Source organism: Parabacteroides sp. PFB2-10 (assembly GCF_029893085.1).
GTDB lineage: Bacteria > Bacteroidota > Bacteroidia > Bacteroidales > Tannerellaceae > QVMG01.
In genome coordinates this window covers 1-115,343 of sequence record NZ_JARXWI010000007.1, presented here as the reverse complement: position 1 = coordinate 115,343, position 115,343 = coordinate 1, and the positions used below count along the sequence as shown (strand labels likewise).

100 protein-coding genes, 1 tRNA gene and 1 pseudogene (1 of these 102 running past the window's edge) are annotated in these 115,343 nt (G+C 46.4%); 52 read left to right on the top strand and 50 right to left on the bottom strand.

All coding sequences use genetic code 11. From position 1 onward, the window contains the following. From M2137_RS08165 to crcB, 6 genes are all read left to right on the top strand, one after another. Positions 1-1,414 carry the 3' portion of a V-type ATP synthase subunit A gene (locus M2137_RS08165; protein WP_280765955.1) on the top strand. It extends 344 nt beyond the left edge of the window, so 1,414 of the gene's 1,758 nt are visible here — the last part of the coding sequence; its start codon lies off the left edge, out of view; the stop codon is at positions 1,412-1,414. A 9-nt stretch (positions 1,415-1,423) separates the two neighbouring features. Further along, positions 1,424-2,740 carry a V-type ATP synthase subunit B gene (locus M2137_RS08160; RefSeq protein ID WP_280765954.1) on the top strand — a complete coding sequence of 439 codons (1,317 nt, stop codon included), beginning with the start codon at positions 1,424-1,426 and terminating at the stop codon, positions 2,738-2,740. Positions 2,741-2,824: 84 nt separating this feature from the next. Next, on the top strand, positions 2,825-3,439 hold the full coding sequence (locus M2137_RS08155) for a V-type ATP synthase subunit D (protein ID WP_280765953.1): 615 nt from the start codon (positions 2,825-2,827) through the stop codon (positions 3,437-3,439). Further along, the gene (locus M2137_RS08150) at positions 3,436-5,250 is read left to right on the top strand and encodes a V-type ATPase 116kDa subunit family protein (RefSeq protein WP_280765952.1); all 1,815 of its coding nucleotides are present in this window, start codon (positions 3,436-3,438) and stop codon (positions 5,248-5,250) included. Before M2137_RS08155 ends, M2137_RS08150 begins: the two co-directional genes overlap by 4 nt. Before the next feature lie 46 nt (positions 5,251-5,296). Then, positions 5,297-5,749: an ATPase gene (locus M2137_RS08145; protein ID WP_280750481.1), complete on the top strand. Its 453-nt coding sequence runs from the start codon at positions 5,297-5,299 to the stop codon at positions 5,747-5,749. 135 nt (positions 5,750-5,884) lie between these two features. After that, positions 5,885-6,259: a fluoride efflux transporter CrcB gene (gene crcB / locus M2137_RS08140; RefSeq protein WP_280765951.1), complete on the top strand. Its 375-nt coding sequence runs from the start codon at positions 5,885-5,887 to the stop codon at positions 6,257-6,259. Here the strand turns inward: crcB and M2137_RS08135 are convergent. From M2137_RS08135 to M2137_RS08125, 3 genes are all read right to left on the bottom strand, one after another. Further along, entirely contained in the window at positions 6,254-7,222 is a 969-nt protein-coding gene (locus M2137_RS08135) for a helix-turn-helix domain-containing protein (RefSeq protein ID WP_280765950.1), read from the bottom strand. The two genes, crcB and M2137_RS08135, sit on opposite strands and share 6 nt — an antisense overlap. 87 nt (positions 7,223-7,309) lie before the next feature. Beyond that, positions 7,310-7,921, bottom strand: coding sequence for an HU family DNA-binding protein (locus M2137_RS08130; protein ID WP_280765949.1), 612 nt, complete (start codon positions 7,919-7,921; stop codon positions 7,310-7,312). 337 nt (positions 7,922-8,258) lie between these two features. Continuing rightward, the gene (locus tag M2137_RS08125; RefSeq protein WP_280765948.1) at positions 8,259-10,310 is read right to left on the bottom strand and encodes an outer membrane beta-barrel family protein; all 2,052 of its coding nucleotides are present in this window, start codon (positions 10,308-10,310) and stop codon (positions 8,259-8,261) included. A 298-nt stretch (positions 10,311-10,608) separates the two neighbouring features. Between M2137_RS08125 and M2137_RS08120 the strand changes: the two genes are divergently transcribed. From M2137_RS08120 to M2137_RS08100, 5 genes are all read left to right on the top strand, one after another. Next, on the top strand, positions 10,609-12,786 hold the full coding sequence (locus M2137_RS08120; RefSeq protein WP_280765947.1) for a hypothetical protein: 2,178 nt from the start codon (positions 10,609-10,611) through the stop codon (positions 12,784-12,786). An 82-nt stretch (positions 12,787-12,868) separates the two neighbouring features. After that, entirely contained in the window at positions 12,869-13,906 is a 1,038-nt protein-coding gene (locus tag M2137_RS08115) for a low specificity L-threonine aldolase (protein ID WP_280765946.1), read from the top strand. Beyond that, positions 13,903-14,433 carry a sensor histidine kinase gene (locus M2137_RS08110; protein WP_280765945.1) on the top strand — a complete coding sequence of 177 codons (531 nt, stop codon included), beginning with the start codon at positions 13,903-13,905 and terminating at the stop codon, positions 14,431-14,433. The genes M2137_RS08115 and M2137_RS08110 overlap by 4 nt, the downstream gene beginning before the upstream one ends. A 94-nt stretch (positions 14,434-14,527) precedes the next feature. Next, complete coding sequence (locus tag M2137_RS08105; RefSeq protein WP_280765944.1) at positions 14,528-14,857, top strand: hypothetical protein; 330 nt, start codon at positions 14,528-14,530, stop codon at positions 14,855-14,857. 78 nt (positions 14,858-14,935) lie between these two features. Next, the gene (locus M2137_RS08100) at positions 14,936-15,613 is read left to right on the top strand and encodes an OmpA family protein (RefSeq protein ID WP_280765943.1); all 678 of its coding nucleotides are present in this window, start codon (positions 14,936-14,938) and stop codon (positions 15,611-15,613) included. Positions 15,614-15,699: 86 nt separating this feature from the next. Here M2137_RS08100 and M2137_RS08095 read toward each other — a convergent pair whose 3' ends face one another. Next, a complete protein-coding gene (locus M2137_RS08095; RefSeq protein ID WP_280765942.1) occupies positions 15,700-17,202 on the bottom strand; it encodes a potassium/proton antiporter in 1,503 nt (500 codons plus the stop codon). 129 nt (positions 17,203-17,331) lie between these two features. On the opposite strand from M2137_RS08095, the gene M2137_RS08090 reads away from it, so the two are divergent. The 15 genes from M2137_RS08090 (at position 17,332) to M2137_RS08020 (ending at position 38,146) form a co-directional block, all read left to right on the top strand. Next, on the top strand, positions 17,332-20,553 hold the full coding sequence (locus tag M2137_RS08090; RefSeq protein ID WP_280765941.1) for a S41 family peptidase: 3,222 nt from the start codon (positions 17,332-17,334) through the stop codon (positions 20,551-20,553). A gap of 557 nt (positions 20,554-21,110) precedes the next feature. Continuing rightward, positions 21,111-22,022, top strand: a complete 912-nt coding sequence (gene rsmH, locus M2137_RS08085; RefSeq protein ID WP_280765940.1) for a 16S rRNA (cytosine(1402)-N(4))-methyltransferase RsmH — start codon at positions 21,111-21,113, stop codon at positions 22,020-22,022. Positions 22,023-22,047: 25 nt separating this feature from the next. Further along, a complete protein-coding gene (locus M2137_RS08080; protein WP_280765939.1) occupies positions 22,048-22,392 on the top strand; it encodes an FtsL-like putative cell division protein in 345 nt (114 codons plus the stop codon). Positions 22,393-22,394: 2 nt separating this feature from the next. Continuing rightward, the gene (locus M2137_RS08075; RefSeq protein WP_280765938.1) at positions 22,395-24,551 is read left to right on the top strand and encodes a penicillin-binding protein; all 2,157 of its coding nucleotides are present in this window, start codon (positions 22,395-22,397) and stop codon (positions 24,549-24,551) included. 6 nt (positions 24,552-24,557) lie between these two features. Beyond that, on the top strand, positions 24,558-26,024 hold the full coding sequence (locus M2137_RS08070) for a UDP-N-acetylmuramoyl-L-alanyl-D-glutamate--2,6-diaminopimelate ligase (protein ID WP_280765937.1): 1,467 nt from the start codon (positions 24,558-24,560) through the stop codon (positions 26,022-26,024). 9 nt (positions 26,025-26,033) lie between these two features. Continuing rightward, positions 26,034-27,299 carry a phospho-N-acetylmuramoyl-pentapeptide-transferase gene (gene mraY / locus M2137_RS08065; protein WP_280765936.1) on the top strand — a complete coding sequence of 422 codons (1,266 nt, stop codon included), beginning with the start codon at positions 26,034-26,036 and terminating at the stop codon, positions 27,297-27,299. 118 nt (positions 27,300-27,417) lie between these two features. Further along, complete coding sequence (gene murD, locus M2137_RS08060; protein ID WP_280766027.1) at positions 27,418-28,743, top strand: UDP-N-acetylmuramoyl-L-alanine--D-glutamate ligase; 1,326 nt, start codon at positions 27,418-27,420, stop codon at positions 28,741-28,743. 213 nt (positions 28,744-28,956) lie between these two features. Then, positions 28,957-30,252 carry an FtsW/RodA/SpoVE family cell cycle protein gene (locus M2137_RS08055; RefSeq protein ID WP_280765935.1) on the top strand — a complete coding sequence of 432 codons (1,296 nt, stop codon included), beginning with the start codon at positions 28,957-28,959 and terminating at the stop codon, positions 30,250-30,252. After that, positions 30,249-31,352 carry an undecaprenyldiphospho-muramoylpentapeptide beta-N-acetylglucosaminyltransferase gene (gene murG, locus M2137_RS08050; RefSeq protein WP_280765934.1) on the top strand — a complete coding sequence of 368 codons (1,104 nt, stop codon included), beginning with the start codon at positions 30,249-30,251 and terminating at the stop codon, positions 31,350-31,352. Before M2137_RS08055 ends, murG begins: the two co-directional genes overlap by 4 nt. Continuing rightward, positions 31,352-32,740: a UDP-N-acetylmuramate--L-alanine ligase gene (gene murC / locus M2137_RS08045; RefSeq protein WP_280765933.1), complete on the top strand. Its 1,389-nt coding sequence runs from the start codon at positions 31,352-31,354 to the stop codon at positions 32,738-32,740. The genes murG and murC overlap by 1 nt, the downstream gene beginning before the upstream one ends. Next, positions 32,740-33,468 carry a cell division protein FtsQ gene (locus M2137_RS08040; RefSeq protein ID WP_280765932.1) on the top strand — a complete coding sequence of 243 codons (729 nt, stop codon included), beginning with the start codon at positions 32,740-32,742 and terminating at the stop codon, positions 33,466-33,468. The genes murC and M2137_RS08040 overlap by 1 nt, the downstream gene beginning before the upstream one ends. Before the next feature lie 5 nt (positions 33,469-33,473). Then, complete coding sequence (ftsA, locus tag M2137_RS08035; protein ID WP_280765931.1) at positions 33,474-34,844, top strand: cell division protein FtsA; 1,371 nt, start codon at positions 33,474-33,476, stop codon at positions 34,842-34,844. Positions 34,845-34,880: 36 nt separating this feature from the next. After that, on the top strand, positions 34,881-36,221 hold the full coding sequence (gene ftsZ, locus M2137_RS08030; protein ID WP_280765930.1) for a cell division protein FtsZ: 1,341 nt from the start codon (positions 34,881-34,883) through the stop codon (positions 36,219-36,221). Positions 36,222-36,253: 32 nt separating this feature from the next. Then, on the top strand, positions 36,254-36,703 hold the full coding sequence (locus M2137_RS08025) for a GatB/YqeY domain-containing protein (protein WP_280765929.1): 450 nt from the start codon (positions 36,254-36,256) through the stop codon (positions 36,701-36,703). A 12-nt stretch (positions 36,704-36,715) separates the two neighbouring features. Continuing rightward, the gene (locus M2137_RS08020; RefSeq protein ID WP_280765928.1) at positions 36,716-38,146 is read left to right on the top strand and encodes a carbon starvation protein A; all 1,431 of its coding nucleotides are present in this window, start codon (positions 36,716-36,718) and stop codon (positions 38,144-38,146) included. A 29-nt stretch (positions 38,147-38,175) separates the two neighbouring features. Here the strand turns inward: M2137_RS08020 and M2137_RS08015 are convergent, their stop codons facing one another. Continuing rightward, a complete protein-coding gene (locus M2137_RS08015) occupies positions 38,176-38,715 on the bottom strand; it encodes a hypothetical protein (RefSeq protein ID WP_280765927.1) in 540 nt (179 codons plus the stop codon). Positions 38,716-38,864: 149 nt separating this feature from the next. Between M2137_RS08015 and M2137_RS08010 the strand changes: the two genes are divergently transcribed. Then, a complete protein-coding gene (locus M2137_RS08010; RefSeq protein ID WP_280765926.1) occupies positions 38,865-39,512 on the top strand; it encodes a pentapeptide repeat-containing protein in 648 nt (215 codons plus the stop codon). A gap of 134 nt (positions 39,513-39,646) precedes the next feature. Here M2137_RS08010 and M2137_RS08005 read toward each other — a convergent pair whose 3' ends face one another. From M2137_RS08005 to M2137_RS07980, 6 genes are all read right to left on the bottom strand, one after another. After that, the gene (locus M2137_RS08005; protein ID WP_280765925.1) at positions 39,647-39,913 is read right to left on the bottom strand and encodes a GNAT family N-acetyltransferase; all 267 of its coding nucleotides are present in this window, start codon (positions 39,911-39,913) and stop codon (positions 39,647-39,649) included. Positions 39,914-39,925: 12 nt separating this feature from the next. Continuing rightward, on the bottom strand, positions 39,926-40,354 hold the full coding sequence (locus M2137_RS08000) for an N-acetyltransferase (RefSeq protein ID WP_280765924.1): 429 nt from the start codon (positions 40,352-40,354) through the stop codon (positions 39,926-39,928). A gap of 115 nt (positions 40,355-40,469) precedes the next feature. Further along, positions 40,470-41,234, bottom strand: a complete 765-nt coding sequence (locus M2137_RS07995) for a TIGR03915 family putative DNA repair protein (protein ID WP_280765923.1) — start codon at positions 41,232-41,234, stop codon at positions 40,470-40,472. After that, on the bottom strand, positions 41,231-42,511 hold the full coding sequence (locus tag M2137_RS07990; protein WP_280765922.1) for a putative DNA modification/repair radical SAM protein: 1,281 nt from the start codon (positions 42,509-42,511) through the stop codon (positions 41,231-41,233). The genes M2137_RS07995 and M2137_RS07990 overlap by 4 nt, the downstream gene beginning before the upstream one ends. Before the next feature lie 228 nt (positions 42,512-42,739). After that, positions 42,740-43,432 carry a CDGSH iron-sulfur domain-containing protein gene (locus tag M2137_RS07985; protein ID WP_280765921.1) on the bottom strand — a complete coding sequence of 231 codons (693 nt, stop codon included), beginning with the start codon at positions 43,430-43,432 and terminating at the stop codon, positions 42,740-42,742. Positions 43,433-43,595: 163 nt separating this feature from the next. After that, the gene (locus M2137_RS07980) at positions 43,596-44,807 is read right to left on the bottom strand and encodes a hexokinase (RefSeq protein WP_280765920.1); all 1,212 of its coding nucleotides are present in this window, start codon (positions 44,805-44,807) and stop codon (positions 43,596-43,598) included. A gap of 677 nt (positions 44,808-45,484) precedes the next feature. Between M2137_RS07980 and M2137_RS07975 the strand changes: the two genes are divergently transcribed. Beyond that, on the top strand, positions 45,485-51,121 hold the full coding sequence (locus tag M2137_RS07975; protein WP_280765919.1) for an alpha-2-macroglobulin family protein: 5,637 nt from the start codon (positions 45,485-45,487) through the stop codon (positions 51,119-51,121). An 82-nt stretch (positions 51,122-51,203) separates the two neighbouring features. Then, positions 51,204-52,025 carry a tetratricopeptide repeat protein gene (locus tag M2137_RS07970; RefSeq protein WP_280765918.1) on the top strand — a complete coding sequence of 274 codons (822 nt, stop codon included), beginning with the start codon at positions 51,204-51,206 and terminating at the stop codon, positions 52,023-52,025. A gap of 120 nt (positions 52,026-52,145) precedes the next feature. Here M2137_RS07970 and M2137_RS07965 read toward each other — a convergent pair whose 3' ends face one another. The 5 genes from M2137_RS07965 to M2137_RS07945 form a co-directional block, all read right to left on the bottom strand. Continuing rightward, the gene (locus tag M2137_RS07965) at positions 52,146-53,267 is read right to left on the bottom strand and encodes an aspartate aminotransferase family protein (RefSeq protein WP_280765917.1); all 1,122 of its coding nucleotides are present in this window, start codon (positions 53,265-53,267) and stop codon (positions 52,146-52,148) included. Positions 53,268-53,299: 32 nt separating this feature from the next. Continuing rightward, a complete protein-coding gene (gene argC / locus M2137_RS07960; protein WP_280765916.1) occupies positions 53,300-54,268 on the bottom strand; it encodes an N-acetyl-gamma-glutamyl-phosphate reductase in 969 nt (322 codons plus the stop codon). Continuing rightward, complete coding sequence (locus M2137_RS07955; RefSeq protein ID WP_280765915.1) at positions 54,265-55,470, bottom strand: argininosuccinate synthase domain-containing protein; 1,206 nt, start codon at positions 55,468-55,470, stop codon at positions 54,265-54,267. The genes argC and M2137_RS07955 overlap by 4 nt, the downstream gene beginning before the upstream one ends. 87 nt (positions 55,471-55,557) lie before the next feature. Continuing rightward, a complete protein-coding gene (locus tag M2137_RS07950; protein ID WP_280751500.1) occupies positions 55,558-56,166 on the bottom strand; it encodes a GNAT family N-acetyltransferase in 609 nt (202 codons plus the stop codon). Further along, complete coding sequence (locus M2137_RS07945) at positions 56,159-56,608, bottom strand: ArgR family transcriptional regulator (RefSeq protein ID WP_280765914.1); 450 nt, start codon at positions 56,606-56,608, stop codon at positions 56,159-56,161. The genes M2137_RS07950 and M2137_RS07945 overlap by 8 nt, the downstream gene beginning before the upstream one ends. 487 nt (positions 56,609-57,095) lie before the next feature. Between M2137_RS07945 and M2137_RS07940 the strand changes: the two genes are divergently transcribed. From M2137_RS07940 to M2137_RS07930, 3 genes are all read left to right on the top strand, one after another. Beyond that, on the top strand, positions 57,096-57,956 hold the full coding sequence (locus M2137_RS07940; RefSeq protein ID WP_280765913.1) for a patatin-like phospholipase family protein: 861 nt from the start codon (positions 57,096-57,098) through the stop codon (positions 57,954-57,956). Beyond that, positions 57,940-59,631 carry an alpha-amylase family glycosyl hydrolase gene (locus M2137_RS07935; RefSeq protein WP_280765912.1) on the top strand — a complete coding sequence of 564 codons (1,692 nt, stop codon included), beginning with the start codon at positions 57,940-57,942 and terminating at the stop codon, positions 59,629-59,631. The genes M2137_RS07940 and M2137_RS07935 overlap by 17 nt, the downstream gene beginning before the upstream one ends. Positions 59,632-59,790: 159 nt before the next feature. Next, a complete protein-coding gene (locus M2137_RS07930; protein WP_280765911.1) occupies positions 59,791-60,732 on the top strand; it encodes a ribose-phosphate pyrophosphokinase in 942 nt (313 codons plus the stop codon). Positions 60,733-60,834: 102 nt separating this feature from the next. Here the strand turns inward: M2137_RS07930 and M2137_RS07925 are convergent, their stop codons facing one another. Continuing rightward, positions 60,835-61,443 carry a porin family protein gene (locus M2137_RS07925; RefSeq protein WP_280765910.1) on the bottom strand — a complete coding sequence of 203 codons (609 nt, stop codon included), beginning with the start codon at positions 61,441-61,443 and terminating at the stop codon, positions 60,835-60,837. A gap of 120 nt (positions 61,444-61,563) precedes the next feature. On the opposite strand from M2137_RS07925, the gene M2137_RS07920 reads away from it, so the two are divergent. Next, positions 61,564-62,685: a DUF1887 family CARF protein gene (locus M2137_RS07920; protein WP_280765909.1), complete on the top strand. Its 1,122-nt coding sequence runs from the start codon at positions 61,564-61,566 to the stop codon at positions 62,683-62,685. Between the two features lie 13 nt (positions 62,686-62,698). Here M2137_RS07920 and M2137_RS07915 read toward each other — a convergent pair whose 3' ends face one another. The 4 genes from M2137_RS07915 to M2137_RS07900 all read right to left on the bottom strand — a co-directional run bounded on the left by M2137_RS07915 (position 62,699) and on the right by M2137_RS07900 (position 68,868). Next, the gene (locus M2137_RS07915; RefSeq protein WP_280765908.1) at positions 62,699-63,706 is read right to left on the bottom strand and encodes a helix-turn-helix domain-containing protein; all 1,008 of its coding nucleotides are present in this window, start codon (positions 63,704-63,706) and stop codon (positions 62,699-62,701) included. 303 nt (positions 63,707-64,009) lie between these two features. Then, positions 64,010-66,157 carry a methylmalonyl-CoA mutase gene (gene scpA / locus M2137_RS07910; protein WP_280765907.1) on the bottom strand — a complete coding sequence of 716 codons (2,148 nt, stop codon included), beginning with the start codon at positions 66,155-66,157 and terminating at the stop codon, positions 64,010-64,012. Positions 66,158-66,167: 10 nt separating this feature from the next. After that, positions 66,168-68,021 (bottom strand): methylmalonyl-CoA mutase small subunit, encoded by a 1,854-nt coding sequence (gene mutA, locus M2137_RS07905; protein ID WP_280765906.1) that lies wholly within the window; start codon positions 68,019-68,021, stop codon positions 66,168-66,170. A 664-nt stretch (positions 68,022-68,685) separates the two neighbouring features. Then, positions 68,686-68,868, bottom strand: coding sequence for a hypothetical protein (locus M2137_RS07900; RefSeq protein ID WP_280765905.1), 183 nt, complete (start codon positions 68,866-68,868; stop codon positions 68,686-68,688). Positions 68,869-68,997: 129 nt separating this feature from the next. Between M2137_RS07900 and lysS the strand changes: the two genes are divergently transcribed. Genes lysS through M2137_RS07885 form a run of 3 tightly spaced genes read left to right on the top strand, consistent with a single transcriptional unit; the run spans position 68,998 to position 73,093 of the window. Beyond that, positions 68,998-70,728 (top strand): lysine--tRNA ligase, encoded by a 1,731-nt coding sequence (gene lysS, locus M2137_RS07895; RefSeq protein WP_280765904.1) that lies wholly within the window; start codon positions 68,998-69,000, stop codon positions 70,726-70,728. Positions 70,729-70,740: 12 nt separating this feature from the next. Then, positions 70,741-71,736 (top strand): NAD(P)H-dependent glycerol-3-phosphate dehydrogenase, encoded by a 996-nt coding sequence (locus M2137_RS07890; RefSeq protein ID WP_280765903.1) that lies wholly within the window; start codon positions 70,741-70,743, stop codon positions 71,734-71,736. A 13-nt stretch (positions 71,737-71,749) separates the two neighbouring features. After that, positions 71,750-73,093, top strand: coding sequence for a glucose-6-phosphate isomerase (locus M2137_RS07885; protein WP_280765902.1), 1,344 nt, complete (start codon positions 71,750-71,752; stop codon positions 73,091-73,093). Here the strand turns inward: M2137_RS07885 and M2137_RS07880 are convergent. From M2137_RS07880 to M2137_RS07860, 5 genes are all read right to left on the bottom strand, one after another. Then, positions 73,088-75,160 (bottom strand): RNA degradosome polyphosphate kinase, encoded by a 2,073-nt coding sequence (locus M2137_RS07880; protein WP_280765901.1) that lies wholly within the window; start codon positions 75,158-75,160, stop codon positions 73,088-73,090. The genes M2137_RS07885 and M2137_RS07880 overlap by 6 nt on opposite strands. A gap of 39 nt (positions 75,161-75,199) precedes the next feature. Then, positions 75,200-76,420 (bottom strand): acetylxylan esterase, encoded by a 1,221-nt coding sequence (locus tag M2137_RS07875; RefSeq protein WP_280765900.1) that lies wholly within the window; start codon positions 76,418-76,420, stop codon positions 75,200-75,202. A gap of 165 nt (positions 76,421-76,585) precedes the next feature. After that, entirely contained in the window at positions 76,586-77,095 is a 510-nt protein-coding gene (locus M2137_RS07870) for a DUF3836 domain-containing protein (RefSeq protein ID WP_280765899.1), read from the bottom strand. Between the two features lie 146 nt (positions 77,096-77,241). Beyond that, on the bottom strand, positions 77,242-77,454 hold the full coding sequence (locus tag M2137_RS07865; RefSeq protein WP_280765898.1) for a helix-turn-helix transcriptional regulator: 213 nt from the start codon (positions 77,452-77,454) through the stop codon (positions 77,242-77,244). 10 nt (positions 77,455-77,464) lie between these two features. After that, positions 77,465-78,091 (bottom strand): DUF2975 domain-containing protein, encoded by a 627-nt coding sequence (locus tag M2137_RS07860; RefSeq protein ID WP_280765897.1) that lies wholly within the window; start codon positions 78,089-78,091, stop codon positions 77,465-77,467. Between the two features lie 303 nt (positions 78,092-78,394). Between M2137_RS07860 and M2137_RS07855 the strand changes: the two genes are divergently transcribed. Next, entirely contained in the window at positions 78,395-79,354 is a 960-nt protein-coding gene (locus tag M2137_RS07855; RefSeq protein ID WP_280765896.1) for a helix-turn-helix domain-containing protein, read from the top strand. A gap of 63 nt (positions 79,355-79,417) precedes the next feature. Here M2137_RS07855 and M2137_RS07850 read toward each other — a convergent pair whose 3' ends face one another. Further along, a complete protein-coding gene (locus tag M2137_RS07850; RefSeq protein WP_280765895.1) occupies positions 79,418-79,930 on the bottom strand; it encodes a DUF4251 domain-containing protein in 513 nt (170 codons plus the stop codon). Between the two features lie 382 nt (positions 79,931-80,312). Between M2137_RS07850 and ligA the strand changes: the two genes are divergently transcribed. Both ligA and dapA read left to right on the top strand, forming a co-directional pair. Further along, positions 80,313-82,313 carry an NAD-dependent DNA ligase LigA gene (gene ligA / locus M2137_RS07845; protein ID WP_280765894.1) on the top strand — a complete coding sequence of 667 codons (2,001 nt, stop codon included), beginning with the start codon at positions 80,313-80,315 and terminating at the stop codon, positions 82,311-82,313. Positions 82,314-82,426: 113 nt separating this feature from the next. Further along, entirely contained in the window at positions 82,427-83,320 is an 894-nt protein-coding gene (gene dapA / locus M2137_RS07840; protein ID WP_280765893.1) for a 4-hydroxy-tetrahydrodipicolinate synthase, read from the top strand. 11 nt (positions 83,321-83,331) lie between these two features. Here the strand turns inward: dapA and M2137_RS07835 are convergent, their stop codons facing one another. The 4 genes from M2137_RS07835 to M2137_RS07820 all read right to left on the bottom strand — a co-directional run bounded on the left by M2137_RS07835 (position 83,332) and on the right by M2137_RS07820 (position 89,636). Beyond that, entirely contained in the window at positions 83,332-86,052 is a 2,721-nt protein-coding gene (locus M2137_RS07835) for an ATP-binding protein (RefSeq protein ID WP_280765892.1), read from the bottom strand. Between the two features lie 206 nt (positions 86,053-86,258). After that, entirely contained in the window at positions 86,259-87,515 is a 1,257-nt protein-coding gene (locus M2137_RS07830; protein ID WP_280765891.1) for a DUF4934 domain-containing protein, read from the bottom strand. Beyond that, complete coding sequence (locus tag M2137_RS07825) at positions 87,502-89,253, bottom strand: M56 family metallopeptidase (protein ID WP_280765890.1); 1,752 nt, start codon at positions 89,251-89,253, stop codon at positions 87,502-87,504. The genes M2137_RS07830 and M2137_RS07825 overlap by 14 nt, the downstream gene beginning before the upstream one ends. A 17-nt stretch (positions 89,254-89,270) precedes the next feature. Then, positions 89,271-89,636, bottom strand: coding sequence for a BlaI/MecI/CopY family transcriptional regulator (locus M2137_RS07820; RefSeq protein ID WP_280765889.1), 366 nt, complete (start codon positions 89,634-89,636; stop codon positions 89,271-89,273). 388 nt (positions 89,637-90,024) lie between these two features. Between M2137_RS07820 and M2137_RS07815 the strand changes: the two genes are divergently transcribed. Genes M2137_RS07815 through meaB form a run of 3 tightly spaced genes read left to right on the top strand, consistent with a single transcriptional unit; the run spans position 90,025 to position 92,644 of the window. Continuing rightward, positions 90,025-90,396: a DUF1573 domain-containing protein gene (locus M2137_RS07815; protein WP_280765888.1), complete on the top strand. Its 372-nt coding sequence runs from the start codon at positions 90,025-90,027 to the stop codon at positions 90,394-90,396. 30 nt (positions 90,397-90,426) lie between these two features. Then, the gene (locus tag M2137_RS07810) at positions 90,427-91,539 is read left to right on the top strand and encodes a DUF1573 domain-containing protein (protein ID WP_280765887.1); all 1,113 of its coding nucleotides are present in this window, start codon (positions 90,427-90,429) and stop codon (positions 91,537-91,539) included. Between the two features lie 10 nt (positions 91,540-91,549). After that, positions 91,550-92,644 carry a methylmalonyl Co-A mutase-associated GTPase MeaB gene (meaB, locus tag M2137_RS07805; RefSeq protein WP_280765886.1) on the top strand — a complete coding sequence of 365 codons (1,095 nt, stop codon included), beginning with the start codon at positions 91,550-91,552 and terminating at the stop codon, positions 92,642-92,644. Between the two features lie 16 nt (positions 92,645-92,660). Here the strand turns inward: meaB and M2137_RS07800 are convergent, their stop codons facing one another. From M2137_RS07800 to M2137_RS07780, 5 genes are all read right to left on the bottom strand, one after another. Then, complete coding sequence (locus M2137_RS07800; protein ID WP_280765885.1) at positions 92,661-93,872, bottom strand: helix-turn-helix domain-containing protein; 1,212 nt, start codon at positions 93,870-93,872, stop codon at positions 92,661-92,663. Between the two features lie 264 nt (positions 93,873-94,136). Next, positions 94,137-94,829: a YjjG family noncanonical pyrimidine nucleotidase gene (locus M2137_RS07795; protein ID WP_280765884.1), complete on the bottom strand. Its 693-nt coding sequence runs from the start codon at positions 94,827-94,829 to the stop codon at positions 94,137-94,139. Next, the gene (locus tag M2137_RS07790) at positions 94,829-95,704 is read right to left on the bottom strand and encodes a hypothetical protein (RefSeq protein ID WP_280765883.1); all 876 of its coding nucleotides are present in this window, start codon (positions 95,702-95,704) and stop codon (positions 94,829-94,831) included. The genes M2137_RS07795 and M2137_RS07790 overlap by 1 nt, the downstream gene beginning before the upstream one ends. Before the next feature lie 45 nt (positions 95,705-95,749). Next, on the bottom strand, positions 95,750-96,445 hold the full coding sequence (gene rsmI / locus M2137_RS07785; protein WP_280765882.1) for a 16S rRNA (cytidine(1402)-2'-O)-methyltransferase: 696 nt from the start codon (positions 96,443-96,445) through the stop codon (positions 95,750-95,752). Between the two features lie 32 nt (positions 96,446-96,477). After that, on the bottom strand, positions 96,478-97,125 hold the full coding sequence (locus tag M2137_RS07780) for a hypothetical protein (protein WP_280765881.1): 648 nt from the start codon (positions 97,123-97,125) through the stop codon (positions 96,478-96,480). Between the two features lie 442 nt (positions 97,126-97,567). Between M2137_RS07780 and M2137_RS07775 the strand changes: the two genes are divergently transcribed. After that, complete coding sequence (locus tag M2137_RS07775; RefSeq protein WP_280765880.1) at positions 97,568-99,454, top strand: TonB-dependent receptor; 1,887 nt, start codon at positions 97,568-97,570, stop codon at positions 99,452-99,454. A gap of 66 nt (positions 99,455-99,520) precedes the next feature. Here the strand turns inward: M2137_RS07775 and trxA are convergent, their stop codons facing one another. Next, on the bottom strand, positions 99,521-99,985 hold the full coding sequence (gene trxA / locus M2137_RS07770; RefSeq protein ID WP_280765879.1) for a thioredoxin: 465 nt from the start codon (positions 99,983-99,985) through the stop codon (positions 99,521-99,523). A 194-nt stretch (positions 99,986-100,179) separates the two neighbouring features. On the opposite strand from trxA, the gene M2137_RS07765 reads away from it, so the two are divergent. The 9 genes from M2137_RS07765 (at position 100,180) to M2137_RS07725 (ending at position 106,300) form a co-directional block, all read left to right on the top strand. Next, positions 100,180-100,264: transfer RNA gene (locus M2137_RS07765), tRNA-Ser, on the top strand. Positions 100,265-100,550: 286 nt separating this feature from the next. Further along, positions 100,551-101,792, top strand: a complete 1,242-nt coding sequence (locus tag M2137_RS07760; RefSeq protein WP_280765878.1) for a site-specific integrase — start codon at positions 100,551-100,553, stop codon at positions 101,790-101,792. An 11-nt stretch (positions 101,793-101,803) separates the two neighbouring features. Next, positions 101,804-102,301 (top strand): ORF6N domain-containing protein, encoded by a 498-nt coding sequence (locus M2137_RS07755; RefSeq protein ID WP_280765877.1) that lies wholly within the window; start codon positions 101,804-101,806, stop codon positions 102,299-102,301. Between the two features lie 18 nt (positions 102,302-102,319). Beyond that, positions 102,320-102,739 carry a hypothetical protein gene (locus M2137_RS07750; RefSeq protein WP_280765876.1) on the top strand — a complete coding sequence of 140 codons (420 nt, stop codon included), beginning with the start codon at positions 102,320-102,322 and terminating at the stop codon, positions 102,737-102,739. Between the two features lie 25 nt (positions 102,740-102,764). Then, complete coding sequence (locus M2137_RS07745; RefSeq protein WP_280765875.1) at positions 102,765-103,298, top strand: hypothetical protein; 534 nt, start codon at positions 102,765-102,767, stop codon at positions 103,296-103,298. 653 nt (positions 103,299-103,951) lie between these two features. Next, the gene (locus M2137_RS07740; RefSeq protein ID WP_280765874.1) at positions 103,952-104,947 is read left to right on the top strand and encodes a fusion protein; all 996 of its coding nucleotides are present in this window, start codon (positions 103,952-103,954) and stop codon (positions 104,945-104,947) included. 49 nt (positions 104,948-104,996) lie between these two features. Beyond that, positions 104,997-105,590: a hypothetical protein gene (locus tag M2137_RS07735; RefSeq protein WP_280765873.1), complete on the top strand. Its 594-nt coding sequence runs from the start codon at positions 104,997-104,999 to the stop codon at positions 105,588-105,590. A gap of 12 nt (positions 105,591-105,602) precedes the next feature. After that, positions 105,603-106,085 carry a hypothetical protein gene (locus M2137_RS07730; RefSeq protein WP_280765872.1) on the top strand — a complete coding sequence of 161 codons (483 nt, stop codon included), beginning with the start codon at positions 105,603-105,605 and terminating at the stop codon, positions 106,083-106,085. A gap of 2 nt (positions 106,086-106,087) precedes the next feature. Then, positions 106,088-106,300, top strand: a complete 213-nt coding sequence (locus M2137_RS07725) for a DUF3873 family protein (RefSeq protein ID WP_277465029.1) — start codon at positions 106,088-106,090, stop codon at positions 106,298-106,300. Positions 106,301-106,406: 106 nt separating this feature from the next. Here M2137_RS07725 and M2137_RS07720 read toward each other — a convergent pair whose 3' ends face one another. The 13 genes and pseudogenes from M2137_RS07720 to M2137_RS07660 all read right to left on the bottom strand — a co-directional run. Further along, a complete protein-coding gene (locus tag M2137_RS07720; protein ID WP_122348065.1) occupies positions 106,407-106,733 on the bottom strand; it encodes a cupin domain-containing protein in 327 nt (108 codons plus the stop codon). 11 nt (positions 106,734-106,744) lie between these two features. Then, positions 106,745-107,578 carry an arsenite methyltransferase gene (gene arsM, locus M2137_RS07715; RefSeq protein WP_122348010.1) on the bottom strand — a complete coding sequence of 278 codons (834 nt, stop codon included), beginning with the start codon at positions 107,576-107,578 and terminating at the stop codon, positions 106,745-106,747. Positions 107,579-107,592: 14 nt separating this feature from the next. Further along, entirely contained in the window at positions 107,593-108,051 is a 459-nt protein-coding gene (locus tag M2137_RS07710) for an arsenate reductase ArsC (RefSeq protein ID WP_122348011.1), read from the bottom strand. A 12-nt stretch (positions 108,052-108,063) separates the two neighbouring features. Further along, on the bottom strand, positions 108,064-109,407 hold the full coding sequence (locus M2137_RS07705; RefSeq protein WP_122348012.1) for a permease: 1,344 nt from the start codon (positions 109,405-109,407) through the stop codon (positions 108,064-108,066). Between the two features lie 9 nt (positions 109,408-109,416). After that, positions 109,417-109,650: a thioredoxin family protein gene (locus M2137_RS07700; RefSeq protein WP_122348013.1), complete on the bottom strand. Its 234-nt coding sequence runs from the start codon at positions 109,648-109,650 to the stop codon at positions 109,417-109,419. Positions 109,651-109,674: 24 nt separating this feature from the next. Beyond that, on the bottom strand, positions 109,675-110,373 hold the full coding sequence (locus tag M2137_RS07695) for an aromatic aminobenezylarsenical efflux permease ArsG family transporter (protein WP_122348014.1): 699 nt from the start codon (positions 110,371-110,373) through the stop codon (positions 109,675-109,677). After that, a complete protein-coding gene (locus M2137_RS07690; RefSeq protein WP_122348015.1) occupies positions 110,373-110,807 on the bottom strand; it encodes a nitrophenyl compound nitroreductase subunit ArsF family protein in 435 nt (144 codons plus the stop codon). The genes M2137_RS07695 and M2137_RS07690 overlap by 1 nt, the downstream gene beginning before the upstream one ends. 37 nt (positions 110,808-110,844) lie before the next feature. Further along, positions 110,845-111,642, bottom strand: a complete 798-nt coding sequence (locus M2137_RS07685) for a cation diffusion facilitator family transporter (RefSeq protein ID WP_122348016.1) — start codon at positions 111,640-111,642, stop codon at positions 110,845-110,847. Between the two features lie 5 nt (positions 111,643-111,647). Then, positions 111,648-112,682, bottom strand: a complete 1,035-nt coding sequence (gene arsB / locus M2137_RS07680; RefSeq protein ID WP_122348017.1) for an ACR3 family arsenite efflux transporter — start codon at positions 112,680-112,682, stop codon at positions 111,648-111,650. A gap of 11 nt (positions 112,683-112,693) precedes the next feature. Further along, on the bottom strand, positions 112,694-113,188 hold the full coding sequence (locus M2137_RS07675) for a GNAT family N-acetyltransferase (protein WP_122348018.1): 495 nt from the start codon (positions 113,186-113,188) through the stop codon (positions 112,694-112,696). 66 nt (positions 113,189-113,254) lie between these two features. Continuing rightward, on the bottom strand, positions 113,255-113,581 hold the full coding sequence (locus M2137_RS07670) for a metalloregulator ArsR/SmtB family transcription factor (RefSeq protein WP_122348019.1): 327 nt from the start codon (positions 113,579-113,581) through the stop codon (positions 113,255-113,257). 40 nt (positions 113,582-113,621) lie between these two features. Next, positions 113,622-114,662, bottom strand: coding sequence for an IS110 family transposase (locus M2137_RS07665; protein ID WP_122348066.1), 1,041 nt, complete (start codon positions 114,660-114,662; stop codon positions 113,622-113,624). A gap of 449 nt (positions 114,663-115,111) precedes the next feature. Continuing rightward, a pseudogene (locus tag M2137_RS07660) lies at positions 115,112-115,343 on the bottom strand (hypothetical protein); the annotation flags it as partial.

Below are 115,343 nucleotides of genomic sequence, written 5' to 3'. Positions count from 1 at the left end.
GAAGTGGGTGTTTAAACCGATTGCCCAGGCAGGCGACAAGGTGGTTGCCGGCGATTGGCTGGGCGAAGTGGACGAGAACTTCCAACCACACAAGATTATGGTACCTTTTGTTTTTGAAGGAACCTATACGGTGAAGAGTGTGGTAGCGGAAGGCGAATACACAGTTGTTGATACGATTGCCGTATTGACCAACGAACAAGGAGAAGATATTAAAGTAAATATGATACAGCGGTGGCCGGTGAAAAAGGCGGTTGGCTGCTACAAAGAGAAACCGCGTCCTTTCAAACTGTTGGAAACAGGCGTGCGTACGATGGATACCTTGAACCCGATTGTGGAAGGTGGTACGGGATTTATTCCCGGTCCTTTCGGAACAGGAAAGACGGTGTTGCAGCATGCTATCTCTAAACAGGCGGAAGCGGATATCGTGATTATCGCGGCCTGTGGTGAGCGTGCGAATGAGGTGGTAGAGATCTTTGCCGAATTCCCTCACCTGACCGACCCGCATACCGGGCGTAAATTGATGGAACGTACGATCATTATCGCTAATACCTCGAACATGCCGGTGGCGGCTCGTGAGGCATCTGTGTACACGGCTATGACCATTGCGGAATATTACCGCAGTATGGGATTGAAGGTGCTCCTGATGGCTGACTCTACTTCCCGTTGGGCACAGGCGTTGCGTGAGATGTCGAACCGTTTGGAAGAGCTTCCCGGACCGGATGCTTTCCCGATGGACCTCTCGGCCATTGTGGCCAACTTCTATGCGCGTGCCGGTTATGTGGAACTGAATAACGGTAAGTCTGGTTCTGTAACCTTTATCGGTACGGTATCACCGGCCGGGGGTAACCTGAAAGAACCGGTAACAGAAAATACCAAGAAGGTAGCGCGTTGCTTCTATGCCTTGGAACAGGATCGTGCGGACAAGAAACGTTATCCGGCGGTGAACCCAATTGATAGCTACTCCAAATACCTGGAGTATCCAGAATTCCAGGAATACATTGCCAACCATATCTCGCCCGAATGGATCGATAAGGTGAACGAGGTGAAAACACGTATGTTGCGTGGTAAAGAAATCTCGGAACAGATCAATATCCTGGGTGACGACGGGGTGCCGGTGGAATACCATGAGGTGTTCTGGAAATCGGAACTGATCGACTTTGTGATCCTGCAACAGGATGCTTTCGACGAGATCGACTCGGTGACATCGCTGGATCGTCAGGAATATATGCTGGATAAGGTGGTGAAGATATGTAATACGGACTTCCATTTTGATAACTTCAATGATGTGTCTGATTACTTCAAGAAGATGATCAACATCCTGAAGCAGATGAACTATTCCGAATACAAGAGTGATAAGTTTGAGACGTTTAACCAGGAGCTTGAGAGCCTGCTTGAGCAAAGAAGCGACAAATAATTGTAGACTATGGCAACAAAAGCATTTCAAAAGATATTTACAAAGATTACCCAGATTACAAAAGCGACCTGTTCGTTGAAGGCAACAGGCGTTGGGTATGATGAGTTGGCTTCGGTAGACGGTAAGCTGGCGCAGGTGGTAAAGATTATGGGCGATGAGGTAACCCTGCAGGTGTTCTCGGGAACGGAAGGCATCCGGACGAATGCCGAAGTGGTATTTATGGGCAAGGCGCCGACGTTGAAAGTGGGCGACCAATTGGCCGGACGCTTCTTTAACGCCTATGGCGATCCGATCGATGGCGGACCTATTCCGGAAGGACGTGAGGTCGAAATCGGTGGTCCGTCGGTGAATCCGGTGCGTCGCGAGCAACCTTCGGAACTGATCGCTACGGGTATTGCCGGTATCGACCTGAACAATACATTGGTGACCGGACAGAAGATCCCGTTCTTTGCCGACCCGGACCAACCGTTCAACCAGGTCATGGCGATGGTAGCCCTGCGTGCCCAGTCGGATAAGATTATCCTGGGTGGTATGGGTATGACCAACGACGACTACCTGTTCTTTAAGAATACATTTAGCAACGCGGGTGCATTAGACCGTATTGTGAGTTTTATTAATACGACGGAAGACCCTTCTGTGGAACGTATCTTAGTGCCTGATATGGCACTGACGGCCGCAGAGTATTTTGCTGTAGAAAAGAATGAGAAGGTGTTGGTATTGCTTACCGACATGACCAACTATGCGGATGCCTTGGCAATTGTGTCAAACCGTATGGATCAGATCCCTTCCAAAGACTCTATGCCGGGTTCTTTGTATTCCGACCTGGCGAAGATCTACGAAAAGGCGGTTCAGTTCCCTGATGGTGGTTCTATTACGATCATTGCGGTAACGACACTTTCCGGAGGAGATATCACACACGCTGTGCCTGACAATACCGGATATATCACGGAAGGTCAGCTCTATCTGCGTCGTGACAGCGATATCGGTAAGGTTATCGTCGACCCGTTCCGAAGCTTGTCGCGTTTGAAACAGTTGGTGACCGGTAAGAAAACACGCGAAGACCATCCGCAGGTGATGAACGCGGCGGTGCGTCTGTATGCCGATGCGGCTAATGCGAAGACGAAGATGGAGAACGGTTTCGACCTGACAGACTACGACAACCGTACGCTTGCTTTCGCGAAAGATTACTCAGACAAACTGTTGGCTATCGACGTAAACCTCGATACCACCGAGATGTTGGATGTGGCCTGGAATCTTTTCGGCGAATACTTCAAGCCGGCAGAGGTGAATATCAAACAGGAACTGGTGGATAAGTACTGGAAATAATTGAGAATTGAAAATTGATAATGGATAATTTCTGTTCATTGTCAATCGTATCAATTATCCATTATCAATTAATAATTAGAAAAAGTGGCAATAAAGTTTCAATATAATAAAACATCGCTTCAGCAATTGGAGAAGAACCTCAAGATGCGGGAACGTTCGCTGCCTACGATTAAGAGTAAGGAGAGCGCGTTGCGTGTCGAGGTGAAACGTACCAAGGACGAAGCGAAGAAGTTGGAACTTCAGCTTGAAAACGAAATAATGAGCTATCGCAGCATGGTCGCTCTTTGGAATGAGTTCACACCGGAACTGATCCGGGTGAAAGATGTGCATCTTTCTTCCCGTAAGTTTGCCGGCGTCATGGTTCCATTGCTTGACGACATCGAGTTTGAGGTATGCCCATATAGCCTTTTCAATGCTCCGTCGTGGTATACGGAAGGTATCGAGTTGCTGAAGCAACTGGCACGTACCGGTATAGAAGCGGAGTTTGCAGGCATGAAGCTGGAGTTGTTGGAGCATGCCCGGAAGAAAACCACTCAGAAGGTGAATCTTTTTGAGAAGGTACAGATCCCGGGATATAAAGATGCGATCCGTAAAGTGAAGCGTTATATGGAAGACGAGGAGAGTCTTTCCAAGGCGTCACAAAAGATCATGCGTACCAATCTGGAGAAACGAAAAGAAAAAGAGGAGGAGGCATCATGATTATACCGATGAAGAAATATGCCTTTATGGTGTATCATAAGGAATACAAGCAATTCCTTTCCACTTTGCGCGACTTGGGTGTCGTACACATCAAGGAAACAAAATCGATCAGTGATTTTGAGGACTTGCAACAGATGATCGCGGAGCGCAAGCGGGTAACGACTCTTCTGAAGGAGTTCAAGAAACAGCATAATGAGCAACAGCCATTAGCCCCTGCCCGTGACTTGGATAAAGAGGAGGGTATGGCTTTGGTTCAGTCGATCGAAGAGCTTCAGGAGGAGCGTTCCAAATTGTCTGCCCGCAAGCAGGCTGTCTTGAAAGACCTCGATTATATGGATATCTGGGGCGACTTCGACATGAAGCAGATCAAACAGTTGAAGAAGGAGGGATATGAACTGAACTTTTTTACCTGTCCGACCTCGAAATATGAACCGGTTTGGGGAAAAGAATACAATGCCTTTCTGGTGAATAACTTCCAGTCGGTGACCTATTTCGTGACGGTGACCAAGACCGGAACGGAGATCGATATCGACGCGGAACGTCCGAAGATGTCGGAATTGGGTCTGAGCCAGTTGCGGGAGAAGGTGAAAGAACTGAACGACTCGGTTCGTGCCTGTGATGAGCGCCTGCAAACTATGGCCGTTGAAGAGTATAACACCCTGCTTGAATTAGACAAACACCTGCAAAACGAATTCAACCTGGCCAACGCGGTCGTGCAAACCGACCGTCAGGCGGGCGACAAACTGATGTTCCTCGAAGGATGGGTGACCACTGACAAAGCCTCGGATATGGAAGAGGCGTTGGATAAGGAGGCCTTCTTCTATCAGGAATTGGAAATACAGGATGACGATAAGATACCTATCAAATTGAAGAACAACAGCTATTCGAAACTGTTCGAACCGATCACGGAGATGTACTCCCTACCTAACTATAAGGAGTTCGACCCGACGCCTTTCGTGGCTCCCTTCTTTATGTTGTTCTTCGGACTTTGCTTTGGCGACGGTGGCTACGGATTATTGATCCTGTTGATTTGTACTATCCTCAAACGGAAAGCGAATGCGGGCGTTAAGCCTTTCCTGACCCTGTTCCAGTGGTTGGGTGCGATGACCGTTGTGGTGGGTGCGTTGACCGGTTCGTTCTTTGGCATCGCCCTGGTCGATATACCGCAGTTTGCCGCCGTGAAGGATTACTTCCTGAGCAGTGATAACCTGATGACCCTCTCAATCGTGATCGGTATTATACATATCATATATGCCAAGGCGATCGGTGCTTATAAGACAAAGATACAGAGAGGCCTTAAGTATAGCCTGGCTCCCTTTGCCTGGGTGTTTGTGATTGCGGCGTTGGCCTGTGTGTTCGGGCTTCCGATGCTGGATATTCAGTTGCCACAACCGCTTACCTACGTGTTGTATGGCGTGGCTATCGTATGCCTTGCTGTCGCGTTGTTGTATAATACCCCTGGCAAGAACATTTTCCTGAACTTCGGCTCCGGCTTGTGGAACACCTATAATATGGTCTTCGGCCTGTTGGGTGATGTGTTGTCCTATATCCGTTTGTTTGCCGTAGGTCTGACGGGTTCGATCCTGGGTGGTGTGTTCAACTCGCTGGCGGTCTCTATGACGGAAAGCCTGCCGGGTGTAGCCCAGTTCATTGTGATGCTGCTTATCTTATTGGTGGGACATGCCTTGAACTTCGGACTTTGTATGATCAGTTCGCTGGTACACCCCATACGTCTGGTCTTTGTTGAATATTATAAGAACTCAGAATTTGAAGGCGGAGGAAAAGCCTATCTGCCTTTTAAGAAAGCGTAAGAAAAGAACAATATTAATACAATAAATAATTTAAAACAATTTAGTTATGGAACCAGTTTTATTAGCTTACATTGGAATCGGCCTGATGACAGGACTATCATTTATCGGTAGTGCTTACGGGGTAACAATTTGTGGTAACGCCGTAGTTGGAGCAATGAAGAAAAACCCGGATGCAATGGGTACCTATATCGCCCTGAGTGCTTTGCCGAGTTCACAGGGGTTGTATGGCTTTGTGGCCTATTTCATGTTGCAGAAATTCTTAATTCCTGAAATCTCTATGTTCAACGCCTGTGCTATCCTGGGTGTTGGCGCGATGATGGGATTTGCCGGATTCTTCTCTTCTGTTCGCCAGGGACAGGTTTGTGCCAATGGTATTCAGGCGGTAGGTGCCGGTCACAATGTGTTCAGCGCCACGATGGTGATGGCCGTATTCCCGGAATTGTATGCGATCCTCGCGTTGTTGGTGGTTATCCTGGTAGGAGGTACATTACCTCTCTAATCCCGGATAGATCATAAAATAAGATATGAAGGAAAGGTGAGTCTGTAAAGGCTCACCTTTTTTGATGAACAAATAGGGCATACATTTGCTTAACGCCTGTTTTATTCCGACATTTACATGCTCAATAAACGAATTATGATCAAACAACTTCTTTGGGTAGGCTTGGGCGGAGGAATCGGAAGCATCTTCCGCTACCTGACATCCGTATGGATACTGAAGCGCTATGCCGCTGATTTTCCGCTGGCTACTTTTGTGGTGAATATGGCAGGCTGTTTATTGATCGGCCTGATTGTCGGGCTTTCTTTTCGTGCCCAATGGATCGATCAACACATGAAACTATTCCTCGTTACCGGATTTTGTGGCGGGTATACCACTTTCTCTACCTTCTCTTTAGAAAACTGGGGCTTATTGGAAGCCGGTAATTATACCTCTTTGTTATTGAATATCGCAGGCAGCGTCCTGTTGGGCATCCTGGCGGTATGGATCGGCTTATGGCTGGCAAAATTATAGGCGTTCCACTATTTTATGTTCTTCTTTAAAGAATTGTATCCTTTCTTTTATCCCGACCTCTGAGATCAACGTCGATAGTTTGCGCAAACAATTGAACCGGTTTTTTGCCTGTAGGCAGCTTTGTCGGTCGAACAAGGTGATCGGTTGCAGCATATAGCTCATCAGAATGTTCATATAAGAGCTGTCTGAACAGAGATACGAATGGGTAAACCCGATATGAATACCGGCTATATACAGGTCAAACCGTTTCCCCGACGGAAATTGCCCTTCCGAAGCATCTCTCTCCAGGTCTTCCAGAAAGCTGAACAGGTCCTTTTTCAGACAGGTCGCCTCCTGGGGCTGGATGAGGTTCATATCCATAAAATAATGGATGTTATCCACCGTATGGCTGACAATAGAGGGATCCCAAATATAGGACGTTGCCCCTATCTGGCGCAGATAATACTCTAAGCGATACAGTTCTTCCTGGATTTTGGGCGATACGGTATAACTCTCGAACGATTGCAACATCGCATTATCCCCAAAAAGATGCAGAAACCGGAAGATGATGAATTTAAGCAGATGAGGATAGGATACCGCCAACTCCACGGGAAAGAAATTGAATACATGCCCATGCTCTGAGGCAGGACAGGTACTGATCTCCCCGATCTTATTGGCATAATTCCGCAATACGATAAGATTAGCCTCCTCTCTCGAGATATTCAGTTTAGAGGGCTTTTCTGTATACGGGTTAAATTGGGGAGGGGAAAAGTAGTCGATCAATTGATCCAGGCTAATCCCGGCTTCCTTCGCGATGACGGCCGCCTCCTGCAAGGTGAAAGGAACATCTCCTCTGACACGACGGTAGATAGATCCTTTCTCCATCCGGAGCAGATCTGCAAGAAACGCGACACATTCTTTCTTCTGAGGGATCTGTGTCCTCAAAAGATACAGTAACTTCTCGTTAAGGTTGACTTCTTTCATAGTATGGCAGTTTTGGTTGAAAACTGCAATATACGAAAAAAAACGATTCCTTCTTGCTGTTTGCTTCAGAAAGAGTCGCTAAGAGGCTCACAAACTGTCTGGTACGCTGTTTTCTCCTAAGATGTAAATTTTACGTGTTTTCCCACCGGTCTGCAGAATGAAACCCTCTTCAACAAACTCCATCAGGTCTTTTCTGGCCTGGTAAATGGTCAGATCCAATAAACCGGCATATTCTCTCTGGTTGATGTATTTCTTCTTTTCCAGGTAGCTGGCCAGTCTCTTTTTCCGTTTGGCCAAAGGCAAAATCGCTTTGTCGGATGGTTTTTCAACAATCAGTTCCGCCTGATTCACCATGGTTTGTAATTTTTTGCTGCATTTGAAGTTGACACCGGCGGGTTGGATCGTTACGCTTTTATCACCTGTTTCCTCTTCCTCCTGTAGGGTTTTTACCGACATGGAAAAAGTGCCTATTCCTTCTACCTCGATGTGGTACCCATCGCGTAGAGATTCGCCGATATACCGGGCTAACCCATCTAATATACCTTTGATCTGGGCGGAATTCAATCCTAATTCATACAACCGTTCACAAATCTCGTCTATTCGCCGGGTTCCTTTGGAGGATACACGGGCATGAAGAAGCTGTTCGCTCTCCCGTCCTTTGGGTTGCGGGGTTTGGTAAATGCCTACTTTTACTTTCATAATTTTCCTATGGTTTTATTTCGTTTGACAATTGTCGATCAATTGGTTGATAATTATCGTTCAATTAGTTGACAGTTGTCAATTAATTGATTGACAATTGTCAAACAATTTTTATCTCAGGGACAAATGTAGTAAATGTTCTGAATAAAACGCGAAAGGGATCAACTATTATTTACGAAATACGGCAATAAATTATCCAACCGGAACGGGCTACTAATATGATCAACCGTTCCGGTTGATCGATTGGGGGTAATGAGGTGTTTCCTCCCGAAGGAGTGTGTGCAGACTATCAACCGGAGCGGTTGATAGTCTGTGGGGAAAACGATCATTCGGACTATTATAAACTATAGCTAATCATCAGCCAGGCAACTCGTGCGTCGCGGTTTCTGACCTGTTTCATCTGCAGGGCGGAGGTATTGATCGTTGTTACCTCTTCCAGGCTGTCGAAGAGGTTGTTCAAGCTTAGGTTCAGGCGCAAACGCCGTTGCATTAGGTATTGTGAGACGCCGGCATTGACGGTGTAACGGCTTTCGATCTCTCCCTGGGCAGTAAGTTGGTCGGAGATATAGAAACCGTCGATCTGTAATTCGGTGGTTGGGGTGATGTGCAGGTTGATGGTCGCTTTCGTATCCCAGCATGTCATCGACTTTCGCGTATCGTACCCCAAGGTGCGGCCATCGATCTCATCGCGGAAGATATTTCCGGCCAAGCCTACCGACAATAATCGGGAGGGACTCCAGGACGCTGTTAATTCGGCACCGAAGATGCGGCTGTCTCCCATATTTTCTTTTCGCCAGATGTCTTGTGATTCGTTTGTCTGCATTACCTCCATGATGCGGTCTGTCTTATAACGGAAATAGAACGCCGGAGAGAGGCGGAAGCGAGGGCGGCTCCAGGTGTAGTTCACCTCGGCTACGTGAACCAGCTCGTCTTTCAGGTCGGGGTTTCCCTGAATGATGTGGGTGGCGTCGCTGATATCAACAAAAGGATTCAATTCTTTGCCCAGTGGGCGGTTGATGCGCTGCAGATAACTAAACGACAGGGCGTCGGTATCGGATGTCCTATAAGACAAACGCAGGCGCGGAAAGAGGCGGAAACGGTCGGGGCTATGATCGGCTGCCTTTCGTGTCGCATATTCCATTTGCAGACCGACCTCTCCTTCTATTTGTTGCCATGTCTTCGCGATGGAGGCATAGGCGGTGTGTATATTCCGCTGGAAAGAAAAGTCGTTGTTCTTTTGCCGGTTTTCTGCCCAGCCGGCGTCCGTCATGATATTGGCTTTTGTGTCATAATCCTCCCGCGTGAAGCGTCCGATGTATCCGGCTTTCAGCAACAGATGGCCGGCAAGCTGTTTCCGGTAGTTCGCTGCTGCATAGTAATTCTTTTTTTCCTGGCGGATAAAGAGGTTGTCCTGCGCAACGGTCGTGTTGGTTGCCGGATTTTCATTTTTGAAGTAGTTGTATTCATCGTAAACGAAATTATTGTAATTGAACACCACTTCCAACCGGTCGTTGGGGTTGGTAAAGCGATGCAGCCAGCGTGCTTCTGCGGCATAGGCATCCTGGAGTTGGGTGTTGTAGCGATGGCGAAGCATCTTGTTGAGAACCTCACCTGCCGGATTGGTGCGGGTATTGTTGATCGCCCCGTAGCGGCTGTAATCCATCCGGTGATATAGTCCGTAGATGGAGATGCGGTCCTGCTCTGTGGGGTTATAAGTGGCTTCCAGATCGGCAATATGCACCTCCGGACGAGCCGAAGCGTTGTTGTTCATTGCCGTGGTGCCGGTTTTATTTGTCGTCGTCTTTTGGAAGGATCGCTCGCGAAACTCCTGGCGGTAGTTATACCGGCCGGTGAAATGGAATTTGTTCTTTTGCAGATGAACCGCGGCTCCTGCGTTATAGCGCTCATGCCAACCGGCACCCAGGTGTACCTGAACGGGTGGCATGTCCGAAGGGTCGGAAACGGAAAAATCGATCATCCCGGCATCGCCATCGGCCATCCGTTCGATCAGAGGATAGGCCGTGGCTTCGATCTGATTGAAGAAAAAGGCAGGCAACTGAATCAACAAATCTCCGCTCTGCTCTTCCAATAGACCGTAGGGCACCCCGCGCAATAAGGTTTTTGCCTGGGTGGAACCACGGAAAGTGATACCTCCTTCTATATCGGTCGTTAAGGAGGGAATATGCCGCATGGCCTCCGCTGCACTTACAGGCATGGAGGATATGTTGTTTTCGACTTGCAAGCGTTTCACTTCCCCGCTACTGATGCCGCCGAACCGTATTCCTTGTACCTCAATGTTTTGGAGTGTGACGGTCGTATCGACCGGAGCCTGTGATAAAAGAGCTGATGAAGGTATCATCAGCAATAGTAAGGTGATTAATTTTTTCATTTGTGTTTTGCGTTTATTGTTCAGTGCAAAATTAGAGAAAAAAAGTGGGAATCTGCTTGCCATTTGATAATTGGATCTGAAGTTTCTTTTTTCTTTTAAATTTTGCGATTATCTTCAAGCCGTCGGGTAGGGGAGAGCTATTGATATTCTCGGAAAGAGGTTGCCCAAAGGGTATGTAATGTCTGTTGCTCGGATCTATGCAGAGGTGTTGAGAATGAAAAAAAATCACATAAAGAGGACGACATGATTGTCCGAAACGGAGTGATTACAAAGAAGTAAAAACTACAAAACAACTAATATGAATCGGAAATTATTGATTATCGGAATTATTGTATTTGTTATGAGTGGCCTGATCGGTTGCACGGGCTCTTCCGTACATATACACTTCGACAGCAACTCCCGGCAACAGCAATATGCGGCCACGATGCTCCAAAAAACATTTAATATCAACCCTGCCGGAAGAGCATCCTATGAGGTTGCTTTTGCGATCGATACGGCTTTGGGGGAGGAGGCATTCAGCCTATCCAATGAAAGCCGGATGATCTGTATCACGGGAGGCGACGAACGGGGACTTATCTATGGCGCTCATTCCCTGGCGGAAGATATTCGCAACGGCATTCCGCTGGAGAAGGTTCAATCCAAAAACGAAAAACCCCGTATGGCTCTTCGCGCGGTGAAGTACGACCTTCCCTGGGATACCTACCGTCATAGCGAGGCCTTGTCGTTGCATAGCGAGACCTGTAAAGACACGACCTACTGGGAAGCCTTCCTCGATATGATGGCGGAGAACCGCTTGAACAGTCTGTCGTTATGGAACCTGCATCCTTATCCCTTTCTGATAAAAGCAAAGAACTTCCCGGAAGCCAGCCCTTTCACCGACGAAGAGTTGACGGAGTGGCAGGCATTGTTCCGTGCTATCTTCCGCATGGCCAAAGACCGGGCGATCGATACCTATATTATTCCTTTTAATATATTTACGACCCGTGAATTCTCCCTCGCTCATCAGGTGGGATTGCATAACCTGGATCACCACCACTATGTGGCCGGCGATACATCGGAGGTGACCAAACGCTACATCCGCGAAAGCGTCACGCAGATGCTCGATGAATACCCCGATCTTACAGGTATGGGCTTGACCCTGGGTGAAGGCATGGGCGGCATGACGCCTCACCAGCGTGAGCAATGGATGCGCGAAACGATTATCGAAGGTATGCGGTTGGCCAACCGGAAATCCAAACTGGTACACCGGATCCCCTTCTCGAGCACGACCGAATCATTGGGCAAGACCACTGTGGAAATGGAGCAGTTGACACGACAAGCCATCGAAGCCGAGGCCGACCTGGGCTTTGTGGAAGGACCTATATGGGCGGATCTTAAATACAACTGGTCGCACGCCCACTCGACGCCCACCCTGATCAAAGTGCATGGAGGTGAACTGTTCGATACCTATTACAGTCCGGTTCCGGAAAAATATAAAGTAACCTGGACGGCTCGCAACGAGGATTTTTTCTGCCTTCGTTGGGGTGTGCCGGCATTCGTGCGCGCTCATGTCAAGGAAAACCTGAAACCCTATATCGGTGGTTACTTCATCGGATCGGAGACCTATATTCCCGCCAAGGATTATTTTACGAAAGATATGACAGGCGTCGACTGGAAGTATGCTTTTGAGCGTCAGTGGCTGTTCTACAAACTATGGGGACGCCTGCTCTATGATCCGGACACAAATGATGAGGTTTTTCATGCCGAGTTCGTGCGCCGTTACGGTAAGGAGGGTGAACGGTTGCTCGAAGCATCCTCTCTGGCGGGACAAACACCGCTATTGTTGGCTTCGACGTTCGATTGTGGTTGGGACTTTACGCTCTACAGCGAAGGCTTTCTTGCCCTGAATCCGCGAAATCGCGTAACGAATCCCACCGGTCCGAAGGTGGAGTATATCTCTGCCGACCGATTGATCAACCAGATGCCGTTGGATTCGGTTCATATCCTTTCCGTTCGTCAATATGTAGATGCCCTTCTTGCCGATAGGCTTTCGTTGGTGACGAAAACGACGCCTGTCCAGGTAGCCGATCAGTTGGAGGAGAGTTGCTTGCAAGCGCTGGAGCTTGTGCGGGATATACCGGTCAAAGGCAATACGTCACTCCGTTACGAGGTGGCAGATATACAAATATGGTCCTACCTGGGTTTGCATTATGCCGAAAAGATCCGTGGCGCGATCGCGCTCCATCTCTACCGGACTGCCGGAGGAGAGAACCACAAGCAAACGGCCGTTGCCTATATGGAGCAATCGCTTGCTTATTGGGATAAAGCCGTAGCGATAAGCCGCCCGCTTTATAACGATATGCCATTGACCCATTTGAGCGAGCAAAACGGTAAACCCTGGCAGGAGAACGATCACCTGCGTTTCCATTGGGAGATTGTCCGCTCGGATGTTGCCCGTGATGTGGAGATAGCCCGGTCGGCCACCTTTTCGAAGTAATTGCTCCTTTTAACTTCTTAACTTCTCTGACTTCTTTAACTTCTATTTTTTTGTATTTTTACGCATTCTAAAAACAATGTGTATGAGAAGTTTCGCAAGTGACAATAATTCAGGTGTGCATCCGCGGGTTATGGAGGCGGTTTTGGAAGCAAACAAAGACCATGCGGTCGGCTATGGTGACGATCCCTGGACGATAGAGGCCACGATAAAAATTAAAGAGTTGTTTGGCGCCGCCGCTGAGCCTTATTTTGTGTTCAACGGAACAGGTGCCAATTCGGTCGCTTTGCAGACGGCTACCCGGCCATTCCATAGTATTCTCTGTGCAGAAACAGCCCATATATTCGTCGATGAATGTGGTGCGCCGGCCAAGATGTCGGGCTGTGCCGTGGTAGCTATTCCCACGCCTGATGGCAAGCTCACGCCGGAACTGGTAAAACCTCGCCTGCATAATTTCGGTGTTTGTCATCATTCGCAACCCAAGGTGGTTTATATCTCTCAGGTATCAGAACTGGGCACGGTGTATACAATCGACGAAGTGCGTGCGTTGGCCGACCTGCTTCATGCCCATGATATGTATCTTCACATGGACGGCGCCCGCCTGGCCAATGCCTGCGCTTCGCTGAATTGCACCATGAAGCAGTTGACGGTAGATGCCGGAGTCGATATTCTGAGCTTTGGAGGGACGAAAAACGGTATGATGATGGGCGAAGCGGTGATTGCCTTCCGCCCCGAATTGGCAGAGAACCTGCAATATTACCGGAAACAATCGGCTCAGTTGGCTTCCAAGATGCGTTATCTCTCGGCACAGTTTGTTCCCTATCTGAGCGATAACCTCTGGCTGGAAAATGCCATGAAGGCCAATATCAGCGCCAGGAAGTTGGAGGAGTCCCTGCGTGCCTGGCCGCAGATCCGCTTCACGCAGAAGGTGGAATCTAACCAACTCTTTTTCACCCTGCCGACCGAAGTCCTGACGCGTTTGCAGGAGGAGTATTTCTTTTATATGTGGAACGAAGAGATCAATGAAGCCCGTCTGGTGACCTCCTGGGACACTTCGGGAGAGGATATCGCCCGTTTCGAACAGTCGTTGAAAGAGATATTCGAACAGGTTGGTATAGAATGAATAATATAAGTTTTCATATTACTGATATCACCGCCAATTCCATCCGCGCGGGGGCTACGTGGATCGATTTGAGACTGGTTGAGAAGCCGGGGGATCGAATCGTTATTGTTGCTGACAACGGCTGCGGTATGGATGCCGAAACCCTGCATCAGGTGACCAATCCCTTTTATACCACCCGCACCACCCGCAAGGTGGGCTTGGGACTTCCTTTCCTGAAACAGAATGTGGAGCAAACGGGTGGTAACTTTCAGATTCAGTCAAAGCCGGGAGAAGGCACCCGCATCACCGCCGTTTTCAGATCCGATCATATCGATTGCCCTCCCTGGGGTGACCTGGCCGGTACGATAGCTCTCCTAATCACCGGCAATCCGGATGTCGATATCCGTTTTCGTTATGTAGCCGACACCCATGAATTTGCCATCTCTTCCCAAGAAATCATGGAGGCGTTAGACGGAATCCCCCTAAGTCACCCGCAAGTCTCGGCATGGCTTACCGAATTGATCCGGGAGAATGTGTCCGTAGGTTAATTTGCCTCCGCGTGAGAAAAAAAACTGTTGAAAATTGGGGGGAATTATTTAATGGTTATCTTTGTTCTTGTATAAACCCATAAAAGAACATATTATGAACGAAAAAGACGAATTCCTTTACGATGAAGATGATTCCGTACGTTTTATTCAGAATTATCTTCCACAGGAGATGAAAGGTAAGTTCAGTGACGACGATATCAATTATATCGTGGATCTGGTTTATGACTTTTATGATTCAAAAGGTTTCCTTGATGATGATGAAAGTGAAACGGAAGAAGACATCGAGATTGATGAAGAGGAGCTGATACAATATGTAATAAAGAACGCAAAGAAAGACGGGGTGGGTAAGTTCGGCACCGAAGAGATAACCTTTGTTGTTCAGGGCGAGCTGGCCTACTGCGATTCGATCAATATGTTTGAATAACTTAAGATACCGGGGGGTAAACAAGTTGAAGCGTTTTTCTGTTATAGAATTAAACGAGTAATTTAAATTGTGTAAAAAATGAAAAGCGTAAAATTATTATCAGTCGTGCTGTTGAGTACAGCCTTAGTTTTGACAAGTTGTGGAACATGGAGTAACACCGCCAAAGGCACCGCTATTGGTGTTGGTGGAGGAGCTGCCGTGGGAGCAGGTGTAGGTGCCATAGCCGGTAATACGGCGTTGGGTAGCATTATCGGTGCTGCTGTTGGCGGAACAGCCGGTGCTCTGATCGGTAAAAACATGGATAAGCAAAAGAAACAGATCGAAGAGTCCGTTCCGGATGCAACGGTAGAAAAGGTAAATGATGGCGAAGCCCTGAAGGTGACCTTTGATTCCGGTATCCTGTTCGCAACGAATTCAAGTACATTAAGCGATGCTTCTCGTGATGCATTGGCTAATTTCGGTACCACATTGAAAAATAATCCGGACACCTATATTCGCATCATAGGGCATACCGATAATACCGGACAAGTGGATTATAACCAGACTTTGTCGGAAAAACGGGCAAAGAGTGTAGATGATTACCTGAAGCTTCAGGGAGTGGCTCCCAGCCGTATGACTTACGAAGGCAAAGGAATTCATGAACCGATAGCAACTAATGCAACGGCAGAAGGCCGTTCGTTGAACCGCCGGGTGGAAATCCTGATCGTAGCTAACGAGAAAATGATCGAAGCGGCACAAGCAGGTACGTTGAACTAAACGAATCGTTACATAAAAAGAAAGACAGACCCCGAAAAGGTCTGTCTTTTTTTATGTCATTACGAAGGCTTGTGGCGATCGAAAGATTAGTTTTTCTTCATGGTGTAATCGGTGATACCCAGTGATTCGTAGGATTGCAGCAGCGCCTCGTCGTTGTCGGATATCATCAGTAGTTTGTCTTTCTCCTGCAACTCGGTGTTTCCTTTCGGGATAAAGTAGTTGTTGCCCCGCTTCACCATAACGGCCAATGTATGATCGGGCAGCGTCAGTTCCATCAGTTTGTTACCATGACATAATACTTCCGGTGTGATCTCTATCTCGCTCATGGCGCTTTTGATCTCATCGGGCAGATCGATTCCGAAATCATCTTTGCGTGGAGGAGCATCGACCACACCCAGCCATTCGGCCGCTTTGGTGACGGTGGTGCCCTGGATCAATAGGGAGAGGATGGTGATAAAGAACACCACGTTGAAGATCATCCCGGCATGTTCGACCCCGGCTATCAGGGGATAGGTAGCGAAAATGATCGGTACGGCGCCACGTAGTCCCACCCAGGAAATATAGAGTTTACCTTTGATAGTAAAATTCTTAAATGGCAACAGGCTGAGAAAAACCGAAATAGGACGTGCGAATAGGATCATAAAAATACCAATTCCTAAGCCTACCGGAGCAATTGGAAGCAGTTCGCGTGGGTTGACCAGCAATCCCAACGTAAGGAACATCACGATCTGCCACAACCAGGTGAACCCGTCGAAGAAGGTTCGGATACTCTTCTTATGTACAATCTTGGCATTCCCGATGATCAGACCGGCGATATAGACGGCCAGATAACCGTTCCCCTTACATAAGGTGGTGGCGGCAAAGGTGAAGAAGGCAACCGCCAGTAGCAAAATAGGATACAAGGATTCATTGTCGATATCAATCTTATTGATGATATAGACTGCCAATTTGCCTAACAAATAGCCTGCCGCGGCTCCGATTCCCAACTGAACCAATAGCGAAACAGCCGCCGCCCCCAAGCTCATATCTCCCGACTGGATATAAGATATCAGGATGATGGTGAGCATATAGGCCATCGGGTCATTACTACCACTCTCCAACTCCAGCGTAGGACGTAGTTTCTGTTTCAGGTAAACCCCTTTGCTTCGCAGGATAGAGAAGACGGAAGCCGAATCGGTCGACGACATAACAGCCGCCAGAAGCAGCGACTCCGGGAAGGTAAAATTGACAAACTTATTCTCGAACAGGTTCGACATAAAATAGATAAACCCGCCGGTAATGAAGGTGGTCAATAACACTCCGAAAGTGGCAAGGATTACCCCCTGCGTGACAATCGGTTTAATATCGTTGTATTTCGTGTCCATCCCCCCGGAAAACAGGATGATGCTCAGCGCCAACATACCGATAAATTGCGCAATACTCGGATCATTAAATTTGATGCCAAAGCCATCGCTCCCAAACAACATCCCTATTCCAAGGAAGAGAAGCAGCGAGGGCAGTCCGAAACGATAACCAGCCTTACCGGCGAAAATACTCAGGAAAAGAATCACAGATGCGATCAACAACACGTATTCGGCATGAAGAAACATAGGCGTAATGGATTTTTGAGTTATTACTGAGGCACATAAAACAGTAAAAAGTCTTAGCAAAAATAATAAAAATAATGGAATAGGAGGAAATGATTTCTATCTTTGTTCGAACTAAATCTATATCAGCTTATGAACAAGAAAACAATTCTTTCTATCATGATTTGCTTCACGGTGGCTGTCTTTGGCATGAAAGCGGCGGATGAAGCGCGATTATTACGGTTTCCCGCCACCAACGGGACGGAAATCGTATTCAGTTATGCCGGTGACTTATATAAAGTATCTGTCAACGGTGGGGAGGCGCAACGGCTTACTTCGCACGTAGGGTATGAAATGTTTCCGCGTTTCTCGCCCGATGGAAAAACCATCGCTTTCACCGGACAATACGACGGTAATACGGAGGTGTATACCATACCTGTGGCAGGGGGGGAACCGCTTCGCCTGACCTATACAGCCACCAACCAACGCGATGACCTGGGCGACCGCATGGGACCCAATAACATCGTGATGACCTGGCATCCCAATGGCGAACAGATTGTCTATCGCAATCGCATCAGCAGCAGCTTCGACGGCAAATTGCTGCTGGCACACAAAGAGGGGGGACTCTCTGAAACCATTCCGCTGCCCGAAGGGGGCTTCTGTAGCTATTCGCCCGACGGGAAGCAGTTGGCCTACAACCGGGTGATGCGTGAGTTCCGTACCTGGAAGTATTACGAAGGCGGGATGGCCGACGATATCTGGATCTATAATCCGGGTGCTCAGCAGGTAGAAAACATTACCAATAACAAGGCACAGGATATTATCCCGATGTGGATCGGTGATAACATCTTCTATATCTCAGATCGCGACCGCACAATGAATATTTTCGTTTACAACACTAAGAGCAAGCAGACCGACAAGGTGACCAACTTCACGGAGTTTGATGTGAAATTCCCTTCGGCGCATGGCAATACGATCGTGTTTGAGAACGGCGGTTATATCTATAAGATGGATGCAACCAGTCGTCAGCCGCAAAAGGTGAACATCGTTCTGAATTCCGATAATATCTATGCGCGCAGCGAAATCAAGGCGGGCGCCGGATATATCACGGCGGCAAGCCTGTCGCCCGATGGGGAGCGATTGGTAGTTACGGCTCGTGGAGAGGTGTTCGATGTGCCGGCTCAGAAAGGGGTTACCCGCAATATCAGCCGCACACCCGGTGCGCATGAGCGAGCTGCGCAATGGTCGCCCGACGGGAAATATATGGCCTATATATCCGATGAGACCGGCGAAACCGAGCTTTACCTGCAACCGGCCGGTGGCGGCAGTGGAAAAGAACAACTGACCAAAGGCAACGATACCTATATCCGCACCTTCAAATGGAGTCCCGACGCGAAGAAGATCATTTACAGCGACCGCAAGAACCAACTGAACCTGTTGGATGTAGCTACGAAGAAGGTGACGCTTCTTTTCCGGAATCCAATGTCGGAGATCAACGATTATAACTTCTCTCCCGACAACCAGTGGATCACCTATTCGCGCCCGGCAGAGAATCAGATGTCGATTGTGTATGTGTATAACCTGGCTGAGAAGAAAGAATATCCGGTTACCGATCGCTGGTATGATTCTTATTCGCCTGTGTTCAGCACCGATGGCAAATACTTAGTGTTTACGTCGGCGCGCGATTTCAACCCGACCTACGGATCGACGGAGTGGAACCATACCTACAACAATATGAATGGCGTCTACCTGGCTCTGTTGGCCAAAGACACTCCCTCGCCGTTTATGCAGACCGATCCCGAGGTAAACGCTTCGAAACCGGAAGCTCCCAAGAAGGAGGATGCCAAAGCGGATACGGGTGTGAAGGTGGTGTTCGACGCGGAAGGAATCGGTGAGCGCATCCTGAAGCTGCCGTTGCCCGGCGGACGCTACAGCGGTTTCTATTCGGACGGAAAGAAAGTCTATTACAGCTCGCGTGGGGGCACCAAGGCGTTCGACCTGAAAAAGCAGAAGGAAGACGACGTGGCCGACGGGTATATGTCGGTAGCGCCGGGCAATAAGAAGGCGTTATTCTCACGGGGTGGACAGTATTATGTGATGGATATCCCAGCTGGAAAAGCCGATCTGAAAGAATCGGTTGACCTTTCCAACATGAAGATTCCCGTGGATTACCCACAGGAATGGGCACAACTGTTCGATGAAGCCTGGCGTGCTTTCCGCGATGGTTTCTATGTGGAGAATATGCATGGCGTCGATTGGAAAGCGATGAAAACGAAATATGCGGTACTTCTCCCATACGTGAAGACACGCTTAGACCTGAATTATGTGATTGGCGAACTGATTGGCGAGCTCAATGTGGGACATAGCTATGTGAATCCGGGTGAGACCGAACGTGCTAAACGCATACCGACCGGACTGCTCGGCGCGGAGATATCGAGAGATAAGAGCGGTTTCTTCCGTTTAGAAAAGATCCTTCCGGGGGCATCTTGGAGCAAAGACCTGCGTTCGCCTCTGACAGAGCCGGGTATCGACGCGAAAAAGGGCGAATTCATCATCTCTATCGATGGCGTGGCGACCAATACGGTGAAAGATATGTACTCTCTGTTGGTAGGAAAAGCCAACGTGCCGACCGAGCTAATGCTCAACAGCCAGCCGCAACTGGCAGGCGCCCGCAAAGTGGTGATTAGTCCGTTGGAAGAAGAATACTCCTTGTATCACTACAACTGGATCCAGGAAAATATCCGTAAGGTAGACGAAGCGACCAACGGCAAGGTAGGTTATGTCTATATTCCCGACATGGGTGTGGAAGGATTGAATGAGTTCTCCCGCTATTTCTATCCGCAATTAGATAAGGAGGGCTTGATTATCGACGACCGTGCCAACGGAGGAGGTAATGTGTCTCCAATGATTCTGGAGCGCTTGGCTCGCGAACCCTATCGCCTGACGATGCGTCGCGGATCATCCTTTATCGGAACCGTGCCCGATGCGGTGCAGGTAGGACCGAAAGTATGTCTGGTGAATAAGTATTCCGCTTCGGATGGTGACCTTTTCCCGTGGGGCTTCCGTGCCCTTGGTTTGGGTAAGCTGATCGGTACCCGTACGTGGGGAGGCATTGTAGGCATCAGCGGCTCACTGCCCTATATGGATGGAACAGATATCCGCGTGCCGTTCTTCACCAGCTACGACCCGAAAACAGGGGAGTGGATTATCGAGAACTACGGAGTGAATCCGGATATCATCGTCGATAACGACCCGATCAAAGAATGGAATGGCGAAGACCAGCAGCTCGATCGCGCCATCGAAGAGGTGATGAAAGAGCTGAAAAACCGCCAACCCCTGCCCGGAGCACCGGCACCCAGGGTTTGGAATAAATAAGATAGCTCTCTTCTAACTTCTCACTCCCTCACTCTGGGGAGTGAGGAGAAAATAGATATAATGGGGAGTTCGCAGAGGAGAAAGCGCATATAGCGCTCCTCTGCGAACTCTTTTTTTTGATAAACTGCTCTCGCAACAATGTGAATAAATGTCAAAATGCCCGTTTTCGACGAAACCCCGAATTTACGATTTGTAATTTCGGCGGGAGTTTGCGCGCAAAAAAGCGGGAGTTTAGAGACAAACTCCCGGGAGAAACACTTTTTAACGTATGGAATTGTAAGCAAAACGTCCATTTTGCTTACAATCGATATTTTAACATTTGGGAATTGATATTTGTCGGGTTTGTTGTAAGTGATGGATTGTTTATTATGTTTTTTTTGAAAACCGGAGAGCTTGATGCGACCTGTTGAAAACTTTTTGGCTACTTTTTCTTTTTATTGTTTGGAAGTTATAGAAAGATTATTGTAACTTTACGATGTAAATGATAACCCATCTGCTTTTTAGGTGATTAGGTGGGTTTAGTTTAAGGAATAGTTTAATGTAATTGTCTCCAAAAAGTGGCTGAAGTTTGTTATCATACTCCCGTTTTATTAAAAGAAAGCCTGGATGGGTTGGCTGTGAAGCCTGCCGGCGTGTATGTGGATGTTACTTTCGGAGGCGGCGGGCATTCCCGCGAAATATTGAAACAGCTCAGTGTTGATGGGCGTTTGTATGGTTTCGACCAGGATGCCGACGCCGAGCAGAACATTCCCGAAGATCCCCGTTTTGTGTTTGTCCGGAGCAACTTCCGCTATCTCTATAATTTTATGCGCTATCATGATCAGGTAGGCTCGGTAGATGGGCTGTTGGCTGATCTGGGTGTCTCGTCTCATCATTTCGACGAAGAGGAGCGGGGCTTCTCTTTTCGTTTTGACGGGCCATTGGATATGCGGATGAACTGCCGTTCCGGGCGTACGGCTGCCGATATTGTCAATCAATATACTGAAGAGCAGTTGGCCGACCTGTTTTATTATTACGGCGAATTGAAGCAATCGCGCAAACTGGCCGCTGTTCTGGTGCGTAGCCGGCAACAGCAGCCCATACAAACCATTGCTCAGTTTATCGATCTTGTCAAGCCATTAGGCGGAAAGAATAAAGAGAAGAAGTATCTGGCACAGGCTTTTCAGGCGTTGCGCATCGAGGTGAACGACGAGATGAGCGCCCTGAAGGAGATGCTGGAGCAAACGCTTCGCGTGTTGAAACCCGGTGGGCGATTGGTGGTGATCACCTATCATTCATTGGAAGACAGGCTGGTGAAGAACTTTTTGAAGAGCGGCCGTTTTGACGGGAAGAGCGAGCAGGACTTTTACGGCAATGTGTTGACCCCGTTTCGGATCATCGATAAGCTGATTGTCGCCTCGGAGGAGGAGGTGGAGCGCAATCCGCGGTCGCGCTCGGCGAAACTGCGTGTGGCGGAATTGATAGGATAACAGAAAAGAAAAAGAGATATAACCCATGGCACAACCGAACAGGAAAAAGAAAAAAGAAAAACGCTTCTCACTACTCTATATTCTGGGTGGCGGGGTGTTGAAGGAAGATTTCATCGTGAAGCATACCAAGATGATCGTCCTGATCGTTCTTCTTATCTTCTTTTTTATCGGCAACCGTTATACCTGTATGCAGAAACTGAAAGAGATCGACCTTTTGCAGCAACAGTTGCAGGATGTGCGTTTTGAAGCCTTGTCGATCTCCTCCACCCTGACGGGCCATAGCCGTCAGTCACAAATCGAATCGTTGGTAGAAGAGCAGGGGTTAGAGTTGGAAAGCGCCAAGACTCCTGCTTATGAATTGCATAAATAGCTATGTCGGAAGAGAAAGAGTTACAAGAAAAAGCAGGTAAGGATAATCGGATTTTTGTCTATTATATCCTTGTAACCCTGTTGCTATTGCTGGTAGCAGGGGGTATAGTTTTTCGTGCTTTCAATACGGCATTTGTGGAAAAAGAAAAATGGATCGCCGTGGGCGAAAGCCAGAAACGCCCCGATCGCTTAGTGTTGCCCGGACGGGGCAATATCTATTCGGCGGAGGGCAAATTGATGGCTACCAGCGTGCCGCGTTATAATCTCTATATCGACTTCCGGGCGGATGGTTTCAAACAAGATGCCTTTGAAGAATCGCTCGATTCGTTAGCTATTTGTCTTTCCCGTACGCTGAAAGACAAAACGGCTGCCGGCTATAAGACTCATTTGTTGAACGGACTGAAAAGCAAAAGCCGCCAGTTTTCGATTTGTCGTCAACGGGTCTCTTATGCCGACCTGAAAGATATCAAAACATTTCCTTTCCTTCGATTGAGCCGTTTTCGTAGCGGATTCTACACCAAAGAGATGGTGCAACGCGAGAAACCGTTCGGCACACTGGCTTCGCGCACCATAGGCGATATCTATGGGGAGTTGGAGGCCTCCGGTGTTTCGAAAGGGAAAAACGGGCTGGAACTGCGGTATGATTCGCTGTTGCGCGGGGAAGCGGGTCTGAGTTCGGTACGAAGAGTAGGAGGGGCCTGGACCAATGTGACGGAGATCGAGCCGGTTGACGGAATGGATGTATGGACCACCATCGATATAAACATTCAGGACTTTACGGAAAAGGCGCTGGTCGATAAACTGAAAGAGATCGATGCCGAATCGGGTACGGCTGTGGTGATGGAAGTAGCCACGGGCGAGATCAAAGCCATTACCAATATGGGACGTATTCGCGAGGGCATTTATGGAGAAACGAAAAACCATGCCGTGGCCGACGAAACAGAGCCCGGATCGACCTTTAAGGTGGCCTCCATTATGGTGGCGCTGGAAGATGGTGTATGCCAGCCGGGTGATTCGGTCGATACGGGTGATGGGCTCTATATGATAGCCGGCCAACGCATGACCGACCACAATATCAATAAAGGAGGATATCAAACGATCACTGTGGAGAAGGCTATTTGGGTATCCTCTAATATCGGGGTTTCAAAAACAATTCTGGATGGATACGCTGATAAACCGGAAAAATTTGTGGAGGGGCTTTATCGTATCGGCATGAATGCCGACCTGAACTTGGAGATTCCCGGCTCGGGACATTCTAAGATCCGTATGCCGAAAGCTGACGGAAGCAATTGGTCGAAGACAGCGCTGCCTTGGATGTCGATAGGCTATGAAACACAAATTTTGCCAATACAAACACTGACGTTCTATAATGCCATTGCCAACGGCGGCAAGATGATGCGTCCCTACTTCACCCGGGAGATTACGAACCAGGGGAAGGTGGTGCAAAAGTTATCGCCGGAGGTGTTGATCCCTTCTATTTGTTCCAAGCGAACCCTGGAGATTGTGCAGGATATGTTACTCGGTGTGGTGGAGAAAGGAACGGGGACGGACGTGAAATCGAATCTGATCCGGATAGCCGGCAAGACCGGTACGGCGCAGATTGCTTCGGGCGGAGTCTATCGTACGGCGGGTCATCAGGTCTCTTTTTGTGGCTATTTCCCGGCCGACAATCCGCAGTATACCTGCATAGTGGTGATCCGTCAACCGCGTATTGGTTACCCTTCAGGCGGAGGAATGTCGGGAGTTGTGGTGAAAAATATTGCAGAAAAGATATATGCCCACCAGATGTCGTTCGATCTGCGCAAGATCGATCGTGACTCGATGGCGGTGATGACTCCTCATGTGAAGGGAGGCGACCGCAAAGCGGTGGAGCAGGTGCTTCGTAGGTTGGAGGTGAAGGCGGAGACCGATGAACCGGAAACCGGCTGGGTCGTGGCTGTTGCGGAAGGAGAAAAAGACGAGGTGGTATTGAAAGACCTTGCGATGTCGAACGGCAAAGTGCCCCGTGTGATTGGGATGGGAGCCAAAGATGCTGTTTTTCTGATGGAACAGGCAGGGCTTCAGGTGTACCTCACGGGCGTGGGCAAGGTGATTGGTCAGAGTATTTCGCCGGGGCAACAGGCCGTGAGAGGTCAAACGGTAACATTACAATTGAGATAACAGGATATGAAACTAAAAGATTTAATAAAGGCATTAGATAAGCCGGATACGCAAGGAGCATTAGATATCGACGTTCTTCGCATAGAGTCCGACTCGCGGAAGGTGGAGGCGGGTACGCTGTTTGTGGCGGTGAAAGGCGTTTCTGTCGACGGCCATGACTATATAAAGAACGCTATCGAAAAAGGAGCCGTCGCTATTGTCTGCGAAAAGATACCGGAGGAGCTGCCCGCTATTGCCGCAACCTATATTTGTGTAGGCGATTCGGCGGAGGCTTTAGGCGTGTTGCTTTCGGCCTGGTATGGCCATCCGTCGGCTAAACTCACGCTGGTGGGCGTAACCGGAACAAACGGAAAGACGACCATTGCGACACTTCTTTACGAGATGTTTCGTATGATGGGATATAAAGTGGGGCTGATATCGACCGTTTGTAATTACATAGACGATGAGGTTGTGCCGGCTACGCATACAACGCCTGACGCGCCTACATTGCAGGCTTTATTTGACCGTATGGTAAAAGCCGGATGTACCTATGCGTTTATGGAGGTGAGTTCGCATGCGGTCGATCAGCGACGGATCAGTGGATTGACCTTTAAAGGAGGTATCTTCACCAATCTCTCGCGCGATCACATGGATTATCACCTGACGGTGGATAATTACCTGCATGCCAAGAAGCGGTTTTTCGATGAGTTGCCGAAAGAGGCTTTTGCCCTGACCAACGCGGATGATAAGGCCGGGCCGGTCATGCTTCAAAATACAAAGGCGCAGAAGCTCTCCTATTCTCTGCGTACGCTGGCTGATTTCAAAGCCAAAATACTGGAATCGCACTTTGAAGGAACGGCTTTGCAGATCAATGGACAAGAGGTGATGGTGCATTTTGTGGGGCGTTTCAATGCCTATAACCTATTGGCAGTCTACGGTGCCGCAGTGGCCTTGGGGCGCAAGCCGGAGGAGGTTCTCTTAGTGCTCAGTGCCTTATTGCCTGTCTCCGGTCGGTTTGAAACGGTTCTCTCACCGCTGGGCTATACGGCGATTGTCGATTACGCGCATACGCCGGATGCGTTGACCAATGTGTTGAACGCCATCGGTGAGGTATTGGATGGCCGTGGCCGGGTGATCACCGTGGTGGGCGCCGGCGGAAACCGTGATAAGGGCAAACGTCCGCTGATGGCCAAAGAGGCGATCAAATACAGTGATCAGGTGATTCTCACATCCGATAACCCCCGTTTTGAGGAGCCGGATGCGATTATCCAGGATATGGTGGCGGGACTGAATGCCGACGAAATGACCCGTACGCTTTGTATTACCGATCGTACCCAGGCTATTCGCACGGCAACGATGCTGGCAAAAAAAGGCGATGTCATTCTGGTGGCCGGCAAAGGGCATGAGGATTATCAGGAGATAAAAGGCGTAAAACACCATTTTGACGACCGGGAAAAACTAAGAGACATATTTGCGCAACAACAATCAAAATAAATATACCGCATGTTATATTACCTGTTTAATTTTCTGGATGAATGGATCGATCTGCCGGGAGCAGGCATGTTCCGGTATATCTCTTTCCGTTCGGGGCTGGCATTGATCTTCTCCCTGTTTATTACGACCACCATCGGGCGTATGATTATCGATAAACTGCGCCGCATGCAGATTGGAGAAACCGTGCGCGACCTGGGCCTGGAAGGGCTATACAGCAAGAAAGGAACACCGACTATGGGCGGTATCATCATTATCATCGCCATCCTGATCCCTACACTCCTTTGTTGCCGGTTGGATAATATCTATATTATCCTGATGATCATTACAACCCTTTGGCTGGGGGCGATCGGGATGACCGACGACTATATCAAGGTGTTCAAGAAAGACAAAGAGGGATTGCGTGGGCAATTCAAGGTGATTGGCCAGGTAGGACTTGGCTTTATTGTCGGATTGGTGTTGTATCTGAGTCCCGATGTAGTGATCCGCGAAAATATGGAAGTCTATAATGGAGAGAACCAGATCGAAGAGGTGCGTTTCCACGCGGATGAAACCAAATCGACTAAAACGACTATTCCTTTCCTGAAGAATAATAATTTCGATTACGAGATGCTTGTCGGCTGGGCAGGTAAATACAAACAACCGCTGGCATGGATCGTTTTTGTGTTGGTGGTTATCTTTATTGTCACGGCGGTATCCAACGGTGCGAATCTGACCGATGGCTTAGACGGCTTGGCGGCGGGTAGCTCAGGGATTATCGGGGTTGCCCTGGGTATCCTGGCCTATATGTCGTCGCACGTCAATTTTGCCTCCTTCCTGAACATTATGTATATACCTGGAGCGGAGGAACTGGTGATATTTTCCGCGGCGTTTATCGGGGCAACGGTTGGTTTTCTCTGGTATAATGCCTATCCGGCACAGGTGTTTATGGGCGATACGGGTAGTTTGACCATCGGAGGTATTATTGCCGTATTTGCAATTATCATCCGGAAAGAATTATTGATCCCTATCCTGTGCGGTATTTTCTTAGTGGAGATCCTTTCCGTGATCATTCAACGTTTCTATTTCAAATATACCAAAAAGAAAAGCGGGGAAGGCATGCGGGTCTTTAAGATGACCCCTTTGCATCATCATTTCCAGAAGCCGGGCAATGCCGGCATACAGGCTATTATCCAGAAGCCGTATCATGTGGTGCCGGAATCCAAGATTGTGATCCGCTTTTGGCTGATCGGCATTATTCTGGCGGTGATAACGATTGTAACACTTAAGATGAGATAGAAGCCCCTCCAACCTCCCCCCCAGGGGAGGCTAAAGAGAGTATTGAAAGATGGAAAAGAGAGAACAAAATAAAATAGAAGCATCTTTAGCCTCCCCTGGGGGGAGGTCGGAGGGGCTTATTGTTGTATTAGGTGGCGGTGAAAGCGGAACCGGAGCGGCTGCTCTGGCAAAAGCGAAAGGCATGGATGTCTTTCTGTCGGATTTCTCGACGATAGCCCCTGTCTACCAAGAGATGTTGAATGCGCGTGGTATTACCTGGGAAGAGGGGAAACATACGGAAGAGCTGATCCTCAACGCCGATGAAGTGGTGAAAAGCCCCGGTATATCGGATAAGGCTCCTATCATCAAGAAACTGAAAGAGAAGGGCATTCCCATTATCTCGGAAATAGAATTTGCCGGTCGGTATACGCATGCCCGGATGGTCTGTATCACCGGTAGCAACGGAAAGACAACTACCACGATGCTGACCTATCACATCCTGAAAGAGGCGGGGCTCGATGTCGGACTGGCAGGCAATGTAGGCAACAGCTTGGCACTTCAGGTGGCGGAAGATCCGCATGAGGTGTATATTATTGAGTTGAGTAGTTTCCAATTGGATAATATGTATGATTTCAAGGCGGATGTTGCCGTCTTGTTGAATATAACACCGGATCATCTGGATCGGTATGATTATAAGATGCAGAATTATGTGGATGCTAAGTTCCGTATCCTGCGTAACCAGACAGAGGAGGATGCCTTTATTTTCTGGAATGACGATCCGGTGATCTCCCGCGAACTGGAAAAGCTGCATCCTCAGGCAACCCTTTATCCTTTTGCCCTGGAGCATAAGCAGGGGGTGAAGGCCTATATGGAGGACAGTCATCTGGCGATCGAAACAACCCATGGTAAGTTTACGATGGAAGAAGATCTGTTAGCCTTGACGGGCACACATAACCTATATAATTCGATGGCTTCGGGCATTGCGGCGAAGGTGCTCGATATTCAGGATGAGAAAATCCGTGCCTCGCTGAGCGACTTTAAAGGCGTGGAACACCGCTTGGAGAAGGTGGCTCGTGTGCGTGGAGTCGATTATATCAACGATTCGAAGGCGACAAATGTGAACTCCTGCTGGTATGCCTTGGAGAGTATGCAGACCAAAGTGGTGTTGATTCTCGGAGGAACCGATAAAGGGAATGATTATACCGAGATCGAGGAGCTTGTTAAAAACAAGGTGCGTGCCTTGATCTTTCTGGGTGTTGACAATACAAAGTTGCATGCCTTCTTTGATGGCAAGGTAGAGCAGATTGAAGATGCCCGTTCCATGCAGGAAGCCGTAGCGATCGCGTATCGCCTGGCTCAGAAAGGAGATACGGTATTGCTTTCTCCCTGTTGCGCCAGCTTCGATTTGTTTAAGAACTACGAAGACCGCGGTGAACAGTTTAAGGAGGCGGTGCGCGACCTCTAATTGTAAAAAATATCCCTTTTTTAGGGAAAAGTGCTGTTGTCAAAATGTAAGCAAAACGACCGTTTTGGTTTACAATATGATACGTTAAAAAATGTTTCTCCCGGGAGTTTTTTCACAAAGTCCTACCATTTTGGAAAAATTCTCCCGCGAAAATGACAAAATGTCAAATGGATGAGTGTGGTTTTCTATGTATGATTTTTAAAAAGAAAAAGAGTGGATTTAGCAAGTAAACTATTTAAAGGCGACCGGGTGATATGGATCATCTTTATGTTCTTTTGCCTGATCTCGTTGGTGGAGGTGTTCAGTGCAACCAGTACGTTGGCTTATAAAAATGCCAATCATTGGGCGCCTATCGTACGACATGCCTCTTTCCTTCTGGGGGGATTCGTAGTGATACTTGTGATTCATAACTTCCCGAGTAAGTATTTTTCCCTGTTGATCATTTTTTTGCCTATATCTATTGTACTGCTCTTGTTGGCTCCTTATATCGGAGTAGAGATCAACGATACGACCCGATGGATTAAACTTTTCGGTATTCAGTTTCAACCTTCGGAGATAGCCAAACTCTCTTTGATCGTATTTACGGCTTTTATGCTTAGCCTTCGGAATCGATTCACAGAGAAACAGATTTTTAATACCATATTGATTGCTGCGGGGGTGACCTGCGGAATCATCTTTGGCGATAATATTTCTACGGCCGTTATGCTTTTTGGTATCTGTTATCTGATGATGTTCATCGGGCAGTTGCCTTTCTGGCGGGTGTTTCGCTTAGGGGCAATCCTCCTTGCTTCGCTGGCGCTTTTTCTTTTCTTACTCTATGTCACCCCGGTCGATGTCATACAAAAACTCCCGGATCGGCTGGAGGGACGCCTCTTGACTGCCAAAGGGCGTATTGAGCGAGCGATCCATCCACCGGAGGAAAAGGTAGATGCCAATGGAGTTATCGTTATTACGGATGATCATTATCAGGAGATTCATGCCAAAATAGCCATTGCCCGGGGAGGAGTGGTAGGTAAGATGCCCGGACACGGACAGCAGCGCGACTTCCTGCCACAGGCCTATTCTGACTTTATTTATGCAATTATCATTGAGGAATTAGGCATTGTTGGCGGATTATTCGTTCTTTTGTTGTATGTTATATTGCTTTTTCGCGTTGGGATCATTGCCCGGCGTTGCGAGAGCTCTTTTGCCAAGTTCCTGGTGATGGGATGCGGATTGGTGATTGTGGTGCAGGCATTTGCCAATATGGCGGTGGCTGTCGACCTTATTCCGGTGACAGGACAACCTTTGCCCCTGATCAGTCGCGGAGGAACATCGACTCTGATTACCTGTGTCTATATCGGTATCATATTAAGCATTAGCCGATTTGGTGCCGGTATGGGGAATGAGGAGGATGAACTGTTGGAAGAAGAAATGGAAGGTGTTTTGCAAACAGATATGAGCGATCAGGAGATAGAATCGGTACTTGCCTCGATTGAGGTGGAGACCATAGAAGAAGCAAACGTATGAAACCATATAAACTGATTATCAGCGGCGGTGGCACAGGCGGACATATCTTTCCGGCCATTTCGATCGCCAATTGCTTTCGGGAGCGTTTTCCGGACGCGGACATCCTTTTTGTCGGAGCCGAGAACCGGATGGAGATGGAGAAGGTGCCGGCAGCGGGTTATCCGATTGTTGGATTGCCGGTTAGCGGTTTGGATCGGGCGCATCTATTGAAGAACTTTAAGGTATTGGCGCGTCTGTTGAAAAGCCTTCGTTTGGCGAAGAAGACAGTCAAAGAGTTTCGTCCGGACATCGCGATTGGTGTGGGTGGATATGCCAGTGGCCCGACTTTGTGGATGGCCTCGTCGGTAGGTGTTCCCATTCTGCTGCAGGAGCAAAACTCGTATGCCGGGGTCACCAATAAACTATTGGCGAAAAGAGCCGACAGAGTATGTGTGGCGTACGAAGGCATGGAGAAGTTTTTCCCCAAAGAAAGGATCGTGTTGACAGGTAATCCGGTGCGCAAAGACCTGGAACAGGCCAAAGGAAAACGGGAAGAGGCATTGGCCTTCTTTGGCCTTTCGGCGGAGAAGAAAACCATATTGATCGTGGGCGGAAGTCTGGGAGCAGGCACTGTCAACCGGAGTGTGCAGGAACATCTGGAGGCAATAGCTGGTTCAGGTGTGCAGTTTATCTGGCAAACGGGCCGCTATTACTATCAAGAGGCTCAAAACAAACTGGAACCTTATAAGTCGCCTTCTATCTGGTGTTCTGAATTTATTACGCGTATGGATTATGCATACGAGGCGGCCGATCTGGTTATATCGCGTGCCGGGGCAAGCTCTATCTCGGAGTTGTGTCTGTTGGAGAAACCGGTGATTCTGGTGCCTTCGCCTAATGTAGCGGAAGACCATCAGACCAAAAACGCGATGGCCTTGGTGGAAAAAGAAGCCGCTTTGTTTGTGGCCGATAAGGAGGCCGTGGAAAAGTTGATACCTTTGGCGTTGCAGGTGGTGGGCGATGAGGCATGTCTGGCTGGTTTGAGCCGTCATATCGGCCTGATGGCCGAACGACAGAGCGCGGAACGGATCGTAGATGAAATAGTGAAAATAATTAAACGATAATGCAATTAAACGATATACAATCTCTTTATTTTGTAGGAGCCGGCGGCATAGGCATGAGCGCCCTGGTGCGTTACTTCCTGTCGAAAGGGAAAAAGGTAGCGGGCTACGACAGAACCTCTTCTGTCTTAACCGAGCAGTTGAATGCCGAGGGCGCTGAGATTCATTATGAGGATAATGTGGCATTGATACCAGCCTGGTGTAAAAATCCGGCGGATACGTTGGTGGTATATACGCCGGCGGTGCCCAATGATCATACAGAACTGTCCTGGTTCCGCGAAAAGGGTTTCACGGTGATGAAACGGGCGCAACTCTTAGGGGAGATTACCCGCAGCGCCCGGGGGCTGTGTATTGCGGGAACGCATGGCAAGACAACAACCTCTTCCATAACGGCTCATGTGTTGAAGCAGTCGCATGTGGATTGTAATGCCTTTCTGGGTGGCATATTAAAAAATTGGGGATCGAACTTGATGCTCTCGGATAAGAGTGACCTGACGGTTATTGAGGCCGATGAGTTCGATCGTTCGTTTCATCAACTGACTCCTTATATGGCGGTGATCACCTCGGCCGATCCGGATCACCTGGATATCTATGGCGATGCTCAAAGCTACCGGGAGAGTTTCGAACATTTCACCTCCCTGATTCGCCCGGAAGGCTGCCTGATTATGCGAAAGGATATAGCGGTGACCCCACGGTTGCAACCGGGAGTTCGTCTGTTTACCTATTCGGCGGAAGAAGGCGGTGATTTCTTTGCCGAAAACATACGCATCGGCAACGGAGATATCTTTTTTGATTTTGTCGGACCGGATGTGGCTGTCCGCGATGTGCAGCTTGGTGTGCCTGTTCGGGTGAATATCGAAAATGCCGTAGTGGCCATGGCTGTTGCCTGGCTTAACGGGGTGACGGAAGAGGAACTGAAACGGGGAATCGCCAGCTTTGCCGGGCCGCAGCGCCGTTTCGACTTCCAGTTGAAAGAGGAAGATATTGTGTTGATCGATGACTATGCGCATCATCCGATGGAACTGGAAGCCAGTATCCGGTCGGTCAAAGCGCTCTATCCCGACCGGAAGGTGACGGGTATTTTCCAGCCCCATCTTTATTCCCGTACCAGGGATTTTGTGGATGGTTTTGCCGAGAGCCTCTCTTTGTTGGACGAACTGATCCTGTTGGATATCTATCCGGCTCGGGAAATGCCTATTCCGGGAGTTACTTCGCAACTGATCTTAGACAAGGTCACGCTGTCGGACAAGAGGTTGTGCCGGAAAGAGGATCTGTTGGATTGGGTAAAGGGACATGCTTTCGATGTTGTACTGATGTTGGGAGCCGGAGATATCGACCGCTTGGTCAAACCGGTCAAAGAAGTATTGGAAAAAAAGAGAAATAAAGTGTGATGGTTCGTCTGTTCTCCATATTGATAGCCTTGTTATTCGGCTTTTATATTGTTGCGGCCTCCGTCTTTCTGAAAGACCGGTCGGTGAATAAAACATGTGAAGGCCTGGAGATTATCGTGCGTGATAGTCTGGATAAACATTTTGTGAGCGAGCAGGATGTGATCTCTTTACTGAAACGGGCTAATCTTTCTCCTATCGACAAGCCGATGTATGCTGTCAATACGGAGCTGATCGAAGAGGAACTGAAGAAGAATCAAATGATCGCCCGTGTGGAGGTCTATAAAACACCTTCCGGAAAAATCAAACTGGAGGTGAGCCAGAAGATGCCACTCCTTCGGGTGATGAGTATTCATGGAAGCTATTATATTGATAACGCGGGCAGCAGTATGCCGTTGAGCCAACGCTATGTCGCCCATGTACCGATTGCAACCGGACATATCGAAAAAGCGTTTGCTATGAATGATTTATACAAATTTGCCTTATTTTTGCATAAGAATGAATTCTGGAACAACCAGATAGAGCAGATTAATGTGACTCCGGGGCAGGAGATTGAACTTGTGCCGCGTGTTGGAGATCACCGCATTCTGTTGGGCTCCATAGACAGTTACGAAGAAAAACTGGCCAATTTGCAATTGTTTTATAAACAAGCCATCCCTAAAATGGGTTGGAATAAATATAGTGTGATCAATCTTAAGTATAAGAATCAGATAGTATGTACGAAAAAATAAAGGATATGGCATACAGAGACTTTATAGCAGTAATCGACCTGGGCACGTCTCGTTTGATCGGTATGGTCGGACAGAAAGATCGCGCAACAGGCGTTATCCGTGTTCTTGCCTCCGATAGCGAAGAGGCTGGTGGTGCGATTCGCCGCGGAATCATCTTCAATATTGAAGAAACGGCAGCAAAAATCAAACGTCTGGTGAAAAAGCTTGAAGCCAATCTGAAAGGTGGAAAGATTGCGAAAGTCTATGTTGGTGTCGGAGGCCAATCGCTTCATTCCATTGATTACTCTGTTGTGAAGGAGATGATGGAAGAGAGTGTTCTGACGGAAGATATCAAGGACATGCTTCTGGAAGACTGTCGTACCTACCAACCCAAGGGGTGGCATGTTTACGGAATCGTTTCGCCAACCTACTATGTGGATGGTAAACTGGAACAGAATCCGGTAGGTGTTCCTTTTAATAAAGTGGAAGTCCATTATAAACTGATCGTGGGGCGTCCGTCGATCCGCCGGCATATTGAAAACTCCATCGAACGCACCGGACTCGAATTGGCAGGCATTCTGATTTCTCCTCTGGCCTTGTCGGATGCGGTTCTTGGCGAAGATGAAAAGAAATTGGGTTGTGCCCTGATAGATTTTGGCGCCGGAGTCACTTCGGTCACGGTATTGAAAGGGGGAAAACTGGAAAAACTGGCTGTGATTCCGTTGGGAGGCAATCTGATTACCAAAGACCTTACCTCACTTCATCTGGTTGAATCGGAAGCTGAACGCATCAAAGTTGATTATGGAAACGCAGTGGCCGATCTGGAAAGTGATGAAACCATTCGGGTGCATTCGGCCGATGGCGTAGGTCTTAGTGGGATTAAGCTGGCCGAAATCAATTATGTGATAGAGTCTCGCGTGAAGGAAATCCTGGAAAATGTATATGCCCGGTTGGGAAGTGAGGAGGTCTTGAAAGGATTAGGTGCTGGCCTTGTGATAACCGGTGGTGGTTCGGACATGCGTAACCTGATGGAAACGATGCACAAACGTCTGAAGATGGATATCCGTTGGGCTACTTTGCGCCAGGATTTACAGGATGATGAGGCTATTCCCACACCGGAATATTATGTTTCCATAGGTCTTTTATCTCAGGGAAGCATCAATTGTGCCTATGTGCCGCCGGTTGTATCCCAGGCTCCGCCGAAAGAAGAGTCTTTATTCCCCGTGGATGAGGAAGAAATAAGAATAGCTGAGGAAGAGAAAGAAAAAGAGCGTCAACGCAAAGAAGCGGCCAAAAAGGCTGAAAAAGAGAAAGTAGAGAAGCCAGAGAAGAAGAAAATACGATTTGGCGCCAACTTGTTTGATAAGATAGGTGGCTTGTTTGACGATGTTGATTAATAAATAATTGGAAAGAAAAAATAAAGCGTATAAGCTATGGACGAAGATACATTATTGGAATTTGATTACGAATCAGGTAATCCTATTATCATAAAGGTTATTGGAGTAGGAGGCGGTGGCGGTAATGCTGTGAGCCATATGTACGAGGAGGGTATACACGATGTATCGTTTGTCTTGTGTAATACCGACCGACAGGCGCTGGATCGTTCCAATGTGCCGGATAAAATTATTCTGGGAAAGAAGATTACCCAGGGTTTGGGCGCCGGAAATAAACCGGAAAGAGCTCGCTTGGCTGCGGAAGAGAGTGCGGATGAGTTGCGCAATATGTTGACCGATGGTACCAAAATGGTCTTTATCACGGCCGGTATGGGAGGGGGCACCGGAACAGGAGCCGCTCCGGTTATTGCACAGGTAGCCCGCGATATGGGACTGCTAACAGTAGGTATTGTCACGATCCCTTTCCTTTTTGAAGGTGAAAAGAAGATAATACAGGCCTTGAATGGGGTGGAGGAGATCGCGAAGAGCGTGGATGCTCTATTGGTGATCAATAACGAGAAGCTGCGTGATATATATGCTGACCTTACGGTGATGAATGCTTTCCGCAGAGCGGATGATACGCTGACTACTGCGGCTAAGAGTATTGCTGAGATTATCACGATGCCGGGTATCATCAATCTTGACTTTGCCGATGTGAAAACGACCATGAAGGATGGTGGTGTCGCCCTGATGAGTAACGGATTCGGAGAAGGTGATGAACGTGTTCGCCTGGCTTTGGAAGATGCCCTTAACTCGCCGTTGCTTGGGAATAAAAACGTAAAGAACGCCAAACGAGTGCTTCTGAATGTTTATTTCAGCCAGGACAACGAACTCTTGATGGAAGAAATGACCTATATCCATGAATTTATGGCCGAAGCCAACCGCTATGTGGAGGTGATCTGGGGAACAGCTATTGATAATACCTTAGGCAATAAGGTGAAGATCACTATTCTGGCTACCGGCTTTACGATGGAAGATATACCACAGATTGCTGAAAAGCGCATGCGCGAAGCGGAGGAAGAGACCGGCTCTCAGGAAGATCGTCTGGCTAAGGAACGTGAAGAGCGCGAGCTTATTGCAAAATATTATGGTCCCGATGCCAAGGGTGGTAAGTTGATTCAGCGCGCGCATATTGTTGTGCTCACTGATAACGAGCTTGATAACGACGCCATGATTTCCCTCTTGGAAGACAAACCGCCCTATAACCGGGATGCCAAATTGGTGGCTCAGTTGCGCGCAAAAGCCAAAGTGGAAGAGCCTGCCGGATTCCTGTTCGAGCAACCTGCCGGAAAAGAGAGTGCTTCGGAGGGTGATTCGCCTGTGATCTCATTTTTTAATTGAAAGTAAAACAATAATCTTAAAACTATAAAACAATGAACCTGTTTGATCAAATCAGTGAAGACATTAAAGCCGCCATGCTGGCAAAAGAAAAAGTACGTTTGCAAGCGCTGCGCGGTATAAAGAAAGAGTTTCTGGAAGCTAAAACGGCTAAAGGAGGCGACGGTGAGTTAAATGACGAAACTGCCGTGAAGATTCTTCAGAAAATGGTGAAACAACGGAAAGACAGTGCCACTATTTATAAAGAGCAAGGACGTGACGACCTGGCTGCTCCGGAATTGGAAGAGGTATCGTATATCGAAGTGTATTTGCCGAAACAGATGTCTTCTGAAGAGCTGGAAGCAGCATTGAAAGAGATCATTCTGCAGGTTGGCGCCTCAGGTCCTCAGGACATGGGTAAGGTGATGGGTACGGCGACCAAACTATTGGCCGGCAAAGCTGAAGGTAAAGCGATTTCGGAAACGGTTAAGCGATTACTTTCATAGTCGTTTGATTAAATGATCACTTTTACCTGCTGCCTATTGTTCCTGATAGCCGGCTATTTTATTTATGGCCGTTTCGTGGAACGGGTATTTGGTGTAGATCCCGAGCGTAAGACTCCAGCCTATACACAACGTGATGGCGTTGATTTCCTTCCTATGCCTACCTGGAAGGTCTTCATGATTCAATTTCTTAACATTGCGGGCTTAGGTCCTATCTTCGGCGCTATTATGGGTGCCAAGTTCGGTATGTCTTCCTTTTTATGGATTGTATTGGGAACGGTCTTTGCCGGTGCAACGCATGACTTCCTGGCGGGCATGCTCTCTTTGCGTCATGGTGGAGAAAGCTTGCCCGAAATGGTTGGACGCTACCTCGGAAGCCGCTTCAAACAGTTTATGCGTGTGTTTACCATTATACTGATGGTTCTCGTAGGCGCTGTGTTTGTAGCCGGCCCGGCCGGATTGTTGGCTAATCTGACAGCGGAACATCTGGATCTCACCTTTTGGATCATCGTGATCTTTATCTATTATATGATAGCTGCAGTTTTACCGGTCGATAAACTGATCGGCCGGATTTATCCTGTTTTTGCAGCGGCTTTGTTGTTTATGGCGGTTGGTATTCTGGTGATGCTCTTTGTACATCATCCTCCTCTTCCGGAGATAACCGATGGATTGCGGAATACACATCCCAATCAACTGCCCATCTTCCCTATTATGTTCGTAAGTATTGCCTGTGGTGCCATCTCCGGCTTCCATGCGACACAGAGCCCACTGATGGCACGAACCATTAAAAACGAGAAATATGCCCGTCCGGTATTCTACGGGGCGATGATTACCGAAGGTATTGTTGCCTTGATCTGGGCAGCTGCCGCTACCTATTTCTACCATAACAACGGTATGGCGGAAAGTAATGCGGCTGTCATAGTCGACAGCATCACGAAGGACTGGCTGGGAACTACCGGCGCCATCCTGGCTATTCTGGGTGTAATTGCGGCGCCTATCACCACCGGCGACACTGCCTTCCGCTCTGCCCGCCTAATCGTGGCCGATATCCTTCACTGGGAACAGAAAACACTTTGGCGCCGCTTGGCGATCAGTATTCCTCTCTTCCTGGCTGGTATCGGTATTCTATTGTATAGTATGAAAGATAAAGATGGCTTCGATATGATCTGGCGTTATTTCGCTTGGACTAATCAGACGCTGGCTATTTTTACCTTATGGGCGTTGACTGTCTATCTGACGAAAGAGAAGAAGTTATATATCATCACCCTGATCCCGGCTCTATTGATGACGGCCGTATGTACCACCTACATCTTTGTTGCCCCCGAAGGCTTCGGGTTACCTACCGCACTCTCGCAAGCTATTGGTATAGGCATTACACTGATAACCCTTGTCTGGTATATTGTCTGGAACATCAGACGCAAAGACAAGGAAAAGGTGGTGGAGTGATCTCCCGTATGAATTATCTGATAAGATTTTCAAAATTTCCTGCCTTCGCCTACGAATTGTTGGGTCCGGTTCTTGAAAAGGATGTTGAATGAGGTCAAACTGCCGTAGCAACGGGTAATATATTGTTGCAACACAATCTTGTCTTCTTCGTCTAACTTATCGTTGTTGTTGATCTTTTGTTCCATAACACGCAAGCGTTCGCGGATATTGATAATCTTGCTGAAGAAATTGCCGATAGGCATTTCGTAGGATTTCAGTTCCGGATTGGCCGGACGTATCACCAGAGTGCCTCCTTTATACTTATCGGCAATCGGAACTACTTCCGTAATATCTGCAAATTTGCGCAGGATACGTGTGAGCGACTGTTCGATCATTTCCTGGCTTACCAGATCCTCATCCGGTTCCATCCGGTCTAAGACTTCCAGTCCTTCGTAGCTCTTCAGGATCTCCCGGTTACCAAAATCCATAAAGGTGATCAGGTAGCTGTTCGACTTCACCTGAATCACTACACCTGCACCATATTCTTTATGACTTACGCGTGAACCAATGCCTAATACTTCGTTTTCCATAATATGTTCTTTTTTAAAACGTGACAGATTTGAATGATATCAGGCAAAAATAATAAATTGTGTCAAATAATCCGAGCAAATCGTTGAGGAAAGCGATTTCTACCCGAAGAAGACGTACCTTTGTCTCCCTCAATAAAAACAAAATTACTATGAAGATAACCGAACCGCAGATCGCGGATATATTAAAAGAAGAAGAAGAGTTGTCTGACCTGCTATCTCTTGATCGTGAAGATATTTATGCTCATCTTTTCAGAAACCAACTGCTGCATGAGGTGCAAACGTCGAACCGGAGCATCTATGCCTGTCGCTTGGTAAACATCCGTTTTATGCAATGTAAACTACCTAAAAGCCAGTTAAGCGATATCGTCTTTACCCATTGCGATTTGTCGAACCTGGATTTATCGGGCAGCAGTCTGCACCGGGTACAGTTTGTCGGATGTAAGCTGTTGGGAACAAACTTCTCGGAGACAACGCTTCATCAGGTTCTGTTCAAAGAGTGTATTGGTAATTATATGAATTTCTCCGGAAGCAAACAGCGCTATGTCTCTTACGAGGCCTCTCAGCTTCGCGGCGCCTCCTTTGAAAGCTGTCAGTTGGCCAATGTGGCTTTCAACTCCTGCCGCCTGATTGAAGCGGAGTTCTACAATACCTCTTTAAAAGGCATGAATCTCTCTGATTCGGAGATAGCCGGATTACGCATCAACCTCTTGCCCAGAACCGAGCTGTGGGGCACTAAAATCTCATCGCTGCAGGCGCTTGACCTGATACGGTTGTTAGGGGTTGAGGTGGTTGATTGAAAGTCTGCACGCAGGAGTATTTGTTGGCTGAGCATGGTCGACCAACTGGCTGAGCATGGTCAGCCAATTGGTCGAGCATGGTGAGCCAACTGGTCCACCATGCTCGACCAACAGATAGCCTTGCGTGCAGACTTTCAATCTACATATTCAGGATGACGGCGCAGCCAGACGACGGCATACGAGCAGGTGGCTTGGCATCGCATATCGTTTGCGCGTGCATAGTCATAGGCCTGTTTCACCAAGGCGGCGGCAATTCCCTGCCCTTCGATAGCTCTTGGTACAACGGTATGTAATATATCCAACGCTTCGTTTGCAATCCGGTAGTTTACGAAAGCCGTAACCCCGTCTACGGTAGTTTCAAAGCGGTTCTTTTCCGGTAGGTGTTTGATCTCTAATTCCATATCTTTATTGTTTTAGGGGTATTCCATGACATATTCCTGTTCGCCCGACTGACTTTCGGTGCGCTCTTCCGTGATTCGGAAGCCCTGCTTTTCATAAAAAGAGATCGCCTGGTGGTTTTTGGCATAGACATGAAGAACCAGATGTGCATGGGTTCGCTTCACATAATCCAGTAATTGTTTTCCAATCCCGCGTTTTTGCATACTGGGAGCCACAAACAGGGCAGGAATAAAGCCGTCGTTTACGGAAATGAATCCCGCAACCTCGCCGGTGACCTCTTCTATATAGACATAATTCAGACAGGAAGGCAGGTAGACGTGTTGCATATCGCTTTCTTTGCCTTCCCAGAACGAGCGGGGAATAAAGTCGTGTGCCAGAAAGGAGGCCTCCAGCCAGATGCTGCTCATGCGGCTGATATCGGATGGGATGTAGGGGCGGATCATTTTTAATTATGAATTATGAATTATGAATTATGAATGAAGAAACAACGTTCGCTTAGCGAAGCGTAAAGCAATTTTATCAATTGTCAATTATCAATTATCAATTATCAATTATGAATTATCTCTTTTCTGTTAGGTATTTCCAAAAGCGGACTGGCATAAACGAGCGTTGCTGTTTGGGATTTTTCCGTTCCTGTATCGCTATGGAGGTATAATATTGTTTCCACATTTGCTGAAATAGCTTTTCGTCTTTGTCCATCAATTCTTCACTGAGGAAGCCGGAAAGTAGGTGCTCCTCCTTCTTTTCAAAACGCACTTCGATCACCTCCTGCAGGTCGTAATAGTAGCCATATTCCCGTTTCAGGTCGTAGACCAGCCAGCGTTGATCGGCATACCGGTCTTTCAGAAAAGGAATGGCGAGAGGAAGCACATTGTATAAGGGCTCCATCGCAGCAAAGTAGGTGCCGTCGGCTGCTTTCTGAAAGCGGAGGAATTGCACCAACCGTGACTTCTCCTGCCCCACCTTCTTCCATATCTTCGAGAGAGCCAATACGTCCGGATCGCCAAAGTTCATTTCAACCGACTGCGGCGCGTCGATGTTTTTGCGGATATACCGAAAGATCAACGGCCCCACTTCGGGCAGTTCCGATAGCCAGCTGACTGTGATTTCCGACAAAGCCACCTTCGATAATTTTTTCTCAAGCGCCTTCCATACGCGGTCGGCTTTGGCAGTATCGGTGATCACCCTGTGTAGTTCGTCGTAGAAAAGTGGCAAAGCATCCTCCTCTCCCAACAACATATCAGGAAATGTTTTTCGGGCGTAGGCATCGAAGACGGCGGTCAACAATCCCTCCAGGCTGTTATCGTAGCTGAAAACAATCATGCGTCGGAATGTTCTTCGAAGGGAAGAATCAGTTGGTTTTCATCCTGTCTGCGCTTCCTGCCGCCTGATTTTTGCGTTAATATAAGGCGCACATTCTCGGGACGCAATTCGTTGATGGTGTGTATAGGCAGTTCGTGGCAGGTAATGAAATACTGTGCTTTCTTCATGACGATGCCGATCTTCTTGAGCTGTTCTGCCCCGAGCCGGTTGTGGCGGCGCGAGACAACGATCAGTTTAGCCGATTTCACCCCGATACCCGGCACGCGCAGGATCATCTCGTAGTCCGCTTTGTTGATATCCACCGGGAAACATTCCGGATGGCGCAAGGCCCAAGCCAGTTTGGGGTCTACCTCCAGGTCGAGGTCGGGGTAGGCATCGTCGACAATCTCATCGACCTTGAACTGATAGAAACGGAGCAGCCAGTCGGCCTGATACAAACGGTTCTCGCGCACCAGCGGAGGCTGTTTCAGGGCAGGCAAGCGGTTGTCGTACGCATTGACCGGGACAAAACCGGAATAATAGACTCGTTTCATGCTTGGACGCTGATAGAGAGCCGACGATACGCGTAGAATATCCTTGTCCGTGTCGGGTGTGGCGCCCACAATCATCTGGGTGCTCTGTCCGGCCGGCACGAAGCGGGGCGCATGACGAAAGCGTTTCCGTTCGTCGGCGCTCTGCAACATCCCCTGCTGAATGTAGCGCATGGGCGTGAACACACTCTGAAAGGTCTTCTCCGGAGCCAGGCTTTGCAGGTTGGCTTCGTTCGGGATCTCGATATTCACACTCATACGATCGGCGTATAGCCCGGCTTCGCGCACCAGTTCCTCGCTGGCTCCCGGAATGCTTTTCATATGAATGTATCCGTTGAACTTATGCACCAGACGCAGATCCTTCACGATGCGCACTAAGCGCTCCATCGTATAGTCGGCATTGCGCACGACCCCGGAGCTGAGAAACAAGCCTTCGATATAATTCCGGCGATAAAATTCGATGGTAATATTGACTAATTCGGAAACGGAAAGCGTAGCCCGGCGGATATCATTGCTCCGGCGGTTGATGCAGTAGGCGCAATCGTATATACAGTAGTTGGTCAGCATGATCTTCAAAAGCGAAATACATCGGCCATCTTCGGCAAAACTATGGCAGATGCCCCATCCGGCCGCACTGCCGATCGTCCCTTTTTTGTTGGAACGTGACGTACCACTCGACGAGCAGGATACATCATAGCGGGCAGACTCCGCCAATACCTTTAGTTTTTCCAATACACTTTCGTCCATGCCTCTTTGTTATACGTAGGACAAAAATAACGAAAATAAGGGAGGGTTTCCGATTGCTTGGGGGAAAGTTATGAACAGGCAAAGCAAAAAAAAACCGTCCCATTCTCACGAATAAGACGGATCTACCTAATTAAACCTAATTCTAATACCATGAAAAACACTTTATATTAATAACAAGCTAATACAAAAATTGTTCAACAGATAGCTTCTTTTTTTTCAATAAAATGATTAATCTTTCAATTCACCCTGATTTTGCATGTGAGTAGCATCGCAAAAGGGCTTATTTTTTGACTTACCACAACGGCATAATGTCACGCGATTGCGGATTGGATAAAAGTGCCCATTCGCATCTTCAATCGGAATACCACCTTTTACCCAGATCGGTCCATGCGCCTCGGCAGGGATATCTTCGAGTATGCTTATCTCCTGTGGCAATTCGGCCTCCAGTCGTTCGCCCTCTTTCGTGACCATCGTTAAACGACCACTCGGGCAATTCGCACATTGTTGCTTGATTATTTCTATGCTCTTCGGATCGTTGCTGTCTGCTACCAGATTCCAGGTTGATCCATAGGTGTCACAAAAACGAGCCACCGCACATAATTCTTCGGCATCTAAAAGGTCGACCTGTTCACCTTCAATCTTCTCTGCCATCTGGTCATAACTCTTATGTCCCGATGTCTCTGTCCCGTCGAATGGCTCACCTTGCAGGTGAGAACCGTCACAGAAGGGATAATTGTTCGATTTGCCGCAACGACACAAATAATAGGTCTCGTCAACTTTGTATTGTTGAATTTCTTTATAGGCGCTCGAAGCCCCTTTTTTGTCGGCGACAAAACCCAATTGATTAAAAGGAATATGGCCTGTGACCTGGTAAGGGCCATCTTTAGTAACCTTAATTTTCTTTTTGTTTGACTGGTTCATTTTAATAATATAGTTGTTATAAATCTCTCATATGAAAGTAACAAATAACTATATTATTTGTTTGAAAGCCCTTGGAAAAACAGTCATTATTTAATTTGTCCCGACTGATGCAGCTATTGCAACAGCCGGGACAAATCATATATGTAAATAGCGGACGAAAGCGTTAGCTGATAGCCGCAATAGCTGTACCGATCAGGTTGGCGTTTTCCACCGGTTCGATGTGGATATACATATCGGTATGTCCGAACTCACTCAACAAGCCTACCAATTCTTCCTGTACCATGTCTTTGTAGTTGCGTCCGAAACGGATAGAGCTCCAGAAAAGACTTCCTTCGGCAGTTAGGCATACTTTCCGGATTTTCGGATTCTGCGCAATCAATACATTGATCAGACCAGCCAACGAAGCCGCCACCAATTTGGCCGAACGGATATAGATCCAGTTGGCTACCTGCACATGATCTTCTTTATAGATGTCGGGATAGCTGATCATCGTGGTCAGGCGTTCCGCGTCGAATTTCTTTTCAAACTCTTCCAGCGGGAATACCGCTTTCAGTATTTCTCCCAGATACATACCGGAAATGGCCTTTTCAAAACGTTGATTGCCCCGGTTGCCGGAGAGCGCATCCACGGTATTGTCGATAGCCGTCAGGTGAGGCGGGAAGAAATTGCCCGATTCCAGGTTGATTGGCATGGCGCCGAAGTTTTTATTGGCCTCATCCAGTTTCTCAATGTTTTTCGAATCGACAAAGGTAGCCATATTGGTACCCGTGCCCACAATCAGTCCGATATAAGCATCGAACCGTTCGCCTGCGTAACCGGCAAAAAGGCTGGCTACCGTATCATTAATCACTTTGATGCCCGAAAACGGCACGTCCGGACTCTTTTCATTCAGGTGATCCAGTAATGGCTTACCAACAGGCTGGCCGATCATCTCATCGATATTCACCCCTTTGGTCCAGCGCAGCAACACTCCGTCGCCATTAGGCATAGAGTCTGCCGGATAAGAGAAGCAATAGCCGATCGGCATCTCTCGCTCCCGCTTGATCTCCAGAATCGGGTCAGCCAGTTCTTTGAAAAGATCCTCCTGGGTGAAGCCCGGAGCTTTCATTACGGAGAGATCCTTTTTCCAGCCGTTCTCGGGATGGACAGTCGGTGTTCCGCCAGCAAAATCAACAGTTGCCACCCGGTAATTGGTGCCTCCGAGATCGAGAACGACCGCTTTGTCCTTATCGGTCGGCGCTTTTGGAGAAATATAGGTTGGAAGACATTGTATCTGACAGTTTGGTTCTATTAACCCTTTTTCTACTTCGCGTTGCAACGCTTCTGCTATCTCTTTCAGTTGTTGGGTGCTTAATTCAAAAATGTTTTTCTTCATGAATATTTATTTATTATTAGATAATGGTATAACAAGGGATCCTTTGAAACTCCAAAGATCCAAAGTATTTTTCAAATACACAATTTGAGGGGGTGTTTTATTTGAGGATAACCGCCTCTAAGGGTTGTTCATTGTGTGCGTCGAAGACGCATCACGTTGATAAACCCCATGTGAAGCATCGCGGAACATGGGGAAAGGAGAACAGATCTTTCCTCGGCCTCGAAGAGGTCGAACTAATTGAAAAAGTCCCTAAGCCTTCTGCCATTTTGGCGCAACCATACGCTTTGCCAAACACAAACAACCCCCGTCTTTTAAAAAACACAAAATAGCATTTTGATATTTCGGCGGGAGAATTTCGCCAAAATCCCGGGACTTTGAAGAAAAACTCCCGGGAGAAACACTTTTTAACAATTCGGATTGTAAGTGTAAGACTCCCATTTAGTTACAAAAAGGGTAGCTATTGCTTACACTTGGTTTTTTAGTTTTCGCGGTTTCAGAACGATGAAGGCGGCTGACAGAATGTCGCTAATTTCCTCTATTTGAAAGAGAGGGTTTCACCCTCAACTTTCCTGCCTTTCCACCCTTTTACTTCTTATTAACAAATAATTTACATTCTTTTACGTTCAAATGGTATCTATATAGGAAAGATGATTGTTTCATGTATAAACAAAAGTGATATGAAGAAGAGCGCAAGTATGGCGGCCGTATTATTAGTGAGTTACCTGTCTTTGATGACAGCAACCGGATGCGGGTCTGCCCAATCAACGAAAGAATCCCCCCAATCGAACATGGAAATAGTGTATAATGAAGAGATATCCCCTTCGGTTTTAAAAGAACAGATCAGCCGTATGAAGGATGAACTGGAAAAAGACGGAGATCGTTTTCCGGAACTGATCGGCGAAATAGAAACCCTGTTGGCTACCCATCCGGGAGCAGCTTCACAGGCGATGCTTCATTCGATGGCCGCGGAGATGTATGATAACTATTATATGCGCAACCGTTGGCGCTTCGATCAGCGCACGGCTATCACCGGATACCAGCCGGAAGATATGCGCGAATGGAGCGGTAACCTGTTTGAAGAAAAGATAAAAGAACATATTCGTCTATCCCTGCAGCCGGCTTCTGTTTTGCAAAAGACACCGGCGACGCTGTTTGCCGAGATGATGGAGAAAGGGAAAGACGCTCCGTTTTTCCGTCCGACACTGTATGATTTTCTGATGCAGCGGGCGATAGAGCGAAGACCGTCGGAAGAGATCTACCAACAATGGTTGCAATTCCGCCATAGTGATAATAACCGGCAGGCGACATGGATGGTCGAACTCGACTACCTGGCTTTCCAATACAACCAGAACCGGACGGAAGCAGCCTGCCAGGCCTATGGGCAGGCATTAGATAAATTGCTCGAAAAATATGCGAACGATGATTTCTCCGTGGAGGTGCGCATGGCGAAAGTGGAACAATGGGAATATGCCAAGGCGTATACCGAGAACCGCGATTCCCTTATGGCTCTTCAATATGAATTGGTAAAAGAAACGGTTGCGCTTTTTCCTCACTATGAACGGATCGGGTTGGCAAAGAATTATTTAGATAACCTGACAAGACCATATATCTCATCGGTCGTGCCACAAACGGCCTATCCGGGCGAGACCATGCTGATTCCTTTTTCCTATCGCAATATGAAAAAGATAACGGTAACGATCTACAAGAGCCAAACAAAGGCGATTGAGTTGACGGGCTACCGTTCCGACAAAGACTCGCAGAAAGGGGAGGTCTATAAAAAGATCTCGTTCGACCTGGATGCATCCAATCCGTATAGTGTGAAGAGTACGATGCTTCAGATCGAATTACCGGAAACCGGCATATACGACCTCTCTTTTTCGGCAGAGAAAGAGCATGTGACTGTTTCGCATACTGTCAGTGTGACCCATCTGGCAGCGGTAACGCGTCGGAGCGAGGCCGGAGGGCAAGAGGTATTGGTACTTGATCTGCAAAGCGGAAAGCCGCTTCAGGGGGTATCGGTGACCTATTATGGCGATAAACGACGCGATCTGAAAGAGATGGGTGTCGTGAAGACCGATAAAGAAGGGGTCGCTATTATCCCGAAAAATGATAAAATCTATGCCTTCCAGGCTACTTCAGGCAAGGATACCTCGTCGCGCTTCACCATGCTCTATCCGGAATATGGCGCGGATCGTTCAGAACCATCTACGACTAACCTCTCGTTGTTTACCGACCGAGGCATCTATCGCCCGGGACAGAATGTGTTCTACAAAGGGATAGCCTGGCAACTGAATAAAGAGCAAGCTACGATTGTGGCAAACAAAGAATATAAAGTGACCTTGCGTGATGCCAATGACAAAGAGGTCAGCCAGCAAAAGGTACGCACCAATGCATTCGGCTCTTTCCACGGTGAGTTCACCCTGCCCAAACAGGCGTTGGCGGGAGCGTTCACCCTGTTGGTAGAGGGAGTTGGTTCTACCTGGTTCCGGGTGGAAGAATACAAACGTCCTACCTTTCGAGTGGAGGTGGAACCGATCAAAGAGGAGGTGGCCTTTGGTGATGAAGTGACGCTGCGTGGAAAGGCGGAGACCTTCTCGGGCGTGGCTCTGCAGGAGGGTGAGGTGACTTGGCGAATCGTTCGCCGTCCTTTCTGGCTCTACCGGGGAGGATTCCGCGAAGAACAGGTAGCCCAGGGGGTGACAAGTGTAGGTGTAGATGGTGGTTTCTCAGTCGCTTTCCGCCCGGAGAAAACAGAAAGCAGTACGAACTTCTGGCGGCAGTTCTATCGTTTTGAGCTCATTGCAACGGTGACCGATAGCAAAGGAGAGACACAGGAGACAGCCTATAGCTTCCCGGTTGGCGAAGCCAGCATGACGCTTTCCGTTGGGTTGGCCGATAAGGTGGATAAGAAAAAGGCGAATGCACAGGTAACGGCTCAACTGCTCAATGGCGAACCCGCCGTGGCAAAAGGCACCTTCCGCCTTGTTGCTTTAACGGAGGAAAAGGAAGAAACAAACAAGGCTACCACCTTCAAAGAAGGAATAACAGCCGCCAGCGGCAACTTCCAGTCCGGGGAAGCGATCGATCCGTCGCTGTTTGCAGCGATGGCTTCGGGGCGTTACCGCATCCGGTTGGAAGCAAAAGACAGTAAAGGCAGAATGGTGGAAACGGAACAGGACTTTGTCCTCTACGCCATAGACGATAAACGCCCGCCTATCGTAACCAACAACTGGCTGATCGAGACGAAAACAGTTTGCCAGCCGGGCGAAACAGCCGAATGGACATTCGGTACATCTCGCGAAGCGGCATACGTACTGTATGAAGTATTCCAAAACAACAAACGTATCCAAAAAGAGCGTTTGGTGCTTAATAACGAAAACAGAACCTTCAAACTGCCGTTCCGGGAAAGCTACGGCGACGGGGTGATGGTCAGCCTGACCTACCTGAAGGAGGGGGAACTCTTTGTGACGCAGATCCCGATCAAACGCGCGTTGCCCGACCGGAAACTAACGATTCGTCCGGAAACATTCCGTGATCGTCTGTTGCCGGGCAGTCAGGAAACCTGGAAATTCCGTATCACCGACAGCGACTCATTGGCTGTTTCGGCAGAGGTGTTGGCGGGTATGTATGATAGCTCGTTGGATCAGATCGTGCCGTTTGAGTGGTATTTTGCTCCCGAACGCCATATCTATCTGCAGGCACCCCGCTTTGCCTTGGGCACTGGCCACAACTTCTCCTATCAGAGCAAATCAGCCAGAGCCAATCATGTGAAGGTGGATAGCTGGCAATTCGACCGGATTGACTGGCAGGGTATTATGAATATGGGTTATGGTGCTGGCGAAAGAATTGTGGTCGGGAGGGGGCTTCAGATGAAGTCGTCGGTGGTCGGAAAGGAAATGGAGGATGCCGGCGATATGTTGTACGCTGTTTCGGATAATGCGGCCACAAAGGAAGATCAAGCTACTACGGAAAGTGCCACAGGTGGAAGCGAAAACAAAAATGAAACATTGCCCCAACTGCGTACGAACTTCAACGAAACGGCTTTCTTCTTCCCGTCGTTATTGACCAACGAAGCGGGCGACCTGATCGTTAGCTTCACAATACCCGAAAGCAATACAAGCTGGAAACTGCAGGCTATTGCCCATACCAAAGACTTGAAATACGGGCAAATGACTGAGAATGTGATTACTTCCAAGCCGTTTATGGTATTGCCGTCGTTGCCGCGCTTCCTGCGTGAAGGCGATAAGATCACCATTTCTACGCAGCTTTTGTCGCAAACAGAGGAGGCGTTGCAGGGTAAAGTGCGCCTGGAGTGGTTTGATCCGGCTACCAATCAGCCGATCAACGGAATGAATACCGCCGAACAATCGTTTCGCCTGGCAGCCAAGGGGCAAGCGAAAGCCCATTGGACAGTGGATGTTCCTTCCGGAATGGATCTGATAGGCGTGCGTATTATGGCCGACGCGGATGCCGGAAGCGATGGCGAACAACATATCTTGCCTATCTTGCCCGGACGCATCCTGGTAACGGAGAGCCAGCCTTTCTACCTGAAAGAAAACGACCCGCAGCAGGTGAAACTCAACCAACCAAAAGGCAGCTCGCCTTTCCGCATGACCCTGGAGGTGAGTGCCAATCCGGTATGGTATGCCGTGCAGGCCTTGTCAACATTGCAAGCGCCGCAAAATGACGATATTCTTTCCTGGTTTGCTGTTTATTACACCAATACATTGGCAACCTCTATCGCGCAGGCGCATCCGCGCATTCAGCAGGTGATTGCCCAGTGGACGGCGCAAGGAGGAAACGTAGAAACGCTTTTGTCGAACCTGGAGAAGAATGAAGAACTGAAGAATATCCTGTTGGAAGAGACACCTTGGGTGATGGAGGCGGAGGATGAATCAGAACGTAAACAACGATTGGCTCTGCTGTTTGACACCAACCGGGCGAACGACCTGCGGCAGCAGGCGATGCAACAGCTTCTCGACCAGCAAATGGAAGACGGCGGCTGGGGATGGTTCAAAGGCTTTATGCCGAACAGATCGATGACACTCTCCATATTGAAAGGTATGAGCGCGTTGACTCAGATGGGTAGCGTGCAATACAACGAACAGGAGAAGCGCATGCAGATAAGTGCCTTGCGTTACTTGGACAAGAGCATTGCTAAAAGCTATGAATGGCTGAAGAAACAGGATACAGAATGGGAAAAGGCTATTCCGACATCGGATATCATCGAGTTCCTCTATGTGCGCAGCAGCTACCGGGATATACCGGAGGATGGAAGCGCCCGCGAAGCGATTCGTTTCTATACCAATCAGGCAGAGAAAAACTGGGAAAAACTATCCCTTTATGAGAAGGGACAGGTGGCGCTACTCATGCATCGTAATGGCAAGAAGGAGGTAGCACAAACCATTCTTGCCTGGTTGCGCAAGACAGCCACCGTATCGGAACCCCAGGGTATGTACTGGGCGAATAACCGTCGCGGTATCAGTTTCTTCACCTCTCCGATCGATACCCATAGCCTGTTGATGCTGGCATTCCACGAAATCGATGCGAACAAGGTGGAGACAGACAATATGAAACAATGGTTGTTGAACGAGAAACGGACGCAAAACTGGGAATCGACTCCGGCAACGCTGAATGCGATCCACGCCATTTTGTTGACAGGAAGCGATTGGTTGAGTACGGATAATAAGGTTACAGTGCAGTGGGGCACGAAGAATTATACGACATCCGACGGGGAGATTGCCACAGGCTATCTGAAAGAGACGCTCTCGGGAGCCGAGTTGACAGGCCTGTCCGATGCCTTGATTGTTCGTAAAGAGGGCGGTTCGCCGGCCTGGGGTGCTGTTTACAGTCAGTATTTTGCACCGGTCGATCAGGTGAAAGGCCAGAAAGGGGTATTGAATGTGGAGAAAAAACTCTTTGTGGAGACCAACAACGGCAAGGAGCGTCAGATCAGACCGGTGGATAACCACCAACTGAGGGTAGGGGACAGGGTGATTGTTCGCCTGACCATCCGTACGGATCGCGAAATGAATTATGTTTATCTGAAGGACCTGCGCGCGGGATGTTTCGAGCCTGCTGCACAACTCTCGGGTAGTCGCTCGCGCGATGGCGTATGGTTCTATCAGTCACCGAAGGATGTGTCCGAAAACCTCTTCTTCGAAAGGCTTCCGAAAGGCACCTTTGTGGTCGAATATCCCGTATATGTGACCCGGACAGGTAATTACGCCGCTGGCATTACGACGATCCAATGTTTGTATGCACCCGAGTTTGTGTCGCATACCGAAGGCAGTAGGCTGGATGTTAAAGATTGATATAAAGACCTGTACAACGTGAAAGCGGAGGTTGATTCCGGGAAAATTCATGTACATTTGCCGGCAAATAAATAGGTATACTATGCGAATATTGACAATGATGATAATATGCATCTTCTCTACGGGGGCGATGCATGCACAGACTTACGAAGAATGGGTGAATAAAAGCTTCGATTGTCTGGAAGCGAATGACCTTGCCTGTGCGGAAGAATGTCTGGAGAATGCGTTGAAAGAGGAACCGGCCAATCCGGGGAACTTTGCTTTATTGACCAATCTGGGAACCGTGCAGCGCATGCAAGGCAAACCGGAAGCAGCCCTCCATTCGTATACGGCGGCGTTGGCACGTGTGCCGAACAATGTAGGTTTGCTTGAAAACCGTGCCAGCCTCTATGTGGATCTGGGGCAGAAAGAACTGGCAATTGGTGACTATACGGTGCTTCTCGAACTGCAACCGTTGAATGAAGAGGCGCATTATTTCCGCGGTTTGCTTTACCTGGAAGAGGGCAACTACCTGGCTGCCGAAGATGATTTCGAGCGTATATTGGAGATCAATGACAAGACGATACGTGGACGTGTGGGGTATGCCCTCCTGGAAAAGATGCGGGGCAATTATGACGATAGTGAGCGAATCTATAATTACCTGATCGAAAAAGCACCACGCGACTGGAGTCTCTATGAAGGTCGGGCAGACCTTTATATTCAAATGGGGAAATATGCCCGTGCCTTGGCGGATATCAATAAGCTATTTATCGAAACTCAACCCTCCGCCTTCCTGCATGTACTCCGTGGAAAAGCGAAACTGGGTCAGTATGAAAAGGAAGCCGCCATGGTCGATTTCACCAAAGCCATCGAACTGGGCTATGATCAGCAAAAGCTGAAAGAATTATTGGTGGAAGAGAAGTAAAAAGTCAGAGAAGTTAAAGAAGTCAGAGAAGTAAGAAGTCAAAGAAGTAAGAAGTCAGAGAAGGATGAAATTGTGACTTCTTGCTTCTCTGACTTCTTTAACTTCCCTGACTTCTCTATATTATACCAACTTCCTGAACTTCTTCAAGAACGTTTCCGCCTCTTCCATTGTCAGGCAGAGGGGAGGGAGCAAGCGTATGGTGTTGGTGCCGGCGACACCGGTAAATACTTTTTCTTCGAATAACAGGCGTGAACGCACCTCTTTGATTGACTCTTCAAACTCAATACCGATCATCAATCCCCGTCCGCGCACCTCTTTGATGCCGGGGAGTTGCAATAGCTCTTCCATTAGGTATTCGCCCACTTTGGCCGCATTTTCAATCAGGTTTTCCTCTTCGAAAATATCCAATACCGAGATAGCCGCCGCACAGGCCAGATGGTTCCCGCCAAAGGTGGTGCCCAGCATGCCATATACCGGCTTGAACATCGGACTGATCAGTAAACCGCTCACCGGAAATCCATTCCCGATCCCTTTGGCCACCGTAATCAGATCCGGACGAATGCCGGCATATTGATGCGCAAAGAACTTTCCGCAACGGCCATAACCCGACTGTATCTCATCGAGGATCAGGCAGGCATTGTATTTGGTACATAAAGCACGCAGTTCACGCATAAACTCATCTGTCGGCAATTGAATACCTCCTACGCCCTGGATCCCTTCAATAATCACCGACGACACGTCGCCCTTCAGTAATTCCTGCTCGACAGCCACACTATCGTTCAACGGCAGATAGGAAACCGCCAGGTCTTCGTTGACCGGAGCAATGATTTTCGGATTATCAGTTACGCGTACAGCCGCCGATGTGCGCCCATGGAAAGCATGTTCAAAGGCTAAGACCCGCTTCTTGCCGTTATGGAAAGAGGCCAGTTTTAGGGCATTTTCATTGGCTTCCGCACCCGAGTTGATCAGAAAGAGCGAATAATCATCGTATCCGCTTGCCTTGCCTAATTTATCGGCTAAGGTCTGTTGCAGGCTGTTAATCACTGAATTGGAATAGAATCCCAATTTATTCACCTGATCTGTAATGGCCTTCACATACGCCGGATGGCTATGCCCCACGGAGATCACCGCATGGCCTCCATACAAATCAAGATATTCAGTCCCTTCCGAGTCCCAGACCTTACAGCCCAGCCCCCGGACAATTTCTATATTAAATAATGGGTATACGTCGAACAGTTGCATTTTAATTATGAATTATGAATTATGAATTATGCTTAAAATCCCGAGGGTTTTAAGTGCAACCCTACCTTTTCTTCTAATCCGAACAGGAGGTTCATGTTGTGAACGGCTTGTCCGCTGGCGCCTTTCAGTAGGTTGTCTATCATGGAGATAATCAATAATTTGTCGTCATGTTTTTCCAGATGGATCAGGCATTTATTGGTGTTCACCACCTGTTTCATATCAGGATTCTTATCGGTGATGAAGGTAAACGAGTGGTCGTCGTAATACTCTTCATAAATGCGACGAAGCTCTTCCAGGCTTACTTTGCAATCGATATAGGTCGTAGCAAAGATTCCGCGGGAGAAGTTGCCGCGCACCGGAATGAAGTTGATCTTGCTTTGGAAGCTGTTCTGCAACTGGCGCAGGCTCTGATCGATCTCATGCAGGTGTTGATGTGCAAAAGGTTTGTAGATAGAGATATTATCATTGCGCCAGCTGAAATGAGAGGTCGAGGTGGGTTTCACTCCCGCTCCCGTCGATCCGGTAATGGCATTGACATGCAATTCCGAATTCAGCATCAGGTGCTTGGCCAAAGGCAACACGGCTAACTGAATACAGGTCGCAAAGCATCCCGGATTAGCCACATATTGGGATTTGCAGATCGCACGCCGGTTCAACTCCGGCAAGCCATAGATAAACGGATTGTCTTCCGCTTTCAGGCGATAATCCATGCTCAGGTCGATCACCTTCACACGCTCAGGCAACACGTGGCTCTCCATGAATTTCCGGGAATCGCCATGTGCGGAACAGAGGAACAACAGGTCTACCTCATGGAATGACAATTCACTGGTAAACACCATGTCGGTCTCGCCAAACAAACCACTGTGTACTTCGGTGATTTTGTTCCCCGCATTACTGGTACTATGGACAAATACAATCTCTGCATCGGGGTGATTGATCAATAAACGTATCAATTCACCGGCCGTATAACCGGCTCCTCCGATGATCCCAACTTTAATCATTGCTCCTCTTTGTTTACATTATAATATATCTTCATCTGGTTACCCAATATCCGGGTAAAGCCTTTTACATCATCGGCCGTCCAGGCTTTCTGCTCTTCGCCGTAGACACCGAAATCGCTCTTCATCAGATCGTGATCGCTCTCCACGCCCACCAGCGTGTAGGTATACGGACGCAGGGTGATAATCACACGACCCGTTACGTTGCGCTGTGAGTTTTCCAGGAAGGCTTCCATATCGCGCATCACCGGTTCCAGATACTGTGCCTCATGCAGGAACATACCATACCAGGTGCCCAACTGCTCTTTCCAGTATTGTTGCCATTTGGTCAATGTGTGCTTTTCGAGCATCTTATGTGCGTTGATGATCAACAGTGGACCGGCAGCTTCGAAGCCTACGCGTCCTTTGATACCGATAATGGTATCACCCACATGCATATCGCGGCCGATCGCCCAGCGGCTACCCAATTCTTCCACTTTGCGGATCGCGTCTACCTTGCTATCGAACATTTCACCGTTCACCCCAACGATCTCTCCTTTCACGAAGTCAATGAAGATGTCCTCTTCCACCTCGTCTTCTGCTTCCAGTTGGGAAGGATAGGCCGTATCGGGCAATGTCTGGTTGGAATGCAAAGTTTCTTTGCCTCCTACACTGGTTCCCCACAAGCCTTTGTTGATAGAGTATTCCATCTTCACAAAGTCGGCCTCGTAGCCATGCTCCTTCAAATAGTTGATTTCGTATTCACGGCTGAGGTTCATATCGCGGGTCGGCGTGATGATCTCGATGCCATGAGCCAATACTTCGAAGGTAAGGTCGAAACGCACCTGGTCGTTGCCCGCTCCGGTGCTACCGTGAGCCACAGCCTCGGCGCCGATCTCTTTGGCGTAGTTGATCGTGGCTAATGCCTGGAATATACGTTCGGAACTAACGGAAATAGGGTAGGTGCCATTGCGAAGCACATTCCCGTAGACCATATATTTGATACTCTTTTTGTAATATTCTTCTTCGATATTGATGGTCACGTGTTTAACCGCCCCCAGTTGGTAGGCACGTTCTTCGATCGCGCGACACTCTTCTTCGGTAAAACCGCCTGTGTTGGCCAGCGCTGTATACACATCATAGCCTTTGTCTTTCGACAGATACATGGCACAGAAGGAGGTATCCAAACCACCACTGAATGCCAAAACAACTTTTTTTCTTTCCATGTTTATTAGAGCCCCTTCCGGCCTCTCCAAAAGGGAGGGGGAAGATAGCAATTTTTTTAATTAGTTATTATTTCGTATCATTTTTCTTTATTGCTGCCCTCTCGGATTGCCTGAGCGAGCCTCCCGTTGTGCCCGGTGCGGGTCTTGCGGGTCGAACAGCATAGCCGTGCAGATGCAATACTTACGTCCGGTGCGTACCAATACATCATGGTTCACACACCCTTCACATCCGCGCCAGAAGGCTTCGTCGTCGGTCAGTTCGGCAAAGGTGACCGGCGCATAACCCAATTCGGTATTCATCTTCATCACCGCGCCGCCTGAGGTCAGACTGAAGAGCTTCGCCCTTGGCCAGCGTAGGCGAGCCAGCGTAAACGAGGCCTCTTTGATGCGCTTGGCGACCCCTTTATGACGGTATTTATCTACGACGATCAATCCCGAGGTGGCCACATATTGTTTGTTGCCCCAGGACTCGATATAGGTGAATCCTACAAATTCATCACCTGCCAAAGCAATAATGGCTTTGCCTTCTCTCATTTTCTGCGCTACATAATCGTGTGTGCGCTTCGCAATACCGGTACCACGTACGGCAGCCGCCGCTTCAATGGTGTCCAGGATGGTATCGACGTACACTTCGTGCGAAGCGTCCGCCACCATGACTTCTATGTCCAAATCTTTTTCCACCGTAGTCTCAATCATTATCTACGTATCCTTTAAGTGCTGTTATAATCTCTGTCCGGCTGACGCCTTCGCGGGGAATGATCAATATCGTATCGTCGCCCGCAATGGTGGCTAATATCTCCCGGGGCGTATGCTGGTCGATGTCGGAGGCGATGCCCATCGCATAACCCGGACGCGTCTTGACTACAGCCAGGTTGCCCGAAAACTCAATATTCGGATGTTTTTCGGTCTCGCGTACCGGCACCATAAAAGCGGCATAATTAGGTAAACGATACACATAGTTCCCCTCGCCATCGGCCAGTTTTACGATGTTCAACTGCCGGATGTCCCGGGATAGCGTGGCCTGCGTCGTGGTGAACCCCAACGTTTCCAAGCGGTTAAGCAACTCTTCCTGGCTGCCTATTTTCTCCGCTTGAACCAAACTACGTATCGCCTCTAATCGTTCTTTTTTACTCTTCATATTGCATATTTATGCAAACAAGCCGCAAATATAAGCGATATATTTGAATAAATATTCATATATTCAGGAAATACATTCTTAATGAACGTTAAATTCGCTATCTTTTCCGGGATATCTCCCCTGACTTATTCGGCGTGTCACAGGGAGAATTCTATCGTCGATGGGCATCGACAGTTCTGTCCATGCGCTTCGACAGTTCTGTCCATGGGCATCGACAGTACTGTCGATGCCCATGGACGATAGAATTCTCCCAGTTAAATGACTTATCCTGAAATTGGTTGTCACTTTTTGTCACTGTTTACTATAAAAGTTGACATCATAGATAACACTTCCCTAATAAGGTTGTCACTTGGGTTGTTTGACAAAAACCGGTAGGATAAGTTGTCGGATCAGAAGGGTTAAAAAAGAGACTCCACGAAAACAATCTTTCGCTTTTGAGGTTTAAGATGTATTGATTATCTTTGTTTCAATAATTGAGTACAGGGCTATGATAAAGAAAAAACAAAAACCTTACAAAATCGGATTGGCGCTTAGCGGCGGAGGAGCGAAAGGGTTTGCCCATGTAGGTGTTTTCCGCTTATTGGAAGAATGTGGCGTAAAACCGGATATCATCTCAGGCACCAGCGCGGGTGCATTAGCCGGATGTCTTTTTGCGGATGGCTATTCCTCCGAGGAAATTCAACATATTTTTTCCGGAAAAGAGTTCTCCGAGTTTGCCAAAATGCAGATTCCGATGTCCGGCCTGTTCGACAACTCCCGCCTCACCCAATTTCTGCGTCGCCATCTGCATGCTAAAAACTTTGAAGATCTGCCTATTCCTTTGGTAGTGGTAGCCACGGACCTGGATCATGGAATAAGCCATGAGTTCCGAACCGGTCCCATCGTAGAGGCCGTGACCGCCTCGTGTAGCGTGCCTATTATATTCAGTCCTGTTGAAATCGATGGCATACACTATGTCGATGGCGGGCTGTTCCGGAATTTTCCGGTGACCAATATCCGCGAAGAATGTGATAAGCTCATCGGGGTTAATGTCAGTCCTCTTGTGCCTCAGAAATACAAAAAGACACTGTTCTATATCGCCGAGCGTTCTTATCATTATATGTTTCGGGCGAATACGACGGAAGACCGTAAGCTTTGTGATGTGCTTATCGAGACGGAAGCCTTTGATGATGTAAAAATGTTTGATCTGGAGAATGTTGACAGAGTGGCGCAAATCGGCTATGAGACAGCACTCAGAGCCTTCGATGAACTCATTCAGGACAGCACATTCGATCGATTAGTCAGTACGGTTAAAAAGAAAAGCCGGGAGTTAAACCAAGGAAAAGAAAAAAATGAAAGCAACAAATAAAATCATTATATACCAAACGCTTCCCCGCCTTTTCGGGAATTTGCAAAAGTCTGACATCCGGTATGGAAGTATCGAGGAAAACGGCGTAGGGAAACTCTCCGCATACTCCGAAAAAGTATTAGGGGAAATCAAGGCGTTGGGGATGACACATATTTGGTACACCGGCGTGATTGAGCATGCGACCAAATCGGATTTCACGGCCTATGGCATACCCAAAGACCATAATGCGGTGGTCAAAGGAACTGCCGGTTCGCCTTATGCGATCAAGGATTATTATGATATCGCTCCAGCCTTGGCCGATGATGTCACGCGCAGGATGCAGGAGTTCGAAGCATTGCTACAACGCACCCATGCGGCCGGCCTGAAAGCGATCATCGATTTTGTGCCCAACCATGTGGCACGCCAGTACCATTCGGATGCCCGCGTGCCTTTTATTGAAGACTTAGGGCAGACTGATGATACCTCAAAAGGCTTTGCGCCCAATAACAACTTCTACTATATTCCCGGACAAACCCTGGAGCTTCATTTTGGCGCGAAGCAGGAAGATTTCGAATACGGTGAATTTCCGGCCAAGGTGACGGGAAACGACTGCTTCTCTCCCAATCCCAGCCGGAATGACTGGTATGAAACGGTGAAACTAAACTATGGCATTGACTACCTGAACGGGCGAACGACTCACTTCGATCCTGTGCCGAACACCTGGGAAAAGATGTTGAATATATTGTTGTTCTGGGCGTCGAAAGGAGTCGATGCCTTCCGATGCGATATGGCGGAGATGGTTCCTGTGGCGTTTTGGCAATGGGTCATACCGAAGGTCAAGGCGCAATACGATGTGTTGTTTATCGCCGAAGTCTATAACCCGGCCGAATACCACGCCTACCTGCAGCAGGGACAGTTTGATTATCTGTATGACAAAGTGGGGCTGTACGACACACTTCGATTGGTGATCACCGGCGAGGCACCGGCAAGCCAAATCACCGGTTGCTGGCAGGCGTTGGACGGCATACAATCCCGCATGCTCAACTTCTTGGAGAACCACGACGAACAGCGCATCGCGTCGGACTTTTTCGCCGGCGATGCCCGGAAAGGATTTCCCGGCATGATGGTTTCTTCATTGATGAACACCAATCCGGTGATGGTCTATAACGGACAGGAGCTGGGTGAACGCGGCATGGACGAAGAGGGATTCAGCGGACTCGACGGGCGAACGACCATCTTTGATTATTGGAGCATGGAAAGCGTGCGCAACTGGATCAACGACGGAAAACTGGATGGTGGGCAACTGACAGAGGAACAAAAAGAGTTGCGCGACAACTATAAAGCGTTATTAAACATCGCTCTGTCCGAGCCGGCCATCGCCAATGGCCTGTTTCATGACCTGATGTATGCCAACCTGAAGAATCCTTATTTCAATCCGCATCGTCAATATGCCTTTTTGCGTAAATATGAGAACGAAGTGATCCTGGTGGTGGCCAACTTCGACAAAGCCGAGCAAACGGTGAAGGTGCGGATTCCGGAGAACGCGTTCCAGGTATGTGGCATAAAAGACAATAAGGCGGCCCGCCTGACGGATCTGGTTACCGGCCAAACTTCTGTCAGCACACTGACCGACGCCTGGCCCTATCAGGTTGTATTGCCTCCTTATTCCGGCCGGATCCTGAAATTTACCTATTAATTTATACATAAAGAGCCTACTCGTTGATTTGTGGAGCGTTTAGAGATTAATTCCATGCTTGGGCAAGAATTAATCTCTAAACACTTAATACTAACTACTATTTTTTGTAATTTCGCAGCGCAATGCAAATCTATTCAAATAAAGAAAAATTAGGCATCAATGAGTACACAAGCTCCCTACCTGGTCTTTTCAGGCACCAACTCCCGTTATTTAGCAGAGAAAATATGTAATAGTCTTGACTGTAAGCTGGGGCAAATGAACATTCAACACTTTGCAGACGGTGAATTTTCAGTTTCTTACGAAGAATCTATTCGTGGCCGTGACCTGTTTCTGGTACAATCGACCTTCCCGAACTCCGACAATCTGATGGAACTATTGATGATGATCGACGCGGCCAAACGTGCCTCTGCCCGATCTATCATTGCGGTGATTCCCTATTTCGGATGGGCACGCCAGGACAGGAAAGACAAACCCCGCGTTTCTATCGGCGCCAAGTTGATTGCCAATATGCTCAGCGTGGCTGGGATTGATCGCCTGATCACCATGGATCTGCACGCAGACCAGATACAAGGGTTCTTTGATGTACCGGTGGATCACCTCTATGGCTCTACCGTTTTCTTAGAATACATCAAGGCTACCTATCCTTTGGAGACGTTATGTATTGCAACGCCCGACGTAGGTGGAACAAAACGCGCCAGCACCTATTCCAAATACCTCGGCACGCCGATGGTTATCTGTCATAAATCGCGCCTGCGTGCCAACGAAGTGGCCGAAATGCGCATTATCGGTGACGTGACGGATATGGATGTGATCCTGGTAGACGATATGGTCGATACGGCCGGTACGATTACCAAAGCGGCCAACCTGATGATAGAAAACGGCGCCCGCTCGGTACGTGCGATTGCCAGCCATGCGGTGATGTCTGACCCAGCCACCCTGCGTGTCGGCGAATCAGCTTTGGAAGAGATGATCTTCACCGACTCGATCCCTTATGCCAAAGACTGTGCAAAAGTAAAAGTGCTTTCCGTAGCCGATATGTTTGCCGAAGCGATCCGTCGCGTACGCAACAACGAATCGATCAGCTCCTTGTATGTTATCTGATCGGACAGGCAAATAATAGCGAAAAGGAATACAAACAGCTATAAAAGCAAATAAAAAAAGCCATTCGAAAGAATGGCTTTTTTTATGATATGTTGAATTGTTTTAGAACATAATAGCGGCAGAGATCATCCATCCCCGGTTCTTACCGCCTTCGCGAACGCCTAACTGGTAGTTGTCCGTAAGCCCTAAACCATAATTAAAACCTACCTGCAGGTGGTTGAACAGCTCCACGCCCGCGCCAAAATCCCAACCCACACCAAAGGTTTTCGCTTTGATCTGATCTTCCAACACGCTCCAAACCTTGTCCTTCGACAAGCGGAATCCAAAATAGGGTCCGGTAGCCAGATAGGGTTTCACTAAAGGCAGATCCAGCTTCCAGCGCAAGTGGATCGGAACATCAATATAATCGATTTTAATCGCGTCATCACCTATCTTGACATCGCCTATCTCTACCCCCTGAGGTTCCATGCCTTTCTGCGTATAAAGCAAGGCTACGTCGAATCCCAATCCTAACACCGGAACGGTTGCTTCCAGCATCGGCCCGATATGAAAACCCGTTACATTATTCGGATTCCAATTCTCCCGCACATCGCTAAAATGCACGGTAGATATATTAACCCCTCCCTTCAAGCCAAAGCGCAACTGCGCGTTTGCCGTAAAAGCGTACGAGGCCACAAACAGGACAGCCAACAAACTAAATATCTTTTTCATATAGCTTTATATTTTTGTTTAATGCAAAATAAGACCTTTTACGGTTATAAAACAAACAAAGAAGGAAGAGTGTTTACGCATAAAGAATATATTTGCAGATAAATCCATAGCACTCCGACAATGACAAAGCATCAGATCATCCTTTTAGGGAAAGATATCACCTCTGTTTATCACGGGATCAAAGAGTTCCGTCCCGATTATATTCACCTCCTCTACACGGAGGCAACACGTGGCATTGCCGACACCATGTTTCCTCTCTTGCCGGCGCATATCCGAAAATGCGCTTACCAGACAGATCCGTATGACGGGAACCGGGTGCAAGAGGTGTGCCGGGTGATCCATCAGGAGTATGAAGGGGAATTCCTTTATCATCTCTCCGAAGGTACCAAACCCATGGCGCTGGCGGCGTTCGACATCGCCCGTGAGATGAAAAGCAGAGCCTTCTATCTGACACAGCTTGGCGAATTGGTTTGGTTAGACACCTTCGAGATCCTTCCGATGCGAAGCATGCTCGATAATGAAGAGATTATTAAATTAAGCGGAAACATACTCTCCCAGTTTCATGATATCAAAGACCTCCGGGAAGAGAATATACAAACCTCCAAACAGATCAAACGCTTTATCGAGAACTACCCGCAGGAGCATGCGCGTATCATGAAATTCTTCGGTGTGATCTGTCACCGGCAGATTTCCCGTTTGCCGCCATCCAAATTGCTGACAAACGAATTGCGCTTTAAGATCAAAAACGGAACCTTGCTCTTCACTCAGCGGGGGCAGATACTCCTTCGCGCGTCTAATCCGAACGCCTTATATCTCTATTTCAAAGCCAGTTGGTGGGAAACACTGGTGGCCCATCAGGTACGCATCTGGACAGAACAGAAAAAGAATCCGCCGGAAGCCTGGCAGAATGTGCTTTTCCAGACCGACTCAGAGAATACCCAATCGAAAAACGAAGTGGATGTGTTGGTTAACAATAAGCAGAAGCTGATCTTCATAGAGTGTAAATCGGGACAAGTCACCCAGAACGATATCTACAAAATCGACGGAGTCAGGGAAACCTACGGGGGAGACATCTCACGAGCCGTCCTGGCCAGCTACTATCCGGTAGAGACCTATCTCTTGGAAAAGTGCAGGGATCTGCAGATAAACGTATTCGCCCCGCCCTATTTTGAAGACCGGATCAGCCACCTCTATGATCTGCCCAATTGGTTGGATCACCTGACACAGGAGTTGCAGTTGTAAAATCAACAGTCGTTCAACGCAGATTCTTCCGTTGCCACTCCCGGAAGGTGGTTCCTGTTAGCCGTTTGAAGGTACGACTGAAAGAAGAGGGATGCGAAAAGCCCGATTGGGCAGCAACCTGTTCCTGGGTCATATCCGGATTCATTCGCATGAATTCCTGCGCATATTCGATCCTTTTCATATTAATAAAGTCAGAGAAATTGCATTGAAACTCCTCATTGATCAGGCGTGAAATATAGGTACGGTTCGTACGCATCACACGCGCGACATCATCCAACCGGAGATTGTTCTGCAAAAAGACCTGCTCTTCATCAATGATCTGATTAAACAAAGGTAAAAGGGTTTTTAATACATTATTCTGCTCATTCGTATCGGTCAACTCTCCGTAACCTGCCTCATTCGCCTCCCGGTCTGCCTGTACCAGATCCGAGGCCAAGTTATCCGCTGTATAATCCATACGGCTCAGGTGATATCCCATAAAGTAGAGAATCACCGCCCACACCAACATACTAATCTGGGCAAACAAAACATTTCCGCCATAATAAAAGCGTCCCCGGTAAGTCAATAACGACAAAAACAAGATGAGATAGAGTCCTACCAACAAAGCATATTGATGCTCCATCGACTTATTCTCCAGGGTAGAGAAGAAATCAGCCAGCCTGTGCCGATAGCGCACAAGGCGAAGCGTCGCATAGACCAACAGGATAATAATTTGTGCAAAGACCAACACCTTATACAGATAGACGCTCACCATGTGATGAATCACGAAGATCGGGTCTGCCAACTCGTTTAGAGTCCCTCTGTTCTCCACAATCTCCGTAATATAAGCAACAGCCTGCTCCTCTCCCATGTAGGTATATATAACTATCAGACTCACAGTAATCAAAGGTGCCGGCAAGAACCACAAATAATCTTTCCAGTTGAATGGTTGCTCACTCGTCAACGATTTAAAGGCAAAATAGAGTAAAGGTAAAAGCAATAAGGTCGTGAAGGCCTCCAGCACCTCTAACTTGTAAAACAAAGCATAATTCTGAACTCCCTCAAAAAAATATCCCCAAATAAAGGTACTTATCCCCATGACAAAGGAAGTCCCTATCCATATCTTACGCGACCGAAAGCTTGTCTTCCACATGAACAGGAAGGTGATACACCAGAAAAAACAGGTAAAACAAGGTAGTAATAAAAAAAAACTATGGTACATATATATTATAGCGTATTATTCTCATGGTTAACAGTGCTGCCCCCTCTTCAGACAGACGCTTAGGCATAAAAAGATTGAAAGCGGACTCTCATACGAATCCGCTTTCAATTATATTCCATTGGCTTATTCAGCCAAAAGGATTTCTAATATCTGCACGGCAGCCTTCGCCACAGAGGTACCCGGACCAAAGATCGCGGCCACACCTGCTTTGTAAAGGAAGTCGTAGTCCTGGGCAGGAATTACCCCACCGGCAATCACAATGATATCCGGACGTCCCAGCTTTTTCAGTTCTTCGATCACCTGCGGAACCAATGTCTTATGACCGGCAGCCAACGAAGAGACACCCATTACATGCACATCGTTCTCAACAGCCTGACGGGCTGCTTCGGCCGGTGTTTGGAACAACGGACCCATGTCTACGTCGAAGCCACAGTCGGCATAGCCGGTAGCTACTACTTTTGCCCCGCGGTCGTGTCCGTCCTGACCCATTTTCGCGATCATGATACGTGGCTGACGACCCTCTTTCTTGGCAAACTTCTCAGCCAATTCAGTTGCTTTGCGGAAGTCCGCGTCTTTTCCTGATTCTGATGAATACACGCCTGATATAGTTCTAATAATTGCTTTATAACGTCCTGACACCTCTTCGCAGGCATCTGAAATCTCTCCTAAGGAAGCACGCAGACCAGCCGCTTTCACTGCCAGTTCCAACAGGTTTCCTTTACCAGTACGGGCACATTCGGTAATAGCGGCCAAAGCCTCTTTTACCGCTGCTTCGTCGCGCTTGCCACGCAAGGTGTTCAGACGCTCGATCTGCTGTTCGCGCACCGCCGTGTTGTCGATCTCCAGGATATCGATCGGATCTTCTTTTTCCAAACGATATTTGTTGATACCCACGATGGTCTGTGTCTGCGAGTCGATACGTGCCTGTGTGCGGGCAGCCGCCTCTTCGATACGCATCTTTGGCAGACCCGTTTCGATAGCTTTCGCCATACCACCCATGCTTTCGATCTCCTGTATCAATGCCCAGCCTTTGTGAACCAACTCGTTGGTCAGCGTTTCCACATAATAGGAACCGGCCCATGGGTCGATCTCTTTACAGATCTGGGTCTCTTCCTGGATATAGATCTGCGTATTACGTGCGATACGTGCAGAGAAGTCAGTCGGCAAAGCGATGGCTTCGTCGAGTGCGTTGGTGTGCAACGACTGGGTATGACCCAAGGCTGCTGCCATGGCTTCGATACAGGTACGTCCTACGTTGTTGAACGGATCCTGCTCAGTCAGCGACCATCCGGAAGTCTGACAGTGCGTACGCAATGCCAGTGATTTCGGATTCTTCGCACCAAAGCTCTTCACGATCTTCGCCCACAACATACGAGCAGCACGCATCTTGGCGATTTCCATAAAGTGGTTCATACCGATCGCCCAGAAGAACGACAAGCGCGGAGCGAATGCATCCACATCGATACCGGCATTGATACCGGCACGCAGGTATTCCATCCCGTCGCAAAGCGTATAAGCCATCTCGATATCGGCTGTCGCACCGGCTTCCTGCATGTGGTAACCGGAGATAGAGATCGAGTTGAACTTCGGCATCTTCTGTGAAGTATATTCAAAGATATCAGCGATGATCTTCATAGAGAATTCGGGTGGGTAGATATAGGTGTTACGCACCATAAATTCTTTCAGGATATCATTCTGGATCGTTCCGGCCATCTCTTCCAACTTAGCGCCCTGTTCCAGTCCGGCATTGATATAGAATGCCAATACGGGAAGAACGGCACCGTTCATGGTCATCGAAACAGACATCTGGTTCAAAGGGATACCATCGAACAATACTTTCATATCTTCCAGTGAACAGATAGAAACCCCTGCTTTACCTACGTCACCTACCACACGTTCGTGGTCGGCATCGTATCCGCGGTGGGTTGCCAGGTCGAACGCTACCGACAGACCTTTCTGTCCGGAAGCCAGGTTACGACGATAGAAGGCGTTTGACTCTTCTGCGGTGGAGAAACCGGCATACTGACGGATCGTCCAGGGGCGCATCGCGTACATACCGCTATACGGTCCACGCAGGAAAGGAGGCAAACCGGACGCATAATTCAGATGCTCCATACCCTCCAGGTCTTCTTTTGTATAAACAGATTTCACCTCGATATGCTCAGGTGTTTTCCAATCTGCCGAGATTCCATTCTCTTTTGCCCATTCCGCAGCATTCGTCGCTGCAAATCCGGCATTCTTAATATCTATATTCTTAAAATTCGGTCTCATGTTTCTTTACTTAAGCAATTCCTAACTTGGAGTTAAACGCCTTCAATGTTTCAAGCACGTTGCTCTTTACATTGATAAATTCAGTAATACCCTGAGCTTTCAGGTCGTCCATACAGGCAGGGGCACCGGCTACAACAAACTCAGCCTTTCCGGCCAATAGTTTGTAAGCAGCAGGAGCATATTCCGTATATTCGTCATCGCTTGAGCAAAGCACGACAATGTCAGCACCGGCTTTCAGGGCAGCATCCACACCAGCCTCTACGGTTTCGAAACCGAGGTTGTCGATCAGTTTGTAACCGGCACAACCAAAGAAGTTACCGGAGAACTGCGAACGAGCCAGGCGCATCGCCAGGTTACCGATCGTCAGCATAAATACTTTCGGCGTCTTGCCACTCTTTTCTGTTGCCAGACGAAGGGCTTCAAATTCAGAAGCACCACGTGAGAAGTCGAGCTTCTCGATCGTTGCGTTCGCACCGCATCCGCAGTTGCAATCGTCTTCGTTTTTGATCTTTCCGGCAGCCACCTCTGTGAAGTTAGGATATTGGTTGCTTCCCAACAGGATCTCACGACGGGTAGCAACCGCTTTGCGACGGGCTACGGAAGAAGCGTTAACCGCTTTCTGCACCTCACCGGCTTTTACAGCCGCGTAGAATCCGCCTTTGTCTTCCACTTCTAAGAAGAGCTTCCATGCCTCGTCGGCAATCGAACCGGTCAAAACCTCTAAGTAATAAGAACCGGCAGAAGGGTCAACCACCTTGTCGAAGTGACACTCTTCTTTCAACAGTAACTGTTGATTGCGCGCGATGCGTTCTGAGAAATCATCCGAATCCTGGTATGTTTGGTCAAACGGAGCCACCGTGATAGAATCCACCCCGGCAATAGCAGCCGACATAGCTTCGGTTTGTGTGCGAAGCAGGTTTACATGCGCGTCGTAAACGGTCATGTTCCAGTTCGATGATTGAGCATGAGCTACCATTTTGCTGGCACAGTCACAGGCCGGCTGGTAGGCTGCTACAATCTCCGCCCACAACCAACGGGCTGCGCGGAACTTCGCAATTTCCATGAAATAGTTGGCAGTCGTTCCGAAGTTGAATTTAATCTTCTTCGCTACTTCGTCAACAGAGAAACCAGCCTCAGTCAGTTTGGCGATGATTTCATTACCCCAAGCCAGGGCATAACCCAACTCCTGAGAGATATAAGAACCAGCGTCGTTCAACGTGCAGGCATCAACCGCCAATACGTGGAATGCCGGAAGCGCTTTGCCAGCGGTCAGAACTGCCGTTGCCTGTTCTACCCAACCGTCGAAGGCAACACCTTTTACCAACGGTTTTTTGAACGGATTGTAAGACACCGAACCTTCGCATTTTTCCAGGTCAACACCTTTCGCTTGCAGATAGTCAGCCAACAGACCGACCAACGTAGCGGCTTTGTTGTTACAAGTTTTGAAGTTAAGCTCTACACACTCGGGACAAATACCTTCCAACAGTGTAGCGATGTTTTCTGCCGTCACATCGTCACCACAGAAATGGAATCCCAAAGAGGTTATCCCTTTGTTCAATACATCCAACGCTTTCGCATTGGCTGCTTTAAAATCAGTTACATCAATGTTTTGGCGTACCTTCCAGTCGTTGTCCGTTTTTGTTCCGCGAACGTAAGGAAATTCACCGGGAAGCGACGTCGCCGTCTTCAAACCTTCGATGTCTTCCGCACGATAGAAAGGATTTACATTGAATCCTTCGCTTGTTTTCCAAACAAGCTTTTTCTCAAACGGCGCTCCTTTCAGGTCGGCCGTGATCTTCGCCATCCATTCTTCCGTAGAAACAGGAGCGAATTCCGAGAAAAGTTTCTCTTTTAGTTCTGCCATAATATGTTTTGTTTATAATACTGGTATTAGTAATAATTACTATATAGCTTAATAACAGGGTGCAAAGGTAGGACAAATAAATAGGACAGCCAATGGAAAAAGAGCTAAAATCCACCCCATTTTAACGCCTTTTAGGGGAAAAAAGAAGAGGCAAGTCCCTTGCGTCGGTTCTGACATTGTGCAAGGCAATTTGGTGATCGACATAGGTCGACCACCAATTTTTCATGCAGCGAAAGTTTATCGTTATTCTTTCACCTTCCCAAACCCCCAAATGTTAAAATACGGATTGTAAGCAAAACGGCCTTTTTGCTTACAATCCCATACGTTAAAAAGTGTTTCTCCCGGGAGTTTGTCTCCAAAGTCCCGCTTTTTTGCGCGCAAAGTCCCGCGAAAATTACAAATCGTAAATTAGGGGTTTCGCCGAAAATGGGCGATTTAACATTTGTTTACATTATTATAAAATGTCGTAACTATGCAAAATCCGAAAGAAATTTTCGGATTTGGTAATATGTGAAGGTTATAGAAATCACTATCCAAGGCTCCCCTTCTTAGAAAAGAAGGGGGTGGACCATCGCTTGCGATGGTGGGGTAGTTTGATGTATTTAAAATCACACATTTGTTCTGTTTTGTGTATTTGTGACTATCAAAGAAATAGGAAAAACATTTATAAAGAATTCAAATTACCCCACCGCTGCAAGCAGCGGCCCCCCCCTTCTTTTCTAAGAAGGGGAGCTTTTAGATACTGATCTGATATACCTTGTATCTTCAATTTCTTTCCTCTTTGAAGATCGGCCTTAGCCAATTGATAAATTTTTTCATCTTCCCCCTTTTTGTCACCAACAGCCATCGCTAAATAGTTTCGTAAGAGGCGAAAGGTTGGGTTAATTGCGTTTAGCCGGAGAAATATACCTTCAGGATTAAACCGTAACGATTAAATTTTGTACTTTTGCGCCGTATTATACAAAACAAAAACATAATGAGCGTATTAGAATTGAGTGAACAGGAAATATTCCGTCGTAATAGCATGGAGCAACTGCGTGAAATGGGGATCGAGCCCTATCCTGCAGCAGAGTATAAAACCAATGCCTATTCCACAGAAATAAAACAGTCTTTCCGTGACGAAGAGGCACAACGTCCTGTGCAGATAGCCGGCCGTATCATGAGCCGCCGCATCATGGGTAAGGCATCGTTCATGGAACTACAAGACTCAGAAGGACGTATCCAAGTATATATTTCCCGTGACGACCTTTGTCCGGGTGAAGATAAAGATATATATAATGTAGTGTTTAAGAAATTGCTCGATATAGGCGATTATGTAGGTGTCAAAGGCTTTGTGTTTCGTACGCAGATGGGAGAGATCTCGGTGCATGCCGAAGAGTTGACCGTACTGGCCAAGTCATTGCGTCCGCTTCCTATTGTAAAGATGAAAGACGGGGTGGTGTATGACGGATTCAATGATCCGGAACTTCGTTACCGCCAGCGTTATGTCGACCTGATCGTCAACGAAGGGGTCAAAGAGGTCTTTTTGAAACGCACCAAGGTGTTTAACTCCATGCGTGAGTTCCTAAACGAACATGGATATATCGAAGTCGACACACCGGTACTGCAAAGCATTCCGGGTGGAGCGTCTGCCCGTCCGTTCATTACCCATCATAACGCATTGGATATTCCTTTATACCTGCGTATTGCCAATGAACTTTATCTGAAACGCCTGATTGTCGGCGGCTTTGAAGGAGTATATGAATTCAGCCGTAACTTCCGCAACGAGGGAATGGACCGCACACATAATCCGGAGTTCACCGTGATGGAGTTCTACGCGGCCTATAAGGATTACAACTGGATGATGGATTTCACCGAGCGGATGCTCGAAAAGATATGTATGGATGTGAATGGCACGACCAAGATCATGATGGGCGACAAGGAGATCGACTACAAAGCACCCTATCCCCGCGTGACCATGATCGACTCCATCAAACATTTCACCGGTGTGGATATCAGCGGTATGGACGAATCGCAACTGCGCGAAGTCTGCAAACAATTAGGCGTCGAACAGGACGAGACCATGGGTAAAGGAAAATTGATCGATGAAATCTTTGGTGAAAAATGCGAAGGCAATTATATTCAACCGACCTTTATTATCGATTATCCGGTGGAAATGTCTCCATTGACCAAGAAACACCGTAACAATCCGGAACTGACCGAACGCTTCGAATTGATGGTGAACGGAAAGGAACTGGCCAATGCCTATTCGGAATTGAACGACCCGATCGATCAACGCGCACGCTTTGAAGATCAGTTGCGCCTCTCTGAAAAGGGTGACGACGAAGCGATGTTTATCGATCAGGACTTCCTGCGTGCCCTGGAATATGGTATGCCTCCGACGAGTGGTATTGGTATTGGTATGGACCGCCTCACCATGTTTATGACCGGTCAGGAAAGTATCCAGGAGGTATTGCTCTTCCCGCAAATGCGCCCTGAGAAAACGGTTCGGAAAGATCCGGCAGAGAAATACGAAAAGATAGGCATTGCCGCCGACTGGGTTCCGGTTATTCAAAAAGCAGGATACATCACGGTTGAATCATTGAAAGAGCTGAATCCGGACAAATTGCGTCAGGAACTCTGCGGATTAAACAAGAAACATAAATTGAATCTGACCAATCCGACACAGGAAGAGGTCGCTTTGTGGATATCAAACGCTGCTAACTAAAACAATTCCATCATGAAATTGCCCGGTAAAATAGCTATTATGGGTGGTGGTAGTTGGGCCACTGCTTTGGCAAAGATTGTTCTTTCCACACAGGATAGTATCAACTGGTATATGCGCCGCCCCGAACTGATTGAAGAGTTCAAGGAGGTAGGACATAATCCGACCTACCTGACATCCGTGAAGTTCGACACAAGTAAGATCACTTTCTATTCGAATATCAATCAGGCAATTCGTGATTCCGATACATTGATTTTTGCTACGCCTTCCCCTTTCCTCAAGCAACATTTGAAGAAGGTGAAGGGACCGCTGAAAGACAAGTTCATTATATCGGCCATCAAAGGGATTGTTCCCGATGACAATATGCTTATCACCGACTATTTTGCGGAATACTATGGGGTGCCTCATGAGCAGATAGCCATTATCGGTGGGCCATGCCATGCGGAAGAGATTGCCTTCGAACGCTTGTCGTATATAACAATAGCCTGCACGAACAAAGAGAATGCCCGGATATTGTCGGAAGTGTTCAGCAATCATTACCTGAAAAGTTCTTTATCGGAAGATGTGACCGGTATTGAATATGCAGCCGTATTAAAGAATGTCTACTCCATTGTGTCGGGCATTTGCCATGGAATGAAGTATGGAGATAACTTCCAGGCGGTATTCCTGACCAATGCCATCAAAGAGATGCAACGCTTTGTCGATGCCGTCTACCGCATCCAACGCGACATTACCGACTCGGTGTATATGGGCGACCTGTTGGTGACTGCCTATTCGCGCTTCAGCCGCAACCGTACGTTCGGCACCATGATCGGAAAAGGTTATTCGGTCAAGACCGCTCAATTAGAGATGGAAATGATCGCCGAAGGATATTACGGCACTAAATGTATTTACGAGATCAATGAGAAATATAAGGTGGACATGCCGATACTGGATGCCCTCTATCGTATCTTATATGAAAGGAAATCGCCGACTACCGTGATCCGGCAGTTGACAAAAACATTTAATTAATAGGTATTTTAAGATGAAAAAGATCAGTTTAGACATTCAGAAGGTTTTTGATTCCATTACAAAAGAACAGGTATATGCCCAAGAGGCAAAAGCAAAGGAATGCAACGCCCTGCTTGAAAGTGGTCAGGGTGCGGGCAATGACTTTTTAGGCTGGTTGCACCTCCCCTCTTCCATCGCGGAAGCCGAATTGAAAGAGATTGAAGATACGGCTGAAGTGTTGCGCGACAAATGCGACGTGGTTGTCACTGTAGGGATTGGTGGTAGCTATCTGGGCACCAAAGCGGTGGTGGAAGCGTTGAACAACAGCTTCGACTTCCTGCAAACCGAACGCCAGAACCCGGTGCTTCTCTATGCCGGTCATAACATCGGCGAAGACTATCTGTATGAATTGACCGAGTTTCTGAAAGGAAAACAATTCGGTATTATCAATATTTCCAAATCGGGTACCACCACCGAACCGGCGCTTGCCTTCCGTATTCTGAAAAAACAACTGGAAGAAGCAGTCGGCAAAGAGGAGGCGAAACACCGTATCGTAGCCATTACCGACGCGAAGAAAGGCGCTTTGCGTACGCTGGCCAATCAGGAAGGCTACAAAACATTCATTATTCCCGACAATGTAGGCGGACGTTTCTCGGTATTGACGCCGGTAGGTCTGTTGCCGATTGCCGTAGCAGGCATCAGCATTCGCGACTTCGTTTCAGGTGCTGTATCGATGGAGAAAGCCACCGGCACGGATGTTCCTTTCGCGGACAATATGGCAGCGGTGTATGCAGCTACGCGTAATGAATTATACAAAGGCGGAATGAAAATAGAGATCCTCGCCAACTACCACCCGAAACTACACTACATCGCCGAATGGTGGAAACAGCTTTACGGCGAAAGCGAAGGAAAAGACGGCAAAGGTATCTTCCCGGCATCGGTCGATCTGACCACAGACCTGCACTCTATGGGTCAATGGATCCAGGATGGAGAACGCACGATCTTCGAAACAGTTATCTCTGTGGAGAATCCGGATCGCGAAGTATTGGTGCCGACTGACGAAGCAGACCTCGACGGACTGAACTTCCTGGCAGGAAAACATGTGGATGAAGTGAACAAAATGGCAGAACTGGGCACACAGTTAGCCCATATTGACGGTGGAGTGCCTAACATCAAGATCACCCTGCCGGCAGTTAATGCCTACTACATCGGCCAGTTGCTCTATTTCTTCGAAAGAGGATGTGGCATCAGCGGGTATATGTTGGAGGTCAACCCATTCGACCAACCGGGGGTAGAAGCCTACAAAAAGAATATGTTCGCCCTGTTGAACAAACCGGGATACGAGAAAGAGTCGGAAGCGATCCGCACCCGTCTATAATCGTTCTTGCAAGAAATTGTAAATAGCTATTTGAGCGCGTGTCTTCTTCGGATTATCATCGCGCTTAAAACTATTCTGAAGGAGATCATCGATCAAGCATGCCTTTACATTATCCTGTAACTGGATAAGGAGGATGTCGATGATCTCTTTTTTTAGTTTCACGTCGAGAATAGGAAAAGCCGTTTCGATCCGGCGGTTCAGGTTGCGCCGCATCCAGTCGGCCGAAGTCAGGAAAAGATCCTCTTTCCCATTGTTATAGAAGTACCAAATGCGGGAATGTTCCAGAAACATATCGACAATACGGGTAATCCGTATATTTTTACTGTAAGGCTGCCCGGGCACCAAGCAACAGATTCCCCGCACAATCAGGTCGATCTCCACTCCCGCCTCGCTGGCACGGTATAGTTCATCGATCATCTGTTTATCGTGCAGTCCATTCATTTTTAGGACGATTCTTCCCCTGTGCCCCTGCTTTACATGTTCTATCTCCCGCCCGATCATTTGCTTTAAGATAGGCACCATATTGAACTGGGCCACCAACAGATGGTTGAATGTCGGCTCTATCTGCTCGCCTTCCAAGGCGGCAAACACCTTGTTTATGTCCTCTATGATCTCTCTGTTGGCTGTCAACAGCGCCATATCGGAATAGATCTTGGCGGTCTTTTCATTGAAATTGCCGGTACTCAGGTAAGCGAAATCGCGCCGTTTGTTGCCTCCGTCGGTTGGTTTTCGCAGGATAACAGCCACTTTCGCATGCACCTTCAAGCCCGGGATGCTGTAAATAATCTTGATTCCCGCCTGCTTCATCCGTTCGGCTGTCGTCATATTATGCTCCTCGTCGAAGCGGGCTTTCAGTTCCACAAAGACAGTCACCTCTTTGCCATTCTGCGCCGCACTGATCAGGGTGTTGATAACCGCCGAGTTTTCTGCTACCCGATACTGGGTGATCTTGATCGCTTGCACCTTCGGATCGAAGGCAGCCTCCATCAGAAAACGAATCAGGTAGTCGAACGATTGGTAAGGGAAATGCAATAACACATCCTTTTTCTTCACCACCTTAAAGACAGAGCCGGCTTTGTCCAGCGAGGGTATACGCATTGGCGCGGGCGGCTGTTGTTCCAGTTTCTTGCCTCGTGGATTGGGCAATTTAGCCAAGTCCTGCAGATTGAGGTAGCGCCCTCCGACCACCAGATCATCGGAATGGATGCCAAACGCTTCGCATACGAAGGCAAGAAACTCCTCCGGCATGGCGCGGTCGTACATAAAACGGCTCAACGCCCCCACCTTGCGCTTCTTTACTTTGCGGCGAATGCTCTCCAACAGATTGGAACCGGAGACATCTTCGAGGTATATATCCGCATCCCTTGATATCTTTATGCTATAACAGCTATCGATTATATAGCCCGGGAAAACAGTATGCAGGTTGGCCCGGATCATATCGTCGCTAAACATGATATAGTGTTTTCCGTCGTGTTCGGGCAATTCAATGAAACGCGGCACCTTTTCATGCGGAATCTTCATCAGCGCATAGTGATACTCCGGCACATAGTCAGGCTGTTCCTGCTTCTTGCTCTTCTTTGTCATGCGCACCACTAAGTAAAGCCGCCGGTCACGGATAAAGGTGCGTATATCCCCCGCTTGAATCATCACCGGCGAAAGAAACGGAAACACCTCTTCATTGAAATAATCGCGCACGAAGGCTTCATGGAAAGGCCGCGGTTGCTGATCCTGGTAGAGATAGATATTCTGTCGAATCAATTCGGGCAGGATCAATTCCGAAAAGATGCGGTAATACTCCCGTTGCTGCCGGTTGACTTCTCGCGTGATCTCAGCCAGGGTCTCCTCCGCCTCTTCGACACTCTCTTCCGCAAAGCTTTTCTTCATGATGATGCCCCGGTGTTCGGCCACCCGGATCTCATAAAACTCTTCCAGGTTGGAGGAATAGATAGAAAGGAAACGTATCCGTTCATAGATAGGCAGGTTCTCATCTTCCGCTTCCAACAATATCCGGTAGTTAAACGACAACCAGCTAATGTCTCTTCTAAAGTATCTATACATTTCATCCATGGCGTTTCAATGTCTGCGGGTAAAGATATACCTTATTTTTCATTTCAGCCACTTATCGGCAAATCGAATATACTGCTCCCAATCATAATCAGTAACGGCATGTTTCCCGGAGCGGATATGATAGCCCACCCGGTTCATCACCGGCTGATTCACACCGGGCATCCCCTCCGGAGACAATCCCTCGTAGCCATACAAGCGATAGACCTCGCTCGCATAGGCCGCTCCCAGATACTCACCCCGAGGATCAGCCCAACGATCGTCTTCCCCGCTTGCCACATAGAGCGGACGAGGAGCTATCAATGCCAATAGTTCGTGCTGGTCGAAAGGCAGTGATTGCTCATTGTTGCCATATCGTTTGTAATGCTTAGAGAACCAGTGAGGAAACTTCCCGGTTATAATCCCGATCGTCTCCCCGTATCTGCGTTTGGAAAGGGCTGCACCGCCACATCCTGAGTTGTTTGAAATCACGATAGCAAACCGTTCGTCCTGCGCGCCTGCCCAAAGAGCTGCCTTGCCAATACGGGAATGTCCCATCAGGATCACTTTAGAGGCATCCACTTCGGGCGTCGTTTCCAAATAGTCCATCACCCGGCTCATGCCCCAGGCCCAGGCACTCATCGCCTGCGGACTATCCTCCTTCACATCATCGGAGGAATGATAACCAAACAGACGCAACACACTGGCACGATGTCCTCTTACGCTATCAGGGAAGACATCTTGATAATAAGCCGTCACCAATCCATAACCGGCATCCAGTATGCGGTCGACCGACCAGGCACTCTTATCAGAACCACGCCCCTTGTCTGTTGCCGACATCACATCCGCTTCGTCCGTCACCGTTTGGTTTCCATGAAAATTAAAGCCAAAGAAAACAGGCACCTTCCCGCTTGCCTGATTAGGCAAAAACAACAATAGCTGTATACTGCGTTCGATAAAATCGCGTCTGAACACGATCTTTACCTGACGACTGGTTGCTTTGCCGCCAAATGCTTGCGGATTGACCAATTCAGTTTCATAGCGAACAGGTATTTCTTCCGTCGGTGTTACGCCGTACATCTGATTCTGCAGCAGCCCCAGTATTTCAGGACGGCACGATTGTTCCCACTCCTGTGTAGTAGTCACCTTCTCCCCCTGTTCATTCATCAACAAAGGAGATAACACAAAGGCCGGCACCTTCTCTTCGTCATAATTTGCCTCCTGCGCCTGCAACATAGCAACGCTGTATAAAAGAAAAACCAAAATAATACAGATCTGTTTCATGAATCATTTCATTTTCATAGGATATGAAACAAATATAGAATAATTATTCCGAATTCTAACCAGCAAGGAAAATCAATTAAAACAACCATAAACAACAAAGAAGGCGGCACCGAGCTAAGTCGATTGCCGCCTTCCTGAAAGAGTGTTATGTATAAAAAGAAAAAATTAGTTCTCTAACTGGCTTACCAAATAGCTGTTCAGTCCAAATTGCATCTTTACCTGCCAGGAATCTTCTACGGTTTTCTTTTCATACTGCGCGTAGCTCAATAGACTGGAATCCGCGGTGTATTGATAGACAGCCTTTTCTTTGGGAGCATCAAACGCCTGATTTCCCTTGTTCCACTCTGCATAGTCCAAGGTGGCTTTGTTAAATATTTCATCGTAGGTGTAGGTGATCAGGTACCAGTTTTCCCAGGCATGGGTTTGATTATTCCAGCGCGATGCCTTGCATGATGCTCGCATACCTTGGGGCGTGTAGGTGTAATCATACCTCAGATGGCGCTTGAAATCTCCTGTTTCCATTTGTTTGCACACCTCCTTGGAAACGATCTTTCCTTCTACCGTGGAGGTATTGTATAGAAAGGGAGGCAGAGATGTTGATTTTACACTGGCTGATGACGCAAAAGATACTACGAACATAGAGATTAAAACGATGGTGAATACTGACTTTTTCATGACTTTCATTTTTTAATTGTTATTTAATTTGTTGTTTATTTTTAAGCATACCTATGGCTTGTCGAACAAAATACTTGTCCGCTTTATAAAGATTATGTAAGAAAGATTTGACCGATTGGAGGGCCTTTTTATGGGATCACCCGCACTTATCCATCCTCTTTTCTATACTCCAATATATCGGCCGGTTGGCAATCTAACTCCTGGCATATCGCTTCGAGGGTGGAGAAGCGGATCGCTTTGGCTTTGCCCGTTTTCAGGATCGACAGGTTGGCCGGAGTTATTTCAATACGTTCGGCCAATTCCCCTAAGGAGATTTTTCGTTTGGCCATCATTACATCCAAATTGACAATAATACTCATTGTGTTTTGATTAAATAGTTAGTTCTTGTTCTTCCCGCAACCGCAGCCCGATGGCAAATACCTCTGCAATCAGAAAAGCCGATAATCCCAGGATAAAATAAAGGAAGCTGAACGACTCATTTCCTATGGTGCGGTAGCCTTCTATTTCAATCAGTTGGTCAACCAATGTTTTGGAGTAAATAAAGTTGCCGAAATCCAAGACAAAGACCCCCAATAGTCCTACTCCCATATAGCGGATGCGTTTCACATTGATCCAGTCGAAAACGACAGATCGGTTCACAGCAATGATTATTTTGAGAAAATAAACGGCAATCAGGATGATAGCTCCGACGAGGAGGAAGGCGCTGATGGTTTGATACGTCTGGAAAGGTGTATCGGGTGCCACATTAACCGTAGCCGAGCGGATATTTGCCGGCATCACCTCACCTGTTTTTTCGTTTATCAATTCACCTACTGTTGAGCCCGAAACCTCCGGAGTCAGATGAATATCCAGAAACATTACATGTTCCATAGGCGCCTCTTCATAGGAGTTCCATCCATCCATAAAACCTCTTACAAAGCTTGTTCCCAAAAATCCGCTTTGCGCACCGAAAGCAAAAATTATCACAAATGTGATCAAAAGGAGTCTCTTTTTCATTTCTTTTCAATATTTATTAGTTGTTATTCATATCATATTTATCGTTTATCGATATGCAAAGAAATATACTATTTTTGGAACCACCAAACAATTTCGATATTTTTTTATCGAAAAACGATAAATATTTTCCCAAAAACAAGAGAATCCGCTTGGGAAGCCGACTTTCCACACATTCTTTTTTCTGTTTTTCACGCATCTTCTTGAAACAGACCCGGGAAAAGCCCAGCAGATTTGCATCAAATTACTACGTTGATATCATTTTATTGTATATATTCGCATGCGTCTCCAATTGAAAGTCATTGAATGGAAAACAATTTCAACAGGCTATTGCTCGAAGCCATCGAAAGTAAAACCTCTAAGCAACAGAAAATGGCAACCCTGATTGCCGATATTCTCTGCATTGACAAAACGGCGGCCTATCGTCGTATGCGCGGAGAAGTATCTTTTACATTGAATGAAAGCATATTATTAGCCAGCAAGCTGAATATCTCTATCGACGACATCATCTTTAAATTGACAAATAAAGGGGAAGGTCCCAAAATGACCTCGCATTACCCTCAACAATTAAAAATGGGTCTTCAAGAGCCATGGCATATCGAACAAGACCGGCAATTTCTGGACTTGTTGTCCAAGCAGCCCTACTCAGAAATAGGAGTCGCATTGAGCAACATCTCTTCTTCACTTCATTTCTATTATGAGTATCTTGCCCGTTTCTACCTGTTGAAATACAAATACAACTTAGGAGACATCCAACCTTTCTGCCGCGTCAAAGAGGATCCTTTACAAATAGAATACCGACAGGAATTCTATCGTTTGTACAGGAGTATGTCCTATACCTACTATATATGGGACAGTCTGATCACCACCAGCATCACCGATGACATCCGTTATTTCCGCCATATCGGTCTGATAACACAAGAAGAGACGGATTTATTGAAAGAAGACTTGCATCTGTTTTTCCGTAATATGCGCAAATTGGCTGATTTGGGATACTATCCTGATACGGGAAACAAGTTTGAACTCTACATATCCGACACCCATATCGATGTTACCTATGCGTATATGTGGACTGAAAAGATAGAGGTCAGTATGTTCACCGCATTTATTATCCTGACCACCTCTTCCCTTGAAAAAACCCCTTTCATCAATGTAAGCAGTTGGATCAAGTCATTGAAGCGGAGCGCTGTTCAGATCTCTGTCACAAACGAGAAGGAGAGAATTGCGTTTTTCAATACCCAGCATGCGATCGTAGACACTTTATAAAAACAAAAAGCTGTCCCCCAACGGCAACAGCTTTTTGTCTGACACGACAGCAGAACTACCTCTTTATTCAGAGGTCGTATCTTTCTCTTCGAGTTTCAGATTGCCGTTAAAAGAAATACTCTGGCGGTTGACCGGCCGTACCTGGATCGAGGCGTTTCCGTTGGTAAACACCTTCACATCGAACGAATAATTATCTTCCGAAGTTTTTGCCTGAAACCGAATCTCCGCATTCCCTTTCTTGTCGTACTTCAAATCCTTTTCAGTCATCTCTGCACTGAAATGCAAACCGTCACCTCCACCGTAAGGCACACTGTACGCTCTTCCGAAATAGGGCAAATAGGAACGCACCGAATCGTCTTTCAGCTCCAACGAATACGAGGAGGTCAAATGAACAGCCCGCCCCGACATAGGCAACGCCCTGTCGACCTCAATCGTAAACGAACCGCTTTCCACCTGCTCTTTTACCTCTTTGGCCAAGGCCTCTTTCTTTTCTTTTTTGCTTTGTGCAAACAGGGGTTGCGCGCCTCCTACCAATAGGGCAAACCCCAATAGCATCATAAATCTACACTTTTTCATAGGCCGTTTCTTTTACATTAACCAATGGATCTACCTGGAGACCCAATAATAAGGAAAGAGATCTACTGCTTTAACCACAATAGACGAACCCTTTTTTATACATAACAAATTTGGGGGTTGAAGAGTTTTCGTAAAAATTCCTCCCGAATCGTTTTTTTGCCAAAATGACAAAATGATATTTCCGCAGGAGTTTTTTCGGAAAAAGGCAGGACTTTGCGAACAAACTCCCGGGAGTTAGTATTTGTTAACATTTGAAGTGTAAGCAAACAGCCCCTATTTTAACTAAAAACAGCCCCTCCAGCTTACACTTGTGTTTTTCGGGTTTTTGTATTGCGCTCGACTTTTTTATTATATTTGTATACAAATCAAGCGCCTTTTGTATATGAACGAAATAGAAGCCCGCATCAACAGTCTTCGCGAAGAGTTGGAGCAGCATAATTATCAGTATTATGTATCTGCCTCACCAACTATATCGGATCGTGCGTTCGATGAAAAGATGAAACAACTCGAAGCGTTGGAGGCACAACATCCGGAATATGCCGATCCCCACTCCCCCACTCAACGGGTAGGGAGCGACCTGACTAAAGAGTTCAAGCAAGTGGAGCATATCTACCCGATGCTTTCGCTGAGCAACACCTATTCCGAGCAGGAGGTGCGTGATTTCTACGATCGCGTATCCAGGGCGTTGAATGAGCCCTTCGAGGTGGTTGCCGAGTTGAAATACGACGGCAGCTCCATCTCGTTGATCTATGAAAACGGGCGGTTGGCACGTGCCATCACGCGTGGCGACGGAACGCGTGGCGACGAGGTAACGGCCAATGTGAAAACCATCCGTTCGATTCCATTGAAATTAAGGGGAAACAACCATCCGGCTCTTTTCGAGATCCGGGGAGAGATCCTATTGCCCTGGGCGGAGTTCGACCGTATCAACAAAGAGCGGGAAGCGGAAGAAGAGCCACTTTTTGCCAATCCGCGCAATGCGGCAGCAGGCACCCTGAAGCAACAGAATCCGCAGATCGTCGCCTCACGCCGATTGGATGCCTATTTCTACTACCTGTTGGGCGAGAGCCTGCCGGGGGATGGACATTTCGAAAACCTGCAGGCAGCACGTTCCTGGGGATTCAAGGTGCCCGATGTGATCCGAAAATGCCAGACCCTCGAAGAGGTGTTCGACTATATTGCCTATTGGGACAACGAAAGGCGGAACCTGCCGGTGGCCACCGATGGGATCGTATTGAAGGTGAACTCACTTCGCCAACAACGCAACCTGGGATTCACGGCCAAAAGTCCCCGTTGGGCTATTGCCTATAAGTTTCAGGCCGAGCGGGCCGAGACAAGGCTCAACTCCGTCGCATTCCAGGTAGGCCGGACAGGGGCTGTCACACCCGTAGCCAACCTGGAACCGGTCTTATTGGCAGGCACGATTGTCAAAAGGGCTTCCCTGCACAACGCCGATATCATCAAAGGCTTAGACCTTCATTATGGCGATCAGGTCTATGTGGAAAAAGGTGGAGAGATCATTCCCAAGATCGTAGGAGTAAACACCGAAGCCCGCTCTTTCATGATGGGAGAAGAGGTGCATTTTATCAAAAACTGTCCGGAATGCAATACGCCCCTGGTTCGTCCCGAAGGAGAAGCCGCCCATTACTGCCCGAACGAAACGGGATGCCCGCCGCAGATCAAAGGCAAGATTGAGCATTTCGTTACACGCCGGGCGATGAACATCAATATGGGGCCGGAGACTGTCGAAGACCTTTACCAGGCAGGCCTTATTGCCAATGCTGCCGATCTCTACACCTTGCGCATCCAGGATCTGTTAAGCCTGGAACGATGGGCGGAGAAAAGCGCCCGCAACCTGATGGAAAGCCTGCGTGAATCGAAGAATGTGCCTTTCGAAAGGGTATTGTTCGCCCTGGGCATCCGTTATGTAGGCGAAACGGTCGCCAAGAAACTGGCATACGCATTCCATACCATGGAGGCACTCGAAGCCGCCTCGCTGGAAGCCTTGACCGAGGTCGACGAAATAGGCGATCGCATAGCGCAGAGTGTCCTGGCCTATTTGGCAGACGAGAAAAACCGACAAATGGTCGACCGCCTGAAAGAGGAGGGCCTTCAAATGGCAATAGCCGAAGAGAAACTGGCCGGGCGATCGGACAAACTGAGTGGCTTGACCTTTGTGATCAGCGGCACCTTCACCAAACATTCGCGCGATGAGTACAAAGCGATGATCGAGCAGCACGGAGGGAAAAACAGCGGATCGGTTTCCGGGAAGACCGATTACATCCTCGCCGGGGAGAATATGGGGCCGGCCAAACTGGAAAAAGCGGCCAAACTGGGCGTGAAGATTATGAGCGAAGAGGAATTCCTGCAATTACTGAGTTGAACGGTTTGGGAACCTACTGATCCTTTGATCCAAAATCTCCCGCACTTTTTGTGAAGAACTCAGCTTTATTGCTTATTTTTGTCAAGTAAAACTACAAAAGGAAGACTTTCCCTATGGCAGATATAAACTTAAAAGGGATGGGCGTTGCATTGATTACCCCATTCAAAGAAGATGACAGTGTAGATTATGAAGCATTGGGTCGTCTGGTTGACTATCAACTACAGAACGGTACCGACTACTTAGTCGTATTGGGCACGACGGCAGAAACCCCTACACTGACAGAAGAAGAAAAAAAGAAAATTGTCAATTTGGTAGTCACCCGCGTACGTGGTCGTATCCCCATTGTACTGGGAGTCGGCGGCAACTGTACACGTTCCATTGTAGAAAAACTAAAAAACGATGATTACGAAGGGATCGACGCTATCCTTTCTGTAGTTCCCTACTATAACAAACCGTCCCAGGAGGGTATATACCAGCATTACAGCGTGATTGCCAAGGCCACTCGTTTGCCGATTGTGCTTTACAATGTGCCGGGACGTACGGGCGTGAATATGACAGCCGCCACGACATTGCGCCTGGCTCGTGAGTTCGACAATATAGTAGCTGTTAAGGAGGCATCCGGTAATATCACCCAGATGGATGATATCATCAAGAACAAACCGGAGAACTTTCATGTGATCTCGGGAGACGACGGTATCACCTTCCCCTTGGTTACCTTAGGAGCGGTAGGCGTTATTTCGGTGATCGGAAACGCTTTCCCACGGGAATTCAGCCGCATGGTGCGTCTCTCTTTAGCCGGCGATTACGCAAGCGCCCGCACCATTCACCACAGCTTTACGGAACTGTTCGACCTGTTATTTGTCGACGGCAACCCGGCGGGCGTGAAATGTATGCTGCACATGATGGGATACATCAAAAACAAACTGCGCCTGCCATTGGTTCCTACGCGCATCGATACGTTCGAAAAGATACGGAACGTATTGCAGCAACTGAATATTAAGTGTTAGATTTCGGCTTCCTATCCGGCAGCTTCCATCGGTGTCTTATACGGGAAGGTAAACCAGAAGGTGGATCCTACGCCCTCTTCCGAGTCCACGCCTACCTGGCCACCCATTGTATTCACAATCATCTGGCAAAGTGAAAGCCCCAGGCCGGCTCCCTGCATAAAGTGATCCAATTTGATGAAGCGTTGGAACACCTCGGTCAAGCGTTCTTTCGAAATGCCGCATCCGGTATCGGTCACGTGGAAACGCAGCATACCCTCTTCCATCTTATAGCCGAATCGGATACTGCCTGTCTCGGTAAATTTCACCGCATTGGCTAACAGATTGTTCAATACCTGTACCATGAGCTTCTTCTCTACATTCACAAAGCAATAGGGTTCGCGCTCTTCGAACAATACTTCCACGCCCTTTTCCGCTTTGCCCTGGTAGGTCTTTTGTTTCTCTTCCAAAAGGGCATTCAGGTCGACATCTTCGTATTTGAATTCCACCGTGCCGGCTTCCAGTTTGGAGAGATCAAGGATATCACCCACGAGTTGCAACAATAGTTCGTTGTTTGTTTCAATGATATCGATATATTCCTGTCTCTCTTTCGTATCTTCTGTATTAGCCAATATATGGGAGAAGCCGACAATTGCATTCAGCGGCGTGCGTATCTCGTGGCTCATATTGGCTAAGAAGGCGGACTTCAGGCGATTGGATTCTTCCGCTTTGTCTTTTGCCTTACGCAATTCTTCTTCGAAATGCTTGCGCTCGGTTATCACCAAAGAAGAACCCATAATCGTCAGCGGGTTTCCGTTCGCATCGCGCTTCTGCACAATGGCCTGCCCTTCAACCCAATCATATCCTTCCCGATCCTTACGACGCACCCGGTATTCCTCCTTGGCCTTCAAAGCACCCTCTTTTACCAGAGAGGTCCAGGCCGCTTCGATACGGGGACGATCATCCACATGAATGTTTTTCAAATAGTCCTCGGCCGGTATGATGATTTCTTGTTTCTCTATGCCAAGATCATCCTGTGACTTTCCAATGATGATACGGATATCGCTCTCAATGGTATTATCCTGCAGATGCCATTTCCAGGGGATCACATTGGCAATCTCCAATGCCAGGGAGAGTTTATCGTTCACTGTTTGCAACATCTCCTGGGTTTTCAGCAACTCGGTCATATCGACAAAGAAGAGATCCATATATCCGTATTCGCTGGCCGGCGATACAATAATGCTATAATAGCGATCAGCCTCCTTATAATGGAAAGGCTGCACGGCCTTCTCTCTCTTCTTCGACAAAAGATCCCCGTAGATGGCAAGCATATCTTCGTTGCCTTCCTCAAATACCTCACTGCCTTTCCGACCAATAAAGGTGTCGATAGAGGGGAACCATTCTTTAATACCGGGATTCAACTCTTCTACTACAAAATCAACCGGGTTGCCGCGCGCGTCTAAAAGCACCCTGTCCTGTCGGTAACCGATCGGCATATTGGTAAACAGGTCGCCATATTTCTGCAACAGTTTGATCTCTTTATTCTGCATCTTTCGCGTCTGCAGGAAAAGGGTGATGCGAATAACCAGAAAACTCAGAAATATAATAATGGCCAACCCCAAAATAAGGTCTTTATTCTTCTCGAGGAAGGTGAGCGGACGATGGTAGAGATAGGCATTGGCAGGCACCTCGGATATGGCAATACCATGATTCTGCATCGCCATGTAATTGAATGTCGGAATAGGCAGCGGCACCTGCACAAAGCGTTGCTTCGGATTGCCTTCGATCATAGCGTCGATAGCCTGCAGCGATGTCTCCATCACCTGCTCAAAGCGCGAATAGCTGCCTCCGAGCATACCACTCTCCTTCAATCCCACATCATTGACCGTGATGATCGGGTTATTCACATACAAACTGAAAATACGGTAGGCATTTGTCTGAAGAATCAAGTCCAGGTTGCCGGTCAACTCATTATTAAACCAGGTGAAATAAAGAATCCCATTCTCTTTCGGTATGCCTAAGAAACCCTGGATCAGCTCATCGGTTGTCAATTTGTCGGGCGTCAGGTTCTCCAGTTCCCACTCCGGATAGTTTGTTTCGATCTCCCGCGCCACGTCATCACGCAAGCGGGTACTGATATAACGATCATCCGTAATAAAGAAAATCTTATTCACATGAGGTTGCATCTCCTTCATGATCTTCAACGTACCGGGGATATCAAACGGATTATAAACCACTGTCAGGTTCTTCTTCTCGTTAACCAGGTCGGCTAACAGGAGCTGCTCATCCTTCGGTATGCTTTTACGGAACAGATAATTCTCCGCCGGCCCGACATATTCTTCGCGTGCCACCAGCAATACCGGCACCTCCGGCCAGTATTTCTCCAAGTCTTCCCGCAGGAAGCCATACATATCCGCTTCGTAAAGAAGCAGAAACTTCGGAGGATTGGAATAGGTGTTGAACAGTTGCTGTTTGAATCCCTCCACATCGTCCATGCCGCTCATACCCAGGCCATACATATACTGCACATAGACCTTATATTCCGGGTATTTCTCTTCCAGCACTTTCTTTGTCGGAGGTATCATCATTTCACTCCATGCGCATGTTTCGGCATCCGGGTTCAGGATCAGAATATACTCTTCGTCCAGATTTACCTTAGCTTCTTTGGCGTATATAGAATGAAATGAACATAGCAAGATCGAAAGCACTAAATAGAGTTGTCTTTTTAGTAGTAAAGTGTTTGTCTTACTTGTCATTTTCTAAGTCTTATAATTGTCATAAAGGTCATACAATGCTATTTCACACACACATTAATCAGATGCGAAAATAAGGGAAAAAACACAAATCCCAAAATCTTCCGAATCTAAATCCGCACATCATCTTTCACACACATGCAAAGATTTTTATTTGCACAATTGATATAACCAATAAGTTACAAAATTGTTCGACCGAAAATGATTTTTTATTCAAAAAAAACAATAACAGGGTTATCTTCCTCCTCTACCTCAAATAAATACGCCATCTCTTTGGGCAAATTATTTTTCTCTTCCGGATGCTCTTCCAGCCAATTCACCAGATCGAAAGCCTGCACGACCGCGGCATATTCACCCGCCGGAGAGACAATTTCCGGACGAAGCGGCATACATCCGGTCAGGTCATCGATAATTCCTTTTTCCGTTTCGCCGATCCGCAATTCGCCTGTCCGTTTATTATACATCGCCGTATAAGCTTTCCACTTATCGTTCGTATAGATACGATGTACCAGGCGGATAATCATCAATTCGCGGCTATCGAGAATCTGAGTAACCATCAGGGCATGGTCGTAGCTCGTGTTGAAACGCTCTTCGTATGGCCAGTGATACTCGCCCAGATCCAACTGATAAGCCGGCTCCAACGCATAGTTATTGAATCGGAAGATCGTGTCGTTATGTTCGCTCTTGAGGAAAATCTCATCGTCGACCCTCCACATCCGTTGCAACCCGGTAATATACGCATGGGCATTGCCCGGTGAATCTTTAAATTCGATCTGGATCACACCGGCGCCGGGTCCATATACCTCCCGCTTATTGTCAGCTTTCATGACGGAGATCGAAGCGACATTGCTTAAGTTAAATTTATTGTCCTGTTCGTGCAATACGATGGAATGCAATAGACTATCCTCCCTGAAAACCTGCACGCTCTCGATACCGTCGGCCATAAAGTCCATATTATGCGCGACAATTGTTTTCGAGTCCAGCGGCACATACGATCCACCGCCCGATACCCCTTCAGGCAAGACGAACTTCCCCGTAAACTGCCCGTCGGCATTGTATGTACACCAGGCGTTATGCCAGCTATTCAACAGGATTGTCTTTGTTAACTGGTTTACCCAGCCATTCGAAGCGCGGTATCCCTCGGGGTCTTCCCCGTGATGGCCAACTGTCGTCAGGTAACGCCCTGTTTGTTTATCAAACAGCATACATTGTTTCTGCGCCGTTGTCACCACGATCTTATCGTCTAAGATCGCAATTTTCACCCCATTGCCAAGCACACATTCATCCGTTGTTTCCAAAGGTACATAACGCACTTTCGTGAAATACTCCGAGGCTTTCAACTCCACCGGCTTCGCCATGGCTGCCGCCACAGGAATAGAATCCGACTGTTCTTGTCGAACAGTCGGATTACACGATAACAACAATGCGGCGCAAGCCACTGTCAACCACACACTACTCTTCTTCATTTTCTTGTTTCTTATCTTTTGTCTCAACCAGAATAACTCCAGCATTCCCTTTCATGCCATACATTTCTTTTGCCCTTGCATCTTTCAGTACAGTCATCGACTCTATCCGATCCGGATCGATTGTATTTAGCGTAACATTCGGATTTTCTTCTCCATCGATCAATAACAATGGTTTTTCACCTTTTGTGTCTATCAGAACAGCACCATTCCGACCTGCATGACCATATATTACCGTCGCTTCTTTAGCATTAATCACACGCAGAGACTCGACACTGCTCACATCAATACCATCCAAGTTCTTACGGATCATGCCATCTACAAGAACAAGCGGCTGATCAATATCAGGATTAATCGTCAATGGACCACCTTTAGTCAGATCCATCACCTGGGTTCGTTTCCTTACTCCGATCACTTTCACATCGGATATATTTGCCTTCCCCAGGGAATCGGCCTTTTGATCAGTTCTTTTTCCATAACCAATAACAACAATAGAGTCAGGGGTTGTGGTATCGACCTGCTTATTATTATATACTTTTCTCACTATGGTATCAGACGTATATGACCATGTAGTCCCTGCTTTTTTTGCCTCAGTTAATCCCACAACTGTGCCCTTCAATGTATCTACCATTAAGGCATCTCCCACCACTTCCAAGGGGGCTTCTGATCCCTTTACATTGAATGTTAATACTTTATTCTGCAACGTATCGCCTTCCTGCGTAACAGTCAATGACAGCGTTGCCGTATTTCTCGTCACTACATTATCAGTTATTTCTACTGTCGCCACCTCTTTCTCTCCTTCCTGTGCAAAAGGCAGGGTTTCAGCAATCGTCACTGCGGAGATTTTCTCCAGTTCACTACTCACCTCCGGCCGGGCAAAAGCAACAACGGCCAACACACTTAATGGCAATACATATAAATACTTTAGACATGCCATAGGGTTTGATTTTGTCTTTAACATCATACCAATTCTTTTTTTTAATGAACTATGATTAAAACTATTTGCTACCGCAAAGAAACGTTGCCTACCAACAGTCTTTTTAATAAGCAATAACTGATATTTCTTAGGATCGATATTCGCTTGAAGAACAGAGGCGTCCGCCTCATATTCATGTATACTCTGCAACTCTTGCATAAAAAGCCACACCACCGGGTTGAACCAATGCAAAAGGGCAAAGAGTTGCACAATCAGTAAGTCCATGAAATGGGAATTGCGGATATGGGCTGTCTCATGTAAAACAATCTCTCTGCCGTTTTCTTCCCAATCAATCCGGGATATCACAATGTAATGCATCCAGCTAAAAGGAGCGCAAGTATCGGGAACAATGACAAGCCGTATCCCGTTTCCCAACTTTTGCACCTTCCCTCTACCTATTTTCAGCAGGATATACAGATTGGAACAAAACATTTTTACTATAAAAAACACAACACCCAAAAGATAGATCCATAAAGCGATAGATATCCATTGAGGAACAGCCGTTGTAGTAGTAACAACAGCAGGTATTTCGCCTACCTCCGCAACAGCCATCATATTCAGAAGTTGCTCCATATCGAAAAGGGATTGTTGCACCACCATCGGCTCTGCCGTAGAGAGCGTAACAAAAGGTAATAAAAGGGAGATAAATAATAGCCCCATCAATGCCATACGATTGAAGCGGTGAAACGTCGAACCACTCAACAGCCATTTATAAAAAATATAAAAGCCTGCCAGGCATATGGACGATTTTAATATGTATACCACAAAAGCACCCATAACGATCAAGATTTATTGGTTTGTTCTACATCATCCAACAACTTCCGCAATTCATCCACCGAGATATCCTCCTCTTTTATCAGCGAAGAGACTACCCCCAGATAGGAGTTATTGAAATACTTCGCGATCACATTCTTCAATGTGCCTTTGCTGTAATCTTCTTCCGATATCACCGCAAAATACTGATAGGTATTGCCGTAAGCGCGATGTGAAAGAAAGCCCTTTTCTTCCAATCCCCGGACAATGGTCGATAATGTGTTGAAATGAGGTTTAGGCTCCTCATAATAGGTAAGCAGTTCCTTCACAAACAGGGATCCCTTCTCCCAGAACCACCCCATAATCTCTTCTTCCCGTGTTGTCAGTCGTTTCATAAGGCATTTGTTTTCCGCAAATAAACTAATTCTTTTAGTTTGCAAACTAATTTATTTAGTTAATAAAACAAAAGAGCCCTCTTTTTCCAGGAAAACCATGAAGCCACAGCATCCATCAGCGCAAGGCAATTTGTTGGTCGAGCATGGTCGACCAACTGGTCGAGCATGGTGAACCAACTGGCCGAGCATGGTCGACCAGCAAATTCTCATGATGTTGTGAGTTGAGAATAAAAATTGAAGGAGGGCGCTTAGCAAAGAATAGAGCAAATATATATATATCGGAATTAAACGCTTTCGTTTGTAAAAAGTCTAATGATTACCGGCAGATGAAAGCGGATTTTGTCCGCAATAATTTATATATTTGTCGCATATTAAAATAAAAAAAGAAATGAAACAGATTATTTTTATTTTTATGGCTCTTCTTTTGGCAACAGGTGCTGCGAATGCACAGGCTGTCATCTCTACTGAAAATGCCAATTTCGACTTCGGAGAAGTCAAAGAAGCAGATGGAAAAGTGGAACATGCTTTTGTAATCAAAAACACCGGAGATCAACCGCTGGTGATCACCCGCGTCATCCCTTCTTGCGGATGTACGACGCCCGATTGGACAAAAGAACCGATCGCAGCAGGCAAAACAGGAACAATCAAGATAACATTCGACCCGGCAAACCGTCCCGGCCCTTTCACTAAAACGATTTCTGTTTACAGCAATGGAAAGACGGGAAGTTTTATATTGACCATCCGGGGGGAAGTGAAATAATCCCCCTGATAGGATGATAAACCACAAGATATGACGTATCACTTGAAACGCATTATATTGGTCGTATTCGGAATCGTGTGTTTCACGATAGCCGAAGCCCAGAGCAATGCGCAATTAAAGGTAGAGGAAACCACCTTTAACTTTGGTAATATCAATGAGGCCGACGGCCCGGTGAATCATGTTTTCACGATTCGCAATACCGGGAAGAAACCCTTAGTGATTACGCGTGTGACCGCCTCTTGTGGATGTACCCGGCCGGAATGGTCGCAAGAACCGATTGCCGCAGGCAAAACCGGCGACCTGAAAATTACCTTTGATCCGCAAGGACGCCCGGGACCGTTTCTGAAAACCATCTCGATCTACAGCAATGGAAATAAAGGAAGCTATACGTTGACGATCAAAGGAAATGTAAAACCAAAATCGTTCCAGCCGGTATTCACCTATCCCTATTCGATCGGAGAGCTTAAGCTCCATTCCAAAACTATTTTATACAGCACGATACGTCCGGAAGAGACGATCGTTGAACGCATCAGCCTATTGAATGATACGCAACAACCCCTGACTGTCGTTCTGGGGAAAGTAGCCAATTGCTTTGCCACTTCGGTCAGTCCGGAGGTATTGAAACCGGGTGAAACCGGGGAGATCACGGTTCAGTTGGATGCCAAGGCGGTGAAACGCATGGGGCGCATCACGGCCGAGTTGCCGGTGGCAGTCGTTAGTATCGACCAGAAAGAGACCGTAGGTTCTATCAAGATCGCTGCCAATATCATCGATAACTTCAACAAACTAACCGCTGCCGAAAAGGCACAGGCGCCCGTAGCACACCTCTCCGGTACGCTATTGGAATTTGGTCAGTTACCCACGAAGGGCAGTATTATCCCGCTCATTGGCGGACGTGCAACCATCTCTTTTGATATAACAAACACAGGAAAAACGCCGTTACAGATTTATAGTGTTACGAGTGACGATGAACGTCTGGATATTTCAGGCGGACGACGGGAACTGAAACCGGGGGCCACGGCCACCTTCAAAGTATCTGTCCGCCCGAAAGAGGTAAAGACAAAGCTGGAATCGCTGATCAATGTGGTGTGCAATGATCCGAATGGTCCGGTCAGACTGATAAAGGTAACGGCCTATAAATAGATAAGACAGTATGGATCACCCTGAAAATGACGATCAATATAAGGGGCTGAAAGTGAATAAGGGCATATCGGATGTCCCTACCGTCAACCCCTATCTGAAGCAACGTGTTCAGCGCCGCCAATATACTCCCGGTGAATTTGTGGAAGGTATCCTGAAAGGAGACATCAGTATCCTCAGCCAGGCGGTTACGCTTGTGGAAAGTTCATTGCACGAACACCAGCAGGTAGCGCAAGAAATCATTGAAAAATGCCTCCCCCATTCAGGCCAATCGGTACGCGTGGGCATTACAGGCGTTCCGGGAGCCGGCAAGAGCACCTCGATCGATGTGTTCGGTATGCATCTATTGGAAAAGGGACATAAATTGGCTGTCTTGGCTATCGACCCGAGCAGCGAACGCACCAAAGGGAGTATCCTGGGCGATAAAACCCGTATGGAAGACCTGTCGCGCCAGAAAAACGCCTTCATCCGCCCTTCCCCTTCAGCCGGTTCCTTAGGTGGTGTGGCCCGGAAAACAAGGGAAACAATCATTCTTTGCGAAGCAGCCGGATTCGATAGTATCTTCGTTGAGACGGTCGGAGTCGGACAGAGCGAGACAGCGGTTCATTCGATGGTCGACTTCTTCCTGTTGATCCAGCTGGCGGGTACGGGAGATGAGCTACAAGGTATCAAAAGAGGTATTATGGAAATGGCCGATGGCATTGTGATCAACAAGGCCGATGGCGACAATATCGACAAAGCCAAACTGGCAGCTTCCCAGTTTCGCAATGCATTGCATCTGTTTCCGCCCTCCGATTCGGGCTGGACTCCGCAGGTGCTTACCTATTCGGGCTATTATAACCTCGGCGTCAAAGAGATATGGGAGATGATCGCTGCCTATATCGCATTTACTAAAGAGAACGGTTTCTTTGAATACAAACGCAATGAACAGGCCAAATACTGGATGTACGAAAGCATCAACGAAACATTGCGGCAGACGTTTTACCATAATCCGGCGGTAGAAAAGATCTTATCTTCTACCGAACAACAGGTGTTGCACAATGAAATCAGTTCGTTTATTGCTGCCAAGCAAATGATGGATGCCTTTCTTGAGGATATCCGAAAATAAAACCTAACGAATTGTTCTATTGAGATTCGGAAGTCTCTTTGAGCTGTTTGATATAGTCAGACGGGGAATAACCTGTACTTTCACGAAACTGCTTGTAAAAGACACTGCGCGATTTGAATCCCGAGTCGGTAATCAATTGTGCCGTGACGGGCTTGCCCTCCTGCTGGCTTCTAATCAGGTCGATGGCGTGTTGTATGCGGTATTGATTCACAAACGTGTAGAAATTCATTTGGAACTCCCCGTTGATCAGCTGGGATAAATAGGTTTTGTTCGTATGCAAAGCCTGGGCAACATCCCCTAAGCTCAACTCCGGATCCAGGTAAGGCCGCTCCTGCTCGAAATACTCCTTTAGGGCATGCTTCATCCTGTCCATCGGATACCTATAGACAGACTCATCCGGTTGCACCTTCGAATGAAGCTCTTTCGTTGTTTCTTCAATCTCTTTTTCTGCGGTATTCTCCGGGAGGCATTCTTCCGTAGGCACCTCCTCCTGGCGGAATCCCAACCAGAAAATAGCAGCGATAGAAATCGTACAAAGCACGCCGAACATGATTTTGGCCAATATAGAGGAATGGCTCATCCAAAGCAGATCGCTTACACCAAAGACCGCAAAGAGAGCAATGCACCAGCCTATCCAGTTCAGATTAATATCTTCCTCATAGGAATAGGCCTCGCGGATAAATTTCTTATGCCGGAAATACATAGTAAGAGAACGGATCGCGATATATAATTCAAAGAATACCAAGCCAGCCAAAGCCAGCAGGCGAACTATGACAGCCGGATGAGTGGTCTCTTCCGCAATCATTTCCCAACTAACCGTATGCGTTGTATCCCCAAAGAATACCTCCAGCACGACAAACAGGGCGGAGAACAGGGCTGCACCCGTCAGGAAGCTCAGTATATATTTACGTGTCAGTATCTTGGGCTGCATCAGGGAGGTCATGTAAAACAACACGAACATGGAACAAAAGATACTAACCAACGGGTTCAATACCCGCAGGATCTCTGTTTTATATTCTGCCGTATATCGGTCGTAGCAGAAACTAAAGATCATACCGAATCCCAGAGCAATCAGGTAGGCAGCCAGGTATTTTTGTGATCGGGAATGTTGCTTGTTTGCCAAAAGGGCGAATCCGGCCCAGAAGGCGCTTATAATTGGAATGACATAAAGATAGACACCAAGGTCGTGGTAGTAGTCATTAAATAGAGTAGCATTATGCATGTTCATTCATTTTGAGGGTACACAAAAATAATTGGAATAAATGGAACGAACATGTTATTAAACAGTTTTTAAATGAAACAGACATAAATTAAATGAGACGGACACGCTTTGTGACAGGATCTATTACATTTGTAAGTGTTTTAAAGCCATGTAAAACCGACCCTCTATATAAATACACGCACAATCTAAAGGCCTTTAAGCTTTTATTAAACGCAGATACCCTTGATGTTTCATCCCCCTCGAAACATCAGGGGTTATTTATTTAATAGATCATAGGATATCTTCCACCTCTTTCAGGGAAGAGACGGTGAAGGTAGGTTGGAATTCATCAGGCGAAAGTCCCTGGGGATTCAGCCAAAGCTGATCGATCCGGGCATGATGCGCTCCTACGATATCAGCCTCCCAACTGTCGCCGATCATCAGGCTCTCCTGCCGACGCGAATTGGTATTGCGCAAAGCAAAATCGAATATTGCCTTGTGAGGCTTCTGTATCCCCGCATCTTCCGAGAGGATCATTCGCTCGATATAGGGGGCCAGGCCGGAGTTTTCCAATTTCTTGAATTGCACCTCCCGGAATCCGTTCGACAGGATAAATAGGCGATAAGCCGGACGGAGATACTCCAACAGCTCGATGGCTCCCGGAATAAGCCGTGTGCGGGTGGTGGTTCGCTCCAGAAAATCCCGGTTGATGGCCAGGACTGTCTCCCGGTCGTCGATGCCCATCGGCTGAAGCACATAATGAAAACGTTCGAAAATCAGGGTTTGCCGATCGATTTTGTGTTCCCGGTAAAGCGCCCACAGCTTTTCATTATTGGGCATATAGTAGGCATAGAAAGCCTCGAAGGAGGCATAATACCGATCCCAATGGTAATCGGTATACAGCTCTTCGAGGCATCCTTTATTGTTATGGTACGTATCCCAAAGGGTATCGTCCAGATCAATGAACAGGCTTTTGTATCTCATCAACTCACCTGAATCACCAGATATTTGCCGAGACTCCAGAACAATTCTTCATTCGTAATCACAAATGTCAGATTGCCCTCCTCATCTTTTCGCAATTCCCATGTGCCATCCGGATGATTGGAACGCAATTTGGCTTTTTTAGCAAACAGAGGAATCTGTTTCACTTCACGGATATCGATAGAGATAAAGTAATCGCGGTTGAAATCTTCTTCCAGCGCTTTCGATTTCGAGAAGAGTCCACCGCCGGTCAGGATATTCTGGTCTTTCAGTTCCTTGGATGTTCCAAAGCAATAATAAGCGGTATGGAGTTCGCGATCCTGCTGATTCAGAGCCTCCGTCTGCAAGGCGGTCGTCGTTGCCAATACCTCCACATCTTCGTTTAATGCAGCTACCATCTCATCCAGCTCCTGAATGCGCACATTCTTTTTCGCCAGATCCTCCTGCAACGTAGTGATCATAAGCGTTTTCTGATCCATTTCGGCATTCAGGCGTTCGATCGAACGGCGCAGCGAGGCAGAGTTAACATTACTTTTCTTCAATTTTTCTTCCAGTTCACTGATCTGCTGTTTGTTTTTCTTCAGCGTTTCGGTGATCATCTGCATATTTTGCTTTATCTGTTCCCGCTTGCTTTGGGTCATTTCCATATCCGACTGGCTTTGGATCGTCAGGTAGTTTTCCGCTTCACGAATAGAGAGAATATCTTCTTCCACGTCGTTAAGGATGGCCAGCATTTCATTCAATTCTGTCGCGTTACGCGCGCTTTCGATCTTCAACGAGTCGTTCTCTGCTTTCATCTGTTTATACTCCTTGGAGTTTTGAACACACGAAGCCATAAAGATCAGTGTACTGAAACAAATTACAAAAACTTTTTTCATATGATTACAATTTAGTTTGCGCCCTGCAACAGGCGCCTTAATTAATTATTCATCTTGTTTTTCTTTCTTCGGATCGTGTCCGCTTACTATAAGAACAAACTCTCCCCTTGGTTCGTTCACGGAAAAGTGAGCAATCAGTTCTTGCAGGCTTCCCCGAACTGTTTCTTCAAACTTTTTGGTCAGCTCACGAGAGACAGAGGCTCTTCGTTCCTCGCCCATCACTTCAGCCAGTTGGGTCAATGTTTTCACAATGCGATAAGGCGATTCGTAGAACACCAGGGTACGCGGCTCGGTTGCCAGCGACTTCAACAGGGTCTGACGTCCCTTCTTGACCGGCAGGAAACCGATGAAAGTAAAGGCATCACAAGGTAGTCCGCTATTTACCAGCGCCGGCACGAAAGCCGTAGGGCCAGGCAAACATTCCACGTCGACACCCCGTTGCACACACTCCCGCACCAACAGAAAGCCCGGATCGGAAATAGCCGGTGTGCCGGCATCAGAAACAAGTGCAACCATCTCCCCACTGCGGATGCGCTCGGCGATCATCTCAACCGTTTTATGCTCATTGAATTTATGATGAGACATCATTTTGTTCTCAATCTCGTAATGCTTCAGGAGAAAAGCCGTCGTACGCGTATCTTCCGCCAGGATAAGATCTGCCTCGCGAAGCACCCGGATAGCCCGGAAAGTCATATCTTCCAGGTTTCCGATTGGGGTAGGCACGATGATTAATTTAGACACCTTCGTTTCGAATTTACTTATAGTTCAGACGCTTATAAAAACCGTTTCTCAATAAAAGAGAGAAACTCTGCCACAGCAGGAGCATCAATGTCCCACATAAGATGTTCCTGTAGGTATAGGACGGAGTCTTCGTATGTCTGCAGTTTGTTTAAATCAGCAATAGCCAGATTCATTTTCAATTCGTCTCCGCCAAAAAGCTCACGGCGGAAACGGAAGTGATCATTCAGGCTGAATGACTTCTTCAGGTCTGTCAGACTCTTTTTCCCCAATAGATCATTCAAAGAAACAGCCGCCCGCTCTTTTTCCAAAGCCTCTTCATTATTTTCTATCGGCTTTATTTCCACTGCCTGATCATCCTCCCCGTATGGAGAGTCATAAGATTCTTCCGCTTCATCCGCCTCCTCAGCTATCTCTTCAACAGAGGGCATCACCACCTCGGATCGCAGCCCCGGCTTAAGGATGGATTGCATGCGTAAACGATGCATCTCCATCTGGTGACTAAGCAGTTCGAGCTGCTCTGCTTCCAGGTTGTGCAAGTCGGTCAATATCTTATGGGCAATTTCGAAAGACTGGCTAAAAAAAGAGACAGGGTAGACTTCCGCTTCACGCATTCCTGCCACTTTCTTTTCTAATTCGCGAATATCCAACAGCAGATAATCAATTCTTACCTTATTTGCCATAGCAATTATTTTTTAGACTGTACAAAAATCATTGTCTCGGGTCTTCGCAACAAAAGTACATTATTTCTCCTTATGAAATCTTAATTATATGTTAGAAAAGTCTATTCGGAAGAAATTTGAAGGCGTCCACAAATATCATATCCCCGAGGGATATTGTCATTCCTCACCGGGTTTTCTATCGTCCATGCGCCTCGACAGTTCTGTCCATGCGCTTCGACAGTACTGTCCATGGGCATCGACAGTACTGTCGAGGCGCATGGACGATAGAAAACTCCCGGGATGTTGACTTCGATTCGGACTATTCTATGAGGTGTAGTATGCCGAATACATACCTATTTTCACGATTATTTTTGCAAAAATATCTCATAAAAGTAACACAACATATGTAAATTGTGTTACTTTTGCGGCGGTAATGAATCAAAATAGATAATATAGTACGCGTATGAAATCACAACTATGCATAAGCTTCCTATTAATGATCGTGTCGGGTTGTTTCACCAACCTGTCGGCACATGATCCGTATACGATCAACGATTCTATCCTCTTAAAAGAGGTGGTGGTTTCTGCGACGAAAACCGAGGTGACCCGAAACCAGATTCCTTTGAGCATCTCGGTGGTCGATCGCCCGACGTTGCAGGAGAGTACGGAGACGGGAGTTCTTTCCATCCTTTCGGAACAGGTACCGGGGGTGTTTGTCACCGAAAGGGGTGTCACAGGGTATGGTATTAGCTCCGGATCGGCGGGATCCGTTAGTATTCATGGAGTAGGAGGGGGCAATAAAGTGTTGATGCTGTTTGATGGGCAACCGATGTGGGCCGGTGTTTTTGGACACCATGTACCGGATGTCTATGTGGCCTCCGATGCCGAGAAGGTAGAGGTGATCCGCGGGCCGGGCTCGTTATTGTATGGCTCGAATGCGATGGGCGGGGTGATCAACGTGATCACACGAAAGGCAAAAGAGGATGGCCTGCATGGGCAGGGCCGGGTGATGTATGGATCGTACGATACCTGGAAATTCATGGGCAATGCCGGTTATAAAAAAAATAAATTCAATGCCTACCTGTCGTTGAACAGAGATCAGACCGATGGGCAAAGGGATAATTCTTCGTTCTATATCAACAATGGCTATCTGCGGTTGGGCTATCACTTCTCAAACAACTGGCATATGAACGGAAGCGCCGTCCTGGCCGATTTCAAGGTGCATAACCCGGGGCCTGTTCAGGCGCTTATGTATGAAAACTGGGCGAAGGCATTGCGCACCACCTATTCGGTGACGGTGAATAATGTATATGAAAAGATGAGCGGTTCGCTGCAGGCCTATTACAATAGCGGGCAGCATAAAATCAACGACGGGCATACGGCGGAGGAATCACCGCAGACCTCCTATTTTCGGTCGGATGATTATAATATGGGGTTGGCGCTCTACGAATCGTTCCGGCTGTTGGAGGGCAATGTGTTCACGATCGGACTGGATGCCAAGCAATGGGGCGGAAAGGCATGGAATGAGGATTTCGATGGAAACGAACTCGTGCAGCATGTCGACAAAAAGGTGAATGAGTTTGCCGCCTATGTGGTGGCTCAGCAGACTTTGTTCGATAGATTGGTGTTGAACGCCGGGGTGCGTTTGGAAAACAATGAAATATTTGATAACGAATGGGTACCCCAGGCAGGGATCTCCTACCAACTGAATGACCAGGCAACCCTGAAAGCCTCCCTCTCGAAAGGCTTCAGGAGCCCCAATATCCGGGAACTTTATATGTGGGGCTTGTCGCCCAACCCGGATCTGCGCCCGGAATCCATGCTGAATTATGATATCTCCTATATGCAATCTCTGTTGAATAACCGGTTGCATATAGAGATAACAGCCTATTTTGCTAAAGGGAAGAACCAGATTGTGCAGGGATTGGTTGGGGATAAGCGGATGAGTTATAACTCCGGAGCATTCCGAAACAGAGGATTTGACGTGGGGGTAAACTACCAGATACGCCCCAACCTGAAATTGTCGGGTAATTATAGTTTCCTCGACTCCGACATCCGGGTGGAAGCCGCTCCGAAGCATAAGGCGTATCTGGGTCTGCATTGGCGAGTGAAGAAGTTTACCTTCTCACCGGGCATGCAGTATGTGGATGGCTTGTTTGTAGGTAAAAACAACGGGCAGGATATGATGGAATCGTACGCCTTACTCAATTGCAAGCTCGCATACAAACCAACGCCCTGGATGAATCTTTTCCTGAATGGCGAGAATCTGACGGACAGCTCTTACCAGAATATGTACGGTTACCCCATGCCGGGCGCGGTGGTGCTGGGAGGAATTGATGTGACGTTTTGATTGGACAGACACAAAAAAGCCCGGAAGCGAGATTGTTTCCGGGCTTTTTTGTATGTATAAGGTAGCTTATTTATTCAATAAGAAACTATCTATTTGCTCGATAAATTTCTCTTTGGGCATCGCTCCCTGCGCCATCATGGGCTGTCCGCTTACGGGAACAAACAACAGAGAAGGTATGCTTTGAATACCAAAGAGAGCCGCCAGCTCTTTTTCGTTGTCTACATTTACTTTATAAATGATGATATCGTCTTTGTATGCTGCCGCCAGTTCAGTCAGGACAGGCGCGATCTTTTTGCAGGGAGCACACCAGTCGGCATAAAAATCGATGATACAAGGCTTGTCGCCTTCATATTTCCAGCTATCGGCATTCTTCTCAAAGTTAAATACCTTCGCGATAAAATCCGCCTTGTTTAAGACGATCACCTCCCCGGTGGCTTTTTCCGTCTGCTTATCACCCGTTTTGGCCGACAAAGTGCAGCTGACAGAAATCAGCAATACCACCACAAAAAATAAACTCTTTACATTTTTCATAAATTACTCATCGTATATAATTACCCTACAAAGGTAGAAATAAATAACTTACCCACAGCCCCCCGATTCCCTAAAAGAAAATAATAAAAAGAAAAAGAAAAAAATCTCCCCCAACCCGTAGGATGTTCCAAAAAAATATCTACATTTGCACCGCGTTTGCAACAAAACCCAAGCGCAAACATACTGAAACGACTGGAGAGATGGCAGAGTGGTCGATTGCGGCGGTCTTGAAAACCGTTGAACTGAGAGGTTCCGGGGGTTCGAATCCCTCTCTCTCCGCTGGGAAGCAAAGACTTCTAACAGACAAAAGGAGACAAGTCCTGTAAAATCAAGGTTTTACAGGACTTTTTCTTTTATAACTAAGTCACCTGAAAGACCCGAAAAGGACAAAAATAGACACCGTCGGGTTACTAAAAGGTTACTCAAAATCAGGTCGAAAAAATAGTAACCAATTTCCGCATAAGTCCTTGAACTGTCGCATATTGTCCGCGATTCAACAGCTTGTAATTTTATTATTCACCCTACCTTTGTCTCGATGAGATTTAGGTGCAAAAAAATAAAAATTATGAGTAGTTCATTTAAGATTCTTTTCTACATCAAGAAAAATCAAGTAAACAAGAATGGAAAATGCACCATTATGGTACGGCTTTCCATTAACGGAACAAGGACACAATTCAGTTCTAAACTGGAAATTGAGCCTGAATTATGGGACACAAATGCCGGAAGAGGAAAAGGAAAATCAACGACTATACTAAGACTAAATCATCTGTTGAATGATATCCGAACTTCCCTCACAACCACTTATTATGATGTCGAGAAAAAAGAGCATGTTACCGGAGAGAAGATCCGTAATATTTTTCTTGGCTACACTACCGAGCAACAAACCTTATTAACCGTTTTTGCCGAACACAATGTCGAAGTAAAAAAGATGGTCGGTATAGGTAAGACCAAAGCTACTTTGGAGAAATACGAAAGAACATACAACCGATTGAAAGATTATCTGGAAACTCGTCATCGGGTTTCTGATATTAGTCTCAGGGAAATCAATCATAGTTTCATTACAGGCTTTGAAACGTATCTTCGGGTTGATTGTAGATGCAACGAAAACACGACGGCGAAATTTATGCAGTTCTTTAAACGAATTGTAATTATAGCCCGAAACAATGGATGGATTGTTGGCGATCCGTTTGCAAACTATAAAATTCGGATAAAGAGAGTTGATCGCGGCTATCTGACAGAAGATGAACTTCACGAAATCATAAAGAAGAATATGACTTCCGAAAGACTTGAACATGTACGGGATATCTTCATTTTTAGCTGCTACACTGGACTTGCTTATATAGACGTAAAGAATCTCAAAGAAGAAAATATCCGTAAATCGTTTGATGGCTCTCTATGGATTATGACTAAACGCCAAAAGACAAGTACAACAGTTAATGTACCTCTCTTGAAAATTCCATCAATGATATTGAAAAAATATAAAGGTAAACTAAAGAACGGACAATTACTCCCTGTTTTGAGTAACCAAAAGACAAATTCTTATCTGAAGGAAATTGCCGATTTATGTGGTATTGAAAAGAATCTGACATTTCACCTTGCGCGCCATACGTTCGCCACGACCACAACTCTGGCCAAAGGCGTTCCTATTGAGACGGTTAGCAAAATGCTTGGTCATACAAATATTTCAACCACTCAGATTTATGCCCGAATAACAAACTCTAAAATTAGCGAGGACATGAAAGTCTTGGCTAAAAAAATGAAGGGTGCAGAGAAAATGTATGAAGAGATAAATACAGTAAATCAATAAATTCAAGTATCATGGAACTACAAGTTATTCAAAGCAAAATTTATCAGATTCGAGGCTTACGTGTAATCCTCGACAAAGATTTAGCAGAACTCTACGAAGTAACCACTTCTAATCTGAATAAGGCGGTAAAGCGAAACCTTGACAGGTTTCCTTCCGATTTTATGTTTCAACTGAATAATGAAGAATTTGACTTGATATTCCAAAATGGAACATCAAGTTGGGGTGGTACTCGAAAATTGCCCTATGCCTTTACCGAACATGGTATAGCGATGCTTGCCGGATTGCTCAACAGTAAAAAAGCGATCGATATGAATATTCAGATAGTAAGGGCATTTATCGCACTTCGTCAGTATGCTTTGGGTTATGCAGAACTCAATCAGAAGCTTGAAACGTTTATGATCGAAACCAATATGCAGTTCAGCGATATTTATCAGGCTCTTACGGAACTTGCTTCACAAAAGGAACAGGAAAACAAGCCCCGTAAGCGCATAGGCTTTAATATTCAATAAGATGAAAATTAATAAATTATGGAACGAGGATATATCAAAATCAAAGAAAATAGTGAAAGTCAGCTAATTGTTGAAGCGAAACTTGTAAATTGCACCCTATGGATGACAAAGCATGAGATAGCTGATTTATTCAACGTATTTGTAAGCTCGGTCGGTAACAACCTGCGGTCGATATTCAAATCGGGGTTGTTGCAAGAAGAAAGCGTAACTCGAATACACAAGTACGAGCATGAAGGTCGTCAATGCGAAATGAAGCTCTACAATCTGGAAGCATTGATTTTTGTTAGTTATCGTATAGCGTCTTACGAAGCACGGGCATTCAGGGAATGGGTAATGGCGGCTTTAACCGAATATACCCGGACAAACCCCAAAAGAGAAGCGGAAGTCTTGATTGTGTATAATCTATCGTCAAAACTTCCTCACATATCATTAAATTAGGTCAAACAAATATTATCATTCAGTTATGAAAAATGTAATCTATCTATTCATTGCGGTTTTTATGGTTGCCTGCGGTTCAAACTCGTCAAAGAGTAATTACGAAGAAACCATTACCGGCTATCTGCTAAAAGGTAGCGACACAAAAGAAAATCTCAACTTCAAGATTCTTGAAATAAACGAGCAGGGTACTGTTACGGTTGCCGACAGTATCGCTTATCTTACTGAAGAATTTAAAAAAGATAAGCAACCTGTAATCAGCCGTATTGAACTTGCCAAGAAAATGAGTGAAGATCTATTGGCTAAAACTAAAAAACAGAGTGATATAGATAAGTACAATGCGGATATTGCCGTTATGAATACCCGCATAGATTCACTCAAAAACCTTGTTCCGGATAACTTACAAGGATATGACAGCCAGAATGCCAATGATGTACTTGCCGTTATTGTCCGTTGTAAATATTCTCTTGTTCCTCCAGGCAGAACAGCCGTTGAAGAAACATTTGATTTCTATTTATCTCCTGACGGAAGTAAATGCTACGGTAAGAAAAAAGCTAAATAACATACATTGTTCAAATATAACGGAGCCTGTTTCTGAAACATGAAGCAGGCTTTTTTTTTATGTTTATAGCTTTCTCCATTTCCGAGAAAGTGCTGCGTTCTATAATGACAAACGCAAAGTATTCGACCCAGTTCCTTTTTACTACACTTCTCTCCGGTATAATTTCTTCCTCATTAGCGAGTATCAAACCGGGTACTTTTTGACCCCCATGTTCAGGATACAAAGGTATTTCGGCTAATCCTGTCGCCAAATTGTTGCTTGAAAAATCTTCCTCTTTCCCTACGGGCGAGCGTATTTATTCCCTCAAAATTTGTCTTCGGCGGATTCAGCCGACCTTTTCACGTATCCGAAACATAAGGTCAGTACACCGGCTCCGATACGGCATAAAAAAAAGTCAGAAATTATGAGAAGTATAGTAAAAAATAGGAAACAAGGTAGTAACCTTCCAATTAGCATAAAATTGGTTGTGAAAATCGTTCTCGTGGCTTTAGGTTGCTCCGTGTGGGGAACAGGGTTTATTTGGGCTTTAGTGGGCTTGTATCTCTTTCTTCCTGTTATTCGGGGTATCCTCTCCTTCTTCGTGGGTTTAGGTGCTATAATCCTGTTTATTCTCATTCTTTTCTCGCTTTTATAATCCCTTAAAATTTAGAGTTATGAGCAAAGTATTTTTATTAGGAGCAAACAAGGAAATTGACAGAGCCAAACAAGTCGTAGAGGTTAATCAAATAATCCAAATGGAGGGTTACAGTTACGACAGGTATGTAGTCTATGAAATCCGCAAAAACGATTGGGGCATTGCTTACAAGCTGATTAATCTGTGCACAAAAGAATTTCAGACGGCAGACATTATCAGACCATTGAATGAAAAATTTGGTATCGGTTATTACTATGATAGCGAGAACCCTGAATTTATGGACAGTTTCGAGGTTACAATGCTTCTTCAGCAAGCACAACAACAGAAAAAGGCAGAGGAAGCCGAAGCCGAGCAGGAAAAAATCAGAATAGAACAGGTTAAGGAAATCGGGCGCAAACGCTTTGCCGAAATATTTCCCGAAGATGCACAGGCGGTTATCGTAGCACGTTTAAGACAAAACGAAAGCGACAGCTATACCGACTACTACTCATACAGCACACAGCGGACGGTTATCATAGGTTTTTCAAAGCACAAAAGGGACTTATTTTCCGAAATGCGTAAACACGCATCCAATTTTGATGAAACTGCCTATTTAGCCGAGTTTAACGAAGATTATGAACACCGTGAAAAGTACAGCATGGGCGACGGTTATTATTTGGGAAAAAGCAAGTATAGCGGTTGGATAATTGAAAAAGAGCCTGTATATAACCGTGAACGCACGATAGAGGATTTTGCATACACCGCAGGGAACGAAGATAACATACATATCAGCAAGTCTGACACAACACCAAAGAATAGTAATCCCACAACAGAAACAAATAACGGTTGCACATTGGTAGAATATTCAGCCAAAGCGGTAGCGGTATTCGGAGAAACGAGAGCCATAAAAGACGAACTCAAAGCAATGGGCGGACGCTTTAACAGCCGATTGACATTCAACGGAAAGAGGTTAGCAGGTTGGATATTCTCAAAAGCACAAGAACAGCAATTAGCCGTCTATTTCGGATTGGATTAAGTAATAACATGGGGCAGAGCCTTTTCTGCCCCACACAAAAACAATAGTCATGGAATACAAAGAATTATCAGCATACGAAAAACTGAAAAAGATAAAGGATATTAATTTTTGCAGGGTGGAACGCCATAATGTAGCCGTATATCTGAACGCATTAAGACGTAACGACAGGGCTATAATTGAGGAATACGAGAGTTTTGGAGATACCCCACGTCAGCTATTAATGAATAAACGAGAGTATGAAAGACATTTGCTATTCGGCTTTACCAAAAAGGAGTTTAACGAATACGGTTGGTTGGAAAGACCTGATTTTTTGGAACGTGAAGAAATACAGTTTCCACATCGGGATGGTTGGGCGGTAAGCAACCATATTACACTGGGCAAAGGCTTGAACGGAAAATGGACATACGGAATGAGTTATTCTTACAGCACAGGCGGAGCAGGTTACGGCTTAGGCGTATGGGGCAAAATATTCGACAATCGGAAAGATTGCCTTACCGCAGCACTCAATGAAATGATGAAAGGGCTTGATAAAGATAGTTGCAGGACTGACCGCTACGCAATCAATGTATTAAAGCAAGTAAAAACCCTATTTGACGAGATTACAGGACGTAAACCTGTACAATTAGAATTATCATTCTTTTAATCAACAATAGACATGAAAACAACAGAAGTAAACGATAGTATTATAGGCAAGCGTTGTAAGAGTATTTTTACAGGCTTAATGGTAACAGGCGTTATCGAAGAAATCAAGATAACTGAGTACACAGCAGAAGTTAAAGTGCGTTTCGATAACCCACATAGATGGGGTAATCACACCTACAAAAGCGATTGGAGTTCCGCACGCCTACATGATGAGTTCGGCTCATTGCATCACCTTGAAATCATTGACGACAAATATCAAACTATCGTGGTCGAGTTCAATAAAGAGATAGCCGAGATTGACCGAATGTTCGCACAGAATTACAGCATTTGGGGAGTGGTAAACCTCAAAGAGTGGATAGACAACTACGAAAGTAGCCGTTTTACTCAATTTTCGAGAGATACGGCAATCATTACCTCCGAATACAATATGGAGAACGTAATAGAGTGGCTTGAAAAACAGGATTATATTAAAGATTATCAACACATAACTAAGTAGCAATGAAAACAAATTCAATCAACAAAAACGGTTGCTCAGTATGCGAGCAAGGCAAAGAGAATTACACTACTTTTATTGCAGGAGCATTCAGAGGTACGGAATATTACCAATACGACTACCGCCACACGGACGGAGAACTGTTCTCTACGGTCGCCAAATCATTGGAACAATGCCGAAAAGAACGGGACGAATGGCTATCAAAAAAGCAGGAGTAACACAAGGGCGGGCGATTTTTCGCCCGTTACTATTCTTATGAGATTTCCAAATATTTTTCTTGCTTTTATGTACGAACAAGAAAAATATTTGGTTTTTACTAGAATGTTACCCTTTAATCATGGTAAGCAACATCTTAAACTGCTTACTTGCATACAAAGCATGAGGAATACCCGCAGGCATAATTACAGATTGACCAGTAACCAGTATTAAAGGTTTGCCGTTTATGGTAATTTCAGCTTCTCCGTCTAAGATTTCCACCATAGCATTAAAGGGGGCGGTATGTTCACTTAATCCCTGCCCTTTATCGAACGAGAATAGGGTAATATTCCCTGCTTCGTTCTTCAATACTTGCTTACTGATTACTCCACCGTCGGAGTATTCAATCATTTCTGCCATATTCAGAATGGCTCCTTTTTCAAATAATTCATTCATGACTATGTTTTTTAACAACATCCTCCACAAGAACAACCCTCAGGTTTCTTTGTTCCGGTAACTGTTATAGAAACAATCGTACCCCCGTTAATTGTTTTGAAAGTACCCATTTCGTCTTTGCTAAGATACCTTTCAAGAATTTCATCGGGAATGATAATCGGTTTTTCTTTGCAGATAACGATTTCTGCAAATCCGGCTTCTTTTATCTTTTCAAGATATTGTGCTTTGGGAATTGCCCCGGACACACAACCTACATACATTTCTGCTGCCTGTTTTAATTTTTCCGGTATTTCTCCGTTGAGAACCACATCCGATATGCAAAAATGACCTCCTGCTTTTAACACACGGTATATTTCATGGAATATCCTGTCCTTAGAAGGTAGTAAGTTCAGTACACAGTTGCTAATAACCACATCCGCACGACCTGCACTTACAGGCATATCTTCAATATCTCCCTGCCGGAAGGTCACATTTAGTATTCCACGTTTCTTTGCATTGGCTTTAGCCTTTTCTATCATAGGCTCTGAAAAATCAATACCAATGACTTTTCCTTCATTGCCGACTTCCGCCTGTGCGATAAAACAATCATTTCCGGCTCCCGATCCGAGGTCGATAACGGTATTCCCTTTCTTTATCCCTGCGTATTGAGTAGGCAGCCCACAGCCAAGTCCGAGGTCAGCATCCTCGTTATATCCTTCAAGCGTTGAATAGTCATCGCTCATAATGTTGTAAACCTCTTTTTTAGGGGTACTTCCACAACAACAGCCTGTCTCTTTTCCCTGTAAAGCAATATCGCTGTATTTCTGCTTTACAATTTCTTTTAGTTTATCATTATTGTCATGCATAACTTATTGCTGTTTTATTCCCATTCGCCGGAACAGGTGCATTTGGGCATTTCTTTCTTTAATATCTGTGTTATGTAAAATTCGGAGAATTTATTTTTAATCTCAAATCTCGTTCGGAGAAACTGGTCTTTGATAAATTCTGGCGTACCTTCCGCTTTTGACGGATCACGAAATCCGAAATGCAGACGTTGTGTTACTTCGCCTGTAAATACAGGACAGGTTTCATTGGCTTCATCACAAACGGTTATTACATAATCCCATGCCTGATTGATATACTCGCCGACATCATGCGGAGTATGGTTACTAATATCCACTCCGGCTTCTGCCATCACTTCGACAGCCATCGGGTTTACTTCCTTTGCAGGTTCGGTTCCGGCAGAATAAACTTCAATCCCTTTGTCAAAGGATTGTAGGAAGCCGTGAGCCATTTGGCTGCGACAACTGTTTCCTGTACATAAAATCAATATTCTCATTGTATTGTATTCTTAAAAAAATGTTCCGTAAACAAGCCCGGATATAGTAGCCATGATAATAACTAATGCTACATATATAGCTGTTTTCTGCGTTCCCATCACGCCACGAATCACCAACATATTTGGCAGTGAAAGCGAAGGACCTGCCAACAGCAAAGCCAATGCCGGGCCTTTTCCCATGCCGGAAGAAAGCAATCCCTGAATGATCGGTACTTCTGTAAGCGTAGCAAAGTACATAAATGCACCTGTGAAGCTGGCAAAAAAGTTCGACAAGAGGGAGTTGCCACCTACCGCCCACTCAATCCATTCATTAGGTATTATACCCGCAATCGCCGTATCTTCATGCGTAGAACCCAGCAGAAAACCTGCTGTAACGACTCCAATAGCCAAGAGTGGCATTATCTGTTTGGCGAATCCCCAGGCAGATAGTGTCCATTCTTTGTTTTCAGCATCTCGTTTATCGAACAGCGTAACAAGAGACAGGGCAGCAATACCAACTATCATCGGGACGAGCGGAACCAGTTTCGGATTCGGCACGAATTGATACGCCAGAAACGCAGATAGTCCCGTAGCTAAAACACCAGCCAACACCCATTGCCACTTAATTTTTAATATAGCTATCAGAGAGTATGCAAGCAGAAGGGAAAGCACACCGGTTATATACCATTTATAAGTAAAGATATAGAACCATACGCTTGAAGTATCATCGGAAGCAGGTGCACCCCAATTAGCAAAAACAAGGATAAATACCAATGTAAAGAAATGAAGCATAGTCTTCGACATCGGGCGTTTTGCAGGCGGAGGAACGATATTCATTTGTTCCTCTTTTTTTATTTTTTCTTCCTTTCGGTAAATGAAAGACATAACCAAGCCGATAATAACCGAAAACGTAACTGCTCCTATCATACGGGCAACGCCCATTTCTACACCAAGAATACGCCATGTTAGAATAATGGACAGAATGCTGATTGCAGGCCCCGAATAGAGGAAGGCAATAGCAGGCCCTAATCCCGCTCCACGCTTGTAGATACTGGTAAACAACGGAAGAATAGTACAGGAACATACCGCCAGTATAGCACCTGAAACAGCAGCAACCGTATAGGACAACCATTTCTTCGCATTTGCTCCGAAATACTTCAACACCGCACCCTGACTGATAAAAACGGCTATCACGCCTGCGATAAAAAATGCAGGCAACAGACACATGACAACGTGTTCCTGCGCGTACCATTTCGACAAGTCGAGTGTAGCATCAATCGCCGTCATAAACCGTTCGCTTCCCAACGGCATAAAAAATACCGCTGCAAAGATAACGACCATCCAAAGTAGGATTTTCAGCTCTTTTTTAGTTTCCATACAGTTTTATTATACGCCCAATAATTTGCGGATTTCGCTTTCGGAAGGAACGTAACCTTTAATTTTCACTTCGCCGTCTACAACTATGCCGGGCAAACTCATCACGTTATACTTCATGATTTCCATAATATCTTCCTGTTTGGATAGTTTTATATCCAATCCGTTATCTTCAATAACTTTCTTCACTGTTTCATAGGTTGTTTTACATTTGGCACAACCTGTTCCTAATACGATGATTTCCATATTATTTATCTTTTAATTGTTTGTCTAAATACTTGTAATAATATAATAGATACCGACGATGATGAAAATAGCTGCAACTACCCATTTGAACCACTTCTGGAAGGCATTCATTTTGTTATAGAATTTACCTACATTACTAACGCTGTATGCCAGAAGCCAGGCAATGATTATGACAGGTAACCCTGTTGCGATAGCAAATACAGGAGGAAGCAGTAAGCCCGACGGACTGGCAATCGTCATCGGTATTAATCCACCGAAATATAAAACACCACTATAAGGACAGAAAGCAAGGGCAAAGAGTAGTCCAAGAAGAAACGCATCGAGATAGGTTTTCTTTCCTTTCTTGTTTTCTATCTTTGAGGTTAATTTATTCATTCCCGGAACCTTTATTTTGATAATGTCCAACATGAATATTCCGATAATGACTAATGCGATGCCAAGCCATATTCCACCTACGTTTTGTAGTAATTTGGCTACTTGAAACCGGCTTGCTCCGAAATAGAAAATCAGTCCGAGTGCCGTGTAGGTAAACATTCTGCCCAACGTATAGAACATACCATTGAACATTACCCTGCGTTTATCACCTATATCTTTACTTAAATAGGCTGTAGCAGTGATATTGGTAGCTAATGGACAAGGGCTGATAGCGGTCATTAAACCAAGCAGAAACGCTGTCAGTATTGGCCAGTTCGATCCGTCGGCAAGGTTTTGCAAATAATCCATCATAACCTTTTATCGACTTCGGTTTTGATTAAATTTGTTAGTTTTTCGGGACTGTTCAAAGCACTTGCAAAAGCTTCTTTGGTAATTTCGATATTATTATCGCCTTTAGCAATAATAAGGGCATTCCACGTTACTTCGTATTTTTCTACAAGGGAAGCATTTTGTTCTTCATCGGTCTTTACCTCAATAAATTTAACATGTGGATTGTCCGCATAAAGCTCTTTTATTGTCTTTTCTGTTACATCACCTACCGCAATACAGGTTTTGCAACGTTGTTTACCGTGGAAATAGTAAACGTTTACAGTAGAAGCATCCGCCACTTGCTCTTTTACTTCCGCACCATTTCCGGTAGTTTGTCCGTTGTTCTTTTGTGTGTTACCGCCACAAGCAACCAGTAATACGGCGAAAAGCCCGATTAAAATATTCTTCTTCATACAATTAATGATTTATTTGTTTTTACATGATATTTATTTAGTTCTTTGCTAACTTCAATATGCGTAATGCACCCCTTATTACAATGGCAAATACAATACTGCCTATTACCAAATCAGGTATGTTGCTGTCCAGCCACCACACTGTAACTCCTGCTAAAATTATCCCTGCATTTATTATTACATCATTGGAGGAGAATATCAGGCTTGCCTGTATATGAGCATCTTTACTTTTGGTTCTTTGCAGGATTAGCAGACAAGCTGTATTTGCAATAAGAGCAAGAATAGAAATTACAATCATTGTTTGAAAATGAGGTACTTCTTCAATTCCTATAAACCGTTTAATTACCTCGATAAAGCCTAAGACAGCTAATAGTATTTGAAAATAACCGCTTATCAACGCTACTTTCTTTTTTCGGGTTATGGCTGCACCTACGGCAAAAAGACTTAATGTATATACTAAAGCATCTGCAAGCATATCCAGGCTATCGGCTACTAATCCCATTGATTTGGAAATAACACCTGTTGTCATTTCTATAACGAAAAATGCGAAGTTGATTATCAGGACAGCCCATAATGCTTTTCTTTGTTTTTTATCCTCATTTTCTTGTTTGACATATTCGGTTTCTGTATTTTCCAATAAGGTAGAACCTAAGCTCAATTCTGCTATGGCAGATTCAATTACTTTGATGTCGTTTGCATGGATTATAGTCAGTATCCTGTTTGTTAAGTCGTACTCCTGATTAAGTATATTATCAATACTCTCTAATTTCAAGCGTATGAGGTTTTCCTCGCAAGGACAATCCATTTTATCTATTTTGAAAACAGCTTTATACATAATATTTATTTATAATATTTCTTCCGAAGCCAAAAAGCTAAGTTTACCAACAGGATTAATACCGGGACTTCGACCAATGGCCCGACTACTCCGGCAAAGGCTTGTCCGCTATGTAATCCGAATACGCCGATTGCCACTGCGATAGCCAGTTCAAAGTTGTTTCCGGTAGCAGTGAAGGCAATAGAAGCATTTTTATCATAAGAAGCACCCAGCCACTTGCCGGCAAAGAAACTAAGCAGGAACATCACCACAAAGTAGATAAGTAACGGTATAGCTATACGAACTACATCGAGTGGTATTTGTACAATCAGTTCACCTTTCAGGCTGAACATAAGGACGATTGTAAATAACAGTGCGATTAAGGTTATTGGGGATATTTTCGGGATAAACTTTTCCTTATACCACTGTTCGCCTTTCCATTTTACTAATAAAAGCCGGCTTAATATTCCCATTAAGAAAGGAATACCTAAGTAGATAGCAACCGTTTCGGCAATCGTACCAATGGAAATATCAACGATAGCCCCTTCAAACCCGAAGAGAGGAGGAAGTTTCGTAATAAACAACCAAGCATAGAAACTGTAAAAGAATACCTGAAAGATACTGTTCAAGGCTACTAAACCTGCACCATATTCTGTATTCCCTTCCGCCAAGTCATTCCAGACAAGAACCATCGCTATACACCGTGCCAAACCGATAAGAATCACACCTACCATATATTCCGGGTAATCATGTAAGAAGATGATGGCAAGTAAAAACATTAATACCGGTCCGATAATCCAATTTAGGATTAACGAGACGGATAATATTTTTACATCCTTGAAAACCTTCGGTAATTGTTTATAATCGACTTTTGCCAATGGCGGATACATCATTAGGATTAGTCCAATGGCAAGCGGAATATTTGTTGTCCCTTTAGACATTGAATCAATGGCTGAACTGGCAGAAGGGAAAAAATAACCTAAAGCTACTCCTATGCCCATTGCCAAAAAAATCCATAGTGTTAGATTCTTGTCCAAAAAGCTCATTTTCTTTTTACTCATTGCTTTTCAATTTAATTATTGAGATTAAGTAACCAATGACCGACATCTCGCCATTGATCGAACTTCCATCCGATTTCTTTCATGAGGGAAGCCTGTTTGAATCCGAATTTCTCATGTAATTTCACACTACCTTCATTCGGGATACAAATTCCGGCAATTAACACATGGGTATTTTCTTTGTCTAAGTTTTGGAATAAATGTTCGTACAGCGTAGAACCCAAGCCTTTCCCGATATAGTCTTTATCTAAATAGATGGTAACTTCTTTGGTAGAAGAGTAAGCACATCTGCCGTTCCATTTATGAATGTAATAATAGCCTGCTACTTTACCTTCAATTTCACCTACATAATAGGGAAAGCCGGAATCAATAATTTCATTGATTCTTCCTTTCATTTCGGTTTCCGGCACAGGGGTCGTTTCAAACGTTACAGCAGTATTTTCAATGTAGTAGTTGTAAATTTCACAAATCCTACGGGCATCTTCCAATGTTACTTTTCTAATTTTCATATACAATTATTCAATTCGCTTTTATACGCACAATTCGCAAAAGAGCGAACATTGTGGGTAAATTTTTTATTGTCTGTTACAAGTTTCCTCATTTTTAATATTAATGAAAAAAGAGGAAAATAACTTTTTTGCTTTTTCCCAATTTTCTTCATTGATGCAGTATTTAACTGTCGGAAGTGTAATTGTTCCTTGTATTAATTCCGCATCTTTTAGTTCATTCAGGTGTTGCGACAATGTGCTTTTGGCAATAGGCAGTATTTCCGACATATCGCCGTGATAACAACAGGATTGGTTGGCAAGCATCTGTAAGATAGCTATACGGATAGGATGCCCCAGCGCTTTAGCAATACGGGCAAGCTGTTCTTGTTCGGCTGTTAGTTCTTTCTTTGACATATCACTTATATTTATCGTTCGCAAATATACGAATAGTTTTTTAATTCGCAAAACCACGAACGGTATTTTTATTTTGATATTGGTTTATATGCTCGAATTTATAATGTAGATCGCTCTTTATTACCGCAAACATACGAGCTATTAGCTTTGCCCTTATAGCATTCAATACTGACATCTTATTTTTCCCCTCTGCTATTTTCCGCTCATAATATTTTCGTAATTCACTATTTTTATTCTGTATAGCTGATAAGGCTGCTAAATGGAGCAAGGTTTTAATACTCTTATTTGCTCTTTGAGAAACTCTGTTTTTAGAATGTTGACTACTTCCTGATGAATAACTAAAAGGAGCTACTCCTGCATGACAACAAAACTTTCTACTATCAGAAAATTTAGTAAATGCTTGTGTTTCCAAAATCATTTTTAGAGAAGTCTTTTTTCCAATTCCTTCAATGCTTAATAATAACTCCATTTGACGGGACAAAAGAGTATCTCCTTTTATAGTGGTTTCAATTTCATCTTCTATGTTTTTTATGGCTTTTTCTAATTCCTTTATCAAGAGAGCCAAGCGTTTTTGTTTCATTTTATAAATATCATTTGGCATATACTCTTTTTGATCTGATAATTGTGCTTGATACTTTGCTTTATCAACACATAACATATTTAATTCGGTAGATAACAGTTTGATTGCCTCAATACTTGCAGACGGTTTTTTATATATTTTAATTCTGTCAAAATAACGGAAAGCATATAAAGCAATTCGTTTAGCGTCTATCGAATCGTTTTTACCTCGTTGTAGTCCTGAACTATACTTTATCTGGGTAGGATCTTCCATCCATAGTTTATAGCTGTCTGTTTGGCAAGCAATAATTAGAGGATTGATATATAATCCTGTAAATTCTGCACACACGATTATTTGTTCCGCATCAATATCTTGCTCTTCACATACTATTGACAGATAGCTTTCAATGCTCTTTTGATGATTTGGTATAACATCTTGCTTTAATGCTACTCCATCATGCAAAAGACAACAATCCAAGTTTTTCTTACTGACATCAATTCCAATAAAATAATAATTCTTCATAAAGTTCATGATTTAAGAATTTTACATGGAAAGGCACTTGAATATATCCTAAAAACCTTAAATATCATTCAGATCAAATTCTTATATAGGTCTAATTCAAGACAGAATAACAAGTTCATAATAGTAACATAAGGCTTTCTTAACATCCATGATGATTTACTTGTTATCCTCCTTTCTTATTGCCTTAAAGATAGATTATTTGACTGCTTGAACAGTTAAAAGGATTTAAAATGAGTTCCAAATAGTAACATAGACCTTTAATTTTCTCTTTTTCCATATGGTTCACTCATTATAGTTTACAATTTAATGCTGATGCAAACCTAAGGTTTTTCCATGACTTTTAAAAAATGACGGGGAGAAAAAGTAACAAAAAGCCGATAACGACACTACTACCGTATTAAATGGGACTATCCACAATTTTGTGTAAATGAAAATCTACAGGGTTCAGGTTATACTTGAATCCTGTTTTCAAATATAGTCAAAAACTGGTTGAAAATCATCCCCCAGTTCCATATCGGTTGGCTCCATTTCTTCTCAATTTCGGCAATAGCCAGATAAACAGACTTTTTGAGCGCATCATCATTTGTGGAAAATCCTCTCCTCGTTGACCCCTGTTCGCCAATCGAAACTGATCCCCTCCGCCAATTGAAATTGCCCCCGTTTGCCAATTGAAATTGATCC

Excerpts from the sequence above, each read along its gene's own strand:
- M2137_RS07990 (WP_280765922.1), bottom strand. The coding sequence starts at position 42,511 with ATGGACGAAAGTGTATTGGAAAAACTAAAGGTATTGGCGGAGTCTGCC.
- M2137_RS07800 (WP_280765885.1), bottom strand. The coding sequence starts at position 93,872 with ATGAACATGCATAATGCTACTCTATTTAATGACTACTACCACGACCTT.
- M2137_RS07950 (WP_280751500.1), bottom strand. The coding sequence starts at position 56,166 with ATGATTGAGACTACGGTGGAAAAAGATTTGGACATAGAAGTCATGGTG.
- ftsZ (WP_280765930.1), top strand. The coding sequence starts at position 34,881 with ATGGACGAAGATACATTATTGGAATTTGATTACGAATCAGGTAATCCT.
- scpA (WP_280765907.1), bottom strand. The coding sequence starts at position 66,157 with ATGAGACCGAATTTTAAGAATATAGATATTAAGAATGCCGGATTTGCA.
- M2137_RS07880 (WP_280765901.1), bottom strand. The coding sequence starts at position 75,160 with ATGGATGAAATGTATAGATACTTTAGAAGAGACATTAGCTGGTTGTCG.
- M2137_RS07980 (WP_280765920.1), bottom strand. The coding sequence starts at position 44,807 with ATGAAGAAAAACATTTTTGAATTAAGCACCCAACAACTGAAAGAGATA.
- M2137_RS07925 (WP_280765910.1), bottom strand. The coding sequence starts at position 61,443 with ATGAAAAAGATATTTAGTTTGTTGGCTGTCCTGTTTGTGGCCTCGTAC.
- M2137_RS08015 (WP_280765927.1), bottom strand. The coding sequence starts at position 38,715 with ATGGAAAACGAAGTATTAGGCATTGGTTCACGCGTAAGTCATAAAGAA.
- meaB (WP_280765886.1), top strand. The coding sequence starts at position 91,550 with ATGGATCACCCTGAAAATGACGATCAATATAAGGGGCTGAAAGTGAAT.
- lysS (WP_280765904.1), top strand. The coding sequence starts at position 68,998 with ATGAGCGTATTAGAATTGAGTGAACAGGAAATATTCCGTCGTAATAGC.
- M2137_RS08135 (WP_280765950.1), bottom strand. The coding sequence starts at position 7,222 with ATGAAAGAAGTCAACCTTAACGAGAAGTTACTGTATCTTTTGAGGACA.
- M2137_RS08120 (WP_280765947.1), top strand. The coding sequence starts at position 10,609 with ATGAATCGGAAATTATTGATTATCGGAATTATTGTATTTGTTATGAGT.
- M2137_RS07920 (WP_280765909.1), top strand. The coding sequence starts at position 61,564 with ATGACAAAGCATCAGATCATCCTTTTAGGGAAAGATATCACCTCTGTT.
- M2137_RS07665 (WP_122348066.1), bottom strand. The coding sequence starts at position 114,662 with ATGAAGAATTATTATTTTATTGGAATTGATGTCAGTAAGAAAAACTTG.
- M2137_RS07890 (WP_280765903.1), top strand. The coding sequence starts at position 70,741 with ATGAAATTGCCCGGTAAAATAGCTATTATGGGTGGTGGTAGTTGGGCC.
- M2137_RS07970 (WP_280765918.1), top strand. The coding sequence starts at position 51,204 with ATGCGAATATTGACAATGATGATAATATGCATCTTCTCTACGGGGGCG.
- M2137_RS07730 (WP_280765872.1), top strand. The coding sequence starts at position 105,603 with ATGAAAACAACAGAAGTAAACGATAGTATTATAGGCAAGCGTTGTAAG.
- M2137_RS07720 (WP_122348065.1), bottom strand. The coding sequence starts at position 106,733 with ATGAATGAATTATTTGAAAAAGGAGCCATTCTGAATATGGCAGAAATG.
- M2137_RS08145 (WP_280750481.1), top strand. The coding sequence starts at position 5,297 with ATGGAACCAGTTTTATTAGCTTACATTGGAATCGGCCTGATGACAGGA.
- M2137_RS07760 (WP_280765878.1), top strand. The coding sequence starts at position 100,551 with ATGAGTAGTTCATTTAAGATTCTTTTCTACATCAAGAAAAATCAAGTA.
- M2137_RS08115 (WP_280765946.1), top strand. The coding sequence starts at position 12,869 with ATGAGAAGTTTCGCAAGTGACAATAATTCAGGTGTGCATCCGCGGGTT.
- arsB (WP_122348017.1), bottom strand. The coding sequence starts at position 112,682 with ATGAGTAAAAAGAAAATGAGCTTTTTGGACAAGAATCTAACACTATGG.
- M2137_RS07795 (WP_280765884.1), bottom strand. The coding sequence starts at position 94,829 with ATGAGATACAAAAGCCTGTTCATTGATCTGGACGATACCCTTTGGGAT.
- M2137_RS08010 (WP_280765926.1), top strand. The coding sequence starts at position 38,865 with ATGAAGATAACCGAACCGCAGATCGCGGATATATTAAAAGAAGAAGAA.
- M2137_RS07755 (WP_280765877.1), top strand. The coding sequence starts at position 101,804 with ATGGAACTACAAGTTATTCAAAGCAAAATTTATCAGATTCGAGGCTTA.
- M2137_RS07710 (WP_122348011.1), bottom strand. The coding sequence starts at position 108,051 with ATGAGAATATTGATTTTATGTACAGGAAACAGTTGTCGCAGCCAAATG.
- M2137_RS07835 (WP_280765892.1), bottom strand. The coding sequence starts at position 86,052 with ATGACAAGTAAGACAAACACTTTACTACTAAAAAGACAACTCTATTTA.
- M2137_RS08075 (WP_280765938.1), top strand. The coding sequence starts at position 22,395 with ATGTCGGAAGAGAAAGAGTTACAAGAAAAAGCAGGTAAGGATAATCGG.
- M2137_RS08040 (WP_280765932.1), top strand. The coding sequence starts at position 32,740 with ATGGTTCGTCTGTTCTCCATATTGATAGCCTTGTTATTCGGCTTTTAT.
- M2137_RS08150 (WP_280765952.1), top strand. The coding sequence starts at position 3,436 with ATGATTATACCGATGAAGAAATATGCCTTTATGGTGTATCATAAGGAA.
- M2137_RS07935 (WP_280765912.1), top strand. The coding sequence starts at position 57,940 with ATGAAAGCAACAAATAAAATCATTATATACCAAACGCTTCCCCGCCTT.
- M2137_RS07995 (WP_280765923.1), bottom strand. The coding sequence starts at position 41,234 with ATGATTGTTTTCAGCTACGATAACAGCCTGGAGGGATTGTTGACCGCC.
- M2137_RS08110 (WP_280765945.1), top strand. The coding sequence starts at position 13,903 with ATGAATAATATAAGTTTTCATATTACTGATATCACCGCCAATTCCATC.
- M2137_RS07830 (WP_280765891.1), bottom strand. The coding sequence starts at position 87,515 with ATGAAGAAGAGTAGTGTGTGGTTGACAGTGGCTTGCGCCGCATTGTTG.
- M2137_RS07865 (WP_280765898.1), bottom strand. The coding sequence starts at position 77,454 with ATGAGTATTATTGTCAATTTGGATGTAATGATGGCCAAACGAAAAATC.
- M2137_RS07850 (WP_280765895.1), bottom strand. The coding sequence starts at position 79,930 with ATGAAAAAGTGTAGATTTATGATGCTATTGGGGTTTGCCCTATTGGTA.
- M2137_RS07930 (WP_280765911.1), top strand. The coding sequence starts at position 59,791 with ATGAGTACACAAGCTCCCTACCTGGTCTTTTCAGGCACCAACTCCCGT.
- M2137_RS07750 (WP_280765876.1), top strand. The coding sequence starts at position 102,320 with ATGGAACGAGGATATATCAAAATCAAAGAAAATAGTGAAAGTCAGCTA.
- M2137_RS07705 (WP_122348012.1), bottom strand. The coding sequence starts at position 109,407 with ATGGAAACTAAAAAAGAGCTGAAAATCCTACTTTGGATGGTCGTTATC.
- ligA (WP_280765894.1), top strand. The coding sequence starts at position 80,313 with ATGAACGAAATAGAAGCCCGCATCAACAGTCTTCGCGAAGAGTTGGAG.
- M2137_RS08070 (WP_280765937.1), top strand. The coding sequence starts at position 24,558 with ATGAAACTAAAAGATTTAATAAAGGCATTAGATAAGCCGGATACGCAA.
- M2137_RS07955 (WP_280765915.1), bottom strand. The coding sequence starts at position 55,470 with ATGGAAAGAAAAAAAGTTGTTTTGGCATTCAGTGGTGGTTTGGATACC.
- M2137_RS07870 (WP_280765899.1), bottom strand. The coding sequence starts at position 77,095 with ATGAAAAAGTCAGTATTCACCATCGTTTTAATCTCTATGTTCGTAGTA.
- M2137_RS07685 (WP_122348016.1), bottom strand. The coding sequence starts at position 111,642 with ATGTATAAAGCTGTTTTCAAAATAGATAAAATGGATTGTCCTTGCGAG.
- mraY (WP_280765936.1), top strand. The coding sequence starts at position 26,034 with ATGTTATATTACCTGTTTAATTTTCTGGATGAATGGATCGATCTGCCG.
- M2137_RS08090 (WP_280765941.1), top strand. The coding sequence starts at position 17,332 with ATGAACAAGAAAACAATTCTTTCTATCATGATTTGCTTCACGGTGGCT.
- M2137_RS08125 (WP_280765948.1), bottom strand. The coding sequence starts at position 10,310 with ATGAAAAAATTAATCACCTTACTATTGCTGATGATACCTTCATCAGCT.
- mutA (WP_280765906.1), bottom strand. The coding sequence starts at position 68,021 with ATGGCAGAACTAAAAGAGAAACTTTTCTCGGAATTCGCTCCTGTTTCT.
- M2137_RS07735 (WP_280765873.1), top strand. The coding sequence starts at position 104,997 with ATGGAATACAAAGAATTATCAGCATACGAAAAACTGAAAAAGATAAAG.
- M2137_RS08080 (WP_280765939.1), top strand. The coding sequence starts at position 22,048 with ATGGCACAACCGAACAGGAAAAAGAAAAAAGAAAAACGCTTCTCACTA.
- M2137_RS07900 (WP_280765905.1), bottom strand. The coding sequence starts at position 68,868 with ATGGCTGTTGGTGACAAAAAGGGGGAAGATGAAAAAATTTATCAATTG.
- M2137_RS07790 (WP_280765883.1), bottom strand. The coding sequence starts at position 95,704 with ATGAAAAAAGTTTTTGTAATTTGTTTCAGTACACTGATCTTTATGGCT.
- M2137_RS08020 (WP_280765928.1), top strand. The coding sequence starts at position 36,716 with ATGATCACTTTTACCTGCTGCCTATTGTTCCTGATAGCCGGCTATTTT.
- M2137_RS08100 (WP_280765943.1), top strand. The coding sequence starts at position 14,936 with ATGAAAAGCGTAAAATTATTATCAGTCGTGCTGTTGAGTACAGCCTTA.
- M2137_RS07690 (WP_122348015.1), bottom strand. The coding sequence starts at position 110,807 with ATGAAGAAGAATATTTTAATCGGGCTTTTCGCCGTATTACTGGTTGCT.
- M2137_RS07885 (WP_280765902.1), top strand. The coding sequence starts at position 71,750 with ATGAAAAAGATCAGTTTAGACATTCAGAAGGTTTTTGATTCCATTACA.
- M2137_RS07940 (WP_280765913.1), top strand. The coding sequence starts at position 57,096 with ATGATAAAGAAAAAACAAAAACCTTACAAAATCGGATTGGCGCTTAGC.
- M2137_RS08025 (WP_280765929.1), top strand. The coding sequence starts at position 36,254 with ATGAACCTGTTTGATCAAATCAGTGAAGACATTAAAGCCGCCATGCTG.
- M2137_RS07860 (WP_280765897.1), bottom strand. The coding sequence starts at position 78,091 with ATGAAAAAGAGACTCCTTTTGATCACATTTGTGATAATTTTTGCTTTC.
- arsM (WP_122348010.1), bottom strand. The coding sequence starts at position 107,578 with ATGCATGACAATAATGATAAACTAAAAGAAATTGTAAAGCAGAAATAC.
- M2137_RS07740 (WP_280765874.1), top strand. The coding sequence starts at position 103,952 with ATGAGCAAAGTATTTTTATTAGGAGCAAACAAGGAAATTGACAGAGCC.
- crcB (WP_280765951.1), top strand. The coding sequence starts at position 5,885 with ATGATCAAACAACTTCTTTGGGTAGGCTTGGGCGGAGGAATCGGAAGC.
- M2137_RS08105 (WP_280765944.1), top strand. The coding sequence starts at position 14,528 with ATGAACGAAAAAGACGAATTCCTTTACGATGAAGATGATTCCGTACGT.
- argC (WP_280765916.1), bottom strand. The coding sequence starts at position 54,268 with ATGATTAAAGTTGGGATCATCGGAGGAGCCGGTTATACGGCCGGTGAA.
- M2137_RS07810 (WP_280765887.1), top strand. The coding sequence starts at position 90,427 with ATGACGTATCACTTGAAACGCATTATATTGGTCGTATTCGGAATCGTG.
- M2137_RS07855 (WP_280765896.1), top strand. The coding sequence starts at position 78,395 with ATGGAAAACAATTTCAACAGGCTATTGCTCGAAGCCATCGAAAGTAAA.
- M2137_RS07945 (WP_280765914.1), bottom strand. The coding sequence starts at position 56,608 with ATGAAGAGTAAAAAAGAACGATTAGAGGCGATACGTAGTTTGGTTCAA.
- M2137_RS07675 (WP_122348018.1), bottom strand. The coding sequence starts at position 113,188 with ATGAAAATTAGAAAAGTAACATTGGAAGATGCCCGTAGGATTTGTGAA.
- M2137_RS08130 (WP_280765949.1), bottom strand. The coding sequence starts at position 7,921 with ATGAAAGTAAAAGTAGGCATTTACCAAACCCCGCAACCCAAAGGACGG.
- M2137_RS07780 (WP_280765881.1), bottom strand. The coding sequence starts at position 97,125 with ATGGCAAATAAGGTAAGAATTGATTATCTGCTGTTGGATATTCGCGAA.
- M2137_RS07775 (WP_280765880.1), top strand. The coding sequence starts at position 97,568 with ATGAAATCACAACTATGCATAAGCTTCCTATTAATGATCGTGTCGGGT.
- M2137_RS07820 (WP_280765889.1), bottom strand. The coding sequence starts at position 89,636 with ATGAAACGACTGACAACACGGGAAGAAGAGATTATGGGGTGGTTCTGG.
- M2137_RS08005 (WP_280765925.1), bottom strand. The coding sequence starts at position 39,913 with ATGGAATTAGAGATCAAACACCTACCGGAAAAGAACCGCTTTGAAACT.
- M2137_RS07965 (WP_280765917.1), bottom strand. The coding sequence starts at position 53,267 with ATGCAACTGTTCGACGTATACCCATTATTTAATATAGAAATTGTCCGG.
- M2137_RS07700 (WP_122348013.1), bottom strand. The coding sequence starts at position 109,650 with ATGGAAATCATCGTATTAGGAACAGGTTGTGCCAAATGTAAAACAACC.
- M2137_RS07875 (WP_280765900.1), bottom strand. The coding sequence starts at position 76,420 with ATGAAACAGATCTGTATTATTTTGGTTTTTCTTTTATACAGCGTTGCT.
- murC (WP_280765933.1), top strand. The coding sequence starts at position 31,352 with ATGCAATTAAACGATATACAATCTCTTTATTTTGTAGGAGCCGGCGGC.
- M2137_RS07725 (WP_277465029.1), top strand. The coding sequence starts at position 106,088 with ATGAAAACAAATTCAATCAACAAAAACGGTTGCTCAGTATGCGAGCAA.
- trxA (WP_280765879.1), bottom strand. The coding sequence starts at position 99,985 with ATGAAAAATGTAAAGAGTTTATTTTTTGTGGTGGTATTGCTGATTTCT.
- M2137_RS08160 (WP_280765954.1), top strand. The coding sequence starts at position 1,424 with ATGGCAACAAAAGCATTTCAAAAGATATTTACAAAGATTACCCAGATT.
- murG (WP_280765934.1), top strand. The coding sequence starts at position 30,249 with ATGAAACCATATAAACTGATTATCAGCGGCGGTGGCACAGGCGGACAT.
- M2137_RS07815 (WP_280765888.1), top strand. The coding sequence starts at position 90,025 with ATGAAACAGATTATTTTTATTTTTATGGCTCTTCTTTTGGCAACAGGT.
- M2137_RS07985 (WP_280765921.1), bottom strand. The coding sequence starts at position 43,432 with ATGAACCAGTCAAACAAAAAGAAAATTAAGGTTACTAAAGATGGCCCT.
- M2137_RS07745 (WP_280765875.1), top strand. The coding sequence starts at position 102,765 with ATGAAAAATGTAATCTATCTATTCATTGCGGTTTTTATGGTTGCCTGC.
- M2137_RS07975 (WP_280765919.1), top strand. The coding sequence starts at position 45,485 with ATGAAGAAGAGCGCAAGTATGGCGGCCGTATTATTAGTGAGTTACCTG.
- M2137_RS07695 (WP_122348014.1), bottom strand. The coding sequence starts at position 110,373 with ATGGATTATTTGCAAAACCTTGCCGACGGATCGAACTGGCCAATACTG.
- M2137_RS07670 (WP_122348019.1), bottom strand. The coding sequence starts at position 113,581 with ATGTCAAAGAAAGAACTAACAGCCGAACAAGAACAGCTTGCCCGTATT.
- ftsA (WP_280765931.1), top strand. The coding sequence starts at position 33,474 with ATGGCATACAGAGACTTTATAGCAGTAATCGACCTGGGCACGTCTCGT.
- M2137_RS08095 (WP_280765942.1), bottom strand. The coding sequence starts at position 17,202 with ATGTTTCTTCATGCCGAATACGTGTTGTTGATCGCATCTGTGATTCTT.
- dapA (WP_280765893.1), top strand. The coding sequence starts at position 82,427 with ATGGCAGATATAAACTTAAAAGGGATGGGCGTTGCATTGATTACCCCA.
- M2137_RS08000 (WP_280765924.1), bottom strand. The coding sequence starts at position 40,354 with ATGATCCGCCCCTACATCCCATCCGATATCAGCCGCATGAGCAGCATC.